Below are 115,343 nucleotides of genomic sequence, written 5' to 3'. Positions count from 1 at the left end.
CACGCCGGCGAACGGTGGGGTGGAGGTGCGCTTCTACGAGGGTCTCGACGCTGCGTACAACGACCTCCTCTCGGGCAACCTGGACGTCATCGACGCCATCCCCGACTCCGCCTACGGCACCTACGAGGAAGAGCTGGAGGGCCGCTCGGTCAACCAGCCGGCCGCCATCTTCCAGGCGTTCACCTTCCCCGAGTACCTGCCCGAGTGGGCCGGTGAGGCGGGCAAGCTGCGCCGCGCCGCCATCTCGCACGCGATCAACCGCGAGGAGATCACCGAGACGATCTTCCAGGGCACGCGTACCCCAGCGAGCGACTTCACGTCCCCGGTCATCGACGGGTGGTCGGACTCCATCCCCGGCTCCGAGGTGCTCGAGTACGACGAGGAGCTCGCCAAGGAGCTGTGGGCCGAGGCCGAGGCGATCGAGCCCTTCACCGGCTCGTTCACCATGGCGTACAACTCGGACGGCGGCCACCAGGCCTGGGCCGACGCGGTGACCAACAACGTGCGCAACGTGCTGGGCATCGAGGCCGAGGGTCAGCCCTACGCCACGTTCGCCGAGCTGCTCGACGACCGTGACGCCGGCACCATGACCGGACCGTTCCGCTCCGGCTGGCAGGCCGACTACCCCGGTCTGAACAACTTCCTCGCCCCGCTGTACTACACCGGCGCGGGCTCGAACGACGGGCAGTACTCCAACCCCGAGTTCGACGAGCTGATCAACCAGGGCAACGCCGCTGAGTCGGTCGAGGAGGCCAACGAGATCTTCCAGCGGGCCCAGGAGATCCTGTTCGAGGACCTCCCGCAGGTCCCGCTGTGGTACTCCAACGTCAACGGCGGTTGGGCCGAGGGCGTAGAGAACGTGGAGTTCTCCTGGAACAGCGTGCCGCTGATGTACCAGGTGACGAAGGGCTGAGTCCAGCCTTTCCGTGTCACTGACGATGGGGGCGGGGCCTACGGGTCCCGCCCCCGTCTATGTCCGCCGCCGGGTGAGGACGTATCGTCGTACCTCGCATGCGCGCGGCGACGCACCCGCCGCTGCCATCCGAACAACAGCCAACTAGGAGGCGACTCGATGCTCTGGTACATCGGGCGCAGGGTCCTGCAGGTCATACCTGTGTTCCTCGGGGCCACGCTGCTCATCTACTCCATGGTCTTCGCCATGCCGGGCGACCCCGTCGCCGCGCTCGGTGGCGACCGGGGCCTGCCGGAGGCGGTGCAGCAGCAGATCCGGGACAGGTACAACCTCGACGAGCCGTTCCTCGTCCAGTACCTCCTGTACCTCAAGGGCATCGTCACCCTCGACTTCGGCGTGACCTTCTCCGGCCGCGAGGTGATCGACGTCGTCGCCCAGGCGCTCCCGGTGACCTTCCGCCTGGCCATCATGGCGCTGGTCTTCGAGGCGATCCTCGGTGTGACGGTCGGCCTCGTCGCCGGTCTGCGCAAGGGGGGCATCTTCGACGCCACCGCCCTCGTCACGAGCCTCTTCGTCATCGCGGTCCCGACCTTCGTCATCGGCTTCGTCCTGCAGTTCGCCGTCGGCGTCGAGCTCGGGTGGCTACCCACGACGGTCGGCGGCAACGTCAGCTTCCGCAGCCTGCTCATGCCGGCGATCGTGCTGGGCGCGGTCTCCTTCGCCTACGTGCTGCGGCTGACCAGGACCTCGGTGGCCGAGAACATGTCGGCGGACTACGTGCGCACCGCCACGGCCAAGGGGCTCTCGCGCAACCGCGTCGTCACCGTCCACGTGCTGCGCAACTCGCTCATCCCGGTCGTGACCTACCTCGGGGCGGACCTCGGCCAGCTCATGGCCGGCGCGATCGTCACCGAGGGCATCTTCAACATCAACGGCGTGGGCGGCACCCTCTACCGGGCGATCCTGCAGGGGGAGTCGGCCACCGTCGTCTCCCTCACCACCGTCCTGGTGATGATCTACATCGTCGCGAACCTCCTCGTCGACCTGCTCTACGCCGCCCTGGACCCGAGGATCCGCTATGCCTGACATCGTCCACACCAACGCCCCGCGCGTCCCGGAGCCTGTCGCCGCCCGGCGACACCAGGAGCACTTCTTCGCCGAGCTCGACGAGACGGGCCTCGGCGCCGTCGACGCCGTCCAGGACACCGGTGCGCCCTCCAGCCAGTGGAGCGAGGCCTGGCAGAAGCTGCGGCGCCGGCCGACCTTCTGGGTCTCGGCGATCATCATCGTGGCCGTGCTGGCGGTGGCGGCTTTCCCGAGCCTCTTCACCTCGCTCGAGCCGCGGTTCTGCGAGCTGAGCAACAGCCTCGGGGACCCCACGGCCGGGCACCCGTTCGGGTACGACCGCCAGGGCTGCGACATCTACTCGCGCACCATCTACGGGGCGCGCGCGTCGGTCACCGTCGGCGTGCTGACCACGCTGGCGGTGCTGATCATCGGGACGATCGTGGGCTCGATCGCGGGCTTCTTCGGCGGCTGGTTCGACACGATCCTGTCCCGGGTCACCGACATCTTCTTCGCGATCCCGCTCGTGCTCGCCGCGATCGTCATCATGCAGATCTTCAGTCAGTACCGGAACTCGTTCATGGTGGTGGCGGTTCTGGCCTCGTTCGGGTGGACATCCATCGCCCGCATCACCCGTGGGTCGGTGATGAGCGTGAAGAACAACGACTTCGTCACCGCCGCCAAGTCGGTGGGCCTGGGCAAGTTCGGCATCCTGACCCGGCACATCCTGCCCAACGCCGCGGCACCGATCATCGTCTACGCCACCGTCGCGCTGGGTACGTTCATCGTGGCCGAGGCCACGCTGAGCTTCCTCGGCATCGGTCTGCCGCCGTCCATCGTCTCGTGGGGTGGTGACATCTCGCAGGCTCAGACCTCGCTCAGGTCCCGACCCTCGGTGCTGTTCTACCCGGCCGGGGCACTCGCGCTGACCGTGCTCGGCTTCATCATGATGGGTGACGCCGTGCGCGACGCCCTCGACCCGAAGGTGCGCAACCGATGACCACCCGAACGACCACGGAGGAGTCGCCGACGGCAGTGGACCCGAAGGTCCCGCTGCTCGAGATCCGCGACCTCGAGGTCGCGTTCCGCTCGAGCACCGGGATGGTGCCCGCGGTGCGCAAGGCCAACCTCACGGTCTACCCCGGCCAGGCCGTGGCGATCGTGGGGGAGTCCGGCTCAGGCAAGTCCACCACCGCGCACGCGATCATCGACCTGCTCCCAGGGACCGGGAAGATCACCGGCGGGTCCATCAAGTTCGCGGGCAAGGAGCTCACGTCCGCGTCCCGCAGCGAGATCGAGCACCTGCGCGGCCGCGAGATCGGCCTGGTCCCGCAGGACCCGATGACCAACCTCAACCCCGTGTGGAAGATCGGTTTCCAGGTCGAGGAGACACTGCGCGCCAACGGCGTCACCAAGAACCGTGCCGACACCAAGAGGCGGACTGCGGAGGTGCTCGCCGAGGCCGGCCTGCCCGACGCCGAGCGGCGCGCGAAGCAGTACCCGCACGAGTTCTCCGGCGGCATGCGCCAGCGAGCCCTCATCGGCATCGGCTTGGCGGGCGACCCCCGGCTGCTCATCGCCGACGAGCTGACCTCGGCGCTGGACGTCACGGTCCAGAAGAAGATCCTCGACCACCTCGAGACCCTGACCAGGGAACGCGGCGTCGCCGTCCTCTTCATCACGCACGATCTGGGGCTGGCGGCCGAGCGGGCCGAGCACCTCGTCGTCATGCACCGCGGGCGGGTGGTCGAGTCCGGCCCGTCACGGCAGCTCCTGGCCAACCCCCAGCACCCGTACACGCAGCGTCTCGTGGCCTCCGCGCCGTCGCTCGCCTCGCGCCGCATCCAGAGCGCGCACGAGCGCGGCGAGCAGTCCGAGGAGCTCCTCGCCCACGACGAGGGCCAGGTCGCGCGTGCCGCGAACATCGTCGAGGTCAAGAACCTCACCAAGGTGTTCCACCTGCGCGGTGCGCGGCCCGGCGCCGGCACGGACTTCAAGGCGGTCGACGACGTCTCCTTCGCCATCCCGCGCGGGAGCACGACGGCGCTGGTCGGCGAGTCCGGCTCGGGCAAGTCCACCGTGGCGAACATCATGCTCAACCTCCTCGAACCCACCGAGGGCTCGGTGATCTTCGAGGGCACGGAGGTCGGCTCGCTCGGCCGCAAGGAGCTGTTCGACTTCCGGCGACGGGTGCAGCCCGTCTTCCAGAACCCGTACGGCTCGCTGGACCCGATGTACTCGATCTTCCGGGTCATCGAGGAGCCCCTGCGGGTGCACGGTGTGGGCGACAAGAAGTCGCGGGCGGCCCGCGTCGCTGAGCTGCTCGACCTGGTGTCCCTGCCGACGTCGACGATGCGGCGCTACCCCAACGAGCTCTCCGGCGGCCAGCGCCAGCGTGTCGCCGTCGCGCGGGCGCTCGCGCTGAGCCCGAGCCTCGTGGTCTGCGACGAGGCCGTCTCCGCCCTGGACGTGCTCGTCCAGGCGCAGGTGCTCACCCTGCTCAACGACCTGCAGACCGAGCTGGGGCTGACCTACCTCTTCATCACCCACGACCTCGCCGTCGTGCGGCAGATCGCCGACGAGGTCGCGGTGATGGAGAAGGGCCGCATCGTGGAGATGGCGAGCACCGACGAGGTCTTCGACCACCCGAAGCAGGCGTACACGCAGGAGCTTCTCGCCGCGATCCCCGGGGCCAGCCTGGAGCTGTGACCGCGAGGCCGCCCGCCACGGCGGGCGGCCTCCGGCACGCACCCGGAAGCACCGGCCCGACCGGACGCTGCACCGGGGGCTCGTCGCCGGTGTCCGCACGCGCGCACGCTCGCCGGAGGGCTCGCACCGAGGAGGGTCCGCCGCGCGGCCCGCACCGAGGCGGGTCCGCAGGGCGCACCGCTGCCCCGGCCACACCGCCGTGCGCCGCCCGTCCAAACCATGTCAGGACACCGGTCGGCCGAAACATGATGGTCATGGACGAGCATGTAATCTGTCTCGATGTCACCAATGGCGTGGATCACACTCCGAGCCAGCGGAACCCCCCGTCGGTGAGGCCGGGCGCCCGTCCCACCGGGCGGCCACCCGCGTCCCTCCTGAGCACGAAAGCCACCCCATGCTCCTGTACCTCGCTCGCAGGTTCCTGAACTACCTGGTCCTGCTCTTCATCGCGATCTCGCTGGTGTACATGCTCGCGGCCACGCAGCTCGACCCGCGCAGCCTGTACGAGATGCGCAACCCCCCGATCGACCCGGCGGCGATCGAGAGCTCGCTGACGTCGTTCAACCTCAACGACAAGACCCCGGTGCTCGAGCGGTACTGGATCTGGCTCACCGGCGTCCTGGGCTCGTGGGACTGGGGCCGCAGCCCGTTCGGCGAGTTCGTCAATGACGAGATCGGTACCCGCGCCTGGGTGTCCCTCCGGCTGGTGACCATCGGGTCGCTGCTGGGCATCACCATCGGCGTGGCCCTCGGGGCCTGGACCGCGACGCGCCAGTACAGCGTGAGCGACCGGATGATCACCCTCGGCTCGCTCGTGGTCATCTCCACCCCGATCCTCGTCATCGCGGTCGTCCTGCAGATCCTCGCGGTGAAGTTCAACCAGAGCACCGGCACCCAGTTCTTCGAGTTCCTCGGCGAGACCGGCCGGCGCGGCGACAGCGCGCTGTCACCCCTGTGGGACCGGCTCCAGCACCTGCTGCTCCCCACCATCACCCTCACCGTGGGCGGGGTCGCCTCCTACAGCAGGATCCAGCGCAACCTCATGCTCGACACCCTCGGGGCCGACTACGTCCGGACCGCCCGCGCCAAGGGTCTGCGTCAGAACGTCGCCCTGCGCCGTCACGCCCTGCGGACGGCGCTGATCCCGACCGGGACCTACTTCGCCTTCACCATCGCCACCCTCGTGCTCGGTGCCACGTTCACCGAGCTCGTCTACGGCTGGCACGGGATGGGCATCTACTTCGTCCAGGCGCTCCAGGGCCAGGACGTCAACGGGTCGGTGGCCGTCGCGGCCTTCGGCGGCGTGTGCGTGCTCGTCGGGGCGATGCTCTCCGACGTCCTCGTCGCCGCCCTCGACCCCCGAGTGAGGGTGAGCTGAGATGACCACGACCAAGCAGGAGGACAACGACGCGCCGCGTGTCGAGCTCGACCGCGAGCCCACCTCGGAGCTCGCCGGGCCGCTCGTGACCCAGCTGCCGGAGGTCGCGGCGGGCGGGCTGCCCGTCGGCACCCGGCGCCTGTCGCGCCGCACGATCGTCGCGCGCCGGTTCCTGAGGAACAAGACCGCCGTCGTGGGGCTGGTGGGGTACGTCCTCCTCGCCGCGTTCGCCGTTTTCGGCCCGTCCCTCTCGCCGTGGACCTACACCCAGATCGACCAGACGGCGTTCCTCAAGCCGCCGAGCGAGGCGCACTGGTTGGGCACCACCCAGGCCGGGCGCGACGTCTTCGCCCTCACGGTCGAGGGGCTGCGCAAGTCGATGATGATCGGTCTGGGCGTCGCGGCCCTGCAGACGGCGATCGCCGCCACCGTCGGTGCCTTCGCCGCCTACTACGGGCGCCTGTTCGACAAGGTGGCGCTGTGGGTCATCGACCTGCTGCTCGTCGTGCCGTCGTTCTTCGTCATCGCGATCCTGTCGGTCCAGACCGGCGGCAGCCGCGGCTCGGTGCTCATGCTCATCGTGCTGCTGGCCGGGCTGGGCTGGATGCTCTCCGCGCGCGTGGTCCGCTCGATGACGCTGGGCATCAAGAACCTCGAGTACGTCACGGCGGCGAAGTACATGTCCGTACCGACGCCGCGGATCATCGTGCGGCACATCCTGCCCAACATCTCCTCCCTCCTCATCATCGACGCCACCCTGGCCGTCGCCTCGGCGGTGCTCGCGGAGACGTCGCTGTCCTTCTTCGGCTTCGGCGTGCAGGCACCCGAGACGTCGCTGGGCACGCTCATCGGGGAGGGCCAGCGCACCGCGGCGACGTACCCGTGGATCTTCCTGGCGCCCGCGACGGCGCTGACGACGATGCTCGTCTTCATCAACTTCATCGGCGACGGCCTGCGCGACGCCCTTGACCCCTCGTCCAAGTCCGGAGGACGCGCGTGAACATCCTCAGTCGAAGCCAGGCCGACCGGCCGGCACCCCTGACCGACAGCCTCCAACGGTCGGCGCGCATGCGTGGCGGGCCGGTGCTCGAGGTGGAGAACCTCGACGTGCGCTTCCCCTCCGAGGACGGCTCGGTCCACGCCGTGCGCGGGGTCTCCTTCGCCGTCCGCCCGGGGGAGGTCCTGGGCATCGTCGGCGAGTCCGGCTCGGGCAAGTCGGTCACGTCCATGGCGGTCATGGGACTGCTCACCCCGAGCGCGAGGGTCAGCGGCTCGGTGCGGCTGCAGGGGGAGGAGCTCCTCGGGCGCTCCGACGCCCACATGTCCGCCATCCGTGGCAAGAACATCGGCATGGTCTTCCAGGACCCGCTCTCGGCACTGACGCCCGTGTACACGATCGGCGACCAGATCGTCGAGGCCCTGCGGGCCCACGGCCGGACCGACGAGGGGGCCTCGCGCAAGCGGGCCGTGGAGCTGCTCGACCTCGTCGGCATCCCCAACGCCGCGGTGCGGGTCAAGGCCTTCCCCCACGAGTTCTCCGGTGGGATGCGCCAGCGGGCCATGATCGCCATGGCGATCGCCAACAACCCTGACCTCATCATCGCGGACGAGCCGACCACCGCCCTGGACGTCACGATCCAGGCGCAGATCCTCGAGGTGCTCAAGACCGCCCAGCGCGAGACCGGCGCCGCGGTCATGATGATCACGCACGACCTCGGCGTCGTCGCCGGCATGGCCGACCAGGTGGCGGTGATGTACGCCGGCCGGGTCGTCGAGCACGGGCCGGTCGACGACATCTACTACCGCTCCACCATGCCCTACACGATCGGCCTGCTCGGCTCGCTGCCCCGCCCCGACGCCGAGGAGAAGCAGGCGCTCGCCCCCGTCGAGGGCAACCCGCCCTCGCTCCTCGACCTCCCGCCGGGGTGCCCGTTCGCCGCCCGCTGCCCCATGGCGATCGACGTGTGCCGCACCGTCGAGCCGGCCCTGGCGCCCACCCGCGGCGAGGGCCACACCGCTGCCTGCCACCGCTCGGAGGAGATCGCCGAGCAGGACCTCACGTTCCTCGAGATGTACCCGGTGCCGCGCATCATCGAGCGGCCGCTGGCCCGGCTGCCACGCGCGGAGCGCGAGGAGGTCCTCGCGGTGACGGACCTGGAGAAGCACTTCCCGCTCATGAAGGGCTCGGTGTTCAAGCGCCGCGTCGGGACCGTCCATGCCGTCGACGGCGTCTCGTTCGAGATCCGCGCGGGGGAGACGCTCGCCCTCGTCGGCGAGTCGGGCTCCGGGAAGACGACGACGCTGCTGGAGATCCTCGACCTCAAGCCGCCCTCCAACGGCAAGGTGGTCGTCCTGGGCAAGGACGTCGAGTCCCTGGGCGGCCGGCGCGACCGCAAGGCCGTGCGCCGGGACCTCCAGGTGGTCTTCCAGGACCCCATGGCCTCCCTCGACCCGCGCATGCCGGTCTTCGACATCATCGCCGAGCCCATGGAGGCCAACGGGATCCCCAAGAGGCAGCTGGAGGACCGGGTCCGCGAGCTCATGGCGCTGGTGGGCCTGGAGCCCTCCCACGCCAACCGCTACCCGCAGCACTTCTCCGGCGGGCAGCGCCAGCGGATCGGCATCGCGCGCGCGCTCGCGCTCGAGCCGAAGCTCCTCGTGCTCGACGAGCCGGTCTCCGCGCTGGACGTGTCCATCCAGGCCGGCATCATCAACCTCCTCGACGAGCTGCGCGCCAAGCTCTCGCTCAGCTACCTCTTCGTCGCGCACGACCTGTCGGTGGTCCGCCACATCGCCGACCGGGTGGCCGTGATGTACCTGGGCAAGATCGTCGAGATCGGGGAGGTGGACAAGGTCTTCGAGACCCCCACGCACCCGTACACGCAGGCGCTGCTCTCGGCCATCCCGGTGCCCGACCCGGTCAAGGAGCGCCAGCGCGAGCGGATCCTCCTCGTGGGGGACCTGCCCTCCCCGGCGGACCCGCCGTCGGGCTGCCGGTTCCGCACCCGCTGCCCGAAGTTCCTCGTCCTGAGCGAGGACAAGCAGCGGCGCTGCGTGGAGGAGGAGCCGGCGCTCATGCCGATGGGCGGGGACCAGCGGTCCGCCTGTCACTACGCCCAGGCCGTCGAGGTCTTCTGACACAAGCGTGCCGCAGGCCGCGCGGGCGAGGGAGGGGCTGCGCACCGGACACGGTGCGCGGTCCGTCGCGTGTGCGGGCACGAGGGCACGGCGAGCCGCCCAGTGCCCGCGGGCACGGTGAGCTTGCTCCCGCCCGCGGGCACGGTGAGCAGGCTCGCGCCCGCGGGCAGGTGAGCAGGCTCGCGCCCGCGGGCAGGTGAGCAGGCTCGCGCCCGCGGGCAGGTGAGCAGGCTCGCGAGCGCGGGCATGGCGAGTACTCTCGCTCGCTGCCACGGTGAGCGAGGTGGATCGACGCGTCGCCGTGAGCGGGGACATCGTCGGGGACGTTTCGGCGGCGTAGCGCCGTCGGAAGTGACCCGATGCCCAGATCTTCCCCGGTGCGCTGTCGAGGGGGTCCCGCGCGCCCGGATCTTCCCCGGTGCGCTGTCGAGGGGTCCCGAGTGCCCAGATCTTCCCCGGTGCGCTGTCGAAGGGTCCGAGCGGCCGGATCTTCCCCGGTGCGCTGTCGAAGGGTCCGAGCGGCCGGATCTTCCCCGATGAACTCCCCGGACCTTCCGTCCGGTGCGACGGAGGGCCGCATCGGCCGTCGACCGCCGCGCGCCGCGTCGACCGCCGCGCGCCGCGTCGACCGCCACGCGCCGCGTCGACGGCCGCGTGGTGCGGCGCGGCGGGCTCAAACCCGGTGCCGCCCGGGAGCGCCGAACCGGTTTCGGAACGATCAGAACGCTTAAGTCTCCCGAGTGTTTCGTCCGGGTCTCAATTAGGTCACAAGTCCGTCTAGAGCCCTGTCAGGGTGCGGTACGTCACAGGCGGCATGGTTCAGTACGAGGATGAACGTGCGGCCGACCGATGTCGGGCGTGGGCGGCCCCGTCCGCGGGCGTTCTCTTGTCATTCTCATGGAGGTTCAACAGTGCGCACGAAGAAGGGTGCAGCGGTCCTGGCGACCGGTGCGGCGCTCGCCCTGGTCCTTGGGGCCTGCGGCGACAGCGGTGGCGACGAGCCCACCGACACCACGTCGGGGGCTGCCGAGGAGACCGAGGGCGGCGGCGCCGAGGGGGAGGCCGGAGTCCTCACCGAGGGGGAGGGCGACCTCTTCCAGGTCAAGGCCACCCCCCGCGACCAGCTCGAGCAGGGCGGCCAGCTACGCCGCGCGGTGGCCGAGCTACCCCCGCAGTGGAACCCCATGCACGTCAACGGCAACAACGCGGACTACACCGACATCCGCGACGCCATGAGCCCCGCCACCTGGGACTACAACGGCGAGGGCTCGCCGGTGCCGAACGAGAACTACCTGCTCGACTTCTCCGACGAGACGGTCGACGGCCAGCAGGTCATCACCCTGAACCTCAACCCCGACGCGGTGTGGAACAGCGGCGACCCGATCAACTGGGAGGACTACCAGGCCTCGCTGACCGCCTGCAACGGCGAGAACGCGGAGTTCCAGTGCGTCCAGACCGGTCCGTACGAGCAGATCGAGTCCGTCGAGCAGGGTGAGACCGAGTTCGACGTGGTCGTCACCTTCAAGGAGACCTACCCGGACTGGTCCTCCCTCGTGAGCACCGTCGTCCCGGCCGAGTCGGTCGCCGACGCCGCGACCTTCAACGAGGGCTGGCTGGAGTTCCCGGCCGACTGGTTCACCGGGCCCTACAAGGTCGACAACCTCGACGAGGCGCAGCAGGTCCTCACCCTCGTCCCGAACGAGAACTGGTGGGGCCCGGCCCCCATGCTCGACGAGATCCAGTTCCGGGTCGTCGCCCCCGACGCCACCGGCACCGCGTTCCAGAACAACGAGATCGACGTCTTCGACGTCGGCCCGGACCCGAACGCCTACGCGCTCGCCCAGACCGTGTCCGGCGCGGAGATCCGCGAGGCCAAGGGCCCGAACTGGCGCCACTTCACGATCAACTCCACCGCCGGGCTGCTGCAGGACCAGGTGATCCGCCAGGCGATCCAGCGCGGCATCGACCGTCAGGCGATCGCGGAGTCCGACCTCGCCGGGCTCCCTGGCGAGAAGAAGCCCCTGAACAACCACATCTTCATGGAGAACCAGGAAGGCTTCGTCGACAACGGCAGCGAGTACGGATACGACCCGGAGCGCGCGGAGGCCGACCTGGAGGAGGCCGGCTGGGTCCTCAACGAGGACACCGGCATCCGTGAGAAGGACGGCGAGCCCCTCGCGGTGAAGTTCTCCGTGCTGACCGGCGTCGGCGCCTCGGAGAACGAGGGCCAGCTGGCCCAGGCCCAGCTCAAGGAGATCGGCATCGACCTCGAGCTGGTCCAGCTCCCCGTCGACGAGTTCGGCCCCGCGCTGGAGGCCGGCGACTTCGAGATCATGGCCTTCTCGTGGATCGGTACGCCGTACCCGATGAACGGTCTCGCCCAGCTCTACGGCGACCCGTCCACCAACACGTCGAACTACGCCAAGCTCAACAACCCCGAGCTCAACGAGCTCATCAAGCAGATCGACGTCGAGACCGACCCCGCCACCCGCATCGACCTGGCCAACGAGGCCGACGTCATGATCTGGGAGTCGGGCCACACCCTCCCGCTGTACCAGCGCCCCGAGCTCGTGGCCACGGTCAGCAACCTCGCCAACTTCGGCGCCACCGGCTTCAGCACCACGCGTGCGGAGAACTGGGGCTTCGTGAGCGAGTGATCCACCCGTAGTGCGCGACGAAGGGCCGGTGGGAGACCACCGGCCCTTCGTCGTACGTGCGGGCGTGCGGGCGGTGACGGTGCGTGCGTGCGTGCGTGCGTTCGTCCGTGCGCGCGGGCGGTGACGGTGCGTGCGGCGGGCCCGCTGACGGCGGTGCTCGCGAAGGGCGCGTGGCAGGCGGAGTGCCGCCGTCGTCGGCGGAGGCGGCGGTCGCCGGCCGACGAGGCCGGTGCCCCGCTCAGCCCAGCGTGGCGACCGTGAGGGCGGCCAGCGCGAGGCTCGCGACGACCGCACCCATCGCGGGCACGTCCACCCTGACGCGGACCCCGCCGGCCCCCTGGCCCTGAACCGGTGGTCCGCCGGGGAGGTCGGATCCGCCCGCAGCCGGTCCCGCTGGACCGGCTGCGGGCGAGCCGGCGGCGGCGCGCCGGTCGAGGCCGAGCTCGATGACCGAGCCCACGGTCGAGGAGTCACCGACGAGCCGGGCGGTGCCGCTGACCCGCTCGTCGAGGAGCTGGTCGGGCACGGGGTCGTGACGACGGCGCCCCGGTGCGGCCGGTGCTGCCCAGGCGCCGAACCGCCCGGAAGTGGTGCGCACCTTCAGGCCCCAGCGCGTCTCGACCCCGACGACGTCGTCCCAGGGCACGACGACGGTGCGGAAGACGTTGGCGAGCTCGAGCCCGTCGGGACCCACCGTCACCCGTGGTCGCCAGAACACCACCCAGCCGACCACGGCCAGCGCCAGGGGCACGGCCCCGAAGCGCACCACCTCGGCCAGGCCGCCGTTGAGCGCGAAGGCGACGAGCAGCAACGCCGCGGCCACCCAGAAGAAGACGGCGTACCGCCCGGCGGCGGGCGCGCGGAAGACCAGCGTGGGACCCATCGGTCCATCATCGCCGACGCGGCCGTGAGTGGGCGCACACGCCAGGGGGTGCCGCCGGACGGGGGTACGGCGCTAAACTGGTCCGTTGGCGCCCGCCGCGGCGCCCAGCCCGCGCAGGCTGTGGCCGATCCGGTCGCCCCGCGGAGGTCTGTCCTCACCGATGAAATGAGCTACGCGTATGCCTGTGCGCTCTGATCTGCGCAACGTCGCGATCGTCGCCCACGTCGACCACGGCAAGACCACGCTGGTCGACGCCATGCTCTGGCAGTCCGGTGCCTTCGGCGAGCACCAGCACGTCGACGAGCGGGCCATGGACTCCGGCGACCTCGAGCGCGAGAAGGGCATCACGATCCTCGCGAAGAACACCGCCGTGCACTACCGCGGGCCCGCCGCGGCGGGCCTCGAGGACGGCGTCGTCATCAACGTCATCGACACCCCGGGGCACGCCGACTTCGGCGGTGAGGTCGAGCGCGGCCTGTCGATGGTCGACGGCGTCGTCCTGCTCGTGGACGCCTCCGAGGGCCCGCTGCCGCAGACCCGTTTCGTGCTGCGCAAGGCCCTGGCGGCCAAGCTGCCCGTCGTGCTCCTGGTGAACAAGGTCGACCGCCCGGACTCGCGGATCACCGAGGTCGTCCACGAGGCGCACGACCTGCTCCTCGGGCTGGCCTCCGACCTCGCCGACGAGGTCGACGACCTCGACCTCGACTCGATCCTCGACGTCCCCGTCGTCTACGCCTCGGCCAAGGCCGGCCGTGCCAGCCTGAACCAGCCTGCCGACGGCGAGCTGCCGGACAGCGAGAACCTCGAGCCCCTCTTCGCGACGATCCTCTCGACGATCCCGGCGCCGACCTACGAGGAGGGCGCACCCCTCCAGGCGCACGTCACGAACCTCGACGCCTCGCCCTTCCTGGGCCGGCTCGCGCTGCTGCGCATCCACAACGGCGAGCTCCGCAAGGGCCAGACCGTCGCGTGGGCGCGCCAGGACGGCACGATGAAGAACGTGCGCATCTCCGAGCTGCTGCGCACCGAGGCCCTGGAGCGGGTCCCGGCCGAGAGCGCGCGCGCCGGTGACATCGTCGCCGTCGCCGGGATCGAGGACATCACCATCGGTGAGTCCCTCGTCGACGCGGACGACCCCCGCCCGCTGCCGCTCATCACGGTGGACGACCCGGCCATCTCCATGACGATCGGGATCAACACCTCCCCGCTCGCCGGGCGGGTCAAGGGCGCCAAGGTCACCGCGCGCCAGGTCAAGGACCGCCTGGACCGCGAGCTCATCGGCAACGTGTCCCTGCGCGTCGTGCCCACCGAGCGTCCCGACGCCTGGGAGGTCCAGGGCCGCGGCGAGCTCGCGCTGGCCATCCTCGTCGAGCAGATGCGCCGCGAGGGCTTCGAGCTCACCGTGGGCAAGCCGCAGGTCGTCACCCGGATGGTCGACGGCCGCCGCCACGAGCCGATGGAGCGCATGACCGTCGACGTCCCGGAGGAGTACCTCGGCACGGTCACCCAGCTCATGGCGCAGCGCAAGGGCCGCATGGAGACGATGTCGAACCACGGCACCGGCTGGGTCCGGATGGAGTTCGTCGTGCCCGCGCGCGGCCTCATCGGCTTCCGGACACGGTTCCTCACCGACACCCGGGGCACGGGCATCGCCTCCTCCATCGCCGAGGGCTACGAGCCGTGGCAGGGGCCCATCGAGATGCGCAACACCGGTTCGCTGGTGGCCGACCGGGCCGGCTCGGTCACGCCCTTCGCGATGATCAACCTCCAGGAGCGCGGGTCGTTCTTCGTCGAGCCCACCTCCGAGGTGTACGAGGGCCAGATCGTCGGGGAGAACTCCCGCAACGAGGACATGGACGTCAACATCACCAAGGAGAAGAAGCTCACCAACATGCGCTCCTCCACGGCGGACAACTTCGAGAACCTCGTCCCGCCGCGCCGGCTCACCCTCGAGGAGTCGCTCGAGTTCGCCGCCGAGGACGAGTGCGTCGAGGTCACGCCCGAGTCGGTGCGCATCCGCAAGGTCGTCCTCGACGCCAACGAGCGGTACAAGGCCGCGCGTCGGCAGGCCTGACCCGGCGTCGACGGTGAGCGACCACGCCCGCGCCGGCGGGCGCCAGGACCTCGGGCGCACGCCCGGGGCGCTGGTCGCCGCCGTCGTCCTGGGCGTGGTCGTCGCCGCCGCCGGCACGCTCGTGCACCGGTGGGACGCCGGCGGGTGGCCCGCCGGCCTGCTCCTCGCGCTCGTCACCGCCGCCCTGGCCGCGGTGACGGCCCGGGCGGGGGCGGGGGCCGTCGGTGTGGTCCTCCTCGGGCTGGCCGCGGTCGTGACGTCCCAGACGATGGCGTTCGTCAGCCCGGGCGGGGACGTCCTCGTCACCGACGAGGTGATCGGGTACGGGTGGCTCCTCGGGCTGCCGCTGAGCACCGTGGCGGCCGCGATGACCCCCCGGCGCTGGTACTCGGGGGAGCCGGCGGCGCTGGCGTCGAGAGGGTCGCGTGGCTGAGCCGGGCGAGGAGCTGGTCGACCGCTTCCGGGCGGTCGTGCTCCGGCGGCCCGTCGGAGTCACCGTCGTCTCCGTGCGGGCAGGTGGCCTCGACCTCGCGATGACCGCGACCGACGTCGCGTCCGTCTCGCTGCGTCCGCCGATGATCCTGTTCTGCGTCTACTCCGACGCCCGGCTGCGCGAGTCCCTGGAGACGACGGACACGTGGGCCGTCAGTCTCCTCGACGCCACCGCCGCCCCGGTCGCGGAACGGCTCGCCGAGCCCGGCCGGCCCTCGATCGGCCAGCTCACCGGGATCGGTCACCACCGCGGCGAGGCCTCGGGTGCGGCCCTGGTCGACGCCGCGCAGGGGTGGCTCGAGTGCCGCACCGCCTGGGTCCGCACCGCCGGCGACCACGACGTCGTCGTGGGCGAGGTCCTCGACGCACGGCTCGGCCCCACGGGCACGGGGGCGCTCGTGCACCACCACGGCAGGCTGCGCCCGGTGCCGTGAGACCACCTGTCCGGGTGTCGGACGGAACGGTCACAATGTGGTTTCGGCGGGCGCCGCGGCCGCGGTCCGGGCGGACCGGGCGCTTACGATGCCTGGGTCGCAGCACGCGGCAGCCGGGGGAGAAGGACACTCAGCAGTGGCACACGACGACAGGCGCGAGGGCGGCACCGCCCAGACCTCAGCCGACCGCGAGAGCGACGCCGCGGAGCACGGCCCCACGGGTCTGGGCGACCTCGACGCGGTGCTCGCACGGCGGTCGGTGCTCGCCGACGGGCACGCACCCGACGCCGACACCGAGCTGCTGACGCCCGAGGACCGCGTCGAGGACGTCGAGCCCGCGGACGCCGATGACCCGGCGCCGGCCGTCGGGGACGTCGAGGACGTCGAGCCCGCGAAGGCCGACGACGCCGACACCGAGACGATCGACGCCGCTGCGGCTCCGGCGGGCCCGGGCGTGACAGCCCCCTTCTTCGCGCCCCGCGGCGCCGACGCGCCCCCCGTGCACCCGCGTGACGGGGCGGACGACCACCATCAGGTCGAGGAGACCCGCATGCCGCCGTCGCCGCTGGACCGGTTCGACGCCGAGGAGCCACGGAAGGGCCGCGGCTGGCTGGTGGCGGGCGTCGTCGTCCTCGTCCTGGCTCTCGCGTACGGCGCGGCCGCGTGGTTCCTGGGCGACCGGGTGCCCAACGGCACCGTCGTGGCGGGTGTCCCGGTCGGGGGGATGACGCAGGCCGCCGCCACCGACCGGCTCGAGAGCGAGCTCGGCCCGTGGACCACCGGCGCGATCCCGGTCTCGGTGGGGGAGGGGCTCTCGAGCATCGACCCCGCCGGCGTGAGCCTCACCCTGGACGTGGACTCCACCCTCGATCCGGTCACCGGGTTCTCCCTCGACCCGCGCGTGCTGTGGGGCCGGTTGTTCGGCATGGGTGCCGTCGTCCCGGCGACGACGGTGGACGAGCCCGCCCTGGACGCCGCCCTGCAGTCGGTGGCCACCGAGCTCGAGGTGGCCCCGGTCGAGGGCTTCATCGCCTACGACGGCGCGTCGCCGGAGGTGACCGAGCCCGTCGCCGGCACCGCGGTGGACGTCGAGGCCGCCCGTGCGGTCGTCACCGAGGGGTGGCTCACGGCGGAGCGGCCCATCGAGCTGCCCACCCGCGAGGTCAAGCCCGCCGTCGACGCCGCGGCCGTGGAGGAGGCGCGGACCGAGCTCGCCGAGCCGCTCGTCTCCGGCCCCGTCGTCGTCACGGTGGGGGACGAGCTCGCCGAGCTCACCCCCGAGCAGCTCGCCGCCGCCGCGAGCTTCACCGCCAGCGGCGACCGCCTCGAGCTCCAGCTCGACGGTCCGACCCTGGCCGACACCGTCACCGAGGTCAACCCCGACATCGTCGCCGGCGGCGAGGACGCCCAGATCGTCCTGCGCGACGGCAGGCCCACGATCATCCCGTCGACGTCGGGCCGCGGGTTCGACGCGGAGGCGCTCGCCGCTGCCGTCCTGGAGGCGGGCACCTCCACCGAGCGCACCGCCGAGGTGGACCTCGTCGAGGCCGAGCCCGACTTCACCACCGCCGACGCCGAGGCGCTGGGCATCAAGGAGCTCGTCGTGGAGTTCTCCACCCCGATGCCGCCGGACCCCGTGCGCACCTCGAACCTCGTCGCGGGCTCGCGCAAGGTCACCGGCGTCATCATCGAGCCCGGCGAGGAGTTCTCCCTCCTCGAGCAGATCGCTCCGATCACCGAGGCGAACGGCTACGTCTCCTCCGGCGTCGTCGAGGACGGCTTCGCCACCACCGCGCTCGGCGGCGGGCTCTCCCAGCTCTCGACGAACATGTTCAACATCGGCTTCCTGGCCGGGATGGACGACGTCCGGCACACGCCCCACACGCGCTGGTTCGACCGGTACCCCGCCGGGCGGGAGGCCACCGTGTGGGAGTCGAGCACGGACATGGTCTGGCGCAACAGCACCGACCGCGGCGTCATGGTCGAGGCCTGGGTCGCCGACGGGCGCCTCCACTCGCGCCTCTGGGGCACGAAGTACTGGGACGTGGAGACCTCCACGTCGGAGAAGTACGACATCGTCAAGCCCACGACGGTCTACAACCCGGCCGAGGACTGCAAGCCCGAGACCGGCGGGCAGGTCGGCTTCACCGTCTCGGTGGACCGTCAGCGCTACCGTGACGGTGCGCTGTTCGACGACGAGAGCTGGACGTGGACCTACCGGCCCTGGAACCACGTCGTCTGCGGCGACCCGCCCGCCGAGGACCCCGAGGAGCCCTCGAGCTCGCCGACGCCCGAGGGCTGAGTCTCACCGGCCGGGCGGCGGCGGGACCCGCTTCCCGGTGATCATGGTGGCCGCCGCCACGCGGACGGCGCCGCGACGGGTCTGCACGACGACGGCGTCCGGCGCCACCTCGAGGAGGTCCCCGAGGGCGTCGTGCACCCCGTCGGGTGCCCGGTAGCGCACGACCACCCGCTCGCCCGGGCGCCACGCCATCCAGGGCAGCGGGGCAGGGGCCCGGCCGGCGTGGTCGGGCGGTTCGCGGGTCACGGGAGCAGCCTGCCCCCGGGTGCCGCCCCCGCGCCAGCGCGCGCGACGGTTCGTCAACCAGGCGGCCCTGCGCGATACTGGGGACGCGTGGCGCACCGGTGGTGCCCGCCGTCGTCAAGGAGAGGAAGCACCCGTGACCTACGTCATCGCCCAGCCCTGTGTGGACGTCAAGGACAGGGCGTGCGTGGACGAGTGTCCCGTCGACTGCATCTACGAGGGCAAGCGTTCCCTGTACATCCACCCGGACGAGTGCGTCGACTGCGGTGCGTGCGAGCCCGTGTGCCCCGTCGAGGCCATCTACTACGAGGACGACGTCCCGGCGGTGTGGTCGGACTACTACCGCGCCAACGTGGAGTTCTTCAACGACCTGGGCTCGCCGGGCGGCGCCGCGAAGATGGGTGTCATCGACAAGGACGACCCGATGATCGCGGCACTGCCACCGCAGGCCTGAGCGTGCCGCTCCACGGCGGCGCGCTGCCCGACTTCCCGTGGGACGCGCTCGGGCCGGCCAAGGTCCGCGCCGCCGCGCACCCCGGCGGCATCGTCGACCTCTCGGTCGGCACCCCGGTCGACCCCACCCCGGCGGTCGCCCGGGACGCCCTGCGGGCCGCTGCCGACGCCCCCGGCTACCCCACGACCGTGGGCACGCTCACGCTGCGGGAGGCCGTGGTGGGCTGGTTCGCGCGGCGCCGGGCGGTGCCCGGTCTACCGCTGTCCGCGGTCCTGCCGACCATCGGGTCCAAGGAGATGGTCGCCCTGCTGCCCGCGCTGCTGGGCCTGGGCCCCGGCGACGTCGTCCTGCACCCCCGGGCGGCGTACCCGACCTACGACGTCGGCGCGCGGCTCGCCGGGGCGACGCCGGCCCCTGTGGGGCCCGACCCGGCCGACTGGCCCGCGCGGGGCGTGCGGCTGGTCTGGCTGAACTCACCCGGCAACCCCGACGGCCACGTCCTGGGCGTGGAGCAGCTGCGGGCGGTCGTCACCTGGGCCCGTGAGCGCGGCGCCGTCGTCGCGTCGGACGAGTGCTACGCCGAGCTGCCGTGGGTGGCCCCGTGGACGGACCAGGGCGTGCCCTCGCTCCTCGACCCCCGGGTGAGCGGCGGGTCGCTCGAGAACCTCCTCGTGCTGTACTCGCTGTCCAAGCAGTCCAACCTCGCCGGGTACCGGGCCGCGCTGCTGGCCGGCGACCCGTCGCTGGTCGGGCAGCTCACCGAGATCCGCAAGCACGCCGGGATGATGATGCCCGCGCCGGTCCAGGCGGCGATGGCCGCCGCGCTGGCCGACGACACGCACGTCGAGACCCAGCGCGAGCGCTACCGCGCCCGGCGGGAGGTGCTCCTCGGCGCCGTCGCCCGGGCCGGGCTGGAGCCCGACCCCGACTCCGCGGCGGGCCTCTACCTGTGGCTGCGTCACGGCGCAGCGGGCTCCTGGGAGATCGTCGACGCGCTGGCGCACCGCGGGGTCCTCGTGGCGCCGGGCAGCTTCTACGGTCACGCCGGCGAAGGGTACGTGCGCCTGGCCCTCACCGCGTCGGACGAGCGCGTCGCCGCCGCGGCGGGGCGGCTGGCCGACGGGCCCCTGCTCGCCTGACCGGGCGGGCTCGTCCGCGTCGGCTGGCCGGGTCATGGTTCGGTGCAGACCCGACCGATGACATATCTTGGTGTCGACGATCACACGGCCGAGCCGTCACCGGGCCCGGCGCAGATGCAGAGGTGCCGTCACGGCACCGACCACTCCGAGGAGGACACATGGCGGATGCTGAGCTGAGCCCGGCGACGTTCGAGGTTGACGGGAAGCGGCTGGAGTTCGCCCGCGTCCAGGCGGTGGAGGGCAACGACGGGGTGAACATCTCCTCGCTGCTCAAGGAGACCGGGCTCGTCACCCTCGACCCCGGCTTCATGAACACGGCGTCGACGACGTCGGCCATCACCTACATCGACGGCGACGCCGGCGTCCTGCGCTACCGCGGCTACCCGATCGACCAGCTCGCGAAGGACTCGAACTTCCTCGAGGTGGCCTACCTGCTCATCTACGGCGAGCTGCCCGACACGGACACGCTCGAGGCGGTCACCCGCCGGATCAAGCGCCACACCATCCTCCACGAGGACTTCAAGGCGTTCTTCACCGCCTTCCCGGCGAACGGCCACCCCATGGCCATCCTGCAGGCCGGCATCGCCGCGCTGGCCACGTACTACCAGCACACCCTCGACCCGCACGACCCGTACCAGCGCGAGCTGTCCACGGTGCTGCTCATGGCCAAGGTGCCCACGATGATCGCCTCGATCGCCAAGCGCGCCACGGGTCTTCCCCTGCTCTACCCGGACGCCTCGAAGTCCTACATCGAGGACTTCATCCGGATGACGTTCGGACTGCCGTACCAGCGCCACGACGTCGACCCCGCCATCGTCAAGGCGCTCGACATGCTGCTCATCCTCCACGCCGACCACGAGCAGAACTGCTCCACCTCGACCGTGCGCCTCGTCGGCTCCTCGCACGCCAACATCTACGCCTCGATCGCCGCCGGCGTCGGCGCCCTCTCCGGGCCGCTGCACGGCGGGGCGAACGAGGCCGTCCTGGAGATGCTCGGCAAGATCCAGAACTCCGACTACTCGGTCGAGCAGTTCATGCAGAAGGTCAAGAACAAGGAGGACGGCGTCCGGCTCATGGGCTTCGGGCACCGGGTCTACAAGAACTACGACCCCCGCGCCGCGATCGTCAAGGACGCCGCCCACGACGTCCTCCAGCGGCTGGGCAAGAACGACCAGCTCCTCGAGGTCGCGATGGAGCTCGAGGACATCGCGCTGCACGACGAGTACTTCATCGAGCGCAAGCTCTACCCCAACGTCGACTTCTACACGGGCCTGATCTACAAGGCCATGGGTTTCCCGACGCAGATGTTCACCCCGCTCTTCGCCCTGGGCCGCCTGCCGGGGTGGATCTCGCAGTACCGCGAGATGATCAGCGACCCCACCACGAAGATCGGCCGGCCGCGGCAGGTCTACACCGGCGCGCCCGAGCGGGACTTCGTGCCGATCGACCAGCGCTGACCGCCTCCGTGGTGCCCGGCTGATCCCGCTCCGTGGTGCCCGCCGCGGCGGGCACCACGGGTGAGGTCACGCCAGGACCACGACCACGCCCGGTGCCGCGGCGCCCGCCGCCGCGGCGACCGCCTCGGGCAGGTCGGCCTCCGGGACCGGGGTCCACCCCTCGTCGCTCGCGCGCACCCAGGCCCGCCCGTCGACGACCACCGCCTCGGCTCCGGTGTCGGTCGCCGTCGCCACGGCCCACTGCGCGACGGCCCAGCCCAGGCGCTCGGGGGAGGGGTCGCGCCCGCCGGGCAGCGCCGTGGCGTCGACGGCGAGGACGCCGCCGGCCGTCACCGTGGCCGTGAGGTCCAGGTCGCGCTCCACGCGCTCGGCGACGCGGGCCAGGCGCTGCGGGACGGTCGCGTCCTGCCCGGCGGCGTCCGCCGAGGCGCCCGCGCCGGTCGAGCCGGCGTCCGTCGCGTCGTCCGCCGGCAGGTCGCAGGTGAGGGCCGCCGCCGAGTAGCCCGACAGGGCCGAGGCGAACCCGCGGCCGCGGTCCTCGTGCTGGGCGTAGGCGTCCGGGAACGCCGAACGCTGGACGTTCTGGGCCGCCTCGGTGATCTCCTGGCCCTCCCAGTCCTGGACCGTGACGAGCACGTCGTAGAACGCGTTCGTGGCGTAGACGGGGTCCATGATCTGCTCGACCGTGCCCCACCCCTGCGACGGCCGCTGCTGGAACAGCCCCACGGAGTCGCGGTCGCCGTAGTCGATGTTGCGCAGCTTGGACTCCTGCAGCGCGGTGGCGATGGCGATGGTGGCCGCCCGGGCGGGCAGCTCCCGGCGCAGGGCCACCCCGGAGAGCAGCGCCGCGTTGGCGGCCTGGTCGTCGTCGAGGGCGACGGCGGTGCCGTCGGCCAGCGTGACGGTGCAGCTCCCGGACGCGCCGGGGGAGGTCAGGACGTTGAGCCCGACCACGACCGCGCCCACCGCCAGCGCCACCGCCCCGAGGAGGGTCGCGGCGCCGCCGAGGCAGCCGCGCCGCCGGGCACCACCTCGCCGGGCGGCGGACGGGTGACCCCGCCCCGCGCCGGTCCGTCCGGCTCCTCGCGCGTCGGGCCGGGCCACCTCAGGCGTGCAGGGCGGCGTTGAGCTCGATGCCCGTGCCCTTGCGGGGGATCGCCTCGACGGCCCCGGAGACGGAGTTGCGCCGGAAGAGGAGGTTGTCGCGGCCCGAGAGCTCCCGCGCGGAGACCACGCGCGGCTCCTCGAGCTGGCCGTGCTCGGGGCGGGTGCCGGCCCCGCTCATCACCGAGACCTTCGTGCCGGCGGTGAGGTAGAGCCCCGCCTCGACGACGCAGTCCGCCCCGAGGGAGATGCCCAGACCGGCGTTGGCGCCGAGCAGCGAGCGGGCACCGATCGAGATGACCTGCTTGCCGCCGCCCGAGAGGGTGCCCATGATCGACGCGCCGCCGCCGATGTCGGCGCCGTCGGAGACGACGACGCCCTGGGAGATCCGGCCCTCGACCATCGAGCGGCCGAGGGTGCCGGCGTTGAAGTTGACGAAGCCCTCGTGCATGACGGTCGTGCCGGGGGCGAGGTGCGCGCCCAGGCGGACCCGGTCGGCGTCGGCGATGCGCACCCCGGCGGGCATGACGTAGTCCACCAGCCGCGGGAACTTGTCGACACCGTGGACGGTCACGTGCCCGCGGGCCGCCCGCAGGCGGGCCCGGGTGGTCTCGAAGCCCTCGACGGCGCACGGGCCGGCGGAGGTCCACACCACGTTGGGCAGGACGCCGAAGAGGCCGTCGAGGTTGATGGTGTTCGGGGCGACGAGCGTGTGCGAGAGCAGGTGCAGGCGCAGGTAGGCGTCGGCCACCGTGGCGGGGGCGGCGTCGAGGTCGATCTCGGTACGCACCACCTCCGTGCGCACGCCTCGGTCGGGGTCGGTGCCGGCGAGCCGCTCGAGGTCGGCCGGCGCGGTCGCGCCCGCCGGGGCGGCCCCCAGCGCGGGCTCGGGGTACCAGACGTCGAGGGTCTCACCGGGGTCGGTGACGGTGGCCAGGCCGAAGGCCCATGCGGTGCGGTCGGTCATGGCCCCAGCCTACGTGGGCGAGGGCCCCTCAGTGCCGCACGAGGCGCGGCCCGACGACGGCGACGGCGCCCGCCCGGCGCACGCGGTCCGCGAGCTCCCGGTCCGCCGTCGCCACGGCGACGACGGTCCCCGGGTCGCCCGTCAGGCCCGCCACCGCGGCGACCACGGCGTCGTCGCCGCCGCCCGGGGCGTCGACGACCCGCACCCCGTCGGCCGGGGGCACGCCCCGCGCCGCGCCCTCGGTGACGAGGACGACCTCGGGGTACCACCGTGCGCCCGGCAGGCCGAGGACCGTGGCGGGCAGGCCGGCCGCGGCGAGCCCCACCAGGTGGTCCCGCAGCCGGGCCGTCGCCCCGGCCCGGTCGGACCACCAGCCGTCGGGCCGGGAGCCGACCACGTTCGCGGCGTCGACGACCAGGACCAGGCGGCGCGCCATCGCGGTGAGCTCGGGCAGGGCCGCGCCGAACGCGGGCAGCAGCGGCAGAGCCGTGATCTCGGCCAGGTCCACCCAGGCGACCCCGAGGCTCTCGGCGTCGCTGACCCGTGGGGTGAACGGCTCGACGGCCTCCGCCAGGACGGTCGTGTAGGACCACTGCGGGTGCGCCAGGGTCCGGTCGGCCCGCACCCGCAGGGCGCCGGGGACCACGCCGGCCTCCTCGACGGCCTCGCGCACCGCGCCGTCGACGGCGAACTCGCCGTCGCCGAGGGCCCCGCCGGGCAGGCCCCACGTGCCGCCGTGGTGGGACCAGAGCGCGCGGTGCTGGAGCACCACGCGGACCCGGCCCGCCTCGCGCCGCCAGACGAGCAGGCCCGCGGCGCCGTTGAGGCCCCAGTGCTCGTCGCCGCACGAGCAGTCCACCCACCCGTCGCCGGACCGGCGGTGCACCCGGCCGTCGGGCGGCCGGTGTTCCTCCGGGCCCACAGGTCAGTCCGTGCTGTCGCCGTCGTCGAGGGGGTCGATCTGGCAGATGACCGCGCCGCTGGTGACGTTCTGCCCCACCGCGGCGCTCATCGAGTGCACCCGGCCGGCGCGGTGGGCGAGGAGCGGCTGCTCCATCTTCATCGCCTCCAGCACCACCACGAGGTCCCCGGCGGCGACGATCTCGCCGTCGGCGACGGCGACCTTGACGATCGTGCCCTGCATCGGTGAGGTCAGGCCCTTGCCGTTGGTGCCGACGCCCGCCGTGGCCCGGGCGGTGCGTCGCAGCGGCCGGCGGCCGGCACCCCGGGAGGCGGAGATGCCCAGCGCGGCGGGGATGACCACCTCCAGGCGCTTGCCGCCGACCTCGACGACGACCCGCTCGGTCGCGGGGGCCTCCTCCTCGGCCGCGGCGGGGGAGGGCTGCGTCCGGGTGGAGGGCAGGGCCCGCAGGCGCTCGGCGTAGTCGGTCTCGATCCAGGTGGTGTGCACCCGGAAGGACTCCGCCCCGTCCGCGGCCACGAAGTCGGGCTCGGCCAGCACGCCGCGGTGGAACGGCAGCACGGTCGGCAGCCCGACCACCTCGGCCTCGCGCAGCGCCCGGCGCGCCCGCTCGATGGCCTGGGTGCGGGTGGCGCCGGTGACGATGACCTTGGCGAGCATGGAGTCGAAGGCACCGGAGACGGCGTCGCCGGCCACCACCCCGGAGTCCACCCGCACGCCCGGGCCGCTCGGCCACGTCAGGGAGCTGATGGTGCCCGGCGCCGGCATGAAGCCGGAGGCCGGGTCCTCGCCGTTGATCCGCAGCTCGATGCTGTGGCCGCGGACGGCGACCTCGTCGTAGCCGAGCGGCTCACCGGCGGCGATCCGCAGCTGCTCGCGCACGAGGTCGATGCCCGAGACCTCCTCGGTGACCGGGTGCTCGACCTGGAGGCGGGTGTTGACCTCGAGGAAGGAGATGGTCCCGTCCGTGCCGACGAGGAACTCGCACGTGCCCGCGCCGACGTAGCCGGCCTCACGCAGGATCGCCCGGGAGGCCGACACGAGGTTGCTCTCCTGCTCGGCGGTGAGGAACGGTGCCGGCGCCTCCTCGACGAGCTTCTGGTGGCGGCGCTGGAGGGAGCAGTCACGGGTGGAGACCACGACCACGGTGCCGTGCGCGTCGGCGAGGCACTGGGTCTCCACGTGGCGGGGACGGTCGAGGAAGCGCTCGACGAAGCACTCGCCGCGCCCGAACGCCGCCGTCGCCTCGCGCACGGCGGAGTCGAAGAGCTCGGGGATCTGCTCCCGGCTCCGGGCCACCTTCAGCCCGCGTCCACCGCCGCCGTACGCCGCCTTGATGGCCACCGGGAGACCGTGCGCGTCGGCGAAGGCGAGGACCTCCTCCGGGCCGGAGACGGGGTCGGCGGTGCCGGGCACCAGCGGGGCGCCCACGCGCTGGGCGATGTGCCGGGCGGTGACCTTGTCGCCCAGGGCCTCGATCGCCGACGGCGGCGGACCGATCCACACCAGGCCGGCGGCCTCGACGGCGCGCGCGAAGTCGGCGTTCTCGGAGAGGAACCCGTACCCGGGGTGGATGGCGTCGGCGCCGCACCGGCGGGCGACGTCGAGGAGCTTGCCGGCGTCGAGGTAGGTCTCGGCGGCCCGCATCCCGCCCAGGGCGAAGGCCTCGTCGGCGAGCGTGACGTGCAGGGCGTCGCGGTCGCTGTCGGCGTAGACCGCCACGGTGGCGATGCCGGCGTCGGCGCAGGCCCGGGCGACGCGCACCGCGATCTCGCCGCGGTTGGCGATGAGCACCTTGGTGAGCCGGCGCTCGGCCGGCTGGCTCACGGTGCTCGTCATCTGCTCTCCTGATCGATCGTGCCCCTGGGGGCGGTGCGGCACGACGAGGCGTCCCGGTGACGCGGCTCCGTGCTCCCTGACCGGCTCACGTTAGCCGCGGGGGCCGCGCGCCTCACAACCGGACCCGCGTGCACGGCCAAGTCTGTCCATCCCCGCAAGCGAGCCGAAATGAACTTGTGGGATCCTCACAAACAACCGGGAGGTCCTGACGGCCCTGGCCGGTGACCTTCGTAGCACCCGGACAAAGACCGCCCCACGTGATGGCAGCGCTGGGCGTGAGCGGTCGGCAGCGGGCAGCATGGGGTGGTGCCCGACGTCCCGCCTCGCCCGCACCCGATCACGGGTCGACCGTTCACCTCCCCCGTGCCGCCGGGGACCGGCTGGCCCGGGGACCCCGCGCTCCCCGGCACGCCCGTCGCGCACGACGAGGCCCAGGTCGCCAACCTGGCCCGCGGCGCGGCGGACGTCGCCGCCCTCGACGCCCGGGTCTCGGTGTGCCGGGCGTGCCCGCGGCTGGTGGCCTGGCGGGAGGAGGTGGCCACGGCCGGGCGCCGGGCCGCGTTCGCCGACCAGCCGTACTGGGGTCGTCCGGGGCCAGGGTTCGGCGACCCGCGGCCGGAGGTGCTCGTCGTGGGCCTCGCTCCCGCGGCGAACGGCACCAACCGCACCGGGCGGATGTTCACCGGCGACCGCAGCGGTGACTGGATCTACGCCGCCCTGCACCGGGCGGGCTACGCGAGCCGCCCCACCAGCACCGCCGCGGGCGACGGCCTCGAGCTGACCGGCGTGCGCATCGTCGCCGCCGTGCGTTGCGCCCCGCCCGCGAACCGGCCCACCCCGCTCGAGCGCACCACCTGCGGGCACTGGCTCGACCGGGACCTCGAGCTGGCCGCACCGGGGCTGCGTTCGCTCCTGGCGCTCGGCGCCATCGGCTGGGACGCCACCCTCGCCGCGGCGCGGCGCCTCGGCTGGGAGGTGCCCAGGCCGCGGCCCCGGTTCGGCCACGACGCCCGGACCGAGCTGCGCACCCCCGATGGCCGGACCCTGCGCCTGCACGGCAGCTACCACGTCAGCCAGCAGAACACCTTCACCGGACGGCTCACCGAGGAGATGCTCGACGCCGTCATCGCCAGGCTGTGACGGGGCGCCGGTCAGGGTGCTGGGACCGACGGCGCGGTGTCGGGACCGACGGCGCGGGTGCCGGGACCGACGACGCGGCTACCGCGGCGCCCACAGGTCCGTCCACGCCAGGCCCAGCTCCGCCAGCAGGACGCGGACGAGGGGCAGGCTCACGCCGACGACCCCGTGGTAGTCGCCCTCGATCGCCGTGACGAACGCCCCGCCCAGGCCGTCCACGGTGAACGCCCCCGCCACCACGAGCGGCTCACCGGTGGCCACGTAGGCCTCGATCTCGTCGTCGGCGAGGTCCGCGAAGTGCACGACGGTCGAGGAGGTCCCTCCCGCCTCCCCGCCGCCGGGGCGGACGAGCCAGTGCCCGGTGTGGAGGACACCGGACCGGCCGCGCATCCGGCGCCAGCGGGCGACGGCGTCCGCGGCGTCGGCCGGCTTGCCGAGGACGTCGGGGCCCGACCCGTCGTCCAGCTCGAGCATGGAGTCGCACCCCAGGACGACGTCCGCCGAGGGTGCGTGCGCGGCGACGTCCTCGGCCTTGGCCCGGGCGAGCACGAGCACCTGCTCGGCGGCGGGCATCGTCCCGCCGGCGCCCAGGACGGCCGCGGTGAGCACCGCGGGCTCGTCGACGTCGGAGACGCGGACGTCGGGACGTACGCCCGCGGAGCGCAGGGTGGCGAGGCGTGCGGGGGACGCGGAGGCCAGGAGCAGGGTGGTCACCGCGCCCAGGGTAGAGACCCGTGCCCGGCCGCGCGCGGTCAGGTGCCCCCCCCACCTGGGATGTTGCCGTCCGGGGTGGTTCGCCGCGGCCCTCGCCCGTATCACAGGGGGCGGCAAGTCCGGTAGAGCCCGGTTCTTCGGACCCGTTACCCCTAGCGGTGACCGCCGTACCCCTCTAACCTCGACAACGGAGCAGGGGGGCTGATGAGCCAGAGGGCTCGGAGGACTTGCTCATGAGTTATGGCCTCGGCATCGACGTCGGGACGACCACGGTGACAGCGGTGTTGCGCCGCGAGACGGACGAGCCCCCGGAGATCCTGGAGCTGGGCAGGGGGAGTGCGGCGGTCCCCGCGGCCATCGGCCTGCGGGAGGACGGCACGACGGTGGTGGGCGAGGAAGCCCTCGAGCTGCGCGACACCGCGCCGGAGCGGGTCTGCGTCGCGCTGGTGGCGCGGGTGGGCGACCCCGTCCCGGTCCACCTCGGGGACATCGCCGTGCGCGCGGAGGACCTCCTGGCCGCCCTGGTCCGCCGCGTCGTCGAGCGCGTCGAGCAGCAGGAGGGTGCGCCCCCGGCTGCCGTGGTCCTGTGCCACCCGCCCACGTGGGGCGCCTACCGCACCGACCTCCTGCGCGAGGCCCTGGCCGGCGTCGGCCTGGCCGCCGCGTCCCTCGAGCCGACCTCGGTGGCGACGGCCCGGGCACTCGAGGTCCAGCGCCCCCTGCCCGACGGGGCGACCGTCGCCGTCCTCGACGTCGGCAGCGGCACGGATGCCGCCGTGGTGCGCCGCACGGGCCCCGGCTCCTTCGAGCCGGTCGGGCGTCCCGGCCGCGACGCGGCGACCGGGACCGCTGACCTCAGCGAGGCCGTCCTCTCCCGGGTGCTGGCCGGCGTCGGCACCGCCGTCGGTGCTCTCGACCACGACGACAGAACTGTCCGCTCCGGGCTGGCGCGGCTCCGGACGGACTGCGAGCGGGCGACCCGGGCGCTGAGCGCGGACCCCGAGACCGATGTCGTCGTGCCGGGGCCGGACGGGGAGCGCCACATCAGGCTCGTGCGCTCGGAGTTCGACGTGCTCGTGGCCGAGCCGGTGGCCCGGACGGTCCGGGTCCTCACCGACACCCTCGCCGCCGCGGGCCTCGCGGAGGTCGACGAGGTGGTCCTCGCCGGTGGCGCGGCCAGCGTCCCGGCTGTCGTCCAGGGGGTGTGCGAGGCCCTCGACCGGGCCGTCGTCGTCGTGGACGCGCCGGGGACGGCTGCGGCGCGCGGGGCCGCCCTCGGCGCGGCCGCCCTCTCCCGTCCGGAGACGGCCGCCCCGCCGGCCGAGCAGGACGAGCCCGTGGCGGCGACGCCGGCCGGGCTCGCGACGGTGTCCTCGCCGGCCGTCGCGGCGATGGACGTCGGCGCCCTGACCCGGGTGATGTTCCTCGGGCGGCGCGGCCTGCGGGCGATGGCTGTCGCCGCCGCGGTGACGACCATCGTCGTCGTCACGGCGGTCGCCGGGCAGACGCCGGTCGAGCCCGGCACGCCCGGGGGCGGCACCTTCTTCTCCTTCCTGCCCTTCCCCGGCAAGCCGGCGACCGCGGCCGCCGGGCAGACCGAGGCACCCGGCGGCGACCCCGGCCCGGCCGCGCCGGGCGCGACGACGCCGGGGGTCACGGCGGCCGGCGGCCGCTCGGGCACCGTGGGTGAGGCCGGTCCCGCCACCCCCCGCCTCCTCGCGGCCGCTGGTGTCGAGGAGCACGCGGGGGCCCCGCTCGCCGCGCCCGACCCCACCCCGAGCGCGCCCGCGACCGCCGGGTCGACCGGGGGCACCACCGCGCCCGGGGCGGCGCCGAGCAGCACCACGAACCCGACGACGCCCACCACGCCCGCGCCGAGCACGACGACGCCGGGTCTCACGGACCCGACCCCGGACCCGACGACGCCCGCGCCGGACCCGACGACGCCCGCGCCGGATCCCACGGATCCGGCCCCCGACCCGACGACGCCCGCGCCGGACCCGACGACGCCGGCCCCGGACCCGACGACGCCCGCCCCGGATCCCACGGAGCCGGCGCCGGATCCCACGGAGCCGGCCCCGGAGCCGACGACGCCCGCGCCGGACCCCACGGATCCCGCGACGGACCCGACCTCACCGGCGCCCGACCCCACCACGCCGGCCACCGAGCCGGCCCCCGACCCCAGCGACCCACCCGTCGAGCCCACCGCCGCCCCGACCGCAGGGTGACCACGATGGCGACCGCCCGTCCTCCGCTCCGCGTCCCGCCGCTCGCGCGGCACGGCCAGGCCGAGGACCTGCTCCGTCTCGCCGCGTCCCCCGGGCTGCTCGTCGCGAGCGTCACGGGCCCGGGGGGCTCGGGCAAGAGCGTCCTGCTCGACGCCCTCGCCGAGCGGCTCGACGCCACCGGCGTGACGACCGCCGAGACCGCCGGCACCGATCTCCCGCCCGGTGGCGCCGTCCTCGTCGACGACGCGCACCTCCTCTGCGCGGACGAGCTCGACGCGCTCGCCCGGCTCGCGCAGGCCGGCACGCACCACCTCGTCGTCGCGCACCGCCCCGGCCCGGGCGGCCCCCACCTCGCCCGGGTCCTGGCCGCGATGGGCACCCGGCGCCGCCGGGTCGTGCTCGGGCCGGTCGGTCCCGCCGACGTCGGCCGCTACGCCGAGGAGGTGCTCGGTCTCGCCCTCCCGGCGGAGGCCGTGGCCGAGCTGTACGGGGCGACGGCCGGCCTGCCGTGGCTCCTGCACCGGGTCGCGGAGACGTGGGAGCGCGGCCGGCTGCCCGTACCCGTCGTGCCGCCGGAGGTGGCCGCCCGGCTCGGTGTCGAGCTCGACCACCTCGAGCCCGCCACGCAGGAGCTCCTCCTGGCCCTGGCGGTCGGGTTCGACCTGTCGGGCCCGGTCCTGCCCCCGGCCGTCCTCGAGCACGGCTCAGCCGTCGTCGACGCCGCGCGGGACGAGGGCCTTCTCGCTCGCGGCGCGACCGGCGTGCCACTGGTCGGCGCGGCGGTGCTCGCCGGGACGGACCCGCACCTCCAGCACGCGCTGCGGCACCGGCTCGTGGAGACCCTCGTCGAGGCGGGGCTGCCCATCGGGTCCGCGCTCGCGCGCGACCTCGCCGATGCCGGCGTGCGTCACCCCGCCCTCGCCCAGGCGCTCCTCGGGGCCGGTGACGACCTCGTCGCCGACCGGCCGGAGGAGGCGGCCGGCCTCTACCGCGCTGCGGCCGCCGCCGGTGCGGGGGAGGACCTCACGGCGGCCCGCCGGGCCCGGGCCGCGGCGGCCTCGGGGGACACCGACGCCGCGTCCCGGCTCGTCGACGACCTCCTGTCCCGGCCCGAGCCGCCCGTGCTCGCCGTCGACGTCGCCGCCGCCGTCTGGGCGCGCCGCGGCATGCTGGTCCGCAGCGCCGAGGCCTACCGGTGGCTCGGCCCACGGGTGGGCAGCTCGGCGCCCGTCGCCGCCGTCACCCTGCTCGGCACGGGCGACCTCGACGGCGCCGAGAGCCTGCTCGCGGGCGTGGTGGGGTCGCCGACCACGGTGGGAGTGGCCACCCGGCTCATGGCCGAGGGGCTGCGCTGCTCCGTGGTGGGCAGCCCGACGAGGGCCCTGGCCCTCCTTCTCCGGGCCTCGGACACCCTCAGCTCGGCAGCGGCGCCGCCCCCGCTGCCGGAGCTGCCCGCGGTCCTCGCCGCCCTCGTCGCCCTGCAGAACGCCGAGGCCTCGCTCGCCGGCACCGTGCTCGACGACGCCCTCCGCGCGGGCCAGGGCGGTCCGGCGGTCCGCCCGCACCTGCTCCTCGTGCGGTCGTGGACCGCCATGCTCCGAGACCAGCCCGCCCCCGCCCGGGCGGCGCTGGAGGAGGCGCGGGAGCACCGTCTGGACGGGCGCGACCGGTGCCTGGCGCTGACTCTCGACGTCGGCCTGGCGCGCCGCGCCGACGACGCTCCCGCTCTGGTGCGGGCGTGGAGCGCCGCCCGGGAGCAGCTGCTGCGCTGCCCCTCGGACCTGTTCACCATCCAGGCGCTCGCCGAGCTGCACGTCTGTGCCGCCCGGCTGCGCGACACCGAGATCCTCGAGCCGCACCTGACCGACGCCTGGGCGCTGCTGGAGCGGCTGGGCCGCCCCGCGCACTGGGCGGTTCCCCTGCACTGGGGGGCGGTCCAGGCGGCGATCCTCGCCGACCGGCCCCAGGATCTGCGTCCGCACGCCGCCGCGATCGTCGCGGCCGCACCGACGAACCGGCTCGCCGCGGCCCTCGCCCCGGCCGGCCGGGCCTGGGTGCGGGTCCTGGCCCGATCCTTCGACGCGGCGGAGGTGGAGGAGGCTGCCGAGGGGCTCGCCCGGGCGGGGATGGTGTGGGAGGGGGCGCGGCTCGTCGGCCACGCCGCCGCGCGGGCCCACGACCGGCGCGAGCAGGGCCGTCTCCTGGCCCGCGCGAGGGCCATGCACCCGGTCGCGGCCCCTCGTCCGGACCCGTCGGCGCCGGAACCACAACGCGGCGCTCCCGCGGTGGCCGCGTCGGCCCGGACCGCCTCGCACGGCGTCGCGACGGGCGGGACAGGGGCCGGCCTCCACGGACCCGGCACGGGTCAGGGAGCGGGCACGGCCACGCTCAGTGCCCGCGAGCGAGAGGTCGCCGCGATGGTCCTGGCGGGGCGCACCTACCGCGACATCGGCGAGACCTTGTACATCTCCCCCCGCACGGCCGAGCACCACGTGGCACGGATCCGGCGCCGGCTCGGGGCGCAGAGCCGCTCCGACCTGCTCGTACGCCTGCGGGCCGAGCTCGGCGGCGGCGGATGAGGGGCCCGCCGGGCCCGCCCAGGGGCCGATCCCCTAAGGGGCGCGGCGGAGCGGGGGGCCGATCCCCGATGTGCCGCCCACGGGCCCCGACCTACGTTCGTGACGTCGCCGGCAACGAGGCCGGCACCCTTCGACCGACGAGGACAGATCATGGCAACTCTGGCAAGCACGCTCCTTGACTTCCTGCTCAGCCTCATGAGCGACCCGGCAAAGGTCGCGGCGTTCAACGACGATCCCGAGGGCACGCTGGCCGCGAACGGCCTGGGCTCGGTGTGCACCGACGACGTCGACGCCGTCATGCCGGTCGTCGTCGACTACGCCCCGGTGCGCATGGACTCGACCTTCGACCGTGAGTACAACACCGGCGGGAACACCTCCTGGGTGGGCAAGCCCGACCGCGACTACGGCGGTGGCAAGGACCGGGACGACGACCACAAGGACCGGGACGACCACGACCGCGGCGACGACCACAAGGACCGGGACGACCACGACCGCGGCGACGACCACAAGGACAGCGACGACCACGACCGCGACGACTGGCACAAGGACCGCGACGACGACCACAGCCACGCCGTCCAGCAGATCCACAGCATGGTGAACAACTACTCGTACACCTCCACGGTGGACGACCGCGACACCGTCGTGGACCAGTCGGTCAACCAGAACATCTGGGCCGACGGGGACGTCCTGCAGCTCTTCGACAACGACGCGGTGGTCTCCAGCGGCGACTACTCCACGGCCGCCGGCGACGACGCCGAGGTCGTGAACAACTCCGGTGCGTACGTCGGCGACGACGGCGACGCGAGCGTCATCGAGAACAGCGGCCAGTACGCCGACCGCGGTGGCGAGAACCAGGACAACGACGTCGAGAACAGCGGCAACCTCGCCGACCGCGGCGGCACCGTCGAGGACAACGACGTCGACGCGAGCGACAACTCCGGCCAGGTCGCGTTCAACGGCGGGGAGAACGAGTCGACCGACAACAGCGGCAACTCCGGCCAGCTCGCGGACCGTGGCGGCGAGATCGAGGACAACGACACCGACATCACGGTCGGCGACGTCACGATCGACGCCTCGGACAACTCCCTCAACGAGGCCGGCCCCGGCGACCTCATCTCCGACAGCGACGTCGGCAACACCGACGTCGAGATCGAGGACTCCTTCCAGGACAACTCCGACAACTCCACGACGACGGACATCGAGGTCGACATCGAGGACTCCTTCAACGAGGACAACTCGGTCGAGACCGACGTCGAGATCGAGGACTCCTTCCAGGACAACTCCGACAACTCTGTCGACAACTCGACGGAGACCGACGTCGAGGTCGAGATCGAGGAGTCCTTCAACGAGGACAACTCGGTCGACAACTCGGTGGAGGCCGACGTCGAGCTGGACGTGGCGATCGAGGACTCCTTCAACCCCGAGTTCGAGGACGAGTCCATCAACGACTCCGTCATCGTCGAGGACAACGAGGTCGACCTCGAACTCGTCTCCGAGACCGGACCGGGCGACGCCGCCGCCTGACCCACCGCGCCGCCCCGGCCCAGCGACCACACCCCCCCTGCCGCTGGGCCGGGTCCGGCGCGTCGGGCCCGCCCGGACCGACGAACGCGACCGCTGACCGACGCAAGGACGCAAGGAGGACACGTGGAGGACCTGGTCGGGCTCGTCGAGCAGACCATGCGGCTCGTCGGCGCCGGGGACCGGCTCGACCTGCGTCGCCGCCTCGAGCAGACCCGGGCCCGCCTGCTCGACCCGTCCGTCCGGGTCGTCGTCGTCGGGGAGCTCAAGCAGGGCAAGAGCCAGCTCGTCAACGCCCTCGTGGGCGCCCCGGTCTGCGCCGTCGACGACGACGTGGCCACCGCGGTGCCCACCCTGGTCCGGCACGGCGCGGAACCCGCCGCGGTGCTCGTGGCCGCCGGCCCGGCCGGCCCGGACGGGGAGGCGGTCCCCGAGCGGCGCGCGGTCCCGCTCGGGGAGGTCGCCGCGCACGTCTCGGAGCGCGGCAACCCCGGCAACGCCGAGAACCTCCTCGCGGCCGAGGTGGCGCTGCCCCGCAGCGTCCTCGAGGGCGGGCTCGTCCTCGTGGACTCGCCCGGCGTGGGCGGGCTGGACTCCGGGCACGGGGTCGCCACCCTCTCCGCCCTCACGACGGCCGACGCGGTGCTCTTCGTCACCGACGCCTCCCAGGAGCTCACCGAGCCCGAGGTCCGCTTCCTCAGGCAGGCCCTGCGGGTGTGCCCCAACGTCGCGTGCGTCCTGACCAAGACCGACCTGTACCCCCGGTGGCGGCACATCGCCGAGCTCGACCAGGCCCACCTGACGACCGTGCGCGGGGACATCCCGCTCATCCCCGTCTCCTCGGTGCTGCGGTTGACGGCCGCGCGGGAGGCCGACCCCGGGCTGAACAAGGAGTCCGGCTTCCCCGTGCTCGTGGGGCACCTGCGCCACCAGGTGCTGGGTCAGGCCGAGCGGCTGAGGCGGCGGTCGGTCGCGAACGACCTGCTCTTCACCGCCGAGCACCTCGAGATGGCGCTGCGGTCGGAGCTGGACGCGCTCAAGGACCCCGACGCGGCCCCTCAGATCATCGCCGGCCTCGAGGCCGCCAAGCAGCAGGCCGACGAGCAGCGCCGGCGGTCCTCGCGCTGGCAGACCACCCTCGCCGACGGGATGGGCGACCTCATCGCGGACATGGACTACGACCTCCGGGACCGCATGCGCACCGTCCAGCGCGAGGCCGAGACCGCCATCGACGCCGGTGACCCGGGCCAGGTGTGGCCCGAGTTCACCGAGTGGCTCGAGCAGCGGGTCGCCTCCGCCGTCTCCGACACCTTCGTGTGGACCAACGAGCGCTCGATCTGGCTGGCCGCGCAGGTGGCGGCGCACTTCGCCCAGGGTCAGGTGGCCCTGCCCACCCTGCAGGTCGCCGACACCTCCGACGTCCTGGACCCCGTGCCCGACGTCGGGGCGCTCGACGACGGCCACCTCGGCGTGGGGCAGAAGATCCTCGTCGGCATGCGCGGCTCCTATGGCGGCGTGCTGATGTTCGGTCTGCTCACCGGCATCGCCGGCATGGCGCTGATCAACCCCATCTCGGTCGGCGCGGGCGTGCTGCTGGGCGGCAAGGCCTACCGGGAGGACAAGGAGGCACGGCTGCGGCGGCGCCGCTCCGAGGCCAAGACCCTGGTGCGGCGTCAGATCGACGACGTCGTCTTCCAGGTGGGCAAGCAGCTGCGCGACCGGCTCCGGCTCGTCCAGCGACTCACCCGCGACCACTTCACCGAGATCGCCGAGGAGCAGCACCGTTCCCTCGCCGACTCCGTCGCCGCGGCGCAGCGCGCGACCACCACCCTGTCCGCCGGACGGGAGGCCCGCATGAGGCAGATCGAGGCCGAGCTGGAGAAGGTGACGCGGCTGCGCCGCAAGGCCGAGTCCCTTGACCGGGCGGCCCCCGCCGTCGCGGCGGGCGCCCGGTGAGCGCCGCGACCCTCGCCGCGGCGCGGGCCCTGGTGGCTGACGCGCTCGACGTCCTCGGCGACGATGCCGCGGACCGGGCCGCGCTCACCGGGCTGGCCCGGCGCCTGGACGAGCCGCTGCGCATCGCCGTCGCCGGTATGGTCAAGGCCGGCAAGTCCACGCTCATCAACGCCGTCGTCGGGGAGGAGATCGCCCCGACGGACGCGGGGGAGTGCACGCGCGTGGTCACCTGGTACCGGTACGGCGCGGCGCCGTCGGTCACCCTGGTGCCGGTGGGCGGGGGGCCGTCCCGGGCGCTGCCGGTGCGGCGCGAGGACGGGCGGCTGCGGCTCGACCTCGGGACGCCGCCGGAGGAGGTCGAGCGCCTGGTCGTCGAGTGGCCCGCCCGGGCGCTGCGCGACCTCGTGCTCATCGACACCCCGGGGACGTCCTCGCTCTCCACCGAGGTCTCTGCCCGGACCGCGACCGCCCTCACGCCCGAGGACGTGCCCGCCGAGGCCGACGCCGTCGTCTACCTCATGCGCCACCTGCGCGCGGCGGACACCGCGTTCCTCGAGGCGTTCCGGGACGCCGCGGGGGGCGGCGCCAACGCCGTCGCCGTGCTCTCCCGGGCCGACGAGATCGGCGCCGGCCGGCTCGACGCCCTCGTCTCGGCGCGTGACATCGCCTCCCGTGCCCGCGAGGACCCCGCGCTGCGCGAGCTCGCCGTCGCGGTGGTGCCGGTCGCGGGTCTGCTGGCACAGAGCGCCCGGACGCTGCGCCAGGCCGAGTTCGACGCGCTCAGCGCGCTCGCGGCCCTCGAGCGCGCCCACACCGAGCGGCTCCTCGTCTCGGTCGACCGGTTCGCCACCGCCGAGGCGCCGGTGGACGCGGCCGAGCGTGCCGCTCTGCTCGACCGTTTCGGGGTGTTCGGCATCCGCCTGGCGCTGGTGCTCCTGCGCGGCGGGGTGGCCCAGCCGACCCGGCTGGCGGGCGAGCTCGCCCGCCGCTCGGGGCTCGGCGAGCTGGTCCGGGTCGTGGAGGACCACTTCCAGGCCCGGGCGGAGGACCTCAAGGCCCGCACCGCCGTCGTCGCGCTCGAGCGGATGCTGCGGGCCCGGCCGCGGGCGGGCACCGACGGTCTCGAGCGGGCCCTGGAGCGCTTCCGCGCGGGAGCGCACGAGCTGGAGGAGCTGCGGCTCCTCGCCCGCGCGCGGACCGGCGGGCTCGGCCTGCCCGCGGGCGTCGAGGCCGACGCCGTGCGGGTCCTCGGCGGGCGGGGCGCCACGGCCGCCGAGCGGCTGGGGATGGAGCCCGCGGCCCCCGTCGGGGCGATGCGCGCCGCCGCCCTGGACGAGCTGCGACGGTGGCGCTCCCTCGCCGCCAGTCCCTTCAGCGACCGGGCGACCGCCCAGGTGTGCGAGAACGTGGCGCGCAGCTGCGAGGGGGTGCTCGCCGAGCTCGCCGAGGAGGCGGCGACCGCGTCGTGGCTGGCCCTAGGGACGGGTCCGGGCCAGGAGGGTGACGGGGAGCGCCAGGCCGGCTGAGGCGAGCTGCCCCAGCACGAGGACCCGCGTCGTCATCCCGGCCGGGCCCGGCTCGGCGAGGAAGCCCTCCGCGAGCAGCGCCAACGGCACGTGCGCGGCGAGGACGACCGCCTGGAGGACCCGGGTGCCGCGCCGCCGGCGGACCAGCCGGCGCAGCAGGAGCGCTTCGACCGCGGTGACCAGCACCAGCGCGCCGATCGTCGCCCACAGCACCGTCGTGGCCAGGCTCTCGACCTCGGCGGCCGGCCGGGCGGGGTCGAGGTCGGCGAGCATGGTCACCACCCGAGACCGGTTCTCCTCACGGGCGACGACGGCGAAGCCGGCGGCGATGAGGCCCGCGGCGATGCTCACCAGCCACAGCAGCCGGCCCGCGCGGATCGCCCCGGGCAGTGGCGGGTCGACGGGCGCGGTCGGTGCCGGGGTGGAGTCGGACATCGCCGGGCGCGCGGGCGGGGTCGCGTCGGGCTGCGCCATGGCGCGACTCTAGCGGTGCGTGCGCGCCCGGCACCGGCGGTTCGGGGGCCGGACCGGGTGCGGCCGGCCGGCCGGCCGCAAACCTCAGCCCAGCAGCACCTCAGCCGAGCAGCGCCCCGCGCAGCACGTCCAGGCCCACCGAGCCGACGTCGAGGGCGCGCCGGTGGAACGCCCGCAGGTCGAAGGTCTCGGGCTGGGCCGCCCGGGAGGCCTCGCGGATCTCTTCCCACAGGCGCTGGCCGATCTTGTAGCTCGGCGCCTGGCCGGGCCAGCCGAGGTAGCGGTCGAGCTCGAAGGCGAGGAACGGCTCGGGCATGTTGGCGTTGGCGGTGAGGAACGGCCACGCCCTCGCCGCGTCCCACGTCCCGCCGCCCCACTCGGCCGGGGCCTCCTTGCCCAGGTGCACGCCGATGTCGAGGACCACCCGGGCGGCCCGCAGCCGCTGACCGTCGAGCATCCCCATCCGGTCGCCCGGGTCGTCGAGGAAGCCCAGGTCGGCCATGAGGCGCTCGGCGTACAGGGCCCAGCCCTCGCCGTGGCCGCTGACCCACGACCCCTGGCGCCGCCAGGTGTTGAGGGTGTCGGCCCGGAAGACGGTCTGGCCGATCTGGAGGTGGTGGCCCGGGACGCCCTCGTGGTAGACGGTCGTGCGCTCGCGCCACGTGGCGAACTCCGTCACCCCGGCCGGCACCGCCCACCACATGCGCCCCGGGCGCGAGAAGTCCGAGCTCGGCCCGGTGTAGTAGATGCCACCGGACTGGGTGGGCGCGATGAGGCACTCGAGGCGCCGCACGGGGGCGGGGATGTCGAAGTGGGTGTCCGCCAGCGCCGCGACGGCCTCGTCGGAGGTCTGCTGCATCCACGCCCGCAGGGCGTCGGTGCCGTGGAGCATCCGGGCGGGCTCCGCGTCCAGGCGCGCCATGGCCTCGGTGACGCCGGTGCCCCGGCCGTAGAGCTGCTCGGCCACCGCCTCCTGCTCCGCGACGATGCGGGCCAGCTCGGTCAGTCCCCACTCGTAGGTCTCGTCGAGGTCGACGGCGGCGCCGAGGAAGTACCGCGACCACAGGGCGTAGCGCTCGCGGCCCACCGCGTCGGCCTCCGGCGCGTCGGGGGCGAGCTCCTCGCCGAGGAACCGGGCGAGGTCGGCGTAGGCCTGACGGGCGTCGGCCGTGCCCGCGGCCAGCGCCTCGCGCAGGGCCCGGGAGGGCACCTCGCCGTTCGTGGTGGCGCCCCGGACCAGCCGCGTGAAGAACGAGGTGTCGGCGTCGGCGAGCTCGTCGGCCTGGCGCAGGCACGCGGTCACCTGCCGCAGCGCTGCGACGTGGCCGGCGCCCTGTGCCGTGCGCAGGGACTCCTGGTAGCCCTCGAGCGCCTCGGGCAGGCGGCTGAGGCGGGCGGCGACGTTCTCCCAGTCCTCGGCGGTGTCGGTGGGCATGAGGTCGAAGACGTCCCGCAGCGCCTGCACCGGTGAGGCGATGACGTTGAGGGAGCGCAGGTCCTCGCCCGCCTCGGCCAGCTCGACCTCCAGGCCCAGACGTTCGCGCATCGCGGCGACGGTCACCCGGTCGACGTCGTCCGCCGGCTCGACCTCGTCGAGCGCGGCGAGGGTGTGCCGCGCCAGGGCGGTGACCTCCGCCAGGCCGGCGGGGGAGACGTCCGGCAGGCGGTCGTCGTGGCCGGGGACGCCCAGCTCGGTGGCGAAGAGCGGGTCGAGCTCGATGCTGCGGCGGACGTGCTCCTCGGCGACGGCGTCGACGGGCGTGGGGGTGCGGGTGGTCTCGGTCACACCGGGAGCGTAGTACCGGCCGGCGGCGACCCGGGCTCGGCGTCGTCCCGGGTGACCCGGCGCGTGACCCCCAGCTCGGCCGCGACCTCGGCCGGTGACTCCGGCCGGCGGGGCGTCTCCCCGGGCCCGCGCGAGCGGTAGGACTCGTAGCCGTACCGGTTCGCGTCACGGCGGCCGACCTTGTTCAGCACGACCCCCAGGACATGCGCCCCGACCTGGTCGAGGGCGTCAAGAGCCTCCCGCAGCTGGGCCTTGTGGACCTTGTCCGCCCCCGCCACGACCAGCGTGCCGCCGGCCAGCTTGCCCAGCACCGCCGCGTCGGTGACCGGCAGCAGCGGTGGGCTGTCGACGACGACGATGTCGTAGGCGGCCATGAGGTCCACCAGCAGGGTGGCCATGGCGCGTGAGCCGAGCAGCTCGCTGGGGTTGGGCGGGACGTCCCCGGCCGGCAGGACGTCCAGGCCCGTGCGGCGCCACCGTTGGACGACGTCGGCGGACTCGGCCCGGCCGATGAGCACCGTCGTCAGGCCCGCGGCGCCCTCGATGCCGAGGTACTCCGCCACCGACGGGCGGCGCAGGTCGGCGTCGACGAGGAGGACCCGGGCGCCGGTGTCGGCCAGCGCCAGGGACAGCGCGATCGACGTCGTCGACTTGCCCTCGCCGGGCAGGGAGGAGGTCACGACGATGGACCGGAGCTTGTGGTCCAGCCCCACGTAGCGCAGGTTGGTGCGCAGCCGGCGCACGTCCTCGGCCCGGGAGCCGTGCGGGTCGTCGACCATGAAGGTGGGCGACGAGCGGCTGCCGGTCTCGTACTGCACCGTGGCCATCACCGGCACCCCGGTCAGGGCCGTGACGTCCTTCGCCCCGCGGACCTTGGTGTCGAGCAGCTCCCGGGCCACGGCCGTGACGGTGCCCAGCAGCACCCCGAAGACCAGCCCGAGGGCCACGTTGAGGACGGTGTTGGGTGCCGAGGGCTCGGTGGGCACGCGCGCCTCGGTGACGATGGTGGCCTGGACGGGCTGGGTCCCGTCGGAGCGCTCGGGCGAGAGGTCCTCGGCGACGGCGGAGAGCTCGTCGGCGACGGCGTCGGCCAGGTCCGCGGCCAGCTGCGGGTCCTCGTCCGTGGCCGAGATGTCGAGGATCACCGAGTTCGGCAGGATGGTCGCCGTGAGGGCCTCGGCGAGCTCGTGGGCCTGGACGTCGAGGCCGAGGTCCTCGATCACGGGGTCGAGGACCATCGGGGAGGCCGCCACGGCGGCGTAGGAGACCATCTGCCGCTCGGCGAACGTCGAGCCCTGGTTGAGGTCGGAGATGGACTCGCCGCCCTCGGCCGCGAAGAACATCCGCGTCGTGGCCGTGTACTGCGGGACCGCGGCCAGGGTGAGCGCGACGGCGGCGCCCAGCGTGAGCAGAGCGATGAGGACGATGGTGGACCAGCGCTTGCGCAGGACGCCGAGGTAGTCGGTGAGGTCCATCGGGCCGTCCTTCGTGTCCCTGGTGGTGGGGTGGTCAGTGTGACACAGGTCACCCGTCGCGGCTGTCCGCCCGGATGAGCGCGAGGTCGGACGGCGAGTAGAGCCTCGCGACGATCCGGTCGTTCTGGCCGCCGGCAACGTTCTCCCTCGTCAGCGTCGAACGCTGAGAGCGGAGCACCGGAGGGAAGTCGAGGCGGCGACCGACGACCTGGCGTACCCGCATGCCCCGCCGGAGCGCGGCGTGGTGCAGCCACAGGTCGTCGGCGGACGGGGCCACGTCGAGGAAGCCCGTACCGAGGGTTCTGAGGTCGACGAGCAGCTCGGGCGGGTAGAGGACTCCGCCCACCCCCGTCATGAGGTGCGCGAGGCTGGCCTCGGTGCTGGTGCACGCCTGCCACTGCGCGTACGGGCGGGGAACGTCGCCCGAGAAGCCCATCACGTTCGCGCGGAAGCAGGAGACCTCGTCCGGTCGGGAGCCGTAGGCGGTCAGCAGGCGCTCCAGCCAGTACCTGGGGTACAGCGCGTCGTCGTCGGCCGTGACGAGCGGCGCCGTGTGCCGTTCCTGCGCCGCGACGTAGGGGTAGTACTTCTTGTGGGGGCCGAGGTCCGCTGTCGGGAGGATCTCGAGCCCACGGGCCCGGAGCCGGCGCAGCGGCGCCGGCAGACCGCTCGCGAGCTCGTCCTCCGTGAGCCAGAGCTGGAGGCGGCGTGGACGTACCGTGCCACGGCCGATGGACTCCAGCGCGAGGTGGACGGCGGCGGTGCGCCGGCCGTACGAGGTCATCGAGACCACGACGTCAGCGGTGCCGGTGACCGGGGCTCTGGTCAGCCGGTTGCGGATCTCCAGGCGGGCCTGGCGGAGCGTCGTCGTGAGGCGCCTCGACGTCCGGGCGGCGAGCCCCTCCCACCCCGGGCCACGTGCCCGCGCAGACCGTCGTGGTCGCGGCCCGTCACTGCCTCGCACGCGAGCTCCTCTCAACGGCGTCGCACCGTCCGTAGTGCCCGTACCGCGGCCCGGCCGTCCGACCGGCGCACACCGTAGAAGGCGCTCATCGGCACCCCCGCCACGCGGCGGAGCCACCAGATGTTGAGGTTGGACGACAGGAGACTACCCACGAGGGTGGCCGCGGCGGCTCCGATCGCGCCGTGGGCGGGGACGAGGAGGAGGACGAGGACGACGTTGACCACCGCCGCGACGGCGAGCGAGGCGCTCCGCAGGCCCGGGTGCCCCCGGGCGGAGAGCCCGGCGCCGGCGACCGAGCCCGGCACGCCGAGCACCACGGCGACGACGAGCAGCCCGGCGGCCGGCACCGACGCCGCGAAGCCGGCGCCGAAGACCACCGGCACCCAGGCGGGCATGGTCACCCCCACGACGAGCCCGACGGCGGCGCTCGCGGCCGCGCTGAGCCGGGCCGAGGCGGTGAGCCGGGCGTCGTCCCGGGCGGCGGCGTCGGCCGAGAACGTCACGTCGCGCACCGCCGCCGAGAGCACGAGCGGGACCTCGCTGATGTTGACGGCGACGACGTACAGGCCCAGCGCCGCGGCACCGGCGAGCGGGGTCATGAGGACCTGGTCGACGCGGGCGAGCAGCACCCCCGAGAGCGACCCCACCCACAGCCGCAGGCCGTAGCCGAGCAGCGGGGGCGCGACGGCGCCCGTACCGAGCCGTCCCCGCAGGGGCAGGTACGCCAGGCCCGCGACGACGGGAGCGGCAGCCGTGGCCACCGTCGCGGTCAGGGGCGTGAGTGCGCCGGCGGCGGCGAGGGCCGCCACCGCGCCCAGGCGCACCGCGGCACCGGTGACCCGTTCCCGGGCGACGAGCCCCCACGCCTGCAGACCGGCCGCGGTGGCACGGAGCACCCCTACGGCCAGCGCCGGCACGATCGCGGCGGCCCCGAGCATCACGAGGGACGCGAGGTCCGGGTCCCCACCGGCGAGCACCCCGGCGAGGAGGACGACGACGACGGCGGCGACCGCCCCCGCCCCGGCGAGGATGGCGAGGGCCCGCCGCGTCGTCCGGGCGGCGACCGCCCGGCTGCGGGCGATCGCGTAGGTGGCGGACTCCGGTACCCCGAGCGTGGCGAGCGTGACGGCGAGGAGGAACGGTGCGGTCGCGGCAGCCAGCTCGCCGCGGCCCGTCACGCCCAGGGACTGCGCGAGGATCGGGGCGGCCGCCAGCGCTGCCACCGCCGGGGCCAGGTTCCCGACGACCGTGGTCATCACCGCCCGGACGAGGGGCGACGACGGGGGGCTCCCGCCGTGCGCCGGTCCGCCGGAGGCCGGAGTCATGGCTGGCACGGTACCGCCCGTCACCTGGCCCCGGACGGCGTTGGGCACCCCCCGGATGGGGGGTCTCGAACCCCGCGTCTGGGGGTTCCGGCCCTCATCGGCCGCTCCCTACGCTCGCCGGAAGGGGACAAGGCGATTGGGGGCCCCGTGGCGATCGTGGAGCACCGCCCGATCACGGCGATCGGCTGGCCGTCACCCGCGCCGGCAGCGCGCCGGTCCGCGGCGGCGCCGGCGTCGACGCCGGCTCGAGACCGGCAGGTCGTGGCGTTCGCAGGTCGCGCGGAGGCCGCCGTCAAACGGGCGACGGACGTCGTGGTCTCGGCGTTCGCCCTCCTGCTCCTCACGCCCGTCCTCCTGGCCGTCGCGCTGGCCGTCGCCGTCGGGGACGGCGGCCCGGTGCTGTTCCGGCAGGTCCGGGTCGGACGGGACGGGCGCACCTTCACCATGCACAAGTTCCGCTCGATGACGGTCGATGCCGAGTCCCGTCGCGCCGCTCTGGCCGCGTTCAGCGACGGCAACGGCGTCCTGTTCAAGATGCACGACGACCCGCGCGTCACGCCCGTCGGCCGGTTCCTCCGGCGGTACTGCCTCGACGAGCTCCCTCAGCTGTGGGATGCGCTGCGAGGCGACATGAGCGTGGTGGGCCCGCGCCCGGCCCTGCCCGAGGAGGTCGCCCGGTACGACCTGACGGCCCGCCGCCGGCTCCTCGTGAAGCCCGGGATCACAGGGCCGTGGCAGATCAGCGGCCGGTCGGACCTGTCCTGGGCCGATTCCGTCCGTCTCGACCTGGACTACGTCGAGCACCGCTCGCTGCGGCGCGACGTCGCCATCCTCCTGCGGACCGCGGGCGCCGTGCTGCGCGCCGACGGCGCGTACTGACACCAGGAAGCGAGGCCACCATGAGCGAAGGATCGGGCCGGTTGCGCATCGCCTTCCTCGGGACCCGTGGCGTCCCGGCCCGCTACGGCGGCTTCGAGACGGCGGTGGAGGAGGTCGGCAGCCGCCTCGCGGCCCGCGGCCACGACGTCAGGGTGTACTGCCGGACCGGCGGGGAGGCGGGGCGGCCGGAGCACCTCGGGATGCGGCTCGTGCACCTCCCGGCGCTGCGACGCAAGAGCCTGGAGACCCTCTCCCACACCGCCCTGTCGGTGGGGCACCTGCTCGCCGCCGGCCGTCCCGACGTCGCCATGGTGTTCAACGCGGCCAACTCTCCTTTCCTGCCCGCCCTGCGGGCGCTGCGCGTGCCGGTGGCGCTGCACGTCGACGGGCTCGAGTGGCGGCGGGCCAAGTGGGCCGGGGCGGGACGGGCCTACTACCTCCTGGCGGAGTGCCTGGGGGTCCGCTGGGCGGACGCCCTCATCGCCGACGCCGAGGGCATCGCGGAGTACTACCGGGCCGAGTTCGCCGCCGAGAGCAACCAGATCGCCTACGGCGCACCGATCGTGGCGCCAGGTGCCGGCCGGTTGGTGGAGGTCGGTCTGCTGCCGGGCCGCTACCACCTCGCGGTTGCCCGGTTCGAGCCCGAGAACCACCTCCACCTCGTCGTCGAGGGATACGTCCGCAGCGGTGCGCGGCTGCCGCTGGTCGTCGTCGGCACCGCGCCGTACTCCGACCAGTACACCGCCACCGTCCACGCCCTCGCCGACGACCGGGTGCGCTTCCTCGGCGGGGTGTGGGACCAGGAGCTCCTCGACCAGCTCTACGCGAACTGCGCGACCTACCTGCACGGCCACAGCGTCGGCGGGACGAACCCGTCGCTGCTGCGGGCGATCGGGGCCGGCGCGCCGTGCCTCGCCTACGACGTCCCGTTCAACCGCGACGTGCTGGCCGAGGCGGCCGAGTACTTCGTCACCGCCCCGGACGTCGCCCGTGCCCTCGAGGCTGCCGAGACCGACCCCTACGCCACGGCCCGCCGCGGCATCCGCTCCCTCGAGCGCGCCCGTCGCTACGACTGGGAGGAGGTCGCGGACGCCTACGAGACGCTCGCGACCCGCCTGGCCGTCGACGGGCCCGTGCGGGTCCGCCCGAGCGGTCACCGGGCCGGTGTCGCGGCCACGTGGGGGGTGCCCAGCCCGCAGCCGGTGCCGGCCGTGCAGGTCGCGCCGGTCCCCGCGGCGCGGGTCGCCGCAACTGCGCCGGAGCTCGTCCCCGCCGTGCTCGAGCCGGGCGTGCTCGCTCCGGCGCCGCGGCTGCGGGCCCCCTTCCCTCGCGCGTCCTGAGGTGCTGGGATGCCCCCGTGAGGGAGTACCTGCTGCCGGGGGTGCTCACCGCGGCCGCGGTCGCCGCGGCCCTGTGGCTGCCCCGGCTGGCGCTGAGCGTCCGCGCCGCGTTCGCCGTGTTCTTCCTCGCCGTGCTCGCCAACGGTGTCGCCCTCGACGTGGGCCCCGCGACGGTGCGGGTCGAGCTGCTCGCCCTCGCGTTGCTCGTTCTCGCGGCCGTCCTCGACGGGCGAGGGACGACGCCACCGCCGGTGCGTGCGGGGGCGGTGGCGATGGCGGGCCTCGCGGCGTGGTGGGCGGCGTCGTTCCTCTCCTCCGTCCTCGTGGCGCCGGAGCCGGTGCGCTCGCTGTTCATGCTGCTCAACCTCACCGCCGGGGTGGCGGCGTACTTCCTCGTGCTCCGGCTCGCGCCGCACCACGCCGCCCTCGTCCGCACCGGGACGTGGATCCTCGGTGCCGTCAGTGCGGTCTCGCTCGTCCTCCTCGTCGCCCTGCCGCCCGAGACCACCCCCCTGGTCGCCTCGTCCCAGGGGGGCGGCCTGCCCCGGGTGCGGGGGCTCGCCCTGGAGCCGAACCTCATGGGGGGCCTCTGTGCCGGCTGGCTCGCCGTCATGGTGCACCGGCGCCGTCAGCTCTCGACGCGGCACCTGCTCCTCGCCCTGCCCGTCGTCATCGCCCTGGTGCTCACCAACACCCGGGCGGCCTGGGTGGCCCTGGCCGTCGTGCTGGCCTTCTGGGCGCTCACCCGGCACGGACGGTTGCTCAGGTCGCCGCCGGCCCTCATGGTCTACGCCCTGGGGGCCGGGCTCCTCCTCGCCCGCTGGGGCGAGCTGCGCGCGGAGCCGGGCTCGCTGGTGTGGAAGATCGAGAACCTCCTCAACTTCGAGATCGGGACCGGCTCGTACCGCGTGGACACCTGGCGCCTCGCCCTGGCCGACCTCGACGCCGCCGACGCGTGGCTCTTCGGCCTCGGGGTGAACTCCTACGCGCAGCGGCACCCGGTGGACATCACCGGGGTGACCGAGGGGTACGTGGGCAACCTCTGGATCGCGTGGCTCTACGACTCCGGCGTCGTCGGGGTGCTCGGGTTCGCGGTGCTCCTGCTCGCCCTCTGGGCGCGCAGCGCTGACCGGCTCGGCGCGCTGCCCGTCTTCGTCGCCGTCGTGCTCACCTCGACGTCGACGAACGGGTTCTGGATGACCTTCCCGTGGGTCTTCCTCGCGCTGGCGGGCACGCCGGCGCGACCGGCCGTCCCGGTGGGCGGGACCGGACGGGTCCGGCCGGGGGAGCTCCCACGTCGCGATCCGGCCGCTGCCGACCGCGTGACCGTCACCGCTGGAGCCGCGCCCCCCGAGGCTCCCGGAGTCGGTCCCGAGGCTGGCGGGGTCGGTGGAGCACGCGGAGAGGGCGGGCACCCGTGACCACCGGGCTCGGGGTGGTGATCCCCGCCTACCAGGCCGAGCGCACCCTGGCCCGGGCGGTGGCCAGCGCCCGGGCCTGCGGGGCCGAGGAGGTCGTCGTCGTCGACGACGGCTCCACCGACTCCACCGCGGCGCTCGCCCGGAGCCTCGGCTGCACCACCCTCGTCCAGTCCAACGCCGGGGCCGCCGCCGCCCGCCGGGCGGGCGTGCGGGCCTGCACCGCGGCGGTGATCGTGCTCCTCGACGCCGACGACGAGCTCGTGCCGTCGGGGGTCGCCCGCTCCCTCGCGCTGCTGCCCTCCCGCGGTGCGGACTGCGCGGGGGTGGGCGGGGTGACCCTGGCCGTCGCGCCGGGCGGCGGCGAGCGGACCATGCGGGCCCGGCGCCGGCGCGTGCGGCTCGACGACCTGCTGCGGGACGGCTTCGCCCCCGGTGCCCCCGCGGCGATCGTGTGGCGCGCCCCCGTCCTGCGCGCCGCCGTCGCCGACGCACCGCCGGGGCTGTGGCCGGCCTACGCGGAGGACTACGAGCTGACCGTCCGGGCCGTCGGGTCCGGTCACCTGGAGTTCCACGACGAGGTCAGCGCGAGGTACACGCTCGCCGGCGGCAAGTCCACGCACGACCCGATGCGCAGCATCGCGGCGTCCGAGGCCATCCGCCTGCACTACGCCGGCGTGCACGCCGTGCCGGTGCACCCGCGGCCGCCCCGCGCGCTGCGCGCCCGGGTGCTCCTGCGCGAGGCCATGAACCTGCGGGCGGGGGGCCCCCGCACCCACCCACGTTACGGGGCTCTCATCCTGCGTGCCGCGGCGGCGGACCCGGGGCTCGTGGCCGCGATGACCGCACGGAAGGTCCGCGACGGCCTGTCCCGGCGCCGGCGTCGAGCAGCGCGGTGAGCGCCTCCCCGTAGCGCCGCAGGGAGAAGTGCTCGAGCGCGTACGCCCTGGCCCGCCGGCCCTGCTCCCGGGCCCTCGCCGGGTCGGCCGCGACGGCGCGGAGGCCCTCGGCGAGGGCGTCGGCGGACCCCGGCTCGACGAGCAGCCCGGTCCGGGGCGCGTCGGCCAGCACCTCGGCGAGGCCCTGCACGCGGGCGGCCACGACCGGGCGTGCGGCGAGCATCGCCTCGACGGCGGAGTTGCCGAACGTCTCGGCCCGCGAGGGGACGAGGACGACGTCGGCGGCCTCGAGGGCGGCGCGGGTGGGGTGGACGTAACCGTGGAGACGGACCGCGCCGGCCAGGTCTGGCCGGGCCACCCTGCGGCGGAGCTGGTCCTCGAACCACTCGTAGCCGGGGAAGACGCTGCCGTAGAGGTCGAGGGTGACGGGCAGCCCGGTCGCACGCAGCCGGGCCACCGCCTCCACGGCGAGGTCCACGCCCTTCTTGGGCGAGAGCCGGCCGACCACGACCACCGCGAGCGGGTCCGTCGGTCGTCGTTCCCGGGGCTCGCGCGGTGTCCCGTCGTCGGGCACCCCGTTGTGGACGACCGCGACACGTCGCACCCGCGGCCGGGTCGCCGTCACCGACGCCCGGGTCGCGCCGCTGTTGGCCACGACCGAGCGGGGGAGGATCAGGGGGAGGTTCAGGGCCGTGCGCACGACCCACGGCTGGTCGTCCTCGGCCTCGTGGACGTGGCACAGAGCCGGTACCCCGGCGAGCCGGCCGGCGAGGAGCCACGGCGGGATGGTCAGGGTGTTGACGTAGAGCAGGTCCGCGTCCAGGCGGCGCAGCGTGCGGACCATCCGGACCACCGCCGGCACGGCGGCCAGGCCCCAGCGGAGCATCCCGGCGGGGGTGAGGACGGACTTGCGCAGTACCGGGAAGGTCATGACGGCGGTGGACGCACCCCGCGCCCGGAGGATTCCGTGCAACGGACCGTCCTCGGGCAGGAGCACGTGCGCCCGCCAGCCGGCCGCGACGGCGGCCCCGACGGTCTCGAGGAGCTGGCGGTCCGAGCCGTACAGGTCGGGCGACGGGTGGACGAGCAGCAGCCGGCGGGCACCCTGCGGTCCGGCCATGAGTCACCTCCCGCCCCGGACCTGGATCCATGCGGGCGGGGGCCCGGGCTGACGCCCGGACCCCCGCCCCTGTCGGTCGGACTAGCCGCCCGGCACCACCTCGGTCGCCGCCGAGGCGGCGTTCTCGTTGGTGCCGAGGTCGTCGGTGTAGCTGACGACCAGGCGTAGGGCGGAGCCCTGGTCCTCGGCGGTCACCTGGTAGGTCGGGACCGGGTCGAGACCCGTGCCGGTCGCGCCGGCGATGTCCGTCCAGGTGTCCCCGGCGCCGCGCTGGAAGCGCCACGCGCCGGTCGTGCCGGCGACGAGGCCGGTCGTGCCGTCCGCGTCCTCCGGAGCCGTGGCCATCCGGACGAAGTCACCCAGGATGGGCGCCGCCGGGATGATCGTCGGCGCCACCGGAGCGTCGTTGACGTTCTGGACGAAGACCGGCGACGGGTCGGACAGCACGATCTGGGTGGCCCCGGCGGTGTCGGTGTACGACGCCACCACCCGGACCTGCCAGTCCACCTCGGCGTCACCGAGCGTGAAGCTGCCGGTGTTGTTCGCCTGGGTGGTGATCCACTGGTCGGTGATCCCGTCCTGGGCGACGTCCTGGGCGATCTGGAGCTCGTACAGCACCGGACCCACCACGCTGGCGGGGTCGACGAGCTGGAGGTCGGCGGTGAGCGCCTCGTCCTCGACGAAGGTCGAGGTCACGGTGATCGAGCCGTTCTCCTGGGTGCAGTCCGTCGGGTCGCCCAGGCCTGCGGGCAGGCACAGGGTGACGTCGTTGAACCGCAGCCGCTCGACGTTGCGGACGACGTCGGCGCGGGCAGCGCCCACGACCGTGTTCGTCACGCGCCAGACGTTGTCCTCGAGCTGCTCGATGGTGTAGTCGAGCTCGCTGCCCGAGAACTCCACCGTGTCGATGGCGTCCGCCTGGTTGGTGGTGTCGTTCTGCAGACGCCGCTCGGTGTACAGGTCCGCGGGGTTGATCGTCCCGTTGACCATCCGCACGGCGTAGGCGTTGATGCTGGCCTGCCGCTCGACGACGTCGCCGCCGCCCGGCCGGTGCACCACGTTGACGTCCACCCAGGCGTCGCCGTCGACGAAGTTGCGGCCGAGGCGAGGCTCGATCAGGTCGCTGCCCTGACCGCCCAGGAGGATGTTGTTGTTGAAGTCCGTGTCCAGCTCGGTCTGCCCGACCAGGAACGGCTGGGCGTAGACCGGGATCTCGCCGCCGCCAAGGAGGTCCCGCAGGCCGGCGACGCGGTCGAGGTGCTCCTGGGTGAGACGGTTGCCGTAGCCGAGGCCGTCGGTGGCGCCGTCGAGCGGCTCCGCCGCCTGGGCGCCGCGGATGACGTCGTTGCCGTTCCAGCCGGAGACGGCCTCGACGTTGAGGTAGCGGTCGCGGATCGCGGTGAGGTTCTGCGGGATGCCGAACACCAGCGCGAGGTCGGTGTTGAGCGGGACGCCGGTGCCCTTGTTGGTCACCCAGTCGAACCCGAGCATGCCGCCGAACCGCTCGGTGCCCAGGCCGGCGACCATGATGTCGTCCCCGCCCTCGGCGTCGTGGTCGTTGTTGCCGGGACCACCGATGATGACGTCGTGCCCGCCGTGGCTGAGGTTCGGGTCGTTCATCATCGTGTTGGAGTTGTCCCCGACCAGCAGGTCGTGGCCCAGGCCGCCCTCGATCCAGTCGTCGTTCTCGTGGCCGATGAGGTTGTCCGGACCGGTGGAGCCGAGCAGGAAGTCGTCACCGAGGCCGGCGAAGGAGGTCGCCTTGTCCTGGCCGCCGATGATGAAGTCCTTGCCGGACCCGCCGAAGAGGATGTCGCCGAGACCGGGGCCGCCGCTGATGACGTCGTTGCCGGCCTCGCCTTGGATGCGGTCGTCGCCGTTGAGGTCGGTGAGGATGTCGTCGCCGTCGCCGCCCATGATGGCGTCGACACCGTCGTCGCCCTCGATGCGGTCGTTACCGGCCAGACCCCAGATGGAGTCGTCGCCGATGCCGCCGCGGACGTTGTCGGCCTGGTCGGTGCCCTGGATGAAGATGTGCTCCCCGCCGGTGAAGCGCCACTGGCCGTTGAGCAGGGTCAGGCCAGCCGCCTGGAGGTCCGCCGCCGGGTCCGTGAGGTCGAAGGAGATCTGCGGGTCGGCGAAGACGTCGTGCGGGAGGGCGGTGGCCTCGGTGTTGCGCAGCATGATCTGCGACAGCGAGTTGGCCTCGAGGGTGTGGAACAGGGTGTTCCCGAGGTTGCGGTTGAGGTAGTAGAAGCGGTCGCCGTTCTGCAGGCTCTCCAGCTGCTGCTCGAAGACGAAGTTGAACGTCGTGCCGAGCATGCCGCCGAAGACGAACGGCTTCTCCGCGAGGCCGCCCATCCAGAAGTCGACGTCGTTGAGGCCGGTCTCTGCCGCCGGGGCGGTCATGAAGGCCGGGTCGGCCACGAGCGCCTCGGCGGCGGTCCGCCGTCCCTCGATCGTGGTGACACCGTCGAGGGTCGGGTGGATGCCGTAGGCCGCCACGAAGTTGAGGATGGACTCCGGGTTCTTCATGCTCAGCCGGAAGTCCTCCCAGCTGCTGTAGGGCTCGAGCTCCGGCGCCTGGGTGGCGTCGAAGAAGGTCGTCCGCGCCGCCTGCAGCGGTGGGACGCCGGTGTCACGGGCGCGCAGCATGTTGATCGAAGGCAGGTCGAGCGGCAGGCCGAGCAGCTCGTTGCGGAGGGTGTCGACGACGAACTCGTCGATGCCGCTGGCCGTCTGCTGGGCCATGCCCTGGATGACGGAGCCCGCGGCCTCGTCCGGGGTGAGGGTCTCACCGTTGGGCCCGGTACGGAATGCCACCGGGTTGAGGAACGCGTCCAGCAACGGGATCTCCTCGACCACGCCGTCGAACTCGCGGTCGACCGTCTGGGTGAGCATCGAGTGCCCGAAGCGGTAGACGACGTGGGCGAACTCGGCCGAGATGGCCGGGTTGAGGTCCGGCACGTAGGAGTTCTCGTTCTGGACCGTCGGGTCGATGTTGGGCTGGATGCGGCGGGCGAACTCCTCGAACACCAGGTGCTGGTACTGCATCTCGGTGAAGAAGCGCGCTGCCTGGAACAGGCGCTCGCCGTAGTCCCAGAAGCCGTCCGCCTGGAAGCCGGCCAGCAGCTCGGGGGGGGCCTCGGTGGTGAGGAAGTCGTTGATCTGCTCGCTCATGCGGTTGTGCTCGGCGTGGAAGACGTGGTGGACGGCCGTCAGGGCGATGTTCTCGTTGCCGCGTCCGTCGCCGGTGACGAAGTGCGCGTCGAGCGCCGCGTTGTCGTACCCGGCCGGCGGGTCCTGCGGCACCGCGCCGTGCGCGATGTCGTCGAGGAAGGCTTGGTTCGCCCGGAGTGCGCCCGTGGTGGAGATCGGTGCGGCCGGGTTGCCCTCGACGAAGCCGTCCTCGAACGCCAGCTGCGGGAACCCGTTGGGGCCCGGGACGAAGCGGCCGTAAGGGTCGGTCATGAGGAGGGGGACGTTGAGGACGTCGTCGTCGACCAGGTCGATGCCGAACACCGTGCGCGCCTGCTCCTTGGTGTCCGCCCAGGTCGCCAGGCCGCCGTCGGCCCCGTTGAGGAGCCGGCCGGTGAACTCGGGGACGCCGCCGACGAGGTCGTAGTCCCGCAGGAAGACCTGGTGCGACGGGTTCGAGGTGTAGGTCTGGTTCTGGTCGATGAACGGCGTCGTGCGGTTGGTGTGCTCGCGGCCGCCGTCGGTGGAGTCGATCGTCGCGCGGTCCAGGACGAAGAAGTTCGTCGGGGAACCGGGGACGTACAGCGGGTCGTCCGGCTGTAGCGGCACCATGACAGCACCGTTGCCGCCCTTCGAGACGAGGTCGAGCCCGTGGTCGAAGAACTGGCCGAAGATCGTGAACAGCGACGTGGCCGAGGCCGAGAGGCCCTCGTCCGTGGCGATGTCCGGGATGAAGATGTCCGTCCCGGCGATGAGCCCGGCGACCTGCTGCTCCACGGCTGCTGAAACGGTGGGGAGGCCACCGAGGATGGTCACCCGCTGGGGGCTGAGCCGCTGGAGCTCTTCGGCGACCACGGCGGGCAGGGCGCCGGTGCCCGGCACGAGAAGGAGGGGACCACCGGCGAGGCCCGCGACCGGGCCGCCGGCCAGCGCGTCGGGGTAGTTGGCGCCGCTGGCGAGGAAGACCTCCGTCGTCGCCGTGGGGTAGTTGGCCGCGGAGATGGCGACGGACGTGGCGTAGCGGTCGGCGCCCGAGACACGGGTCACCGTGGGGGCGTAGGAGCCCAGGGCGGCCATGGTGGCGTCGGAGACGGAGGTGCTCGAGCCCAGGACGACGATCTCCTGGGGTGCGAGGCGGGTGAGCTCAGCGGCCGTCTCGGCGGGGACGGAGCCGGTGTTGGTCAGCAGGATCGGGTGACCGTCCCGGGCTGCGGGCGCCGAGGCGGACAACGCGTCGGGGAAGTTGAACCCGGTCGTGACGTAGGCGCGGGTCACGTTCGGGGCGAACGTGGCGGCGCTGATGGCAGCGGCCGTGGCGAACCGGTTGGGACCGGAGAGACGGGTGACGGTGCCGGCGGTGTAGCTGGTCAGGATGTCGGCCACGGCGTCGTTGACCGTCGGGGTCCCGCCGAGAATGACGATGTTCTGGGGCTGCAGGCGCAGGAGCTCGGCGGCCGTCGCCGCCGGGACGCCGGTGCCCGAGACCAGGAGCAGCGGACCACCCTCGGCTGCGGCAGCTGGGCCGCCCGCAAGGGCGTCGGGGAAGTTCTGGCCGGTGGCGATGAACGCGACCGGGACGCCCGGTCCGAACCGTGAGGCGCTGATCGCGGCTGCGGTGGCGAACCGGTCGGGGCCGGCGAGGCGGCTGATCGTCGCTCCGTTGATGACGCCGGCGCCCTCGACGCGGGCAGCGACGTCGACGGCGGCCGGGTTGGCCGTGGTCTGGTCGACGATGAGGTTGGAGATGGTGCGGACCTCGGAGTCGAAGACGATGCCCTGGGTCTGCTCGTACGTGGTCGGTGAGCCTGCGCCCGGGAAGCCCGCGGGCACGGGGTCGGCGGTGCGGTACTGGGCCTCGAGCAGGCGGGGGAACGTCCGCGCGCCGGCGCCGTAGCCATCCTGGCCGGGCAACAGGTTGTTCCATCGGCCGTCCACGGTGCGCAGGCCGAAGGGGAGTGTGGGAGCGCCGACGCACGGGTCGCCGTCGGCGTCGACGTGGGTCTGGGTGGCGGCGTCAAAGCGGTTGCCCGGCCGGCACAGCGGCGAGGAGTCGGGGTCTTCGGTGACCACGTCCTCCGCGTGCGCCTCGGAGATCTGGATCTGCTTGAGGACGAACTCGAGGTCGCCGGTCGTGACGTTGAAGTCCTGACCGGGCGGCGGGGCCGCACCGGCCGGACCGGTGACGACGAAGACTCCGGACAGCATGACGGCACTCGCTGAGACGAGTGCCCCCAGCCTGGTCGCTCTGGTGCGGCGGTCCTGACGGTGCCGCGGTACTTCGGCCATCGTTGGCTCCTTACCAAGGTGGTCGGAAAGCTTCTGGTCCTGCGAGGTGGCGGCGGGCCGAGGCCTGCGCCGAGTGCTGCTGCTCTGTGCGGTCCGTCTGCGGGTCCCACCCGCGGCGTGGCCCGGAGTCCTCGTCCGTCCCGAGCGACGACCGGGGCAGGGCCCGGCTGGTGCGAGGGGTCCGGGGGGCGGGCGAGCGCCGGACGGCGGGCCGGCACGAGCAGCGGCCGCGACGGGTGCGCCGCGGGCGGCGGGGGCGGCCGGTCCTGGCGAGGGAGGCGGGTGCGCAGCGGCGCGTCAGGGGCAGCGACCGTGCCTCGGTCGACGTCGTCCCCATGTCCCGGCCTCCAGCCTCAGCTGTGGGCCCCCCCAAAGCGCCGTCGGCCGCACGTGCGCCGATCGGTGTTCCCCACTGGTGAGCCTCCCGCGCCCGACAGGGGCCCTCAATCCCCAAACTTGAGGCCGGGGGACCCCCCACGTTGGGGGTTGCGAGCGGCCGGCGCCGCGGGGACGGCTTCGCCGCACCAGCCATGACGAGGGTCGCCGACGGGATGAGGGCTGCCGCGGACCGGGCCGCGGGTGCTGGGTCGCCGGTGCTGGGCGGCACGGCGTGGCTCGCACCGGTAGTGGTGCGCCAGGGCTGGGGGCGGCGCGGCGTCACCTGGCCGGCGGCAGGGCGAGGGCCGGGTGAGGGGGCGTGTCGCGTCGGGGGTCGTCGGTGTGCGGGAGCGACGCGCGGCGCCGGCGTGCGACGTCTGGCGCCGTCAGGAATGCAGCGCCCAGCGGCGCGCCCTCAGGGGTGCAGCGACCAGCGCCACGAGCCCGGCCCGGGGACGGGGCCGGCCCCGAGCGGTCGGGTGCGGTCGGTCCAGCGCGTGCGGACCTGCTCGGCCCCCTCGTCGGGCAGGCCGCCGAGCTCGACGGCTGCCGCCCGGGCCGCGACGAGGCCCGCGACGAGCGCCGCCAGCTCGACCTCGTCGGGCGCGCCGTGCACGACGCGCACCGCCGCGGTGGCCGGCAGCCCACCGTCGCCGGCCGACCCGGCGCCGGCCAGGGCGACCGCGACGGTGTCGTCGTCGCCGGAGAAGTCCTCGGGCGTGGCGGCCGAGATCTCCGTGGTGGTCACAGCGGGATGTTCCCGTGCTTCTTGGCGGGCAGGCTCGCCCGCTTGGTGCGCAGCGCCCGGAGCGCACGCACGACCTGCACGCGGGTCTCGGACGGGGCGATGACGGCGTCGACGTAGCCGCGCCGGGCGGCGTCCCACGGGTTGACGAGGGCCTCCTCGTAGTCCGCGACGAGCCGGGCCCGCTCGGCCTCGACGTCGCCGCCGGCGTCGGCGACCTTCTTCAGCGCCGAGCGCTGGAGGATGTTCACCGCCCCGCCGGAGCCCATGACGGCGATCTGGGCGGTGGGCCAGGCGAGGTTGATGTCGGCGCCGAGCTGCTTGGAGCCCATGACGATGTACGCGCCGCCGTAGGCCTTGCGGGTGATGAGGGTGACAAGCGGGACGGTCGCCTCGGCGTAGGCGTAGATGAGCTTGGCGCCGCGCCGGATGATCCCGTTCCACTCCTGGTCGGTGCCGGGCAGGAAGCCGGGGACGTCGACGAACGTCAGGACCGGGAGGTTGAACGCGTCGCAGGTGCGCACGAACCGGGCCGCCTTCTCGGAGGCGTTGATGTCCAGCGTCCCGGCCATCTGCAGGGGCTGGTTCGCCACGATCCCGACGGGCCGGCCCTCGACGTGGCCGAAGGCGGTGATGATGTTCTGGGCGTAGCCCGGCTGGACCTCGAGCAGCTCGCCGTCGTCGACGACGTGCTCGACGACCGTGCGCATGTCGTAGGGCTGGTTGTCCGAGTCCGGGACCAGGGTGTCGAGCTCGGCGTCGGCGTCGGTGACCTCGAGCGCGGAATCGGCCTCGGCGGCCGGCACGGGCCACGAGGGGGCGTCGGAGAGGTTGTTCGAGGGGAGGTAGGACAGCAGTGCGCGCACGTAGTCGATGGCGTCGTCCTCGTCGGCGGCCTGGTAGTGGGCCACGCCCGAGCGCTGCGCGTGGGTGGCCGCCCCGCCCAGCTCCTCGAAGCCGACCTCCTCGCCGGTGACCGCCTTGATGACGTCGGGGCCGGTGATGAACATGTTCGAGGTGCCCTCGGCCATGACGATGAAGTCGGTGAGCGCGGGGGAGTAGACCGCCCCGCCGGCGCTCGGGCCGAGGATGAGCGAGATCTGCGGGATCACCCCGGAGGCCGCGACGTTGCGCCGGAAGATCTCGGCGAACTGCGTCAGGGCCGCGACGCCCTCCTGGATGCGGGCGCCACCGCCGTCGGAGATCCCCACCACCGGCACCCCGGTGCGCAGGGCGAGGTCCATGACCTTGGTGATCTTCTGGCCGTGCACCTCGCCGAGGGAGCCACCGAAGACGGTGAAGTCCTGGGAGTAGACGCACACCTGCCGCCCGTCGACGGTGCCGTACCCGGTGACGACGCCGTCGCCGGGGACCTGACGGCGCTCGAGGCCGAACGCCGTCGAGCGGTGGGTGGCGAAGGCGTCGAGCTCGGTGAACGAGCCCGGGTCGAGGAGGGCCTCGAGGCGCTCGCGGGCGGACTTCTTGCCCCGACCGTGCTGCTTCTGCCGGGCGGCGTCCGCCGGGGCGGTGATGCCGGCCTCGACCCGGTCCGCGAGGTCCGCGAGCTTCGCGGCGGTGGTGGTCGAGGTCTTCTCGGTCGTATCGGTCACGTCCCCGAGAGTAGTTGTCGGACCCCCACCCCTCCTTGGGCAGGATGTGCGTGTTCAGGCCCGGGTGGTTGTGCGGGTCCCACAAATCGGCCCGCGGTGGTTCCATGGGGGCCATGGACGACGGCGCCGCCCCCTTCTCCCGGACCGTGCGCGTCGCGCGCACCGGCTCGACCAGCACCGACCTGCGCGAGGCCGCCGCCCGCGAGCCCGGACGGTGGCCGCACCTGTCGGTGCTCGTGGCCGACGCCCAGGACGCGGGCCGGGGCCGCGCGGGGCGGTCCTGGGACACGCCCCCCGGCCAGGCGCTGACCGCCTCGGTCCTCGTGCGTCCGCGCGTGCCCGCCCAGGACCTCGCCTGGGTCACGCTCCTCACCGGCCTGGCGGTCCTCCGGGCGGTGGAGGACGTCCTGACGGGCGCTGGCGGCGGCGCTGCGGCACGGCGCCGGGTGGCGCTCAAGTGGCCCAACGACGTCGTGATGGTCGACGCAGGCGAGGAGGACCTGCCGGGCTGGGGCCGGGACCGCAAGGTGGCCGGCATCCTGACTGAGGTCGTGCCCGGGCAGCCACCCGCCGTCGTCCTGGGGATCGGCGTCAACGTCGCGGAGGAGCGGTCGGGGCTGCCCGTCGGCTGGGCGACGTCGCTGCGGCTCGAGGGCGCCGCGGCGACGCCGCAGCACGTCCTCGCCGCGGTGGGCCGGCACCTCGTCGCCCTCCTCGACCGCTGGGAGACGGCCGGCGGGGACACCGGCGCCCTCACCGGCGAGGTCGCCGAGCGCTGCGCCACGCTCGGGCAGGAGGTCGCCGTCGACCTGCCGGGCGGGGAACGGCTCGAGGGCACCGCGACCTCGCTCGGCGCCGACGGGGCGCTCCTCGTCCGCACCGAGGATGGCCGGGAGGTGGCCGTGCGCGCCGGGGACGTCAGCCACGTCCGACGTCGCTGACCCGCGGGCCGACGTCCCGCCCGGGTCGCGGGCTAGGCTGCGACGGTGACGACCGAGCCAGGGACGAGCGGCGCGCCCGACGCCGTCCCGGACCGGACGGACGACATCGGCGAGGCGCGCTCGAACAGCGCGCCGTCCTCCACGGTGGCCGAGCACCTCGACCAGCTCCTCGGCGGCCCCGCCCGGTACACGATCATCGAGCTGGCGCAGCGGGCCGGGGTGTCGGTCGATCTCGCCCGGACCTTCTGGAAGGCGATGGCGTTCCCCAACGTGCAGGACGACGTCGTCCTCTTCGGTGACGGCGACGTCGCCGCCCTGCAGGAGATGGCCTCGCTCGTCGACGACGGCCGCCTGGACATGACGGCCGTCATCTCGCTCCTGCGGGCGCAGTCGCACATGACCGACCGGCTCGTGCTCTGGCAGACCGAGGCCCTCATCGAGCACGCCGCGCGCACCCTCGACCTCGACGACGTCTCGGCGCGGCTCGTCGTGCTCGACAAGCTGCCCGGCATCGTCGACGTCCTCCAGACCCAGCTCAACTACGCCTGGCGCCGCCAGCTCGGTGCCCTCATGGTGCGCACCGAGGCCGAGGTGGCGGAGATGCGCCAGCCGGACACCGACCCCTTCCACCTGCCGCTCCAGCGCGCCCTGGGGTTCGTGGACATGGTCGCCTACACCCGCCGGTCGACCGAGCTGGGCTCCCGCGCGCTCGCCGACCTCGTCCAGACCTTCGAGTACACCTCCCGCGACGTCATCACCACGCACGGCGCCCGCGTGGTCAAGACCATCGGTGACGCCATCCTCTACGTCGCCGACGACCTGCCGACGGCGGCGGAGGTGACCGTCGACCTCGTCGAGGCCCTGCACGCGAAGGAGAACATGCTGCCCGTGCGGGCGGCCGTGGTGTGGGGCGGGGTGCTCTCGCGCAACGGCGACGTCTTCGGCCCCACGGTCAACCTCGCCTCGCGCCTGGTCGACGTCGCCCCGCCCGGCGCGATCCTCATGGACCCGGACACGGCCCGGGCGATGTCGCTCACCCCTGTCGCGCGCCGGTACACCATGGTCCCCCGCGACGTCGCCGACCTGCAGGGGCTGGGCCAGGTCATGCCCTACGAGCTGCGTCGGGTCCCCGGCTGACCTTTGCACGCGCAGCCGAGCTGCACGGGGATCTCGGCCGACCCGCGCCGAGATCTCAGCCGGCCCGCGCCAGACCTCAGCCGGCCCCGGGGCCCGCCACAGGGCGAGCTGCACACCCCTGACCTGCGACGACGCCACCTGGTGAGCAAGGCTTGACCCTTTGTTGACGTTCTGTCCTACGATGACGGCGTGACTAACGTGCTGCTGGTAGAGGACGACCCGGCGATCGCCGAGCCGCTGGCCCGGGCGCTCGGGCGGGAGGGGTACGACGTCCGTCCCCACGGCACCGGCCAGGCCGCGATCGACGACCTGCCCAACGGCGTCGACCTCGTCGTCCTCGACCTCGGCCTGCCGGACATGGACGGCCTCGACGTCGCCCGCCACATCCGCAACCAGGGCCTGACCCTGCCGATCCTCGTCCTCACCGCCCGGGCCGACGAGGTCGACCTCGTCGTGGGCCTGGACGCCGGTGCCGACGACTACGTGACCAAGCCCTTCCGCCTGGCCGAGCTCCTCGCACGCGTGCGGGCGCTGCTGCGCCGCGCCGGCGGGGACGTCACCGAGGAGGACGAGCTCGTCGCCCAGGACGTGCGGGTCGACGTCGCCGCCCACCGCGCCTTCCGCGGTACGCGCGAGATGCACCTCACGGCCAAGGAGTTCGAGCTGCTGCGCGTCCTCGTGCGCGACGCCGGCTCGGTCGTGGGCCGCGAGACCCTCATGCGCGAGGTGTGGGGGACCGACCCGACCGGCTCGACGAAGACCCTGGACATGCACGTGTCCTGGCTGCGCCGCAAGCTCGGTGACGACGCCAACGACCCGAAGTACATCACCACCGTGCGCGGGATGGGCTTCCGGTTCGAGACGTCCGGGAGCTAGCCTCCCGTGCGCCGCCGCGCGACCCAGATGATCCTCGTCGCGGTCACCGCGGCGGTCCTCATCCTCGGTGTCCCGATGGCCGTCTTCGGGGCGATCCTCGTGTGGGAGTCCGAGAGCTCCACCCTCGACCTGCGCGCGTCCTCCCTGGGCCGCTCCATCGAGCGGCGCCTGGTCAACGACCAGGAGCTCAGCGACTCGATGCTCGAGCCGTGGGTCGACGGCACCGTCAACCTCGAGGCCGGGATCCTCGTCCAGGGGCCCGACGGCGAGCAGTACCGCGCCGGACCGGTGTTCACCGACCGCGTGGTCCGGTCCCTGCAGATCACCCCCTCGGGCGCCACCGTGCGGATGGACGTCGACGCGTGGCAGGTGCGCTGGCGCTCGATCAGCGTGATCCTGCTCGTCGCCTCGGGCGTCGTGGCGGCGTTCGTCGTCGGCCTCGCCGTGGCGCGGCGGCAGGCCCGCAAGCTCTCCGCGCCGCTGATCTACCTCGCCGCCTCGGCGGAGCAGGTCGGCTCGGGCCTGGTCCGACCCCGGATGAAGCCCACCGGCATCGAGGAGATCGACCTCGTCGCCGCCGAGCTCGCCCGCACCTCGGACCGGCTCGCCGGGCGCCTGGCCGCGGAACGGCAGTTCGCCGCCGACGCCTCCCACCAGCTGCGCACCCCCCTGACGGCGCTGTCGATGCGCCTGGAGGAGATCGAGGCCCTCAGCGAGCAGGACGAGGTGCGTGAGGAGGCCCACCTGGCGCTGGAGCAGACCGAGCGCCTCACCGGCGTCGTCGAGGACCTGCTGCGCACCTCCCGGTCCGCCGGCGGCGGCACCACCGAGGCGGTCCACCTCGGGGACGTCTTCGAGCAGCAGCGTGAGGAGTGGGCCCGCACGTATCGGAAGGCCAAGCGCGAGCTCGTCTTCGACGACGCGGCCGGCCTGGCCGTCCTGGCCACCCCCGGCTCCCTCGCCCAGGTCCTGGCCACGCTGCTGGAGAACGCGCTGCGCTACGGGGCGGGCGCCACCCGCGTCGTCTCGCGGCGCACCGCGACCGGCAAGGGCGTCTTCGTCGACGTCTCCGACGAGGGCCCCGGCGTGGACGACGAGCTGGCCCCCGACATCTTCACCAAGCACGTCTCCGGCGGGTCCGGCACGGGCCTCGGCCTGGCTCTGGCCCGGGACCTCGTCGCGGCCGACGGCGGCCGGCTCGAGCTGAGCCAGCGGCGCCCGCCGGTCTTCACGATCTTCCTCAACGCCGTCCCGGCCGCGCTCGACCCCGACGTCGTCCTGCCCCAGGGCGCGCTCGTCAGCGTGGGGCGGCGCCGCCGTCGGCGGTGAAGACGAGGTAGCGGTAGCACACGTATCGGAACGCGGTCCCCAGGACGAGACCCACACCGTTGGCCGCGATGTTGTCGGCCAGCGGGGAGGTGAACCCCAGCACGTAGTGGCTCATGGCGAGCACGCCGACGGCGATCGCCATCCCGCCGAGGTTGACCAGGGCGAACATCGTCAGCTCCCGTCGCCGCGAGGGCTGGCGAGAGCCGGCGAAGGTCCAGTACCGGTTGCCCAGCCATGCCACGACCACCGCGACCGTGACCGAGACGACCTTCGCGGTCAGCGGCTTGTCGCCGAGGAGCTCGCCCGGACCGAACCGCAGGAGGTTGAACAGCCCGACGTCGACGACGTACGCGGAGCCGCCGACGGCGAGGAAGCGCACCAGCTCGACGAACCACGCGCTCAGGCTCTGGCCGCGCAGGAGCCGCCCGAGCAGGCCGGTGCGGGGGTGTCCCGGCTCGGCGCGGTCGGTGCGGGGGTGTCCCGGCTCGGCGCGGTCGGTGCCCGCCGCGGTCGCGGGGGTGTCCTGCCCGCGGAACGTCGTCACCACGTCAGGGTAACCGCGGATAGGCTCGCCCATCGTGGGAGCACCGATTGTGGCAGTCGTGGGCGGGGGCCAGCTGGCCCGGATGATGCAGCAGCAGGCGATCGCCCTCGGCGTGCACCTGCGCGTCCTCGTGGAGTCGCCCACGGTGGCCACCGCGCAGGTCGTGCCCGACGCGCCGGTGGGCGCGGCCGCCGACGCGGCGGCCGTCCGCTCGCTCGTGGCGGGTGCGGACGTCCTCACCTTCGAGCACGAGCACGTCCCGAACGACCTGCTGCGCGAGCTCGAGGCCGAGGGGGTGCCGGTGCGGCCCGGCCCGGAGGCCCTCGTGCACGCCCAGGACAAGATCGTCATGCGGCGCCGGCTCACCGAGCTCGGCGCGCCCTGCCCGGCGTGGGCCGCCGTGCGCACAGCCGCGGAGCTCGACGCGTTCGGGGCGGCCACCGGGTGGCCGGTGGTGGTCAAGACCGCCCGCGGCGGGTACGACGGCAAGGGGGTCCGCGTCGTCCGCGCCGCCGACGAGGCCGCGGACTGGCTCGGTTCTCTGGCCGCCGGCGAGGCCCTGCTCGCCGAGGAGAAGGTGCCCTTCACCAAGGAGCTCGCGGTCCTCGTCGCCCGGCGCCCGGGCGGCGGGCCGGACGGCACGGGCGAGGTGCGCACCTGGCCGGTGGTCCAGACCGTGCAGGAGCACGGGGTCTGCGCCGAGGTGCTCGCGCCCGCACCGGACCTCTCCCAGGAGACCCTCGACCGGGCGAGGACCATCGGCGAGCGCATCGCGACCGGTCTCGGTGTGGTCGGGGTGCTCGCCGTGGAGATGTTCGAGGTCCACGCCGACGACGGCTCCTCACGGCTCGTGGTCAACGAGCTGGCCATGCGCCCGCACAACTCCGGCCACTGGACCATCGAGGGCTCGGTCACCAGCCAGTTCGAGCAGCACCTGCGGGCGGTGCTCGACCTGCCCCTGGGGGACACCTCGGTCCGGGCGCCGGCCGCGGTCATGGTCAACCTGCTCGGCTCGCACCTGGCCGACCCGCGCGAGGCCTACGCCGAGGTCATGGCGCGCCACCCCGAGGCCAAGGTCCACCTGTACGGCAAGGAGGTGCGCCCGGGCCGCAAGCTCGGCCACGTCACCGTCACCGGTGCGGACCTCCAGGACGCGCGGCGCACCGCCGACGCGGCCGTGGCGCTCCTGCGCGGCGACGCCGCCCTCATGGAGGAGACCGGCGCGGACGACCCGGACACCGTCGACCGCTGACGCCTCGCGGGTCCGTCCCGAGGCTGACGCCGCGGGGATCCGCGACGAGGTCGTGGCCTCGCGTCGAGTACGTGGCGTCGCGTCGAGTACGTGGCCGCGCGTCGAGGTCGTACCCCCGCAGCCGCTCACTCGCCCCGCTTCCTGCGGAGTCGCCCCGCTTCCTGGGAGTCGCTGATCAGCCGGCGAGCCCGCTGATCAGCCGGCGAGGCCGCCGGATCAGCCGGCCAGCCGCGCCGCCCACCGCTGCCACGGCGGGGCGGTGCGCCAGTTGACGGCGAGCGTGCGGAACTGGCGACGGAACCGCCGCCGGAGCTGAGCCCCGCCGCGCACCGACCGGCCGGACACGCCGACGACCAGCCGCCGGTCCAGCACGACCCGGCGGCCCGGACCGAGGACGAAGGCGAGGTCCATGTCGTCGTGGAGCTCGGCGTCGTCGCGGTGGACCTGCGAACGCACCGCCAGCCACGCCTCGCGACGGAACGCCATGTTCGAGCCCCACAGGGCGTGGTGGCCCAGCGCGGCGTGCCCGAGGAGGTAGTACGCCCCGAGGTAGGCGGCCGCCGTCAGGCGGGCCGTGCCCCGCGGCAGGTCGTGGAAGACCCCGACGCCGGTGACGGCGTCGGCACCCCCGGCCAGCGCGGCACCCACCCGCGCCACCCAGTCCGGCGGCGGGACGGAGTCGGCGTCGAGCCGGGCGATCACGTCGCCCCGGGCGGCGTCGTACCCGGCCGACGCCGCCTGCGGGATCCCCCGCTCCGGTTCGTGGACCACCCGCGCACCGCGGGACCGGGCGACGTCGGCGGTGTCGTCGCTGGAGCCGTTGTCGACGACCACCACCTCCAGGGGCGGGGACGTCTGGGCGGCGAGGGCGTCGAGGCACACCGCGAGGGCGACGGCGTCGTCCCGGGCGGGGATGACGACGCTGACGCCGACCTCGGCCCAGCGCCGCGCGCCGACCGAGCCGCCCGTCCCAGGGCCGCTCACGGGGCGGGCCGTCCCGGCGACGCCAAGGGATCGCGCCGCCACGCCGCCGGGCGGCGTGCGAGCAGCAGACCGGCGACCGAGGACCCGGCGGCCCCGGCCACGAGGTCACCCAGGGTGTCCTCGTAACCGACCAGGATGCCGTCGTCGAGGAAGGAGTTGCCGAACCACTCGGCCAGCTCCCACACCACGCCGAGGGTCACGCCCAGGGTTACGGTCACCAGGACCGCCCCCGCACGGAGCCGGCGCGGCGCCGGCCCACCGGGCACCGGCAGGAGCCCACCGGCGACGACGAGGCGGAACGCGAACAGGGCGAGCAGACCGTTGGCGGCGGCGTGCGCGGCGATGTCCAGCCACCACCACCGCTCGTACAGACCCAGCAGGGCGGCCCACGCGGCCGCGACGACGACCGTCCCCGAGACGGCCTGGAGCCATCCGGGAACGCCCAGGACCCGCGGGACGGTCAGCCCCAGCAGGACGAGGGCGAACAGGGCGACGGCGACCGGGCCCCTCGGGGCCGCGAGGACGAGACTGACGACACCGGCGACTTCGACCGCGTCGGTGGCCACGCGGGCGGGGCGCGCGCCGGGGACGGCGAGGACGTGCGCGGCCCGGGTCCAGAAGCCGGGCCGGCCGTCCGCGCGCACGCCCGCGGCGGGCCGGGTCGGGTGGGTGGTCTGCACGTCACCAGTGTGCGTGACGGCGCCCGGCCCGGCGAGACGTCGCCGTGGGAGACTGTGGCCGGCACCGGCCGTGGCGGCCGGGCGGGCGGGAGGCAGCGATGGGCGCGGTGGTCGGGATCGTCATGGGGTCGGACTCGGACTGGCCGGTGATGAAGGAGGCCGCCGACGTCCTCGCGGAGTTCGGGGTCGAGACGGAGGTGGACGTCGTCTCCGCGCACCGCATGGCGCTGGAGATGATCGAGTACGGGCGCTCCGCCGCCGAGCGTGGCCTGCGGGTGATCGTCGCCGGCGCCGGCGGCGCCGCGCACCTGCCCGGGATGCTCGCCTCGGTGACACCCCTGCCCGTGATCGGGGTGCCGGTGCCGCTGCGCCACCTCGACGGGATGGACTCCCTGCTCTCGATCGTGCAGATGCCCGCCGGGGTGCCGGTGGCGACGGTGTCGATCGGCGGGGCCCGCAACGCCGGCCTCCTGGCCGCCCGGATCCTCGGCGCCGGGGAGGGCGAGGGTGCCGCCGGCGTGCGCGAGCAGATGGTGACCTTCCAGGACGGCCTCCGTCAGGTGGCCCAGGAGAAGGGGGCCCGGCTGCGGGCCCAGCGCGGCGGCCGGGTGGGCTTCGGCGCCTGAGGTCAGGCGTCCAGGTCGGTCGCGAGCAGTGCCGTGAGGTCCTCGAGCGCCCGCTCCGCGCCGTCGCCCTCGGCGCTGAGGACCACCTCGTCGCCGTGCCCGGCGCCGAGCGTCATGACCTCGAGCATGCTGTCCGCCGCGACCGGCTCGGACCCGGGCCGGCCGATCGTCACCTCCAGCCCCGTCGCGGCGGCCGCCTTGACGAAGACGGCGGCGGGGCGGGCGTGCAGGCCCACCCTCGAGGCGATGACGGCGCTGCGCTGGGGCATGGTGCTCCTCGGGCTGGGACGGGACGGCGGGGGCGCCGCCGCGTGGGCTGGGGCGGGACGGGCGCGGCGCGGGCTGGCCGACTGGCTGGGCGTGGCTCGGGACCGACGAGGTGTCAGGCCCACTCGAAGAGCGCGGCGCCGGTCTCGAGGGCGGTGCCGGGCTCCGCGAGCGCGCTCAGCGCACCCGGGGCGGCGTCGAGCGCGACGACGGGGCTGACCGGGGAGCGGCCGCCCTCGGCGATGTCGCCGGGCCGCCAGGTGACGAGCACCTGGCCGGCGGTGACGGTCTCGCCCTCGGCGGCGTGGAGGGTGAAGCCCTCGCCCTTGAGCTGGACGGTGTCGAGACCGAGGTGGACCAGCACAGCACGGCCGGAGGCGTGCTGGACGACGAACGCGTGCGGGTGGAGCTTGACGAGGGTGCCCTCGAACGGGGCGACGACGTCGACGTCCCCGTCGCGCGGAGGGTCTACCGCCACGCCGGGTCCCACGATCGACTCCGCGAAGACCGGGTCGGGCACCTCCGACATGGCCAGCGCCGTGCCCGGCACCGGGGAGCCGACGACGACGCCGCTCACCGGCGCGTCCGCTTCGTCGCTGCTGCCTCGTGCACGTCGCTCTCCTTCGTTCGGGGCTGCCGGCAGCCTCGTTGCCGACGGCAGTGGTCCAGACAAGTGCATCCCATCGCGGCCCTGCCACGGGTGTCAAGCCGACGGGCCCCGGTCATCGCTGGGCCGCCACGTCAGCTCCTCGAGGTCGCTGGCCAGGGTGTCCGCCTCCGGTCCGACGACCACCTGGACCACCCGTCCGCGCAGCAGGACGCCGTGGCACCCGGCCGCGCGCAGGGCGCGCTCGTCGACCCGCGCGGGGTCGTCCACCTCTGCCCGCAGCCGGGTGATGCAGGGCTCGATCTCGCGGATGTTCTCCACGCCGCCGAGGGCCGCGACGATGGCTCCGACGTCCTTCATGACGCTCCCGGGGTGACGGTTCGACGGGCCGGCGCCTCGCGGCGCGGGGGCGCCAGGGCCGGGCTGGGCGGGCTCACCGGCGCCCAGAGGGCGTAGCGGTCGCCGCGGTAGAGCGAGCGGCTGTACCCGATGGCGACGTCGGAGCTGAAGGTGCGCCGGGTGATGCGCAGGCCCGCCCCGCCGTCGGGCAGGCCGAGGAGGTCGGCGTCGGGGCTGCGCACGACCATGGCCTCGATGGTGTCCTCGCCCCAGGAGGGCGGGAAGCCGCGCTCGAGGAAGGCCGCGTAGAGGCTGCTGGGTGGGGCGGGCTCGAGCAGGCCCGGGAGGAGCGCCGCCGGCGCCCAGTTCTCCTCCAGCGACATCGGCACGCCGTCGGCCAGGCGCACCCGGTAGAGGTAGTACACGGCGTCGCCGGCGGGGATCTCCAGCGCGGTGGCCACCTCCGCCGGGGCGGGGCGGCTGTCGGCCCGCAGGACCCGCGAGCCGGGGGACATGTGCCGGCGGCGCATCTCGTCGTCGAAGGCCGTCAGGCGCAGCTGCATGTCGACCCTGGGCCGGGACACGAACGTCCCGCGGCCCTGCACCCGCTGCAGCACCCCGGCCACGACGAGCGCGTCGACGGCCTGGCGTACCGTCATCCGTGAGACACCGAACTGCTCGCACAGCTCACGCTCGGACGGGATGCGCGAACCGGGCTCGAGGTGCTCGACGAGTCCCTCGAGGTAGTCGCGCACCGTCGTGTGCTTCACGGCGTCCCCTCTCCCGCTTCCGGCCCGACGATTGTGCACCACGCCGCTGTGATGCTTGACACCCCGAGAGGTAAGGGCTTCAGTGTGCACCACTGGTCCAGACCACCGTGTCCGGTCTGTACCGATCCTGCCGGGCACAGCGACGTGTGCGGCGCTGCACGGACGACGGCGGCGAGACCGCCCGAGAGGAACCGAGATGACCACAGCAGCGGCTGGTGCCCCGGCGCGCGAGAAACGACACATCCCCGGCTTCGCCCAGGCCCAGCGCGTGGGCCGCTCGCTCATGCTGCCGATCGCCGCCCTGCCGGCGGCCGGCCTCCTGCTGCGCTTCGGCCAGGCCGACATGCTCGGCGCCGAGGGCGTGTCGTCCTGGGACGGCTTCGGCTGGATGCAGCCGGTCGCCGACGTCCTCGCCGCCGCCGGCGGGGCCCTGTTCAACAACCTCCCCCTCATCTTCGCCATCGGTGTGGCCATCGGCTACGCCCGCAAGTCCGACGGGTCGACGGCGCTCGCGGGTCTCATCGGCTACCTCACCTTCGACGCCGTGCTCGGCTCGCTCGCGCCGTACTTCGGCGCCGGGGCCGAGGGCGAGGAGACGATCAACTACGGGGTGCTCGGCGGCATCACCATCGGCATCATCGCCGCGCTGCTGTGGCAGCGCTTCTACCGCACGAAGCTCCCCCCGTACCTGGCCTTCTTCGGCGGGCGGCGTCTCGTGCCGATCATCACCGCCTGGGTCGCGGTCGTCGTGGGCGTGCTGTTCGCCCTCATCTACCCCGCGTTCGACGCCGTCATCGGCGCGTTCAGCGAGTGGGTGACCGGCGAGAGCAACACGGTCATCGGCGGGTTCGTCTTCGGCACGCTGAACCGGCTGCTCATCCCGTTCGGGCTGCACCACCTGCTCAACAGCCTCCCGTGGTTCCAGTTCGGCGAGTTCACCAACCCGACCACCGGTGAGGTGGCGCAGGGCGACCTGTTCCGGTTCTTCGCCGGCGACCCCACCGCGGGCACCTTCATGACCGGCTTCTTCCCGATCATGATGTTCGCCCTGCCCGCCGCGGCGCTGGCCATCTGGCGCACCTCCCGGCCGGAGCGGCGCAAGGTCACCGGCGGCATCATGCTGTCCGTCGCACTGACCTCGTTCCTCACCGGCATCACCGAGCCGCTCGAGTACGCCTTCGCCTACGTCGCGTTCCCGCTGTACGTGGTCCACGCCGTGCTCACCGGCACCTCGCTGGCCCTGGTCAACGCTCTGGGCATCAAGGACGGCTTCACCTTCTCCGCCGGTGGGATCGACTACCTGCTCAACTTCGGCATCGCGACGAACCCCCTGTGGATCATCCCGATCGGCCTGGGCTACGCGGTGATCTACTTCCTGCTGTTCACCTGGGCGATCAAGCGGTTCAACCTGCGCACCCCCGGGCGCGAGGAGGACGGCGCCGAGGGCACCGGCGCCCCGTCGGTCTTCGACGAGGCGCAGGAGGCGGCGGCGGTCTCGACCGGCGCCCGCGCAGCGCAGGAGCGCGCCGCCGACGATCCCGACCGCGTGCCGACCACGACCCCGTCGGCGTACCACGACCCCGCCCGGGCGGTTGGCAAGGCCTACGAGGAGCGGCGGGGCGAGCGGGCAGCGGCCGACGCCGCGACCGACCCGGGCAAGGCCGCGCCGGAGATCGACCGGGACGTCCGCGACACCGGCACGGCGTACCCGGAGAACCGGGAGCGCTGAGCGCGGCGCGGTCGGGACAACCGCCGCGCAGGAACACCGGAAGGGCCGGGACGCCGAGCGTCCCGGCCCTTCGTCCTGCCCCGCCGCCGGGAGTCCCAGCCCTTCGTGCGGCCCCGATACGCTGCGGGTCATGAGCACCCTCGTCATCGGCGGCGCCGGCTACATCGGCGCCCACGTCGTCCGTCTCCTCCTCGAGCGCGGGGAGGACGTCGTCGTCGTCGACGACCTCTCCACCGGCGCGGCCGACCGGGTGGGCGCGGCCACCCTCGTCGAGCTCGACGTCGCCGGGGACGGCGCGCAGACCTCGCTGGAGCGGGTCATGAGCGAGCGGGCCGTCACCTCGGTCATCCACTTCGCCGCCCGGAAGCAGGTCGGGGAGTCCGTGGCCCGGCCGGCCTGGTACTACCAGCAGAACGTCGGGGGGCTGGCCAACGTGCTCGCCGCGATGGAGAACGCCGGGGTGCGGAACATGATCTTCTCCTCCTCCGCGGCGGTCTACGGGATGCCCCCGGTGGAGCTGGTGGGCGAGGACGTCGAGTGCCGCCCCATCAACCCCTACGGCGAGACCAAGCTCGTGGGGGAGTGGCTGCTGGCCGACTGCGGACGGGCCTGGGGGCTGCGCTGGACCGCGCTGCGCTACTTCAACGTCGCCGGCGCCGGCTGGCCCGACCTCGGCGACCCGGCCGTGCTCAACCTCGTGCCCATGGTGCTCGACCGGCTCGAGCGCGGGGACCGACCGAAGATCTTCGGCGACGACTACCCCACGCCGGACGGGACCTGCATCCGCGACTACATCCACGTCCTCGACCTCGCCCAGGCGCACCTCGCCGCCATGGACCACCTCACCTCCGACGCCGAGCCCACCGAGCACGTGTTCAACGTCGGCACCGGCACCGGGGCCTCGGTCAAGGAGGTGGTCGACGAGATCGGGCGCGCGTCCGGGCTCGACGTCACCGCCGAGGTCGAGGCGCGTCGCGCCGGCGACCCACCCCAGCTCGTGGCGGCCGCGGACCGCATCGGAGAGGTGCTGTCGTGGAAGGCCGAGCACGGCCTGACGGACATCATCCGGTCCGCGTGGGAGGCCTGGCAGGCGGGGCCGCGCCGCATCGGCTGAGCCCCGAGCCCCGAGCCCCGAGCCGCCCGACGTCGGCCGGGCCCGCTCGCGGCACCGGTTGTCCGCCATGCGGTACGGCGGCACCGCGGCACGCCGCGCCCGCGACCCCGGGCCCACGCTGGTCCGGTCGGGCGTCACCGGGCCGCCCGCGAGGGAGAGGACCCACCATGAGCGTCACCGACGAGCTCCTGACCGGCGCCGCGGAGTACGCCACCCGCTTCGACAGCGGTGATCTGCCGCTGCCGCCCGCCCGCCGGGTCGCCGTCGTCGCCTGCATGGACGCCAGGCTCGACCCCCAGGCGCTCCTGGGCCTGAGCGTGGGCGACGCGCACGTGATCCGCAACGCGGGCGGCGCCGTCACCGAGGACGTCGTGCGTTCGCTGGCGATCAGCCAGCGGCTGCTCGGGACGCGCGAGATCGTGCTCGTCCACCACACCGACTGCGGGATGCTCACCTTCACCGACGACGAGTTCCGCCAGGCGGTCGAGGCCGACACCGGCATCCGGCCCCCGTGGGCCGCGGAGGCGTTCGCCGAGCTCGAGGCCGACGTCCGCCAGTCCGTCGCGCGCGTCGTGGCAAGCCCGTTCATCCCCCACCGCGACGCCGTGCGCGGGTTCGTCTACGACGTCACCACCGGCGCGCTGTCGGAGGTCGGCTGACCGGTGGCGGGGGTGGCGGGGGTGGCGCGGGAGGCGCGGGAGGGCCGGCGGCGTTATCCAACTGTGACCTTCGGGGTGCGGGGCGGCCGCGGCTGACCTACCGTCGAGATGATGACCGACACCCTCCGCCCCGCGGCCCCGCGCGTCCCTGGCCCCACAGGCACGACGCGGGAGGCGGCGTCGCGCGGTCCCGCGGACCGTCCGCCCACGCCCGCGGACCGCCCGCGCCTGTACGCGCTGGACGGCCTGCGCCTGCTCGCGGCCGTCGGCGTCATGCTCTACCACTTCACGGCACGGTGGTCGCAGGTGTGGGGGGACGACCCCGGCGCCGTCTTCCCCGAGACCGGGCCCGTCCTCATCTACGCCGCGCTCGGGCCGGAGCAGTTCTTCGTCATCTCCGGCTTCGTCATCCTCATGACGGCGTGGGGCCGCGACGTCCCGCACGTCGTCGCGTCCCGGGTGGCGCGACTGTTCCCCTCCTACTGGCTCGCGGTGATCGCCACCTCGACCCTCCTGCTGTTCCTGTGGCCGGCGGGCAAGGACATCAGCGTCGGCGAGGCGCTGGTCAACCTCACGATGCTCCAGGAGCTCTTCGGCGTCCGGCACGTCGACGGCGTGTACTGGACCCTGTACGCCGAGCTGCGGTTCTACCTCCTCATCGGCCTGCTCGTCGCGTGGGGCATCACCCGCCGTCGCCTGCTGTGGGTCGCCGCGCTGTGGCCGGCGCTCGGGCTGGTGGCGGTCGAGGCCGGGATCACGCCGCTGGCGGCCCTGGCGATCGACGGGTACGCCCCCTTCTTCGCCGGCGGCATGATGCTCTACCTCATCTTCCGCGAGGGCCACGCCCGCGCGCCGTGGCTCATCCTCGCGGGCAACGTCGTCCTCGGCGTCGACCACGCCGTCACCTGGCAGATGACCTCCCTCACCGCCAACACCATCTTCACCCCGGACCCGTGGGTGCTCGGCGCGCTGACGGTCGGCTGCTTCGCCACCGTGGCCGCCATCGCGCTCACCCCGCTCAAGAGGTTCGGCGGGGCGTGGCTGGTCCCCGCCGGCGCCCTGACCTACCCGCTCTACCTCATCCACGAGTACTGGGGCTGGTGGTTCATCGACCTCACCGCCGCCCACCTCGGGCGCTGGGCGGTCCTGGCCGGCGCCGTCACCCTGAGCGTGCTCCTCGCCATCGGCATCCACCAGGTCGAGAAGCGCGTGGGCCCGCTCCTGCGCCGCCGGCTCGAGGCCGCGCTGCGGCGCGCGCCCGAGGCGGGGCGTCCGGCGGCACGGCACGCGCAGTCGGCCTGAGGCGAACAGGCAGCAGGGCTGCCGATCGTCGGGCCGAGCTCACGGCAGCCGGTCTCTCGGCGCCCCTCGCTGACGGGTCAGACGATGCCGAGACGGGGAGCCTCGATCGCCGGGCAGGTGTCCATCACCACGTCGAGGCCGGCCTCGCGCGCCCGCCTCGCGGCGTCCTCGTCGACGACGCCCAGCTGGAGCCAGACGGCCCTCGCCCCGGCCGCCACCGCCTGGTCGACGACCGCGCCGGCGAGGTCGGAGCGGACGAAGACGTCCACGACGTCGACACCGCCGGGGATCTCCGCCAGGGTCGCGTAGCCCCGGGCGCCGTGGACGGTCTCCGCCCGGGGGTGGACCGGGACGATCTCCATGCCGAGGTCCTGGAGATAGCCGGCGATGCCGTAGGCGGTGCGCGCGGAGTTCTGGGACAGCCCCACCACCGCCCAGCGGGCCGGGGTGGTGAGCAGGCGGCGCACGACGTCGGGGTCGTTGACGTGGGTCATGGGTCCAGGCAACCACCCCCGCGCCGGGCCCGCGCGTGGACGGGGCAGACGTAGGTCCCTTGGGAAGCGGGGAGATGCCCCATACAACTGGGGTTGTGAGGTCCGCTTCGACCGCTTCTCGAGGGAGGTGAGACCACCGGCCTGCCGGGCAAGGACGCCGCCGGCCGCGCCGTGGGGTGCGGTCCCCCGACGCCCAACTACGGGCAGCCCCGAGAGGACCCGGGGCAGATGAAGGGTGTAAACCATGAGTGTGCACATGCGGACGGGCCGAGGGACGACGTCCCTGGTCACCGCGATCGCGCTGGTAGTGGTCGGAGGCAGCGCCGCCCTGGCGGCGCCGCCCGAGGAGGAAGAGGAGGAGGGCACGAAGAACCTCTCCGTGCCCGTGATCCTTGCCGACGACGGCGAGAAGGCAGGGTTGTTCAACGCCGTCACCGTGCCGGGCTTGCCCACGGGCGACGCCGACTACACCAACGCCGTCCCCGGCGACGAGGTGCCGGACGGGGACTACTACACCGGGGTCGGCTCGGACACCTATCCCAGCACCGTCGACCCGGAGTTCGACGCCGACATGTGGGGTGCCGACCGGACCGTCGTCACGGACGTACCGGTCGTGACCGACGTCAAGTGGGGCGACAACCTGCTCAGCCACACCTTCCCCGGCACCGGAACGCAGCCGATCCGGGTCGAGGTCAACCTCTTCGCGCACGACCCCACCGCGTTCGAGCCGATGCTCGGCTACGACGCCATCTCCCTCGAGGGCGAGATGCGCGACGAGCTCTTCGGCACCGACGGCCTCGCGGCCGAGCTCGCGCCGATGGTCTTCGCGCCCGGAGCGACCCTGACCATCCTCAAGGCCGAGGAGGAGACGGGCACCTACAGCGAGGTCGCCGTCTCGGAACGCCTCATGCCGTCCGAGGTCAACGCCTCCGGAAGGCTCATCTACGGCTTCAACTGGGGGTCCCCGAGCGGGGTCGCGAACCCGGGCGTGGGTTGGTACCGGCTCATCTTCACCGTGCCCGACGACTCCGTGGTGCAGCTCCAGGACGCGCTCCTCGGCGACGACGAGGAGGGGGAGGAAGGGCCGACCAACGTGCCGTACATCCGGGACTACAAGACCGCGACCATCGACGTCGCGCTCGGCGCGCCCGGCTTCCCCGAGCCCGTCCAGCAGACCGGCTTCTTCCTCGCCGACGACTTCGGCAGCAGCGCGACGACGCTCTTCGAGTACGGCGTCCCGGAGGACGAGGTCTTCATGGGCGACTGGGACGGCGACGGCACCGCCACGCCGGGCTACCGCCGCGGGACCACCTTCTCCCTGCGCAACTCCAACACCACCGGTGTTCCCGAGATCGTCTTCGGCTACGGCCGTTCGACGGACGAGATCGTCGTGGGTGACTGGGACGGCGACGGCACGGACACCATCGGGTTGCGCCGGGTCAGCACCTGGTACCTCAAGAACACCCTGACCGGTGGCGCGGCGGACGTGACCCTGACCTACGGGCGCTCCACCGACACGGTGCTGGCCGGCGACTGGGACGGCGACGGCGACGACACCCCCGGTGTGCGCCGGCTGTCGACGTTCTACCTGTCGAACACGCTCACGGGCGGCTCGGCGAGCGTGGTCTTCACCTACGGCCGGGCCACCGACGAGCCGTTCGCGGCCGACGGGGACGGCGACGGCGACACCACCGTCGGCGTCCGGCGCGCGAACGTCTGGTACCTGAGGGACAGCCTCGCCGGCGGCGCGGCCGACCTCACCGTGGCCTACGGGCGCTCCACCGACACCGGCCTGGTCGGCGACTGGGACGGCGACGGCATCGAGACCCTCGGGATCCACCGGGCGTTGTGAGCCACCACCGGGTGCCGGCCGACGCGGCCGGACCCGCCATCAGATTCGAGCACGACCCCGCGGCGCCCGCACCGAGAGGTGCGGGCGCCGCAACGTGTCGTGCGGGTACCGGGTCCGTCGGGCATCCAGAGATGTGCGGTGGACCCGGCCGCGCGGAGGCGGTCAGCCGGCCTGGAGGTCCTCGGCGGTGAGCTCGCCGTCACGCAGGCGTGCGAAGAAGTCCGGGGCGTCTTCGGCCAGGAGCACCGTCGAGCCGAGGTTGCCGGCGCGGTGGTCGAGGTCGGCGATCGGCGGCGTGCCGACGAGACCGTCCGGCCCGGTGGCGGCGCGGAAGGCCCAGGCCATCCGGCCGAGGTCGACGATGCCCGTCCCGGGGTCGGTGAGGAGGGCGCCGGTGCCGGCCTCGACGAGGCGGACCTGCGCGGCCGGGTTGAACGCGGTGGCGGGCTCGGCCACCTCCTTGACCACGGAGCTGACCACCTGGCGCTGGCGCTCGGTCCGGCCGATGTCGCCGTTGGGGTCGGCGTAGCGCATGCGCGCGAACGCCAGCGCGGTGACGCCGTCGGCCTGCGCGCAGCCGGCGGTCCAGGTCAGGCCGGAGAGCTCGTCCTCGACGTCGTAGTCCAGACAGAGCTCGACCCCGCCCACGGCGTCGACGACGCTGCTGACCCCGCCCATCCCGATCTCGACGTAGTGGTCCACGCCCAGCCCGGTCAGCGCCTCCACGGTCTCGACCAGGAGCGGCGGGCCGCCGAGGGAGAAGGCGGCGTTGAGCTTGTTCTCGCCCACGCCGGGGATGGCCACCAGGGTGTCGCGCGGGAGGGAGACCAGGGCGGTGGGGCCGGACTCAGGCACGTGCATGACCATGATGGTGTCGGACCGCTGGCCCTCGGTGGCGTCGGCGACCGCACCGTCGGCGCGGGAGTCGGAGCCGGCGAGCAGGTACGTCGTGCCGGGCGTGTCCGCCGCGCCCGAGAGCGCCTCGACGTGCTGGATGCGGGAGTCGGCCCACACGGCCAGGCCGACGGGCCACGCCACCAGCACGACCAGGAGGAGCAGCAGCACCGCCAGCGGGCTGCGGCGTCGTCGGCCCCGGCGAGGGGGGCGGCGCGAGTCGTCCGGCCGGAGCTCGGCCCGGTGCGGGGACGCCGCGGCGGGAGCCGGGGCGTAGGAGGGGGCGGCGGCCCGCGACGGGGCGTAGGCCGGCGGACTGTCCGGTCCCTGTGCAGCGCCCCGGACCGAGGTGCGCCGGACGGGTGCGGCGGGACGGGCGGTGCGGCGAGGGTGGGCGGGCCGCTGCGCCTCGCCACCGACGGCCGCGGCGCCGGCGGGCTGGGCCCCCGCACCCACGGGGCGGGCCCCGGAGGTGTCCGGGCGGCGGCCCGGGGCGGCGGGGCGGAAGCTCGGCGGGCGCGGGTCACCCGTGCTCTCGCTCACCGGTGCTCCCCTCGTCCTGTGCGCCGCGTCCGGCCCGCGCGGCACGGGGGACAGCGTAAGCCCTGCACCTGGGCGGGCCGGCGCGCTACTTCGTGCACACCGGGATCGTCGGCGTCGGCTCCGCCGTCGGCGCGGACGTCGGGGCGACCGACGACGTGGGCTCCTGGCCCGGCGCGGTGGTGGCCCCCGGCGTGGCGGTGGCCGTCGCCGTCGGCTCCTCCGTGGGCGTCTCGCCGGTGCCGGTCAGCGTCGCCTGGATCGGCTCGTCCGCCGCGATCGCGTCCCACAGCTCCTCCGCCTCGACCGTCGGGCGCACCCGCGGCCCGGCCCACTCGAACGGCATCGTCGCAAAGGCGATCCCGCCGGCCTCGAGGCCCCGCAGGGAGCTGGCCAGTCCCGCCATGGTGGTCAGCCCGCCGATGTAACGCCCGGTGGTCAGCGTGGACGTGGCGGCGTCGAGGAACTGGTACAGGGCCGGCAGGTCGGTGAGGAGGTTCTTGCCGAGGGCCTCCCGGGCGATCGCCGCGACGAGCTCCTGCTGCCGCCCGATGCGCGAGATGTCCGAGCCGTCGTCCAGGGACTTGCGGGCCCGGGCATACCCGAGGGCGGTCGTCCCGTCCAGGATCTGGCAGCCCTGCGCGAGCCTGAGCCCCGCCTCGGCGTCGTCGATGTCCTCGTCGATGTACATCGGCACCCCGCCGAGGGCGTCCACCATGCGGGTGAAACCGGCGAAGTCGACCACGACGAAGTCGTCGATGAAGATGCCGGTGAGCTTCTCCACCGTGCGGATCGTGCACGCCGCGGCGGCGCCGACGTCCCCGGTCTGCCCACCGGTCTGGAACGCGGAGTTGAACATGACGTCGCTCTGCTCGGACGTCGTCGTGCCGTCGGGGAGGGTGCAGCTGGGGATGTCGACGAGGGTGTCGCGCGGGATGGAGACGACGTCCACCCGGGAGCGGTCCGCCGAGACGTGCGCGATCATCGTCGTGTCCGAGCGCATCCCGGCCACGACGCCGGCCGCGCCGGCGCCGTCGACGTCGCTGTCGCCCTCGCGCACGTCCGAGCCCATGACGAGCAGGTTGATGTCCTCCCCGGCGCGCTGGTCCACCGGCGCGGCCTCCGCCGTCGCAGAGGGCCGGTCCTCCCCGAGCAGGTCGGTGATGTCGTGCTGGGCGATGTTGCCCTGTATGTCGCTGTAGGCCATGGCCGCGCCGGACCCGGCGAAGAGGGCCACCCCCAGGGCGCCGGCGCCGAGGCGTCGCAGGCGCCGGTGCGGGTCGAGCGACACCGCGTGCCGGGGCGCCACCGGCGCGCCACCGTCCGCGCCGCCGTCCGCGCCGGCGGACGGGCGCTGCGGGGGGCGCATGGCGTGGCGGGGCACAGCATCACATCCTACGGCGACACCGCCCCGCCTGCTGATGACCCTGCTCACGCCGGCGCCCACCCGGTGCGGGATCCGGCCCGCGCCGGGAGGCGCTCTGGGATAGCGTTCCGCACGACGCCCGGACCCTCAGGAGGGGACCATGCCCACGCGAATCGACGGCAGCGCCGACGTGTCCCCCGACGCGGTGGTGGGGGAGGGGTCCGTGGTCTGGCACCTCGCCCAGATCCGCGAAGGTGCGCACCTGGGCGAGGGCTGCGTGGTCGGCCGGGGTGCGTACATCGGGCCGGGGGTGCGGCTGGGGCGGCGCTGCAAGCTGCAGAACTACGCCCTCGTCTACGAGCCGGCCGTGCTGGGCGACGGCGTGTTCATCGGTCCCGCCGTCGTGCTGACGAACGACACCTTCCCGCGGGCGGTCAACCCGGACGGGTCCCTGAAGTCCGCGCAGGACTGGGAGCTGGTCGGGGTCACCATCGAGGAGGGCGCAGCCGTCGGCGCGCGCGCCGTGTGCGTCGCGCCGGTCACCATCGGGGCGTGGTCGACCGTCGCCGCGGGAGCGGTCGTCACCCGGGACGTGCCGGCGCACGCCCTCGTGGCCGGGGTCCCCGCCCGCCGGGTCGGCTGGGTCGGCCGCGCCGGGCGGCCGCTCGTGGCCGAGGCGGGCAGGTGGCGCTGCCCCGCCACGGGCGCGCTCTACGAGGAGGCCGGTGACACGATCCGCGAGATTGCTCCCTCATGAGCCGTGGCACGGCCCGGGGACGTCGCGCGGGCGCGACGCGGCACGCGCTCCCACGGCGACTACCGTAGGGGGAATGACCTCACCAGCCGCCGTCCGCGTGGTGGCCGTGGCCTTCAACCCGGGCGGCGAGCTGGCGGACTTCGCCGAGTCCCTCGCGACCGCCTCGAGCGGGCCGGCACCACTGGTGATCGTCGACAACGGCAGCGACCCGACCGTCGTCGATGACGTCGCGCGCCGCCACGGGGCCGAGGTGCTCCGACCGGGCCACAACCTCGGCTACGGCGCCGCCGCCAACCTCGGCGCCGCCGGTGGCGACTCGCCGTGGGTCGTGGTGGCCAACCCGGACGTCGTCTGGCAGCCGGGCTCGCTCGACGCCCTGCTGGCCGCCGCGGAGCGGCACCCCGGCGCCGGCTCGCTGGGGCCGAGGATCCTCAACACCGACGGCACGGTCTACCCCTCCGCCCGCGCCGTGCCCTCGCTGCGCCAGGGCGCGGGGCACGCGGTCTTCGCACGGGTGTGGCCCCACAACCCCTGGACCAGGCAGTACCACCAGCGCCAGGAGGAGGTGCTGCTCACCGAGCACCCGGTGGGCTGGCTGTCGGGAGCATGCCTGCTGCTGCGGCGCTCTGCCCTCGACCAGGTCGGGGGCTTCGACCCCAGCTACTTCATGTTCTTCGAGGACGTCGACCTCGGCGAGCGGCTGGGCCGCTCCGGGTGGGAGAACGTCTACGTCCCCGACGCCGTCGTGGTGCACGACCAGGGCGCGAGCTGGCGGGAGAAGCCCGCGAGGATGATCCTCGCGCACCACCGCAGCGCCGAGCTGTACCTGCACCGGCGCTACGCGGCCTGGTACCTCGCGCCCCTGCGCCGGGCGATCTCGCTCGGGCTGCGGGCCCGCGCGGCGCTGGAGACCCGGCGGTAGCCGGCCTCCGTGCCTCCGGACTACTGGCCCTGGGCGGCGTACCTCGCCTCGACGGCGGCCTTCTGCGGGCGCCACCAGTCCTCGTTGGCCCGGTACCAGGCGATCGTGTCGGCCAGGCCGGAGCGGAAGTCCTTGAACTGCGGCTCCCAGCCGAGCTCCTCGCGCAGCCGTGTGTTGTCGATCGCGTAGCGCAGGTCGTGGCCGGGCCGGTCGGCGACGTGCTCGTAGTCCTGGGGGTCGTGGCCCATGAGCTCGAGGATGAGCTCGACGACCTCCTTGTTGTTCTTCTCGCCGTCGGCGCCGATGAGGTAGGTCTCCCCGATGCGGCCGCGCTCGATGATGCGCCACACCGCGGTGTTGTGGTCGCGCACGTGGATCCAGTCGCGCACGTTCTGGCCCGCCCCGTAGAGCTTGGGCCGGACGCCGTCGACGAGGTTGGTGATCTGCCGGGGGATGAACTTCTCGATGTGCTGGTACGGCCCGTAGTTGTTCGAGCAGTTCGAGATGGTGGCCTCGACGCCGAACGAGCGCACCCAGGCGCGCACGAGGAGGTCCGAGCCCGCCTTGGTCGAGGAGTAGGGCGAGGAGGGGTTGTAGGGGGTGGCCTCGGTGAACTTCGCCGGGTCGTCGAGCTCGAGATCGCCGTACACCTCGTCGGTGGAGATGTGGTGGTAGCGGGTCCCGTGCCGGCGCACCGCCTCGAGGAGGGTGAACGTGCCCACGAGGTTGGTGCGGACGAACGGGGACGGGTCGTCGAGGGAGTTGTCGTTGTGGGACTCCGCCGCGAAGTGCACGACGACGTCGGCGTCGGCGACCAGGGGGTCGACGGTGTCGGCGTCGGCGATGTCACCCTCGACGAGGTCGACGCTCGCACCGAGCCCGGCCAGCGAGGCCCGGTTGCCCGCGTAGGTGAGCTTGTCGAGCACCGTCACGTGGGCGTCGGGGTGGTCGGCGACCGTCTGGTGGACGAAGTTCGCGCCGATGAAGCCGGCGCCACCGGTGATGAGAACTCGCACGAAGGGCCTCCTCGGCCGTGGTTCGGGTGCTGACTGCGCTCCAGTATGACCGTTCCGGGTCGGGTCAGGGGCGCCCGATGCCGGCGTAGGTCCAGCCGGCGGCGCGCCAGGCGGCGGGGTCCAGGGCGTTGCGCCCGTCGATGAGGTAGGGCCGGGCGACGACCTCGCGCAGGGCGGCGGGGTCGAGCTCGCGGAACTGCTTCCACTCGGTCAGGAGCAGGACGAGGTCGGCGCCCGCGGCGGCGGTGTGGGCGTCGTCGGCGACGGTGACGTAGGGCCGCTCCTCGCGCAGGCGGGGGCCGGCGGCGGGGTCGGTGATGACGACGTCGGCGCCCTGGCTCTCGATGCGGGCGGCGATGTCGAGCGCGGGGGAGTTGCGCATGTCGTCGCTGTCGGGCTTGAACGCCGCGCCCAGGACGGCGACCTTCTTGCCCTCGAACGTCCCGCCGAGGGCGTGGCGGGCGAGGTTGACGACGTGGTCGCGGCGCCGGTCGTTGATGGAATCGACCTCGCGCAGGAAGGTCAGCGCCTGGTCCACGCCGAGCTCGCCGGCGCGGTGCATGAACGCCCGGATGTCCTTGGGCAGGCAGCCGCCGCCGAACCCGATGCCGGCGCGGAGGAACTTCTTCCCGATCCGGTCGTCGTGACCGATGGCCTCGGCCAGGGCGGTGACGTCGGCGCCGGTGGCCTCGCACAGCTCGGCCATGGCGTTGATGAAGGAGATCTTCGTGGCGAGGAAGGAGTTCGCGGCGACCTTGACCAGCTCGGCGGTGGCGTAGTCGGTGAGCAGCCGCGGGATGTCCTGGGCGAGCAGGTCGGCGTAGACGGCGTCCAGGGTCGCCCGGCCCCGCTCGGCGAGGTCGGCGTCGCCGGGCAGGCCGTAGACGATGCGGTCGGGGGAGATCGTGTCCTGGACCGCGAAGCCCTCGCGGAGGAACTCGGGGTTCCACACCAGGGTCGCGCCGGTGGGGGCGAGCTGCTCGGCGAGGCGCGCCGCGGTGCCCACCGGCACGGTGGACTTGCCGACGACGAGCGTGGGGCCGTCCGGGTGCTCGCCCAGGTGCGGCGCGAGAGTGGTCACGGCGGCGTCGACGTAGGTCAGGTCCGCCGCGTAGGAGCCGTCGAGCTGCGGGGTGCCGACCCCGATGAAGTGCACCTGCGCCCCGGCGAGGTCGGCGAAGTCGGTGGAGAAGGTCAGCCGACCCGCCTCGACGTTGCGGGAGAGGATCTCCTCGAAGCCGGGCTCGTGGAACGGCGCCCGCCCGCTCGCGAGCAGCGCTACCTTCTGCGCGTCGACGTCGACGCCGACGACCTCGTGCCCCAGCTCGGCCATGCACGCCGCGTGCACCGCGCCGAGATAACCGCATCCAATAACCGAAATCTTCATGCCTGCACGGTACCGTCGTGAGTACGGCACGGGTCTTACCAAGGTCCGTGTTGACTTCCCCGTAGGTCGTTCTGAGGCGCTTTCCCATGGCTGATCGTCGTTCCCCTGCCCTGTTCCTCGTTGCCCTCCTTGCCGGGGGCTTCCTCACCGCCCTCCCGGCCGGGGCCGTGGTGGGGGCGCAAGCCCCCGCGGCGGCCGGCCCGGACACCGCGGGCCCGGGCCTGCCCGCTGCGGGTGCGGTGCCCGCCGAGGGCGACACGCCCGAGCCGATCACGGTGATCTCGCTCACAGACGCTGCGGGCGAGCTCACCCCGGTCGCGGTCGAGGGCGTCGAGCAGCTCGACGCGGGTGTCGCGACCGACGGCGAGGCCTCGGTCGGCACCGTCGGGCTGCGCGTGCCCGGCGGCGGTCCGCGCGGTGTGGCAGCCGCACTGCCGGTCGTCCTCCCGGCCGACACCGCCGTCGACCCCGCCGACATCGCGGTGCTCACCCCTCCCATGGACACCGAGGAGTTCCTCGTGGCCGGCGTCACCTGGGAGGCCGGGTCCGCGCTGCCGTCGGGTGCGAGAGTCTTCCTCCGGGTCCTCGAGGACGGCGTGTGGTCCGACTGGCTCGAGACCCAGGTCGAGGAGGGGGCCGTCCAGACCGGCAGCAGCGCCGAGGGCCGCGCGGGCACGGACCCTTTCATCACCGGCGGCGCCGACGCCATCCAGGTACAGGTCTCCGGCGACGCGGCCGCCCTCCCGGCAGGCCTCGAGCTCAGCCTCATGCCGGCGAACCCGGCGCCGCCCATCGAGGTGATCACCCAGGCGCCCGCCGAGCCCGAGGTACTCCCGTCCGAGGAGCCGACGGCGACGACGGAGCCCGCGGCGTTCCGCTCGCTCGGGTCCACGGTGGTCACGACGGCGTCCTCGCCTGCACGCGCAGTGTCTGACGGCGCCGCCTCCGTGACGGCGACGGGGGACGCCCTCGTCACACCCGCCGCCCTCGCCGTCGACCCGGTGGCCACGAGCACCGCTGTGGTGGCCGCCGGGGTGGCGCCGACGGCGGTGGCTCGCCCCGCGATCGTGAGCCGGGCCGGGTGGGACGCGAACGAGTCGCTCATGACCTGGCAGCCGAAGTACTCCGAGCTCAAGGCCGCCGTCGTGCACCACACCGCGGGCACGAACACGTACACGTCGGGGCAGTCCGCCTCGATCGTTCGGGGCATCTACTACTACCACGCCGTCACCCGCGACTGGGGCGACATCGGGTACAACTTCCTCGTCGACAAGTACGGACAGGTCTTCGAGGGTCGGCGGGGATCGCTCGGCGCCGCCGATGGGCAGGTCCCGCAGGGGGCGCACGCAGCACCGTTCAACACCAGCACCCTGGGCATCGCGGCGATGGGCGACTACACCAAGGTCGACGCGCCGCAGATCGTCATGGACACGATGCGAGACGTCATCGCCTGGAAGTTCAGCAGGTCGAGCATCGACATGTCGACCCCCAGCGGCCTCATCTCGCCGGGGACGTACGCGTTGCCGGCCGGGAAGAAGCTCCCGCGCGTCTTCGGTCACCGGGACGTCTCGAGCACGACGTGCCCGGGCGACAACATCTACGGTCGCATCGCGGACATGGCTGGCGAGGTCGCCGCGCGGATGCCGCAGATGTTCTACCTCAACAATGCGTTCGACACCACGGCCGACACCGTTTTCGGCTATGGCGAGAACGACGCCGAGGTCCTGGTGGGCGACTGGGACGGCGAGGGGACGGATACCGTCGCCACCCGCCAGGGAACGGTCTTCCGGATCAACAACCGCAATGCGTTCAGCGACCCTGACGTCACGCTCGTCTACGGTGAGAGGGGCGACGAGGTTCTCGCCGGGGACTGGGACGGTGACGGCAAGGACACCTTCGCGGTGCGGCGGGAGAACATCTACTACATCCGCAACACGACGAGCAGCGGCCCCGCGCACCTCGTGATCGCATACGGCCGGCCCGACGACGAGGTGGTCGTCGGGGACTGGGACGGTGACGGACGCGACAGCCTCGCCGTCCGACGCGGCCACACGTACCTGGTGAAGAACAGCATGAGCACCGGGACGGCGGACTACTCGGTTATGTACGGGCGGCCCGACGACGAGGTCCTCGCGGGCGACTGGGACGGTGACGGACGCGACACCTTCGCCGTCCGGCGAGGTGCGCAGTACTTCATCAAGAACACGATCGCGATCGGTGACGCCGATGTCGTCGTCATCTACGGGCGGGGCGACGACGCAGTGCTGAGCGGGGACTGGGACCGAGACGGGAGGGACTCGCTCGGCGTTCGCCGGCCGTAGAGCGTTGCTCTCCACGCTCCTCCGGGCGCCGTGCGGTCCGTCTCACACCAGGCCGTTCGGGGGCTGAGGGTACGTTGCCCGTAGGCTTGCGGCGCCCCATGGGCGTGAAACCGCCCGCACCACCAGGCACCTGCTGAGAGGGAGAACGTTGAGCATCGTCTCCGACCTGCGCGGCTCACGAGAGCTGCTGCTCAACCTCACCCGTCGCGAGATCAAAGGGAAGTACAAACGGACGGCCCTCGGCCAACTGTGGTCCTTGGCCAACCCGTTGGCCGCGATGGCGATCTACACCGTTGTCTTCGCCTTCATCATCCGGATCCAGCCCGCGCCCGGTGACCCCAGCGGTCTGGACATCTTTGCCATCTGGCTCCTTTGCGCCCTGCTCCCGTGGACGTTCTTCACCTCGGTGGTCAACGGCGGCATGGGTGCTCTGGTCGGCAACGAGAACCTCATCAAGAAGGTCCACTTCCCGCGGATCTCCCTCCTGGTGTCGAACGCGCTGTCCTGGATGTTTAGCTGGTCCATCGAGATGGGCGTCCTTCTGGTGGCGCTCCTGGTGGTCGGCGCGAACCCGCTGCCCTGGCTCCCGCTGGTTCTTGTCTTCATGGTGCTGCTCTCGCTGTTCGCGACCGGCGTCTCGATGATGCTCGCGATCGCCAACGTGTACTTCCGTGACACCCAGCACTTCGTCGGCATCTTGTTTCAGGTCTGGTTCTACCTCACGCCGATCGTCTACCCGGTCTCGCTCGTCGCCGAGCAGTCCGCGAAGGTAGGACCGATCGTCGGTGGGCTGGAGGTGCTCGACCTCTACCTCCTGAACCCGATCGGCGAGTTTGCCGAGGTGTTCCGCAATCTGCTCTACGACAACCGCTGGCCGGACCCCTCGGCCGCCCTGACCACCGTCGTGTGGAGCCTGGGCGCATTTTTCCTCGGCTACTGGGTGTTCAAGCGTCACGAGAAGGGATTGGCCGAGGCTCTATGAACGCAGCCGTCGAAGTCAGCGACGTGTCCAAGAAGTTCCGGATCTACCATGAGCGCAACCAGACGCTCAAGAGCGCCATCATGCGGGGGCGTCGCTCGGTGCACGAGGACTTCTGGGCGCTCAAGGACGTCTCCTTCGACATCCCGGAAGCGTCGACGTTCGCCCTGGTCGGCGACAACGGCTCAGGGAAGTCGACGCTCCTGAAGTGCATGGCCCAGATCCTCTACCCGTCGTCCGGCTCGATCACCGCCAACGGACGTATTGCGGCGCTGCTCGAGGTCGGGTCGGGGTTCCATCCCGAGCTCTCGGGTCGCGACAACGTCTACCTCAACGCCTCCATCCTGGGCATGAGCCGGCCGGAGATCGACCGCAAGTTCGATGAGATCGTCGACTTCTCCGGCGTCGAGGAGTTCATCGACCAGCCGGTGAAGAACTACTCGTCGGGGATGTACGTGCGACTCGGGTTCTCCGTGGCCATCAACGTCGATCCCGAGATCCTCCTGGTCGACGAGGTGCTCGCCGTCGGCGACGCCGCCTTCCAGACGAAGTGCGGGGAGAAGTTCGCGGAGTTCCGGCGCGAGGGGCGAACCGTGGTGGTCGTCTCCCACTCGATGCCACAGCTGCGCAACATGTCCGACCAGGCTGCCTGGCTCGAGCACGGACAACTCAAGGAGGTTGGGTCCGCCAACGTCGTGCTGGAGAAGTACCTCGACTCGACCAGGTCCGACATCAGGGTAAGTGAGGACGGTCGGGTCCGGTGGGGCTCCGGAGAGGCGATGGTCGAACGGGTCGAGGTACTCGACGGCAACGGCGCACCGTTCCCCGACGTTGTGCCGACCGGGTCCACGGTCGTGCTCCGTCTCCACTACGACGCGCGGCAGCGGATCGACGACCCGGTCTTCGGGTTCGCGATGGAGGCCCAGGACGGGACCTACATGTGGGGGAACAACACCCGTGACCTCGGTTTCCCGATCGACCGCATCGAGGGCCGTGGGGTGATCGACCTGACCATTCCCGCCATCCCGCTCGCGATCGGCGGCTTCGTCGTCCACGGCTCGGTGGTCGACTCGACGACGGAGCACGTCTTCGACTACGTCAGGGACGCGGCGCGGATCTACATCGGTCGCGGCGTGCCCTTCGAGTCGGGCGGGTACATCACGATGGGTGGGACCTGGAGCTTCCCGACCGCCGGGTCGGTGCGCGCGTGACCCGGGTCCTCGTGGTCACGCTCGACACGCTGGCCGAACGGATGGCCGGCCCGGCCATCCGGGCATGGGAAATCTCCGCCGCGCTCGCCGCCGAGCACCCCGTCCGGCTCGTCACCTTCGGGGCGTGCTCCCGGCCAGGCGAGGGGTTCGCGACCCGGCACGTCAGCGTAGAGGACTTCCGCGCCGAGGTCGACGGTGCGGACGTCGTCATCATCCAGGGTTTCGTCGCGCAGACGTTTCCCTGGCTGCAGACCTGCCCGCAGCACATCGTCGTCGACCTCTACGACCCGTTCCACCTGGAGTCGCTCGAGGTGGAGCGCTACCGACCGACACCCGAGCGGCACGCCTCGCTCGCCAACGCGCTCCGCGAACTGCACGCCCAGGCGGCCCGCGGCGACCTCTTCCTGTGCGCCTCCGAGAAGCAGCGTGACCTCTGGCTCGGCCACCTCGCAGCGGCCGGCCGGATCAACCCCGAGACCTACGACGCAGACCCGTCCCTGGAGAACCTGGTCACCGTCGTCCCATTCGGCACCGCCCCGACGCCCCCCGTCCGCCAGGCCCGGGCCATCAAGGAGGTCACCCCCGGGATCGGCGCCGCCGACAAGGTCGTCTTGTGGGGCGGAGGCATCTACAACTGGTTCGACCCGGTCACGGTCGTTCGTGCGATCGACGACGTCCGCCGCCGCGTGCCCGAGGTGCGGCTGTACTTCCTCGGGATGAAGCATCCCAACCCCGATGTCCCCGAGATGGCGATGGCCACCCGCACCCGGGAGGTGTCGGACTCGTTGGGCCTGACGGGCACGCACGTCTTCTTCAACGAGGACTGGGTGGAGTACTCGCGCCGCGCCGATTACCTCCTCGATGCCGACATCGGGGTCAGCACCCACTTCCAGCACATCGAGACGGCGTTCAGCTTCCGTACCCGCATCCTCGACTACCTGTGGGCGCGCCTGCCCATCGTGTGCTCCGAGGGCGACACGTTCGGTGCGCTCGTCGAGCAGGAGGGGCTCGGCGCGGCCGTGCCTTCCGAGGACCCGAAGCGGCTCGCGGACGAGCTGGTGAGGCTTCTTGAGGACGACGAGCGGCGTACCGAGGTCCGAGCGAACGTCGCGCGGGTCGCCGCGCGGTACACATGGCCAGTCGTGCTCGCGCCACTCCTCGAGTACTGCCGGGAGCCCTACCGTGCCGCCGACGCCGGACGTCCCGACCGTGCCCCGTTGCCGGTCGACTTCGCGTCGCTGCCCCTGACCGTGCGCATCCGACTCGATGCCAGGGCGGTGATGAGCCATCTCAGGTCCGGTGGACCCCGTGCAGTCATGGAGAAGTTCCGGTGGCGGCTGGCGAAGCGGCGCTCGCGCTGAACGGGGCGCTCATCCTCGCTCGGGCGATCGCCTGACGCACGACCGGGTCCGGGCTGCGGGGGCGCCTCCACCCCTGATGGTCGCTCCTAGACGATGCCGCGTACGTTGACGTGCGGGTCCGCGAGCGTCCACGGCCTCCACCACGCGAGCGCCTCGAGCTCGAAGTCGCGGACCTCGGCGTGCCGCGTGCTCGACTCGTAGTGGTGCAGACGCGCGTACGGGGTGCACACCACCCGGTGGCCGGTGGCGACGAGCTTGAGGCAGAAGTCCACGTCGTTGAAGTTCAGCGGTAGGTCCTCGGTGAACCCCCCGACCGTCTCGTACAGGCTCCTGCGGACGAGGAGACACGCACCGGTGACGGCCAGGTAGTCGAGGTCGACCACCTTGGACCCGAAGTGGCCCGCGTCCGCGTCCGACTCGAAGATGTGGACGTGGAGCGGGCGGCCGTCGTTCGCGAAGACGATGCCGGCATGCTGGATCCGGCCGTCCTCGAAGAGGAGCTTCGCACCGACTGCACCGACGTCCGGGTCCTGGGCGACGGCGACCATCCGGTCGAGCCAGCGGGGCTCGATCACCTCGGTGTCGTCGTTCAGCGCCAGCACGAAGTCGCCCCGGGCGGCGGCGGCACCGCTGTTGACCGACCGGGAGAAGTTGAAGGGGCCGGACACGGGGACGACTGCCGCCAGGCGGTCGCCGAGCAGAGCCGTCGACTCCCGGATGGTCTCGGCAGGCGTGCCGTCGCTGACCACGAGCACGACCTCCCACCGCGGGTAGCTGGTGCGTTCGAGTAGGGCACGCAGGGCGTTGGTGACCAGGACGACATCCTCGCCGCGAACCTTCCTGCGTCCTCCGGCGGTCGGGATGACGAGGGTGACGAGCGGCGGGTCGGGCACGTCGCGCCACACCCTCAGGAAGCCCTGGTCGCCGGACCGGACGACCTCCACGGTCGCGGGGACATCGAGGCGGCGGAACCGCGCGGCAACGGCGTCCCGGCCGCTCTCGAGGAGACTCGCGAGCTCTGGCGGCCGGTGCCGGGACACACCGAGCACCGGTACGTGGACGACGTCGTCCGTGAGCTCCGTGACGCGGAGCAGGGTGTCCCACTCGAACGCCGGTCCGTGCTCGTGACGCCAGGCGCCCGCGTCGAGCAGGACGTCCCGGCGGAAGAAGGTCAGGCGTCCCGGGTACGGGAGGGCCTCGAGGTAGCGAGGCATCCAGTCGGGCTTGGTGAAGATGCCTGCGGCGCCCTGCGCCGGCCACTGCTCGTCTGTGTAGAGCAGACCGGGCCGCCGGTCACCGACGCCTTCCAGCACGGCCGACAGCGCTCCCGGCTCGAGACGGTCGCCGGCCTCCACGAGGGCGACGTACGCCGCGGTCGTGGTCGTCGCAGCGTGGGTCAGCGCGGCAGCCCCCAAAGGCGACGGATCGGCCGGGACCTCCACCGTGAGGACCTCCCAGGAACCCTCCCCCTGAGCGACGAACGACGCCAGGGTGGCCTCGAGCAGGCGGCCGTCGGTGTCTCCCGACGGTGATGTCGGGACCGCCACGACGAGACAGAGGGCCGGACTCATGCAGAGCCCCGCCGGCGAACGAGGAGCGTGCGCGGGGCGCGGACCACCGTCGCGAGCGCGTCGCCGGCTCGCCACCGGCGCGAACCGACGATCTCCGTCACGGTGGCCCGGCACTCCTGGGCCTCTGTCCTGGCTGCGGAGACCTCGGTGAGCAGCTCCTCGATCCGCGCGTCCCGCTCGGCTAGAGCCGCGGACTGCTCGGCGACCATCTCGCGCCGGATGTCCAGCGCGGTCCGCGCCTGGAGCAGCGCGGCGCTCAGCGACGCGCACCGGGCCCGCAGGCCGTCGAGCTCGACGGCGGCGGCCGTGGTCGCCAGGGAGTCGTGCAGTGCGCGGTCGCCCTGGACCAGGGTACGCATCCAGAAGACGGCGTCGTCGGTCTCGTCGTTCCGCATGGTCCCTAACGTAGAGCACCGCACGGGCGTAGCCCGCCCCGGCACCTAGCATGTGAGCCATGCGCGTCGTCCAGGTCTCGGCCCACTTTCCTCCGAACTTCGTCAGCGGGGGAACGCTGGTGCCGCAGCGCATCGCGCGAGCCGTCGCGGCAGCGGGACACGAGAGCCTCGTATACGCCGGTTATCTCGACGAGGAACGCAGGCCGCTCGAGACGTGGACCACGACGGACGGCGACGTGGACGTCCGGTGGATCGTCACGACGCCGTGGACGGCGTGGAACGACCCGCTCAACTATCTCAACCCCGAGGTCGCCGAGGACTTCGCTCGTTGGCTCGAGGACGTACGGCCGGACGTCGTGCACTTCCACTCCCTCCAGACCCTAGGCGGGTCGCTGGTGACCGCGGCCCGGGACGCCGGCGCCAAGGTGGTGGTGACGATGCACGACTTCTGGTGGTTCTGCGCGCGCCAGTTCCTCGTCAGCGCCGAGCTCCAGCCGTGCTCCCTCGTTGTGAGCTGCGGCACCTGCGCCTGTGCGGCGGGGCGTGTCCACCTCGAGGTCCGGGACGCCGTCCTCGCCGAGCACCTCGCCGCCGCGGACATGGTGCTCGCGCCCTCGGCGAGCGCAGCGCGTGTCCTGGCGGCCAACGGCGTCCCGCTGGATCGGGTCAGGGTGGACGAGAACGGCGTGCCCGGCGACCCGGGGACGACGACCGGTGCTGCCGGTGCCTCTTACCGGTCGGTCGCCGCGGGTGCGACGGATCCCAAGTCCACGACGGGCGCCGGTGAGCCGCTTCGCCTGATGTACGCAGGGGGCGCCGAACCTCTCAAGGGTGTGGACGTCCTTGCCGAGGCGACCCGACAGCTCAGGGACGTCGCAGGGTGGCAGCTCGACATGTATGGCGTGGCCGCGAGCCCGCCCCGCGACCTGCCGACCTCCGTCCGGACGCTCGAGCCCTTCGAGCCGGAGCAGCTGGCGTCGGTGATGGCCGCTCACGATGTCCTCGTCCTACCCTCGGTGGCCCGCGAGTCCCACTCGATCCTCACCCGCGAGGCGCTCACGGCCGGACTGGCCGTGGTGTGCTCGGACACCCTCGGCCCAGAGGAGGCGGTCGACCACGGGCGCAACGGTCTGGTGGTACCAGCCGCGGATCCCGAGGCGCTGGCCGCCGCGCTGCGAGGGCTCATCGAACAGCCCGACCTCGCGCGCGCCATGAAGGGCCAGGGGTCCGTCACACGCGTCCGGACGACGGCCGAGCAGGCGGAAGGTCTCGTTGCGCTCTACCGGGAGCTCACCACCGTCGAGGCGGAGCGCCGCCCGGAGGAGGGTGAGGAGATCGACCGCGAGGCTGCGCTGCAGCTGATGCGCAAGGTGCTCTTCGTCGTCGGCATCCAAGGGGCCCCGTTGCGGTACCGGGCGCACCTGCCCGCCGAGGCCCTCCGGATGATCGGGCTCGACGTCGAGGTCCGGCACTACCGTGACCCGGCGCTGCCGCACCTCGTCCAGGAGGTGGACGCGCTGGTTCTCTACCGCGTCCCGGCGACCGTCCAGGTGCTGAGCCTCGTCGACTCCGTCCGCGGGCGGGAGCGACGGATCCCGGTGCTCTACGACGTCGACGACCTGATCTTCGACCCGTCGCTGAAGGACCAGGTGCACGGTCTGGCCAACCTTCCCGAGAACGAGGTTGCGCTGTGGTGGCGCGGCGTGGCGCGCTATCGCACGACCATGGAGACCGCCGACATGTTCGTCGGCTCCACCGCCGAGCTGTGCCGGCACGCGACCGCCGTGACTGGGCTGCCCGCCCGCCGCTTCGCGAACGGCGTGGGACTGCTCCTGGCACAGGTCAGCGACCAGGAGGTGACCAGGGCGCGTGCCCCGGGCCCCCTGCGCATCGGCTACTTCTCCGGGACCACCACGCACGATGCGGACTGGGCGGCGGTGGAGCCGGCGGTGCTGCAGGTGATGGAGGATCACCCCGAGGTCGAGCTCTGGCTCGGCGGTCACGTCGTACCGACGTCGGCGCTCGAGCCGGTTGCCTCCCGCATCCGCCGGCTGCCGTTCGTCCCGTGGCACCAGCTCCCCGCTCTGCTGCGCGACGTCGACGTCTGTCTCGCTCCGCTGACGGGGGACAGCCAATTCAACGAGGCGAAGTCCGCGATCAAGTGGCTCGAGGCCGCTCTGGTCGAGACACCCGTCGTCGCCTCCTCCACAGAGCCCTTCCGTGAGGCGGTCGAGCACGGCCGGACCGGCTTTCTCGCGACGTCGTCGCAGGAGTGGGCGGCCGCAGTCGGCGAGCTGCTCGACGACGTCGCCCTGCGGCGACGCGTCGGCACCCAGGCTCGGCGTGACGCGCTGCTGCGCTGGTCGCCGCACCTGCAGGGGGAGGTGTACCTCGAGAATCTGCTCGCGGCGGCGGAGCAGGTGAGGCTCCGCGGGCCACGCGTTCCCACGGACTGGGAGGCGGTGGCTGACGACGAGCCGTTCTCGGCGGCGGACAGCGTCGTGGACGCCTACGCGCTCCCCACCGGCAGGCGGCTCGTGCCGGCCTCGGTGGTGGGGCACCCGTTCGTGCGCAAGCTCGCGTCGGCCCGCCGGGTCTACCGGGCCGACGGTCTGCGCGGGGTGTCGGACAGGACGATGCAGGCGGTGCGACGAGGCGTGGACCGCGTCCGGTGACGGAGCGGCTCCGGCTCCGAGCCGCACGGGCGCCGGCTCTCCTCACGGCCTGGGCCGCACCCGTCCTGCTCGTCGCGGTCCTCCTCGGTCCCGCCCTGCTCGGTCTGCGTCTCTTCGCCGCCGGGGACCTCATCGACCTCCGGGCCCCCTGGGCCGAGAACAGCACGGTCGAGCAGGTCCAGAACACGTGCGTCTCGGACACGATCGACTCGACGCTCCCGCAGCAGATCACCTTCCGTGAGCGGCTCGCCGAGGGCGACCTCGTCCCGCTCTGGAACAACAAGGCCTCCGCCGGTGCGATCCTCGGTGCCGCACCGATGCAAGGTGTGACATCACCGCTGTTCGGCCTCAGTCTCTTGGCGACTGACACCTCCTTCACCGCGTGGATCAAGCTGTTGGAGGTCGCGGCCGCGGTCGGCGGGACGGTGCTGTGGGGCCGCCGCATCGGCCTGTCGACGGCGGCAGGCGTGCTCGCCGGGTTCATGTTCTCGACCAGCGCTTTCATGGTGATGTGGACGAACTGGCCCCAGACACGCACGGCCGCGTTCTTCCCCCTCCTGTTCTGGGCGATCGAGCGCATCGTGCAGGACCGGACCATCCGTGCCGCGCTACCCCTCCCACTGGTCCTGGCAGCCCTCGTCCTGGGCGGCTTCCCGGCGATCGTCGTGCACGCCGCATATCTCGCCGCCGCGTACGGAGTCCTTCGCCTGGTGCTGGCGAACCGGCGGTCGGCGCCCTCCGGCACGTCGGCGTGGCGCCGCTGGGGCCGTGCCCCAACGCTGGCGGTCGGGGGAGGCCTGGTCGGCGTGGCGCTCGTGGGGTTCCAGATCGTGCCGTGGGCCCGACAGCTCGCCGGCACGGACCTGAGTCACCGTGCGGACCTGTGGTCGCGGACCTTCGCGCCCCGCGAGGTCCTGACCACGGTCTACCCGACGGCGCTGGGGACCTGCCGGAGCGGGGACGGCAGGTGGGGCTCGGTCATCCCCGTGGAGGGCATCTCCTTCGTGGGTGCGGCCGCCCTCGTCCTGTGCCTGGCAGCCCTCACGCTGCCACGGGCTTCCCATCGCCTGGACGGCCTGCGGGGCTTCTTCCTCGTGGGTGGGCTGCTCACCCTGGGCGCCACCTTCGTCGGGGGGCCACTCAACTATGTCCTGCAGTCCCTGCCGCTGATGGGCAACTCGGGCCTGCACCGGATGCGCGCCGTCGGCGGGCTGATGCTCGTCATGCTCGCCGCGGCCGGGTTCGACGCCGTCGCGCGTTCCGCCGGACTGCGCCGCCCGGTCGCCTGGGTGGGTGTGATCGCCGGTCCGACCCTCCTCGCCGCCGCCGCCGTGGCCTCGTTCGTGCTCGCACCCGGACCGGGAGAGCAGTCCCAGATCGCCCCCGGGGTGATCCTCGGCCTGATCAGTGGGACGTCGACGGCGGTGATCTGGGCACTGGTGATGGCGGGACGCGTCGACTCGCGACCTCGCGTGGCCCTCGCAGCCGTGCCGCTGCTCGTCGCCGTCGAGGGGATAGTCTTCGCCGGGGCGTTCTGGCCCCGGGTCGACCCCGGGCAGCTGTACCGGCCGACCGCCACCGATGCGTTCCTCGAGGCGGAGCTGGGGAGTGAACGCCTGGTCGGGGTCCACAGCGCCTACTGGGGCGGCGCCGGCCAGGTCAACGGTCTGCGGTCGCTCTCCGGGCATGCGTTCGTCCCGCCGTCCTGGCGCGACCTCCTGCTCGAGGCGGACCCCGCGATGTTCGCCTCGTCGCCCACCTACCACTCCCTGAGCTCGCTTACTGCCCTCGAGAGCTCCGTCCTGGACCGGCTGTCGGTGCGTTTCGGTGTCGCCGACACCACCGTCGTCCCCAAGGCCGACTTCCATGGGGACGGGGAGCAGGACGACACACGGGTGGTCACCCTCCAGACGAGCCCGGGCGCCCGGACGGTCGAGGCGGGAACGCCCCTACGCGGAGCGGTCGTCGAGCTGGCCGCACCGCTGGGTGACGTCGCGGAGTCCGCCGACCCGGCGCGGCTCGTGGTCGAGGTCGTCGGCCACGACGGCACGGTGCTCGCGACCGGCGAGAGGCGGGTGCGCGATGGCGAGAAGGGGGCGGTGACCGTTGCGGTGGCGGGGGAGTCGCTGGCCTCGACGACCTCCGCCTACGAGGTCCGGGTCAGCGCCGTCGGAGGCGAGGACGTCGAGGTCCTCGCTGCGGGAGGGGCGCCCGCGCAGTCCGGCACCGCCTGGGTGGGGGTGATGGTCGCGCCCGAGGACTCCCTGACGCTGGTGGAGACCGACGAGGCGCAGGTCTACGAACGCTCGACCGCCATGCCGCGCTTCCGGTGGGCGTCAGGCGGCCGGGCGTGCGGGTCCGCGCAGACCTGTGCCGCGCTCATGTCCAGCACGCCGCCGGACGTCGTGCTGCTGGCACCGCAGGACAACGCCCGCGCCGCGTTCTCCGGGGCGAGGGCGGTCGTCCGCGTCCTGGAGGACCTGGACGACCGTCAGCGCGTGGCAGTCTCTGCCGAGGGTGCCGGCATGCTCGTGGTCGCAGACGGTTTCCAGGACGACTGGGTCGCCACGGTGGACGGGACGCACGAGCCGATCGTGCGGGCCGACCACGCGATGCGGGGTGTCGCTGTGCCGGCGGGGGACCACGTGGTCGAACTCACCTACCGCCCGGCCGGGTGGGGGGCCGGGCCCTGGGTGTCGGGCGGCGCCGCCGGGGCGCTGGTCGTGGTCTGGTGGTGGGTGGCGCGCCGTGGGCGCCCCCCGCGCATTCTTGAGGCCCCACCGGGGCGAGATTAGATCAGCCCCGTGAACCCGAGGAGCACGACGAGGTACGTCCCCGCGGCGACGACCGCGGTCGCGATCTGGAAACGGCGGCTCTGGGCGACGAGGAGGATCGCGGCGACGGTCATCGGCAGGAGGGTCACCGCGTAACGCGAGCTGACGCGGGGGAAGTATTCGCCTCCGCGGAAGAGCTCCTGGCCCTGGACGAGGATGGGGACGGCGAGCGCGCCGAGCAGCGCAGCCCATCCCAGCATCCGCTCGGGTCTGCCGCGGTCGTAGAAGGCGACGTTGACGAAGGGTGAGGCCGTGAGCAGGAGTGCGAGAAGGGCGACGACGGCGCCGAGCACCAGGCTGTTGAGGGCGGGTTGGAGGTAGAAGTCCCTGACGAGACCGAAAGCGCTGGTCAGTGTCGGAGCCCACTCGTCGAAGGGCAGGCCGGTGATCTCGGCCGTGTTGACGCCGCTGATGGGGTTGACCCAACCCGGCTCGCCGCGGCCTGCCTGCAGGGCCGACCAGCCCCCGGCGACCAGTGCGACCCCGACCACCGGTCCCACCGCGACGGCGAGCCGCCGCGCGGCATCCGCGAAGCGTCGTTCACGCAAAGCGGGCACGGCGGTCAGCGCGACGACGCCGACGGCGACGAGGATCGCCACGGTGCTCATCAGCTTCACCGAGGCTGCCAGGACGGCCACGGTTGTGGGAAGCACCCACCCCGTGCGGTGGTGGAGGAACGCCCGGGTGAGGATCCAGAGCGCCGCCACGCCGATGAGGGCGGCCGGTGCATCGTTGTTCACCGTCGAGGAGGCGTGCGCGATGCTCGGCACGCCCATGACCACAGCGGCACCAGAGGCGGACATCCATCGCCGGACGTGCCACTGGCGCAGGACGAGGTACATGGCCACGACCGCCGTCGCGAGCCAGAGCGCCCCGGTGAGACGGGCGCCCGTGGTGAAGGTCACCCCGAGTGGCAGGTTCTCGATCGCGGTGGCGAGGACCGCGGTCACGGCGTAGTAACCGGGCGGGTGCCAGAAGTTGTAGTTCTCGCCGCGGCCCGGGTACGCCTCGGGGCCCACGACGTCGTTCGTGGCGTCCGCACAGCTCGGCAAGGCGTCCTCGAGGTTGTCCTGCCCGCGGCAGGCCCACTCGTCGAGGACGTAGTCGGAGAGCTCGGAGCCCGCGTACGGCAGCTCGCCCTGGGCGATCTTCCAGGCGTAGTCGAGATGGGTGTGCTCGTCGACGCCGGAGATCGTCGGGCCGTTGACGACCCCCGCCACGGTAAGGCCCACGGCCATGACAACCAGGAGGAGGGACCACAATAGATCTGGCAGCCACGCCGGCCGACCGCCCGGCAGGGCCGCTTCCGCCGGCCGCCGGTCCGCGGCCGTCTCCGCCTCGGTCCCTGCCATACGCCCCTCCCGTCCGACCCGACGGTCGATCCGTCAGCCCTCAGGCCGACGACCGAGGGGCGGGCGCAGCGGCTGAGGGACCGCGCACGAGGCCGACCCTTCCCGGGACGACGGCAGGGTTACGCTACCCTGTCAGCGCAGTGGCGATGCGCGCCTGCCGCGGCGCCACCGTCACACGACCGCGGATCACCCGGTCAGGAACGTCGTCCGAGGGAAGCATGAAGCTCTTCGTCCAGGTGCCCTGTCTCAACGAGGAGGAGACCCTCCCGTCGGTCCTCGAGACGATCCCGCGCGAGATCCCCGGGATCGACGCGGTCGAGATCCTCATCATCGACGACGGCTCCACCGACCGCACGGTCGAGGTCGCCCGCGCCCACGGCGTCACGCACTTCGTCCAGCACGCCCGGAACATGGGCCTGGCGCGATCCTTCCGCGACGGCGTGGACTACGCGCTCGCGCACGGCGCGGACATCGTCGTCAACACCGACGGCGACAACCAGTACCCGCAGGCGCGGATCACCGACCTCGTCCAGCCCATCGTGAGGGGTGAGGCCGACATCGTCATCGCCGACCGGCAGACCGCGAAGATCACGCACTTCTCGCCGTTCAAGAAGGCGATGCAGAAGATCGGCTCCGAGGTGGTCAACGTCGCCGCGGGTACGGACCTGCCCGACGCCGCGAGCGGCTTCCGTGCCTACTCCAAGGCCTCGCTCATCCGGCTCAACGTCGTCACCCAGTTCAGCTATTGCATGGAGACGATCATCCAGGCCGGCAACAAGCGCCTGCGAATCGCCTCGGTGCCGGTGACGACAAACGCCAAGACTCGCGAGTCCCGGCTCTTCAAGAACATCTGGCAGCACATGTTCAAGTCAGGGACCGCCATCAGCCGCTCCTACCTCATGTTCAAGCCGCACATCGTCCTCGGGGGCCTGGGCACCATCATGCTCGTCGCGGCGCTCGTCCCGTTCGTACGGTTCCTGATCCTGCTGCTGATGGGAGACGCCGGCGGGCACGTCCAGTCCCTCATCTTCGGCACCGCGATGCTCGTCGGCGCCCTGCTCAGCTACGCGCTGCTCGTGATCGCCGACCTCCAGCGCACCAACCGGGTCCTGCTCGAGGAGTCCCTCGAACGGCTCAAGGAGATGCAGTACCGGCCGCCGGCCGAGGTCCTCCTCACCACCGATGTCAGGCCCGGCGCTGGGTTCCGGGACGGCACGACCGCGCTCGCCGCGCCCGCGGACGCCGCCCCGGGGGCGCGGCCCGCCACCGCCGCGACGGCGGAGACGGTCGGCTCCGGTGGGACGGCGGTCCCGCGACGGTGAGGGTGCTGGGTTTCGGCACCTACGACACCCAGCGTCACCCCCGTGTCGGGGTGCTCCTCGACGGGATGCGGGCCCTCGGTCTGGACGTCACCGAGCTCGTGCACCCGTTGGGACTGACGACCGCCGAGCGCGTCCGCATCCTCCAGCAGCCCTGGCGCGTGCCGTCGCTGGTCGTCCGGCTGGTCACGAGGTGGGCCCGGCTCGTCGCCGGGGCGGCCGGGCAGCGCCCGGAGGTCGTGCTCGTGGGGTACATGGGGCACTTCGACGTGCTCCTCGCACGGGGCGTCTTCCCCCGCTCCACGATCGTACTCGACCACCTCGTCTTCGCGGCCGGGACGGCGACCGACCGGGGGACGAGGCCCGGGTTGCGCACGTGGCTCCTGAGCCTGCTCGACCGCGCAGCGATCGCCGCGGCCGACGTGATCGTCGTCGACACCGAGGAGCACGGCGAGCTCGTCCCCGACCGCCGCCGCAAGGACACCGTGGTCGCGCCCGTGGGTGCGCCGTTGGAGTGGTTCGCCGCCGGTGCAGCCGCCCGGACGGGTTTGACGGGCCGAGACGGCACGAGCCCTCTGACGGTCGTCTTCTACGGCCTTTTCACCCCGCTCCAGGGGACGCCGGTCATCGGTCGCGCCCTGCGCCTCCTGCACGAGCGCGGTGTGGCCGTGCGGACGACCCTGGTCGGGGACGGTCAGGACGCGGCGGAGGTCCGCGCGGAGCTCGAGGGCTTCAGCGAGGTGCACTGGCGCGCGTGGGTCGGCCCGGACGAGCTGCCCGCGCTGGTCGCCGAGCACGACGTCTGCCTCGGGGTCTTCGGCGACGAGGGCAAGGCCCTGCGCGTGGTCCCCAACAAGGTCTACCAGGGCGCCGCGGCCGGTGCGGCGATCGTCACGTCCGACACCGCCCCCCAGCGCCGGGTCCTGGACGGGTGCGCGGTCCTCGTGACGCCGGGGGACCCGGCGGCGCTCGCCGACGCCCTCGCGGACCTCGCCGGCGACGCGGAGGCCCTGGCAGCCTGGCGCTCCCGAGCCGCCGGGCTGGCGGGTCGGGCGTTCACCCCTGCGGCGGTCGCAGCGCCCGTCGTGGACGCGCTGAGGACCCGCCCGAACCGACGTGCGGGTGCGCGATGATGGCGCGCGTCGTGGCCGTCCTGCGCTCGCCGTGGGTCAGGCGCGGGTTTGTCGTCCTAGCGCTTGCGGCCGCCGTGTGGGCAGTGGCGGTGCAGTGGACGGAGGTCCGCGAGGCCGCTGTCAGGCTGGGCGTCGGCACCCTCGTCGTCGCTCTGCTCGTCGGCCTGGTCTTCGTCGTGCTGACCATGCTGTCATGGCGGGCCGTCCTGACCGACATGGGGTCGCGCCTGCCCGTGCGGTCGGCCGCCTCGCTCTTCTTCGTATCCCAGGTGGCGAAGTACCTGCCGGGCGGAGTATGGAACATCCTCGCCGCGGCCGAGATGGGCGCCGACCACGCCATTCCCCGGCGGCGGTCGATCTCGGTCATGGCGGTCTCGCTGCTCGTCTCGGTCGTGACCGGTAGCGCGCTTGCGCTCGCGGCCATCGCTATCGCCCCGGGCGAGGGGGCCGCCACATACGGCTGGATCGGATGGACGTTCCCCGTCTTCCTCTTGCTGCTCGCCCCGCCGGTCCTCAACCAGGTGCTGTCGCTGGCGCTGCGGGCGGTCCGCCGCCCGCCCCTCGAGAAGCCCGTCAGTGCGTCCGGCGTCGCGATGTCGGCCGGGTGGTCCTTGCTTTCCTGGCTCACCGCCGGTGCCCTCGTCAGCCTCCTGGCGGTCCCGCTCGGCATGGAGCCCGGTCTTGCCACGTACGCGATCGCGGCGGGCGGCTATGCCCTCGCCTGGACCGTGGGCTTCCTCGTCCTGGTCGTCCCGGCCGGCGTGGGCGTCCGCGAGGCCGTGCTCGCGGCGGTGCTCGCCACCCAGCTCACCACCGGGGCCGTGGTCCTGGTTGTCCTGCTCAGCCGTGTGCTACTCACGGCCGCTGATCTGATCCTCGGCGCCGTCGGGCTCCTCCTGGCACGGCGCGGCGTCGTGAACACGGAGGAGACGGGGAGCACCGCTCAGCCGTAGCAGGGCCTCCGCTCAGCGGTAGTCGTCCAGGTCGACGAAGCGGTACCCGCGGGCCTCGACCTCGCGGATGATCGCGGGCAGCGCGTCGGCGTCGAGGGTGCTGCCGTCGGTGGGGTGCGAACCGACGTGCAGGAGCACTATCTCGCCTGGCCTCAGGTTGGCCAGGACGCGGCTGACGATCGCCGATGCGCTCTGGCCGCCGGACGTGCCCTGCCAGCCGAGGGTGTCCACGGTCCAGCGGACGGAGCCGTAGCCCAGGCAGTTGACCAGCGAGATGGTCCGGGCGTCCCGCGCACCGAAGGGGAACCGGAACCACGGGCGGGGATCGGTGCCGGCGCCCTCGCGGATGGCGCTGTCGGCAGCGATGACCTGGCTGCGCACGTCGGCGTCGGACAACGTCGTGAGGTCCGGGTGGCTCTGCGTGTGGTTGCCCACTGGGTAGGCCCCGGCGATGTCAGCCGCCAGCCCCGGGAAGGACTGCGTCCATGCACCCGTGAGGAAGAACGTAGCGGGTGTGCCCGTCGCACGCAGCGTCGCGAGGATGGAGGGGACGGCGTCCGCGTTGGCGCCCGCGTCGAAGGTCAGGGCGACGACGCGCTCGGTCGTGGGCAGGACGGACCACTCCGTGCCCCGCAGGGAGGGCGGCACGCCCGGCTCGGTCCGGGCGGAGTGGGTGCTCAGCACGCCGTCCCCGCACCGGCCGTATGTGGCCACGGAGCTCGCAGCACCTGGACCGGGCACATTCCTGAGGTACCAGGTGGCGCCGCGGACGACGCCGATGCCGGTCCGACCGTCGTCGTCCCAGTCGCCTGTGACCGGCACGTCACCGCGAGCGCCGTAGACGAACGACGTGTTTGCCAGGCCGCTGCCGGGAGCCTCCCGCAAGTACCAGACACCCGCGCGCACCACGCCGATCCCGGCGCCTCCGACACCGTCCCAGTTCCCCGTGACCGCGGTGTCACCGCGTCGGCCGAACGCGAACGTCACCTCGGCGACCCCGCTGGTCGGGGTGCCGCGCAGGAACCAGGTGCTGCCTCGCACGACGCCGATCCCGGTACGGCCGTCACCATCCCAGTCTCCGACGACCGGGCGGTCCCCGGCGCGGCCGAACGCGACGACGAGGTCGGCGGCACCCGAGGAGAGGGTGTTGCGCAGGTACCACGTGCCGGCGCGGAAGACCCCGGGGGTGCGCACGCCGTCGTCGTTCCAGTCGCCCATGACCTGCACGTCCGCGCTACGCCCGTACGTGAAGGTCGGTCCGCCGGCGACGAACCACTGCGCCCCGCGGGTGACGACCTGACGGTCGGGCTCGGCTGCCGCACCCGGAATCCCGGGCAACATCAGCAGCACCCCCGCGACAACGAGCGCGAACAACCCTCGCAACGACCTTGCCACGGCGGCCATGGCGGACTCCTTCGTCCCGGTGCCACCATGATCCGCCCGGGTCGGCCCCAGGGCAAGGGTCGCAGGTCACCTACCGGCGCAGCGGTCCGGTCCGGCCGAGGAGACCGTCGCGCAGGCCTCGGGCGAGCATCGTCGCGCGCGCGCGTCGCGGGGCGACCGCAACGAGGTTGAACGCCGCGTACTTCGCCAGCCAGACCACGTACCCCACGCTCCACCCGAGCGGCATGAGCCCGGAGCGGATGAGCAGGACGGTGTTGCGCGCGAGGTAGTAGTTGCGCACCGGCGCGTGGACGTGGACCTCCTGGGCCCGCCCCGGCACCCGGGCGAGTCGGTCGCCGAGCTCGTGGTCGAGCCGCGCGTCCGTCACCGCGAGGAGGTCGAACCCGTGCCGGCGGGCCCGCAGCCCCCACTCGAGGTCGACGTGGTCGATGAACCACGCCTCGTTCATCGGTCCGGCGGCGGCGAGGGCCTCGACGGTGACGAGGCACCCCGAGGCGATGAGGAACGCCGCCTCGACGAGGCCGTCGTGCGCCTCCTCCGGGCGGGCCCGCCGTGGCCCCCAGCGGCGGGCGACGTAGACCATCTGCTCGGTGGCCGAGCGGGTGTCCGAGGACACCGGCCCCACGGCGCCGACCCGCAGACCGGCGGCGGTGGCGCGCCGGAGACCGTCGAGGAGCCGGTCGACCATGTCCGGTGCCGGCATCGAGTCCTGGTCGGAGAGCAGCACGGCCCACGCACCGAGCGTCGTCGCGCGCTCGATCCCGACGTTCTGGGCGCGGGCGATGCCCTCGTTGACGGGCAGCGGGACCAGCTCGGCCCCGGCGTGGGCGCAGACCTCGGCGAGCGCGGCCGTCACGGACGAGCCGTTGTCGACGACGACGACGCGCCCGCACTGGGCGGCCAGCGCCTCGAGCAGGAGGCGGGTCCGGGCGAGGTCGGGCCGGTAGGTGACGACGACGGCCACGACTCCCGCCACGTCCGGCGCCGACGCGCCCGGGGAGCTCACCCGCGCAGGGAGGCGAGGTAGTCCTGGACGTCCGCGAAGATCGGCAGGAGGCCGGTGTCGCGGGCCTCCTCCAGGCCGGGGGCCTCCTCGTCCTTCTCCGAGAGCTGGAGGGTCAGCGGGGAGCAGTCCCGCGCGGTCGTGGGCCAGTCGATCCCGACGGCCGGGTCGAGGGGGTTGATGCCGTGCTCCCGACCGGGCGCGTACGGCTCCGAGCACAGGTACACCACGGTCGAGCCGTCCTCGAGGGCGCAGAAGGCGTGGCCGAGGCCCTCGGAGATGTAGATGGCGCGGCGGTCGACGTCGTCCAGGAGCACGGAGTCCCACTGGCCGAAGGTCGGGGAGCCGACCCGGATGTCGACGACGACGTCGAGCACGGCGCCGCTCGGGCACATGACGTACTTCGCCTGCGACGGCGGGACGTCGGCGAAGTGGATGCCGCGCACCACGCCGGCGGCCGAGATGGAGGAGTTGGCCTGCTTGAGGTCCAGCGGCTGCCCGACCGCCTCGGTGAAGGCGGCCTCCTTGAACACCTCGAGGAAGACCCCGCGGGGGTCGGCGAACTGCCTGGGGGTGATCTCCCAGGAACCCGGGACCTTCAACTCGCGGAACTGCACGGCGGACTCCCTCTCGGCGCGGCGGACGACGGCCCCCACCCTACTGCCGCCCAAGCTGCCGGGCCGGTGCGCGCTGCCGTCGGGGGTTCCGGCTGGATACCCGGCGTCACGGCTTGCGTTTCACCCCCAGGGTGTCGTCGCCGTCGCCGTCCCAGTCCCCCACGAGGACGGTGTCGTCGGCCCGGCCGTACGTGACCACGACGTCCGCATCACCCGGCGCGAAGGCGTTCTTGAGGTAGTAGGTGCTCGACCGTCGCACCGCCGGGCTGTCGTCGCCGTCGCCGTCCCAGTCCCCTGTCAGCACGACGTCCTCGGGGCGGCCGTACCGCACGACGACGTCAGCCGGGCCGCTCGAGAGGGTGTTCTTCACGTGGAAGACGCCATCGCGCCGGACCGTGAGCGTGTCCGTGCCGTCGCCGTCCCAGTCACCGGCGTAGACCTCGTCGGCGGCGCGGCCGTAGACGAACGTGGTGTCGGCCGGCCCGGCGCTGACGGAGTTCTTCACGTGGTACTCGGAGCCCCGCCGGACCGCGAGGGTGTCGACCCCGTCGCCGTCCCAGTCGCCCACCAGCACCTCGTCGTCGGCGCGGCCGTAGACGAACGTGGTGTCGGCCGGGCCGGCGCTGTTGCTGTTCCGGACCTGGTAGACCGCGCCCCGTCGGAGGGTCACGGTGTCGACCCCGTCGCCGTCCCAGTCACCGACGAGCGCGACGTCCTCGCCGTATCCGTTCTCGAAGACGACGTCGGCTGAGGTGGAGAACGTGTTTGCAAGGTAGAACGTGTGCGGCGGGTCCTGCGGGCGCCACCACCGCGAGAGCATCCCCAGCGACCACGCGCTGCTCGGCACCGTGTAGACGCCGCCGCTGCACTCCACGGACAGGCCGGTGATGCGTCCGCCGAGCGCGCCGTTGCCGTCCCGGCCGGTGACGAGGAGGGCGGAGAGCGACTCGCCGGACGGGCAGTACCGGGCGACCGTCGTCGCGCTGAGTGCCGTCGACCAGCTCGTGCGGGTGTCCCCGGCCGCGGTGCCGGTGTACGGGTCGGCGCGGGCGACGAGGTAGGGGGCGCCGCCCCTGACCGACCAGCCACCGTTGGTCGAGGAGAACTGGGTGGTCGCGACCCGACCGTCGTAGGTGCGGACCTGCCCGGCGGTGGCCTCGATCGCGTCGTCGGCCGCGGGATGCTCCCAGGTGCTGACGACCCGCCCGTCCGTCGCCACCGAGGCGCGCCCCCCGTACACCTGGCAGGCGGTCGTGTCGCACGTGTCGTAGTTCTCGGTGCGGCGGCTCTCGGCGAGCATGTAGCTGCGGGCGGCGACGGCTTGGGCGCGCACGGCGTGGGCGCTCCACAAAGCCGGCATCTCCCGGGGCACCACCCCGCGCAGGTACTCCTCGAGCGGGACATCGTTGACGACGTCGAAACGACTCGCGAGGTCTGTCCGCGCCGCCAGGCGAACGGAGCCGCGGTACCAGGTGCCGGTGGTCGCCGTGGCGTTGCGGGCGACCACGATGCCGTCACCGGTCGAGACCCGCACGGCGGCGCCGGTGAGGGTGTGCCGGGCTCCGGTGGGGCCGTGGACGACGACGAAGCCGTCACCCGAGCGGGTGATGCTGAGCCGTCCGGCGCCCAGGGTCACGCCCGGACCGCCGACGACCTCGACGCGCACCGAGCCCTGACCCGCCGGCGTCCACAGGGTCGCCTCGGTCGTCCCGACGAGGCCGAGGGAGAGCAGACCCACCCCGATCGTGGGATTCGCCATCGTCCCGCCGAAGCTGCCCAGACGGGACATCACCGTGCCCGGGTAGTAGAAGTCGAGGATCTGGGTGTCGGTGAGGCCGGCCTCCGCCGCGCCCTTCGCACCCCACTGGGACATACCGATGCCGTGGCCCCAGCCCCGTCCGTCGACCTCCCACTCGCCGGACGCCGGTACCGGGTAGCGCTCGGTGGCGGCGCCGGCGGTGGGTACCGGGAGCAGCGTCGCGGCCGCGACGAGCAGCCCCACGACGAGCCGGGCGAGGGGTCTGCGCATGGATGTCTCCGGTTCGACGGCGGGCGTGCGGCCCGAGACTACCCCCACCGATGAGGGCAGCGGTGGGCATCGGGTGCCATCCGGGCAGCGAAACTCGCCCTCGCGGCCCCGTCAGGGGTCGGCCGACCGGATACCCTCGCGGACGACCGACGACGAGGGAGAGACGATGCGCTGGTTGGTGACAGGGGCGGGCGGCATGCTCGGCACGGACATGGTGGCCCGGCTCGCGGGAGCCGGGCACGACGTGCGCGCCGCGGATCGCGGCGAGCTCGACGTCACCGACCCGGCGGCGGTGGAGCGGGCGGTGCGCGACGTCGACGTCGTCGTCAACTGCGCGGCGTGGACCGCCGTCGACGACGCCGAGACCACCGAAGCCCCCGCCTTCACCCTCAACGCGGTGGCTCCCCAGCTCCTCGCACGCGCGGCCCGCGTGGCCGGAGCGAGGCTGGTGCAGGTCTCCACCGACTACGTCTTCGACGGCTCGGCGACCTCGCCGTACGCCGAGGACGCCCCGCTGGCGCCGCGCTCGGCGTACGGGCGGACCAAGGCGGCCGGGGAGTGGGCGGTCCGGGCGGAGAACCCCGACCACATCGTCGTGCGCACCGCGTGGCTCTACGGCGCCCACGGCGGCTGCTTCCCCAAGACGATGGCCCGGCTCGCCGCGGACCGCGACGAGCTGCAGGTCGTCGCCGACCAGGTCGGCCAGCCCACGTGGACCGCTGACGTGGCCGACCTCGTCGTGCGCCTGGTCGAGGCCGGGGCGCCGTCGGGCACCTACCACGGCACATCGGCGGGGGCGGTGTCCTGGCACGGGTTCACCCGCGCGATCGTCGCGACCCTCGGCAAGGACCCTGCGATGGTGAAGGAGACGACGTCGGAGGCGTTCGTCCGTCCCGCGCCGCGGCCCGCCTACTCGGTCCTCGGCCACGACGCGCTCACCGCGGCGGGCGTGGCCCCCATCGGGCCGTGGGAGGAGCGCTGGGCCGCGGCGGCGCCGACGGTGCTCGCCTGAGGCTGTCTGCCGGGCCGGACGGAGAGGGTCCCGGCTGTCCTGCGTCGGACGCGCAGCACCGGGCCTGACACCCGGCGGCCCGTCCCGGGGCCACCGGGTACGCCGTCAGATGCGGTGCTCGAGCAGGGCGATGAGGTACTCGCCGTAGCCCGACTTGCGCAGGGGCTCGGCCCGCTCGCGCAGCTGGTCGTCGTCGAGGAAGCCGCGCCGCCAGGCGACCTCCTCCGGGCAACCGATCTTCAGTCCCTGCCGGGCCTCGACGGTGCGCACGAACGCGGTGGCGTCGGCCAGGGAGTCGAAGGTGCCGGTGTCGAGCCATGCGGTGCCGCGGGGGAGGACCTCGACCTTGAGGCGGCTCTGCTCGAGGTACACCCGGTTGACGTCGGTGATCTCGTACTCACCGCGCGCCGAGGGCTGGAGGTCCCGGGCGATCGCGATGACGTCGTTGTCGTAGAAGTACAGGCCCGGCACGGCGTAGGAGCTCTTCGGCTGCGCGGGCTTCTCCTCGAGCGAGACCGCCGTGAAGCTCTCGTCGAACTCCACGACGCCGTAGGCAGTGGGGTCGGCCACGTGGTAGGCGAACACGGCCCCGCCGTCGATGTCGCCGAACCGGTTGAGGGTGTGGCCCATGCCGGGGCCGTAGAAGATGTTGTCGCCCAGGACCAGGGCGGCGCTGTCGCCGCCGACGAAGTCCGCGCCGAGCACGAAGGCCTGCGCCAGGCCGTTGGGCACCTCCTGGACGGTGTAGGAGATGTTGATGCCGAACTGTGAGCCGTCGCCGAGGAGGCGATGGAAGGACTCGGCGTCGTGCGGGGTCGTGATGACGAGCACGTCCCGGATCCCCGCGAGCATGAGAGTCGTGAGCGGGTAGTAGATCATCGGCTTGTCGTAGACCGGCACGAGCTGCTTGCTCACGCCGAGGGTGATCGGGTGCAGTCGCGTGCCGGACCCGCCGGCCAGAATGATTCCTCGCATCCGCACAGTGTGGCGCATACCCGCCACGATGGCGGCCCGGTGCTACGGGGCGGCGGCCGGCAGGCCGGGTGGCAGCCCTGGGCGGGTCAGCCTCGCCGCATCAGCGCACGGGGATGCCCAGCACCCGGCACAGCTCGCGGCCCATGTTCTCCCGGGCGTACCGCTCGCGGCACTGGAGCTGGAAGCGCGCGGCGAGCTCGCGGGTGGCGGTGCGGTCGGCGGCGAGGTCGCTCAGCCGCCGAGTCCACGCATCGGGGTCGCCCGAGGGGAGGAGCACGCCGGTCTCGCCGTCGACGACGGCGTCGCGGAGGCCCTCCAGGCTCGCGGCGACCACGAGCGAGCCGCGCATGGCCGCCTCGACGGCGACCAGGCCGAAGCCCTCCATGTCGCCGGGCACCTGGATGTTCGGCTGCACGAAGACGTCCGCGCCCCGCATGAGCTGCTCCCGTTCCTCGTCGGAGACGCGTCCGAGAAGGTGGACCCGGTCCTGCAGCCCGAGCTCCTCGACGCTCGTCCGTACGCGCGGTGCGTCGACACCCTCGCCGGCGACGAGGTAGACGACGTTCTTCGGCAGGTGCGGGAGGACGGACCGGAGGAACCAGACGACCCCCTTGCGGCGGACGAGACGGCCCAGGGTCAGCACCACCAACGCGTCGTCGCCCACCCCCAGCCGACGTCGGAGCGCGGCCGAGGCGACCGCGGCCTCGTGACGGTCCACCTGGGGGTCCTCGACCCCGAGCCGAACCACGTGCACGCGGTCAGCAGGCGTCCCGGCGGTGACGGCGGCGGCGGCGGTGGCGGAGCTGTTGGCCAGGACGTCGGAGGCGCGGGGAAGGGCGCGCAGGACGAGTCGTTGGTACCAGGACCGGTTCCAGATGATGTCCTTGCCCATCGCCATCGTGGCGTACCGGACGCCAAGGACGCGCAGGAGCGGCGCCAGCAGGATGTGAAGGACGACATCGCCGAGGAGGACGAAGTCCACTTTCCCGCGAAGTACCAGGACCAGCAGCCGGAACGTGGCGCGGGGAAGCCAGAGCGGCAGCAGGAGGTTCGACCCACCGTGGGCGACGAGGAACGTGGGTGTGGCGGCACCTGCGCTCAGGGTCGCCCAGACGTCCTTGGCGAGGGTCTCCATGCCGCCCACGGAAGGCGGGAACTTCCGGGTGATGAAGACGGTGGCTGCCACGACATCGCATCGTACGTCCTCGTCAGTGGCACGTACGGGATCCCGGTCCACCGGCACGCTCGCACGCAGCACCTGGCCGCCCCGACGACAGCGCTAGGGGCGTGCCTCGACCCGCTCGTCCGCGGCCACCCGGCGTCGCACGTCCGCCGGCAGCCCCGGCTCGACGAGCACGACGGAGCCGCCCCCGTGCCACGTGCGCACAGCCTGCTCGAGGAGGTCGGCGACGTCGTCGGGGGCGAGCAGGGCCCGGACCGGCGCGGCCGACGGGCGCTCGTAGGCCTCGATGTCGTCGTCCTCGGCGGCCACCGCCGCCGTGTCGTCGTCCGAATCGTCGACGGTGTCGAGCTCGTCCTCGTACCCCGGCTCGAGGTCGACGTCGTCGGCGTCGATGTCGTCCTCCTCGGCGGCGCCGGTGGCCCACCCGGCGAGGTCGCCGTAGGTCACCTCGAGGTTCTCGGTCACGAGCGCGAGGTCGGTGGACTCCGGCTCGCTGACGTAGCCCAGCTGGTCGCCGAAGGTCATCAGCTCGGCCGCGGCGTCGACGACGTTGGCGCCGAGCGGGTCGCCGTCCCACCGCATCGCGAGCGCCGGCAGCGCGACGGCGAGGACCAGCTCCGCGTCGTCCTCGCCCGGGGACTCACCGGGTCGTGAGGTCACGACGACGTCCGGGGCGTCGGCGTCCTCGTCCTCCTCGAGGAGGTCCTCGGAGGGCAGGGTGACCTGCGCGCCGGCCACCCAGCTCCCGAGCGCCCATACGAGGGTGCGCCAGTGCACCGGCAGGTCGAGGACGACCACCGTGCCGGGGCCGGCGTCGGCCTCCTCGACGAGGAGGTTCGCCGCCTTGGTCACCCAGTTCCCCAGGACCCGGCCCGACAGCTCCGTGCGCTCGCCGTCCACGCCGTACCAGGTCAGGCGAGGGCCGGTGGCACCGGGGCCGAGCAGGGCGGTGAGCAACTGACCGGGGAGGGTGTCGGGGTGGCTCATGGTCCGAGCCTAGGGCCAGGACCCTGACCGGGGCAGTCGTTGGCGGCGGTGGTCGGCGGCAGTGTGGTCGTCGCCGAGCCGACGCGGATGACTGCCTGGTGCCGACCCGGCGCGAGCGATCCGGTGTGCCACGGGGTGCGAGCGATCCCGGTGTGCCTGCCACCTGGTGCGAGCGATCCCGCGGTAGCCGAGCGGGAGTGGTCTGCCGGGATCGTTCGGCGACGGAGTGATCGTCCGGCGAGGAAGGGCACCGGCCCGGGTCCTCGGTCCCGCGACACGCCGTACGACACGCCGTTACCACGATTTCTGGGGTCGCGCAGTCGCGATCATTAGCACTTTTTCGCTTGACTTCAGGGGATGACACGCGTGTAATTCGGGGTACAACATCCGCTGGCGAGAAGGGGGAACGGCCGTGTGGAACATTCTCGGTGATGGTCCGCTGACCTCGGGTATCGCAGCTGAGGAGCGTACGGACGGCGACGTCCTCCACCTCCTGGTCGACGACGCCCCCGACGAGGGCGCGCTCGCCTGGCAGGAGCGGGCGCTGTGCGCGCAGACCGACCCCGAGGCGTTCTTCCCCGAGAAGGGCGGTTCCACCCGGGAGGCCAAGCGGGTGTGCACGTCCTGCGACGTCCGGGCCGAGTGCCTGGAGTACGCGCTGGCCAACGACGAGCGCTTCGGCATCTGGGGCGGGCTGTCCGAGCGGGAGCGTCGCAAGCTCAAGCGCCGTGCCGTCTGACCCGGCCGCCTGATCCGTGGCGGTACCGCACCACCAGGCCCGTCGCCCCGCCACCCTCGCCGTGGTGGTCAGCGCCGGCGTCTCCGTCTACCTGCCCCGCACGCTCGCTGCGGTCGCGGGGCAGACCCATGCCCCCGACGTCGTCCTCGTCGTCGACGTGGGCGCCCCGGGGCGTGACCTCGGCACCGGGATCCCCGTGCACGAGGCGGTCACCGATGCCGGGCTGGAGGCCGTCACCCGCGTCCGGGTGGTTCGCGCCCCGGAGGCCACGACCTTCGGTGAGGCGGTCCGCCTGGGGCTCGTCGCCTACCGCGAGCTCGTCGAGCGCGCGGCGCGCCGGGCACACCGGCGCGGCTGGGACGGCGGCCTGAGCGGGCAGGGCACCCTCGCCCCGGGCGGTCCGTGGGCCGGCGTGACCGGCGAGCTCAACCCCGTCACCACCGGTGAGATCCGGGCGGTCGGGGAGGGGCGGGCCGACCCTGCTGCGGCCGCCGACTGGCTCTGGCTCCTCCACGACGACTCCGCGCCCGAGCCGGCCGCGCTGGACCAGCTGCTGCACGCCGCCGAGTCCGGGCGATCCGTCGCCGTCGCCGGCGCGAAGCAGCGCGACTGGGCCGAGCCCGACCGGCTCCTCGAGGTGGGCGTGCGTGCGACCCGTTCCGCCCGGCGCGTCTCGGACATCGAGCCCGGGGAGATCGACCAGGGCCAGCACGACGACCGTGAGGACGTCCTGGCGGTGGGCCTCGCGGGCGCGCTGGTGCGGTCGGACGTGTGGGAGGAGCTCGGCGGCCCCGATCCGGTGCTGGGTCCCTTCGGGGACGGCCTGGACCTCTCGCGCCGCGCGCGCCTGGCCCGCCACCGCGTCGTGGTGGTCCCGACGGCGGTGGTCCACCATGCGCGTGCGTCGTTCCTCGGGCTGCGCGGTGACGGCGGTCCGACGTCGCCCGACCGGCCCGACCCGCGGCGCTCGTTCCTGGCCCGCCGGCGGGCCCAGCTCCACAACGCCCTCGTCGCCGCACCGGCGGCGGCGGTGCCGTTCCTCCTCCTCGGCCTGGTGATCCTCGCCCCGCTGCGCGCGCTGTGGCGCATCGCGACGAAGGAGCTCGGGCTGGCTGCCGCCGAGATCGGCGCCGCGCTCGCCGTCCTGGGCGCGCCCGGCGCGCTGTGGCGTGCGCGCCGCACCGCCGGCCGGACCCGGCGCCTGTCCCCCCGCGCGCTCGCGCCGCTTCAGGCCACCGGCGCGGACATCCGCCGGACCAAGCGGGACGTGCGCCGGCAGGCGACGGCCGCGCGCCGCGCCGCCCAGGCGCCGAGCGAGCTGGAGATCGCCGAGCGGGCGGCCCTGGCCCGGCGGCGCCGCGTGGTCGGTGCCGTCGTCGCCGTCGTCCTCGCCGCGGTCGCGCTCGTGACGTTCCTGCCCGTCGTCCAGGGCGGGGCCCTCACCGGCGGGGCACTCCTGCCGGCCGACACCCGCCTCGGTGACCTGTGGGGCGTGGCCCGCAGCGGCTGGGTCCCGGGCGGGGACGGCACGCCGGGGCCGCCGGACGCGCTGTGGCAGGTCCTCGCCGCCCTCCAGCTCCCCTTCGCCGCGTTCGGTGCCAGCACGTCGGTCCTCCTCTCCGTCCTCGTCCTCCTGGCGCTGCCACTGGCCGGCGCGGGGGCGTGGTTCGCGGCCGGGGCGGCCACCCGCGCCGTCGCGCTGCGCGCGTGGGCCGCCGCCGGCTGGGCGCTCGCCCCGCCGCTGCTCCTCGCTGTCGGTCAGGGCCGGGTGGGTGCCCTGCTGGCCCACCTCGCCCTGCCCTGGGTGGCGCTCGGCGTCGCCCGCGCCGCGGGGGTGAACCGGCGAGACATCGTCCTGCCCGGCCTCGTCGGTGCCCGGCGGGTGGTGCCGGTCACGACGCGGGTGACCGGTGACGAGCCCGAGCCGCGGGTCCTGGCCGGACCGCCCGAGGCCGGCGTCGTCGCGCGCCGCTCGGCCGCGGGGTCGGTCGCCGCTGCCGCCGGCGCGGCGCTCGCCCTGGCCGTCGCGGCCGCCGGGGCCCCGGTCCTGCTGCCCACGTCCCTCCTCGTCCTCGCCGTGGTCGCGGTGGTCGTCCCGCGGCGCCGTCTGCTGGTCCTGGCCGTCCCGCTCCCCGCGCTGGTGCTCCTGGCCCCCACCGTCGTGGCGGCGCTGTCCGACGTCGCCGGTGGCTCGTGGCGGCTGCTCGTGTCGGACCCGGGCCGCGCCTGGTCCGCCGGGCAGGCGCCGGCCTGGCTCGGGGTGCTCGGCTGGCCCGTGCGGCCACCGGCGTTCCCCGGGCTGGCCGGCGACGGTGTCGCCGGCTTCCTCGCCACGTGGGGGCTGCTCGCCGGCGGGGCGGTCCTCACCGCCCTCGCCCTGGTCGCGCTCGTCCGCGGCACGGCCCGCGCCCGCGCCGTGCGGGCCGGCTGGCTCCTCGTCGTCGCCGGGCTCGGCGTCGCGGTGCTCTCGGCGCGCACCGGCGTCGCGGTCGGCTCCTCCCTCGACGGCTCGTCCCAGGTCGTGACGGGCTGGCCGGGCACGGGCCTGTCCCTCGTGGTCCTGGGGATGCTGCTCGCCGCGGTGGCGGGCGGGGACGGTCTGCGCACCACGCTGGCCGGGCGGAGCTTCGGCTGGCGCCAGGTCGTCGCCGCGGCCCTGACCGTGCTGGCGGTCCTCGGCCCGCTGGCCACGGTGGGCGGCTGGCTCGTGGCCGTCCGGGCCGGGCTCGGCGAGCCCACCGCCCTCCTCGCGGTGACGGCCCGCACCGCGGACCCCGTTCCCGCCGTCGCCGGGGAGATGCAGCGCTCCGGGCAGCGTTCACGCGTCCTCGCCCTCGTCCCGACCGCCGACGGCCTGCGGGCGGAGCTCTGGCGCGGACCCGGGCCCCAGCTCGTTGAGACCTCCTCCGCCGCCGACCTGCGCGAGCTCGCCGCGGTCGAGACCCGCACGGGGTCCCAGGACTCCGCCTCCGACGCCGCGCCCGGCGACGACCCGGCGTCCGCCGCCGACGATGTATCGGACCCCGACGCCGCGGACGCCGCGCTCGCCGCGGTCGTCGCCGCGCTCGCCGCCGGGGCCACCGAGGACGTCGGTCCAGCCCTCGGTGAGCACGCCGTCGGCGTCGTCGTCGTCCCGCCGGAGCCGGGCTACGTGCCTCCAGGCACCGAGCCCACGGGCGCGGAGCGGACCGCGCTGGTCGCGCGGCTGGACGCCACCGCGGGCCTGGAACGGGTGACCGAGAACGCCGCCGGTGTGGTGTGGCGCGTCTCGACCGACGCGGCGCGCTCGGGCGCCGCCGAGTCCGTGGCCCGCGCGCGGGTCGTCGACGCCGACGGCGCGTGGGTCCAGGACGTCGACGCGGGCGTGGTCAAGATCGGTACCGAGCTCGCGTCGGGTCCCGAGGGCCGCCGTCTCGTGCTGGCCGAGCGGGCCGACGCCGGCTGGCAGGCCTGGTACGACGGACGGCCGCTGCGCGCGACGACGGACGGCTGGCGCCAGGCCTTCGAGCTGCCTGCGCACACCGGCACGCTCACGGTCGGGTACGTCACCCCGCTGGGCGGGTTCTGGACCTGGGCCCAGGGCATCGTGCTCGGGTTGACCGCCCTGCTCGCGCTGCCCGTGCGACGGCGACGAGGGGAGATCGACTGATGGCCGACGACGAGCGTGACGAGGAGCGTCAGCAGCCCGAGCAGCCCGCGCAGCCCGAGCAGCCCGAGCAGCCCGAGCAGCCCGCGACGTCGCGCGACGACGCCGAGGTGACGACCGGGCCGGAGCCACCGGAGCCGTCGGCGGCCACCGGGGAGTCCGCCCAGCAGACCGTCGCCGCGCAGGCCGACGCCGCGCACACCGACGCCGCGCACACCGACGCCGAGCAGGTCGACGCCCAGCAGACCGACGCCGAGCCTGCCGGTGGTGCTCCGGCGCCCGCTGAGGCCGACTCCTCCCAGGGCGGCGCCTCGGCCGCGACGCCGAGCCGGAAGGTCTCCGCGCTGCGGGTGGTCGGGCTGACGGCCTCCGCCCTCGCGCTCGTGGGCGCGGCCGCCGGGATCGTCGTCCTGGGTGACCGTGCCGACGGGGCGCCGACGGCCGCCCTCGACGTGCCGGTCGTCGCCGTACCGCCGGGCACGATCACCCAGGTGTGCGCCGGGCCGCCCGAGCTCACCACGGGTGAGGGCATGTCCGTCGACCCCGACGTCGACCCCTCCGACGTGGTGCCCGAGACCGTGCTGGACGTCCTGTCGCTCCCGCGCGACGACTCCGCGGCCGGCGAGGCGTCCTTCTCGCCCCTGGACGGGGATGAGGTGGGCCTGGAGCGCGCCGGGGCGGTGCGCCGCCTGGAGGTCACCGACCCGCCGGGGCCGGGGGTGCTCCGTGCCCGGCCGGCCGGCACCACCAGCGCCCTGGTGGCCGGGGCCACGCTCACCCGCACCGACGCCGGGGACCTGCGCGGCCTCGTCGCCACGCCGTGTCTCGCACCCGCCACGACCTCGTGGCTCGTGGGCGGGGCGACCGAGCTCGGGCAGAGCTCGGCGCTCGTCCTCACCAACAGCGGCCAGACGCCGGCCACGGTCGACGCCACGCTCTGGACCTCCCTGGGTCTGGCGGACGCGCCGCGCCTGCGCGGCGTCACGGTCGCCCCCGGGGAGCGCACCACGATCCTGCTCGAGGGCGTCGCGTCGGCCGACCCCGCCCTGGCGCTGCGGGTCGAGGCCGCCGGCGGCGAGGTGACCGCGAGCATCCAGGACCTCCGCCTCGACGGTCTCGTCGCGGCCGGTATCGACACGGTCACCCCGGGTGCGGCGCCGGCCCTGCGGACGGTCGTGCCCGGCGTGGTCCTCGACGGTGCCGCCCCCGGGGCGGTCGCGACGTCCGCCGTGCGTCTGGTCAACCCCGGCGACGAGACCGCGACGGCGAGCGTCCTGCTCCTCGGCGAGGACGGCGCCGTCCAGGTGCCCGGTGCCGACGCGGTGGTGCTCGACCCGGGCGCGGTGCTCGACCTCTCCCTCGACGGCATCGAGGGCGGGGTCTACGCCGTCGAGATCGACTCCGACGTCCCCGTCACGGGGGCTGTCGTCCTCGCCCGGACCGGCACGGCCGGGGACCTCGACCCCGACACCGCACCGGTGGACCGGGCGTGGACGGCGGCGTCGGAGCTCCTCACCTCCGCGGTGCTGCCG

Annotated in this window: 88 protein-coding genes and 1 pseudogene (2 of these 89 cut by a window edge); 51 read left to right on the top strand and 38 right to left on the bottom strand. The window is 73.5% G+C overall.

Features of this window, described 5'->3' with window-relative positions:
* The 8 genes from EDD32_RS01960 to EDD32_RS01925 form a co-directional block, all read left to right on the top strand.
* Window positions 1-913, top strand: the 3' portion of a protein-coding gene (locus EDD32_RS01960) for a peptide ABC transporter substrate-binding protein (protein WP_123920064.1). 725 nt of this gene lie to the left of the window's left edge; 913 of the gene's 1,638 nt are visible here — the last part of the coding sequence; the start codon falls outside the window, past its left edge; it ends in the stop codon at window positions 911-913.
* Window positions 914-1,072: 159 nt separating this feature from the next.
* Complete coding sequence (locus EDD32_RS01955; RefSeq protein ID WP_123914153.1) at window positions 1,073-1,999, top strand: ABC transporter permease; 927 nt, start codon at window positions 1,073-1,075, stop codon at window positions 1,997-1,999.
* Window positions 1,992-2,978: an ABC transporter permease gene (locus EDD32_RS01950; protein WP_123914151.1), complete on the top strand. Its 987-nt coding sequence runs from the start codon at window positions 1,992-1,994 to the stop codon at window positions 2,976-2,978. The genes EDD32_RS01955 and EDD32_RS01950 overlap by 8 nt, the downstream gene beginning before the upstream one ends.
* Window positions 2,975-4,687 carry a dipeptide ABC transporter ATP-binding protein gene (locus EDD32_RS01945; protein WP_123914149.1) on the top strand — a complete coding sequence of 571 codons (1,713 nt, stop codon included), beginning with the start codon at window positions 2,975-2,977 and terminating at the stop codon, window positions 4,685-4,687. Before EDD32_RS01950 ends, EDD32_RS01945 begins: the two co-directional genes overlap by 4 nt.
* 394 nt (window positions 4,688-5,081) lie before the next feature.
* On the top strand, window positions 5,082-6,065 hold the full coding sequence (locus EDD32_RS01940) for an ABC transporter permease (protein WP_123914147.1): 984 nt from the start codon (window positions 5,082-5,084) through the stop codon (window positions 6,063-6,065).
* Window position 6,066: 1 nt separating this feature from the next.
* Window positions 6,067-7,065 (top strand): ABC transporter permease, encoded by a 999-nt coding sequence (locus EDD32_RS01935; RefSeq protein ID WP_123914145.1) that lies wholly within the window; start codon window positions 6,067-6,069, stop codon window positions 7,063-7,065.
* 68 nt (window positions 7,066-7,133) lie between these two features.
* Window positions 7,134-9,203: an ABC transporter ATP-binding protein gene (locus EDD32_RS01930; RefSeq protein ID WP_123920063.1), complete on the top strand. Its 2,070-nt coding sequence runs from the start codon at window positions 7,134-7,136 to the stop codon at window positions 9,201-9,203.
* A gap of 911 nt (window positions 9,204-10,114) precedes the next feature.
* Window positions 10,115-11,860, top strand: a complete 1,746-nt coding sequence (locus EDD32_RS01925; RefSeq protein ID WP_170175162.1) for an ABC transporter family substrate-binding protein — start codon at window positions 10,115-10,117, stop codon at window positions 11,858-11,860.
* Window positions 11,861-12,098: 238 nt separating this feature from the next.
* Here EDD32_RS01925 and EDD32_RS01920 read toward each other — a convergent pair whose 3' ends face one another.
* A complete protein-coding gene (locus tag EDD32_RS01920) occupies window positions 12,099-12,743 on the bottom strand; it encodes a PH domain-containing protein (protein WP_123914141.1) in 645 nt (214 codons plus the stop codon).
* A gap of 178 nt (window positions 12,744-12,921) precedes the next feature.
* On the opposite strand from EDD32_RS01920, the gene typA reads away from it, so the two are divergent.
* From typA to EDD32_RS01900, 4 genes are all read left to right on the top strand, one after another.
* On the top strand, window positions 12,922-14,817 hold the full coding sequence (typA, locus tag EDD32_RS01915; protein WP_123914139.1) for a translational GTPase TypA: 1,896 nt from the start codon (window positions 12,922-12,924) through the stop codon (window positions 14,815-14,817).
* A 13-nt stretch (window positions 14,818-14,830) separates the two neighbouring features.
* Window positions 14,831-15,250 (top strand): DUF6113 family protein, encoded by a 420-nt coding sequence (locus tag EDD32_RS01910; RefSeq protein WP_123914137.1) that lies wholly within the window; start codon window positions 14,831-14,833, stop codon window positions 15,248-15,250.
* Window positions 15,243-15,743, top strand: coding sequence for a flavin reductase family protein (locus tag EDD32_RS01905; protein WP_246005928.1), 501 nt, complete (start codon window positions 15,243-15,245; stop codon window positions 15,741-15,743). The genes EDD32_RS01910 and EDD32_RS01905 overlap by 8 nt, the downstream gene beginning before the upstream one ends.
* A 136-nt stretch (window positions 15,744-15,879) precedes the next feature.
* Window positions 15,880-18,045, top strand: coding sequence for a VanW family protein (locus tag EDD32_RS01900; protein ID WP_123914135.1), 2,166 nt, complete (start codon window positions 15,880-15,882; stop codon window positions 18,043-18,045).
* Between the two features lie 3 nt (window positions 18,046-18,048).
* On the opposite strand, the gene EDD32_RS01895 is transcribed toward EDD32_RS01900, so the two are convergent.
* Window positions 18,049-18,291 (bottom strand): putative acetyltransferase, encoded by a 243-nt coding sequence (locus tag EDD32_RS01895; RefSeq protein ID WP_246005927.1) that lies wholly within the window; start codon window positions 18,289-18,291, stop codon window positions 18,049-18,051.
* A gap of 133 nt (window positions 18,292-18,424) precedes the next feature.
* On the opposite strand from EDD32_RS01895, the gene fdxA reads away from it, so the two are divergent.
* The 3 genes from fdxA (at window position 18,425) to EDD32_RS01880 (ending at window position 21,338) form a co-directional block, all read left to right on the top strand.
* On the top strand, window positions 18,425-18,742 hold the full coding sequence (gene fdxA, locus EDD32_RS01890; RefSeq protein WP_123914133.1) for a ferredoxin: 318 nt from the start codon (window positions 18,425-18,427) through the stop codon (window positions 18,740-18,742).
* Window positions 18,743-18,744: 2 nt separating this feature from the next.
* Window positions 18,745-19,881 (top strand): succinyldiaminopimelate transaminase, encoded by a 1,137-nt coding sequence (gene dapC, locus EDD32_RS01885; protein WP_123914131.1) that lies wholly within the window; start codon window positions 18,745-18,747, stop codon window positions 19,879-19,881.
* A 158-nt stretch (window positions 19,882-20,039) separates the two neighbouring features.
* Window positions 20,040-21,338, top strand: coding sequence for a citrate synthase (locus EDD32_RS01880; protein ID WP_123914129.1), 1,299 nt, complete (start codon window positions 20,040-20,042; stop codon window positions 21,336-21,338).
* A gap of 66 nt (window positions 21,339-21,404) precedes the next feature.
* Here the strand turns inward: EDD32_RS01880 and EDD32_RS01875 are convergent, their stop codons facing one another.
* From EDD32_RS01875 to EDD32_RS01860, 4 genes are all read right to left on the bottom strand, one after another.
* Window positions 21,405-22,316, bottom strand: a complete 912-nt coding sequence (locus EDD32_RS01875) for a hypothetical protein (protein ID WP_246005926.1) — start codon at window positions 22,314-22,316, stop codon at window positions 21,405-21,407.
* Between the two features lie 127 nt (window positions 22,317-22,443).
* Window positions 22,444-23,409, bottom strand: coding sequence for a 2,3,4,5-tetrahydropyridine-2,6-dicarboxylate N-succinyltransferase (gene dapD, locus EDD32_RS01870; RefSeq protein ID WP_123914125.1), 966 nt, complete (start codon window positions 23,407-23,409; stop codon window positions 22,444-22,446).
* A gap of 28 nt (window positions 23,410-23,437) precedes the next feature.
* The gene (locus EDD32_RS01865; protein WP_211338693.1) at window positions 23,438-24,331 is read right to left on the bottom strand and encodes an NUDIX domain-containing protein; all 894 of its coding nucleotides are present in this window, start codon (window positions 24,329-24,331) and stop codon (window positions 23,438-23,440) included.
* A gap of 3 nt (window positions 24,332-24,334) precedes the next feature.
* Window positions 24,335-26,170, bottom strand: a complete 1,836-nt coding sequence (locus EDD32_RS01860) for an acetyl/propionyl/methylcrotonyl-CoA carboxylase subunit alpha (RefSeq protein ID WP_123914123.1) — start codon at window positions 26,168-26,170, stop codon at window positions 24,335-24,337.
* A gap of 306 nt (window positions 26,171-26,476) precedes the next feature.
* Between EDD32_RS01860 and EDD32_RS01855 the strand changes: the two genes are divergently transcribed.
* On the top strand, window positions 26,477-27,310 hold the full coding sequence (locus EDD32_RS01855; RefSeq protein WP_425459467.1) for a uracil-DNA glycosylase: 834 nt from the start codon (window positions 26,477-26,479) through the stop codon (window positions 27,308-27,310).
* Between the two features lie 78 nt (window positions 27,311-27,388).
* On the opposite strand, the gene EDD32_RS01850 is transcribed toward EDD32_RS01855, so the two are convergent.
* Window positions 27,389-28,021 (bottom strand): Maf family protein, encoded by a 633-nt coding sequence (locus EDD32_RS01850; RefSeq protein ID WP_123914119.1) that lies wholly within the window; start codon window positions 28,019-28,021, stop codon window positions 27,389-27,391.
* 233 nt (window positions 28,022-28,254) lie between these two features.
* Between EDD32_RS01850 and EDD32_RS19715 the strand changes: the two genes are divergently transcribed.
* The 5 genes from EDD32_RS19715 to EDD32_RS01825 all read left to right on the top strand — a co-directional run bounded on the left by EDD32_RS19715 (window position 28,255) and on the right by EDD32_RS01825 (window position 37,831).
* The gene (locus EDD32_RS19715) at window positions 28,255-30,249 is read left to right on the top strand and encodes an Hsp70 family protein (protein ID WP_123914117.1); all 1,995 of its coding nucleotides are present in this window, start codon (window positions 28,255-28,257) and stop codon (window positions 30,247-30,249) included.
* 5 nt (window positions 30,250-30,254) lie between these two features.
* Window positions 30,255-32,828, top strand: coding sequence for a helix-turn-helix transcriptional regulator (locus EDD32_RS01840; protein WP_123914115.1), 2,574 nt, complete (start codon window positions 30,255-30,257; stop codon window positions 32,826-32,828).
* A 150-nt stretch (window positions 32,829-32,978) separates the two neighbouring features.
* Window positions 32,979-34,352: an IniB N-terminal domain-containing protein gene (locus tag EDD32_RS01835; RefSeq protein WP_123914113.1), complete on the top strand. Its 1,374-nt coding sequence runs from the start codon at window positions 32,979-32,981 to the stop codon at window positions 34,350-34,352.
* Window positions 34,353-34,508: 156 nt separating this feature from the next.
* A complete protein-coding gene (locus EDD32_RS01830) occupies window positions 34,509-36,305 on the top strand; it encodes a dynamin family protein (RefSeq protein WP_123920059.1) in 1,797 nt (598 codons plus the stop codon).
* Window positions 36,302-37,831, top strand: coding sequence for a dynamin family protein (locus tag EDD32_RS01825; RefSeq protein ID WP_123914111.1), 1,530 nt, complete (start codon window positions 36,302-36,304; stop codon window positions 37,829-37,831). Before EDD32_RS01830 ends, EDD32_RS01825 begins: the two co-directional genes overlap by 4 nt.
* Here EDD32_RS01825 and EDD32_RS01820 read toward each other — a convergent pair.
* The 5 genes from EDD32_RS01820 to EDD32_RS01800 form a co-directional block, all read right to left on the bottom strand.
* Window positions 37,781-38,305, bottom strand: a complete 525-nt coding sequence (locus EDD32_RS01820; protein ID WP_123914109.1) for a hypothetical protein — start codon at window positions 38,303-38,305, stop codon at window positions 37,781-37,783. The genes EDD32_RS01825 and EDD32_RS01820 overlap by 51 nt on opposite strands.
* A 100-nt stretch (window positions 38,306-38,405) precedes the next feature.
* Window positions 38,406-40,091, bottom strand: coding sequence for a DUF885 domain-containing protein (locus EDD32_RS01815; protein WP_123914107.1), 1,686 nt, complete (start codon window positions 40,089-40,091; stop codon window positions 38,406-38,408).
* The gene (locus tag EDD32_RS01810) at window positions 40,088-41,566 is read right to left on the bottom strand and encodes a tyrosine-protein kinase domain-containing protein (RefSeq protein ID WP_123914105.1); all 1,479 of its coding nucleotides are present in this window, start codon (window positions 41,564-41,566) and stop codon (window positions 40,088-40,090) included. The genes EDD32_RS01815 and EDD32_RS01810 overlap by 4 nt, the downstream gene beginning before the upstream one ends.
* Before the next feature lie 49 nt (window positions 41,567-41,615).
* A complete protein-coding gene (locus EDD32_RS01805) occupies window positions 41,616-42,530 on the bottom strand; it encodes a hypothetical protein (RefSeq protein WP_123914103.1) in 915 nt (304 codons plus the stop codon).
* An 11-nt stretch (window positions 42,531-42,541) separates the two neighbouring features.
* Complete coding sequence (locus EDD32_RS01800) at window positions 42,542-43,855, bottom strand: lipopolysaccharide biosynthesis protein (protein WP_123914101.1); 1,314 nt, start codon at window positions 43,853-43,855, stop codon at window positions 42,542-42,544.
* Between the two features lie 261 nt (window positions 43,856-44,116).
* On the opposite strand from EDD32_RS01800, the gene EDD32_RS19305 reads away from it, so the two are divergent.
* Genes EDD32_RS19305 through EDD32_RS01780 form a run of 4 tightly spaced genes read left to right on the top strand, consistent with a single transcriptional unit; the run spans window position 44,117 to window position 48,391 of the window.
* Window positions 44,117-44,734: a sugar transferase gene (locus EDD32_RS19305; protein ID WP_425459466.1), complete on the top strand. Its 618-nt coding sequence runs from the start codon at window positions 44,117-44,119 to the stop codon at window positions 44,732-44,734.
* A 20-nt stretch (window positions 44,735-44,754) separates the two neighbouring features.
* Window positions 44,755-46,074, top strand: coding sequence for a glycosyltransferase (locus tag EDD32_RS01790; protein ID WP_123914099.1), 1,320 nt, complete (start codon window positions 44,755-44,757; stop codon window positions 46,072-46,074).
* Between the two features lie 17 nt (window positions 46,075-46,091).
* The gene (locus tag EDD32_RS01785) at window positions 46,092-47,495 is read left to right on the top strand and encodes an O-antigen ligase family protein (RefSeq protein WP_123914097.1); all 1,404 of its coding nucleotides are present in this window, start codon (window positions 46,092-46,094) and stop codon (window positions 47,493-47,495) included.
* Complete coding sequence (locus EDD32_RS01780; RefSeq protein WP_170175160.1) at window positions 47,492-48,391, top strand: glycosyltransferase family 2 protein; 900 nt, start codon at window positions 47,492-47,494, stop codon at window positions 48,389-48,391. The genes EDD32_RS01785 and EDD32_RS01780 overlap by 4 nt, the downstream gene beginning before the upstream one ends.
* Here EDD32_RS01780 and EDD32_RS01775 read toward each other — a convergent pair.
* The 4 genes from EDD32_RS01775 to EDD32_RS01760 all read right to left on the bottom strand — a co-directional run bounded on the left by EDD32_RS01775 (window position 48,288) and on the right by EDD32_RS01760 (window position 57,728).
* Window positions 48,288-49,511, bottom strand: a complete 1,224-nt coding sequence (locus EDD32_RS01775) for a glycosyltransferase family 4 protein (RefSeq protein WP_123914093.1) — start codon at window positions 49,509-49,511, stop codon at window positions 48,288-48,290. The genes EDD32_RS01780 and EDD32_RS01775 overlap by 104 nt on opposite strands.
* A gap of 81 nt (window positions 49,512-49,592) precedes the next feature.
* Window positions 49,593-54,995, bottom strand: coding sequence for a peroxidase family protein (locus EDD32_RS01770; protein ID WP_123914091.1), 5,403 nt, complete (start codon window positions 54,993-54,995; stop codon window positions 49,593-49,595).
* A 793-nt stretch (window positions 54,996-55,788) separates the two neighbouring features.
* A complete protein-coding gene (locus tag EDD32_RS01765) occupies window positions 55,789-56,121 on the bottom strand; it encodes an acyl-CoA carboxylase epsilon subunit (protein WP_123914089.1) in 333 nt (110 codons plus the stop codon).
* A complete protein-coding gene (locus EDD32_RS01760; RefSeq protein ID WP_123914087.1) occupies window positions 56,118-57,728 on the bottom strand; it encodes an acyl-CoA carboxylase subunit beta in 1,611 nt (536 codons plus the stop codon). The genes EDD32_RS01765 and EDD32_RS01760 overlap by 4 nt, the downstream gene beginning before the upstream one ends.
* A gap of 104 nt (window positions 57,729-57,832) precedes the next feature.
* Here EDD32_RS01760 and EDD32_RS01755 point away from each other — a divergent pair, with 104 nt between their 5' ends.
* The 4 genes from EDD32_RS01755 to EDD32_RS01740 all read left to right on the top strand — a co-directional run bounded on the left by EDD32_RS01755 (window position 57,833) and on the right by EDD32_RS01740 (window position 62,011).
* Window positions 57,833-58,669 (top strand): biotin--[acetyl-CoA-carboxylase] ligase, encoded by an 837-nt coding sequence (locus EDD32_RS01755; RefSeq protein WP_211338692.1) that lies wholly within the window; start codon window positions 57,833-57,835, stop codon window positions 58,667-58,669.
* Between the two features lie 45 nt (window positions 58,670-58,714).
* Window positions 58,715-59,806, top strand: coding sequence for an adenylate/guanylate cyclase domain-containing protein (locus EDD32_RS01750; RefSeq protein ID WP_123914085.1), 1,092 nt, complete (start codon window positions 58,715-58,717; stop codon window positions 59,804-59,806).
* Between the two features lie 189 nt (window positions 59,807-59,995).
* Window positions 59,996-60,682: a response regulator transcription factor gene (locus EDD32_RS01745; protein WP_123914083.1), complete on the top strand. Its 687-nt coding sequence runs from the start codon at window positions 59,996-59,998 to the stop codon at window positions 60,680-60,682.
* A 6-nt stretch (window positions 60,683-60,688) separates the two neighbouring features.
* Window positions 60,689-62,011: a sensor histidine kinase gene (locus EDD32_RS01740; protein WP_123914081.1), complete on the top strand. Its 1,323-nt coding sequence runs from the start codon at window positions 60,689-60,691 to the stop codon at window positions 62,009-62,011.
* Here the strand turns inward: EDD32_RS01740 and EDD32_RS01735 are convergent.
* A complete protein-coding gene (locus tag EDD32_RS01735) occupies window positions 61,980-62,555 on the bottom strand; it encodes a GtrA family protein (protein ID WP_246005925.1) in 576 nt (191 codons plus the stop codon). The genes EDD32_RS01740 and EDD32_RS01735 overlap by 32 nt on opposite strands.
* A 34-nt stretch (window positions 62,556-62,589) precedes the next feature.
* Between EDD32_RS01735 and EDD32_RS01730 the strand changes: the two genes are divergently transcribed.
* On the top strand, window positions 62,590-63,807 hold the full coding sequence (locus tag EDD32_RS01730) for a 5-(carboxyamino)imidazole ribonucleotide synthase (protein ID WP_123914077.1): 1,218 nt from the start codon (window positions 62,590-62,592) through the stop codon (window positions 63,805-63,807).
* Window positions 63,808-64,023: 216 nt separating this feature from the next.
* Here the strand turns inward: EDD32_RS01730 and EDD32_RS01725 are convergent, their stop codons facing one another.
* On the bottom strand, window positions 64,024-64,791 hold the full coding sequence (locus tag EDD32_RS01725) for a glycosyltransferase family 2 protein (protein WP_123914075.1): 768 nt from the start codon (window positions 64,789-64,791) through the stop codon (window positions 64,024-64,026).
* Entirely contained in the window at window positions 64,788-65,471 is a 684-nt protein-coding gene (locus tag EDD32_RS01720) for a DUF2238 domain-containing protein (protein WP_123914073.1), read from the bottom strand. The genes EDD32_RS01725 and EDD32_RS01720 overlap by 4 nt, the downstream gene beginning before the upstream one ends.
* Window positions 65,472-65,569: 98 nt before the next feature.
* Between EDD32_RS01720 and purE the strand changes: the two genes are divergently transcribed.
* Complete coding sequence (gene purE, locus EDD32_RS01715) at window positions 65,570-66,097, top strand: 5-(carboxyamino)imidazole ribonucleotide mutase (RefSeq protein WP_123914071.1); 528 nt, start codon at window positions 65,570-65,572, stop codon at window positions 66,095-66,097.
* A gap of 2 nt (window positions 66,098-66,099) precedes the next feature.
* Here purE and EDD32_RS01710 read toward each other — a convergent pair whose 3' ends face one another.
* The 4 genes from EDD32_RS01710 to EDD32_RS01695 form a co-directional block, all read right to left on the bottom strand.
* Window positions 66,100-66,366 (bottom strand): HPr family phosphocarrier protein, encoded by a 267-nt coding sequence (locus EDD32_RS01710; protein ID WP_123914069.1) that lies wholly within the window; start codon window positions 66,364-66,366, stop codon window positions 66,100-66,102.
* Window positions 66,367-66,479: 113 nt separating this feature from the next.
* Complete coding sequence (locus EDD32_RS01705) at window positions 66,480-66,941, bottom strand: PTS sugar transporter subunit IIA (RefSeq protein ID WP_246005924.1); 462 nt, start codon at window positions 66,939-66,941, stop codon at window positions 66,480-66,482.
* Window positions 66,942-67,067: 126 nt separating this feature from the next.
* The gene (locus tag EDD32_RS01700; RefSeq protein WP_123914065.1) at window positions 67,068-67,331 is read right to left on the bottom strand and encodes a PTS sugar transporter subunit IIB; all 264 of its coding nucleotides are present in this window, start codon (window positions 67,329-67,331) and stop codon (window positions 67,068-67,070) included.
* Complete coding sequence (locus tag EDD32_RS01695; protein ID WP_123914063.1) at window positions 67,328-68,080, bottom strand: GntR family transcriptional regulator; 753 nt, start codon at window positions 68,078-68,080, stop codon at window positions 67,328-67,330. Before EDD32_RS01695 ends, EDD32_RS01700 begins: the two co-directional genes overlap by 4 nt.
* Window positions 68,081-68,276: 196 nt before the next feature.
* Here EDD32_RS01695 and EDD32_RS01690 point away from each other — a divergent pair.
* The 4 genes and pseudogenes from EDD32_RS01690 to EDD32_RS01675 form a co-directional block, all read left to right on the top strand.
* Window positions 68,277-69,602: pseudogene (locus tag EDD32_RS01690) on the top strand (PTS transporter subunit EIIC); the annotation flags it as partial.
* 337 nt (window positions 69,603-69,939) lie between these two features.
* Complete coding sequence (galE, locus tag EDD32_RS01685) at window positions 69,940-70,923, top strand: UDP-glucose 4-epimerase GalE (protein ID WP_123914059.1); 984 nt, start codon at window positions 69,940-69,942, stop codon at window positions 70,921-70,923.
* Between the two features lie 167 nt (window positions 70,924-71,090).
* On the top strand, window positions 71,091-71,582 hold the full coding sequence (locus EDD32_RS01680; protein WP_123914057.1) for a beta-class carbonic anhydrase: 492 nt from the start codon (window positions 71,091-71,093) through the stop codon (window positions 71,580-71,582).
* A gap of 111 nt (window positions 71,583-71,693) precedes the next feature.
* A complete protein-coding gene (locus EDD32_RS01675) occupies window positions 71,694-72,884 on the top strand; it encodes an acyltransferase family protein (protein ID WP_170175159.1) in 1,191 nt (396 codons plus the stop codon).
* Window positions 72,885-72,961: 77 nt separating this feature from the next.
* Here the strand turns inward: EDD32_RS01675 and EDD32_RS01670 are convergent, their stop codons facing one another.
* Entirely contained in the window at window positions 72,962-73,378 is a 417-nt protein-coding gene (locus EDD32_RS01670) for a CoA-binding protein (protein ID WP_123914053.1), read from the bottom strand.
* 244 nt (window positions 73,379-73,622) lie between these two features.
* Here EDD32_RS01670 and EDD32_RS01665 point away from each other — a divergent pair, with 244 nt between their 5' ends.
* On the top strand, window positions 73,623-75,230 hold the full coding sequence (locus EDD32_RS01665) for a hypothetical protein (protein ID WP_123914051.1): 1,608 nt from the start codon (window positions 73,623-73,625) through the stop codon (window positions 75,228-75,230).
* Between the two features lie 162 nt (window positions 75,231-75,392).
* On the opposite strand, the gene EDD32_RS01660 is transcribed toward EDD32_RS01665, so the two are convergent.
* Window positions 75,393-76,667 (bottom strand): LCP family protein, encoded by a 1,275-nt coding sequence (locus tag EDD32_RS01660; RefSeq protein ID WP_246005923.1) that lies wholly within the window; start codon window positions 76,665-76,667, stop codon window positions 75,393-75,395.
* An 85-nt stretch (window positions 76,668-76,752) separates the two neighbouring features.
* Complete coding sequence (locus EDD32_RS01655; protein WP_123914049.1) at window positions 76,753-78,048, bottom strand: LCP family protein; 1,296 nt, start codon at window positions 78,046-78,048, stop codon at window positions 76,753-76,755.
* A gap of 142 nt (window positions 78,049-78,190) precedes the next feature.
* On the opposite strand from EDD32_RS01655, the gene EDD32_RS01650 reads away from it, so the two are divergent.
* Both EDD32_RS01650 and EDD32_RS01645 read left to right on the top strand, forming a co-directional pair.
* The gene (locus EDD32_RS01650) at window positions 78,191-78,787 is read left to right on the top strand and encodes an acyltransferase (RefSeq protein WP_123914047.1); all 597 of its coding nucleotides are present in this window, start codon (window positions 78,191-78,193) and stop codon (window positions 78,785-78,787) included.
* A 73-nt stretch (window positions 78,788-78,860) separates the two neighbouring features.
* Window positions 78,861-79,709 (top strand): glycosyltransferase, encoded by an 849-nt coding sequence (locus tag EDD32_RS01645; protein ID WP_123914045.1) that lies wholly within the window; start codon window positions 78,861-78,863, stop codon window positions 79,707-79,709.
* A 20-nt stretch (window positions 79,710-79,729) separates the two neighbouring features.
* Here EDD32_RS01645 and rfbB read toward each other — a convergent pair whose 3' ends face one another.
* Together rfbB and EDD32_RS01635 are read right to left on the bottom strand one after the other, a co-directional pair.
* The gene (gene rfbB, locus EDD32_RS01640; protein ID WP_123914043.1) at window positions 79,730-80,725 is read right to left on the bottom strand and encodes a dTDP-glucose 4,6-dehydratase; all 996 of its coding nucleotides are present in this window, start codon (window positions 80,723-80,725) and stop codon (window positions 79,730-79,732) included.
* Window positions 80,726-80,789: 64 nt separating this feature from the next.
* On the bottom strand, window positions 80,790-82,112 hold the full coding sequence (locus EDD32_RS01635; protein ID WP_123914041.1) for a UDP-glucose dehydrogenase family protein: 1,323 nt from the start codon (window positions 82,110-82,112) through the stop codon (window positions 80,790-80,792).
* Window positions 82,113-82,198: 86 nt separating this feature from the next.
* Between EDD32_RS01635 and EDD32_RS01630 the strand changes: the two genes are divergently transcribed.
* The 4 genes from EDD32_RS01630 to EDD32_RS01615 all read left to right on the top strand — a co-directional run bounded on the left by EDD32_RS01630 (window position 82,199) and on the right by EDD32_RS01615 (window position 87,984).
* Entirely contained in the window at window positions 82,199-84,433 is a 2,235-nt protein-coding gene (locus EDD32_RS01630) for an N-acetylmuramoyl-L-alanine amidase (RefSeq protein ID WP_123914039.1), read from the top strand.
* Between the two features lie 148 nt (window positions 84,434-84,581).
* Complete coding sequence (locus tag EDD32_RS01625; protein WP_123914037.1) at window positions 84,582-85,415, top strand: ABC transporter permease; 834 nt, start codon at window positions 84,582-84,584, stop codon at window positions 85,413-85,415.
* The gene (locus EDD32_RS01620; RefSeq protein ID WP_123914035.1) at window positions 85,412-86,623 is read left to right on the top strand and encodes an ABC transporter ATP-binding protein; all 1,212 of its coding nucleotides are present in this window, start codon (window positions 85,412-85,414) and stop codon (window positions 86,621-86,623) included. Before EDD32_RS01625 ends, EDD32_RS01620 begins: the two co-directional genes overlap by 4 nt.
* Window positions 86,620-87,984, top strand: a complete 1,365-nt coding sequence (locus EDD32_RS01615) for a glycosyltransferase family 4 protein (RefSeq protein WP_123914033.1) — start codon at window positions 86,620-86,622, stop codon at window positions 87,982-87,984. Before EDD32_RS01620 ends, EDD32_RS01615 begins: the two co-directional genes overlap by 4 nt.
* A gap of 86 nt (window positions 87,985-88,070) precedes the next feature.
* Here the strand turns inward: EDD32_RS01615 and EDD32_RS01610 are convergent, their stop codons facing one another.
* A complete protein-coding gene (locus tag EDD32_RS01610) occupies window positions 88,071-89,555 on the bottom strand; it encodes a glycosyltransferase family 2 protein (RefSeq protein WP_123914031.1) in 1,485 nt (494 codons plus the stop codon).
* A complete protein-coding gene (locus tag EDD32_RS01605; protein WP_123914029.1) occupies window positions 89,552-89,950 on the bottom strand; it encodes a hypothetical protein in 399 nt (132 codons plus the stop codon). Before EDD32_RS01605 ends, EDD32_RS01610 begins: the two co-directional genes overlap by 4 nt.
* A gap of 59 nt (window positions 89,951-90,009) precedes the next feature.
* On the opposite strand from EDD32_RS01605, the gene EDD32_RS01600 reads away from it, so the two are divergent.
* Both EDD32_RS01600 and EDD32_RS01595 read left to right on the top strand, forming a co-directional pair.
* Window positions 90,010-92,625: a glycosyltransferase gene (locus tag EDD32_RS01600; protein WP_123914027.1), complete on the top strand. Its 2,616-nt coding sequence runs from the start codon at window positions 90,010-90,012 to the stop codon at window positions 92,623-92,625.
* Window positions 92,622-95,420: a hypothetical protein gene (locus tag EDD32_RS01595; RefSeq protein WP_123914025.1), complete on the top strand. Its 2,799-nt coding sequence runs from the start codon at window positions 92,622-92,624 to the stop codon at window positions 95,418-95,420. Before EDD32_RS01600 ends, EDD32_RS01595 begins: the two co-directional genes overlap by 4 nt.
* On the opposite strand, the gene EDD32_RS01590 is transcribed toward EDD32_RS01595, so the two are convergent.
* Window positions 95,417-96,811, bottom strand: a complete 1,395-nt coding sequence (locus EDD32_RS01590) for a hypothetical protein (RefSeq protein WP_123914023.1) — start codon at window positions 96,809-96,811, stop codon at window positions 95,417-95,419. The two genes, EDD32_RS01595 and EDD32_RS01590, sit on opposite strands and share 4 nt — an antisense overlap.
* A 218-nt stretch (window positions 96,812-97,029) precedes the next feature.
* On the opposite strand from EDD32_RS01590, the gene EDD32_RS01585 reads away from it, so the two are divergent.
* The 3 genes from EDD32_RS01585 to EDD32_RS01575 are packed head-to-tail and all read left to right on the top strand — an operon-like array spanning window position 97,030 to window position 100,216.
* The gene (locus EDD32_RS01585; protein WP_123914021.1) at window positions 97,030-98,133 is read left to right on the top strand and encodes a glycosyltransferase family 2 protein; all 1,104 of its coding nucleotides are present in this window, start codon (window positions 97,030-97,032) and stop codon (window positions 98,131-98,133) included.
* A complete protein-coding gene (locus tag EDD32_RS01580; protein WP_246005922.1) occupies window positions 98,130-99,263 on the top strand; it encodes a glycosyltransferase in 1,134 nt (377 codons plus the stop codon). Before EDD32_RS01585 ends, EDD32_RS01580 begins: the two co-directional genes overlap by 4 nt.
* A complete protein-coding gene (locus EDD32_RS01575) occupies window positions 99,260-100,216 on the top strand; it encodes a lysylphosphatidylglycerol synthase domain-containing protein (RefSeq protein WP_123914019.1) in 957 nt (318 codons plus the stop codon). Before EDD32_RS01580 ends, EDD32_RS01575 begins: the two co-directional genes overlap by 4 nt.
* 12 nt (window positions 100,217-100,228) lie before the next feature.
* Here the strand turns inward: EDD32_RS01575 and EDD32_RS19010 are convergent, their stop codons facing one another.
* From EDD32_RS19010 to EDD32_RS01555, 4 genes are all read right to left on the bottom strand, one after another.
* Window positions 100,229-101,620, bottom strand: coding sequence for a polysaccharide deacetylase family protein (locus tag EDD32_RS19010; RefSeq protein ID WP_211338691.1), 1,392 nt, complete (start codon window positions 101,618-101,620; stop codon window positions 100,229-100,231).
* Window positions 101,621-101,690: 70 nt separating this feature from the next.
* A complete protein-coding gene (locus tag EDD32_RS01565; RefSeq protein ID WP_123914017.1) occupies window positions 101,691-102,596 on the bottom strand; it encodes a glycosyltransferase family 2 protein in 906 nt (301 codons plus the stop codon).
* Window positions 102,597-102,622: 26 nt separating this feature from the next.
* The gene (gene rfbC / locus EDD32_RS01560; RefSeq protein WP_123914015.1) at window positions 102,623-103,240 is read right to left on the bottom strand and encodes a dTDP-4-dehydrorhamnose 3,5-epimerase; all 618 of its coding nucleotides are present in this window, start codon (window positions 103,238-103,240) and stop codon (window positions 102,623-102,625) included.
* A gap of 106 nt (window positions 103,241-103,346) precedes the next feature.
* Window positions 103,347-105,269: a SpoIID/LytB domain-containing protein gene (locus EDD32_RS01555; RefSeq protein WP_123914013.1), complete on the bottom strand. Its 1,923-nt coding sequence runs from the start codon at window positions 105,267-105,269 to the stop codon at window positions 103,347-103,349.
* 166 nt (window positions 105,270-105,435) lie between these two features.
* Here EDD32_RS01555 and rfbD point away from each other — a divergent pair, with 166 nt between their 5' ends.
* Window positions 105,436-106,281: a dTDP-4-dehydrorhamnose reductase gene (gene rfbD, locus EDD32_RS01550; RefSeq protein ID WP_123914011.1), complete on the top strand. Its 846-nt coding sequence runs from the start codon at window positions 105,436-105,438 to the stop codon at window positions 106,279-106,281.
* Between the two features lie 105 nt (window positions 106,282-106,386).
* Here rfbD and rfbA read toward each other — a convergent pair whose 3' ends face one another.
* The 3 genes from rfbA to EDD32_RS01535 form a co-directional block, all read right to left on the bottom strand.
* Complete coding sequence (gene rfbA, locus EDD32_RS01545) at window positions 106,387-107,256, bottom strand: glucose-1-phosphate thymidylyltransferase RfbA (protein WP_123914009.1); 870 nt, start codon at window positions 107,254-107,256, stop codon at window positions 106,387-106,389.
* A gap of 100 nt (window positions 107,257-107,356) precedes the next feature.
* Entirely contained in the window at window positions 107,357-108,442 is a 1,086-nt protein-coding gene (locus EDD32_RS01540) for a glycosyltransferase family 4 protein (RefSeq protein WP_123914007.1), read from the bottom strand.
* 93 nt (window positions 108,443-108,535) lie between these two features.
* A complete protein-coding gene (locus EDD32_RS01535) occupies window positions 108,536-109,426 on the bottom strand; it encodes a TIGR03089 family protein (protein WP_123914005.1) in 891 nt (296 codons plus the stop codon).
* 493 nt (window positions 109,427-109,919) lie between these two features.
* Here EDD32_RS01535 and EDD32_RS01530 point away from each other — a divergent pair, with 493 nt between their 5' ends.
* The 3 genes in view from EDD32_RS01530 to EDD32_RS01520 are tightly spaced (at most 16 nt apart) and all read left to right on the top strand, a layout consistent with a single transcriptional unit that may run on beyond the window.
* Window positions 109,920-110,165 (top strand): WhiB family transcriptional regulator, encoded by a 246-nt coding sequence (locus EDD32_RS01530; RefSeq protein WP_211338900.1) that lies wholly within the window; start codon window positions 109,920-109,922, stop codon window positions 110,163-110,165.
* Window positions 110,166-110,181: 16 nt separating this feature from the next.
* On the top strand, window positions 110,182-113,814 hold the full coding sequence (locus EDD32_RS01525) for a glycosyltransferase (protein ID WP_123914001.1): 3,633 nt from the start codon (window positions 110,182-110,184) through the stop codon (window positions 113,812-113,814).
* Window positions 113,814-115,343 carry the 5' portion of a DUF5719 family protein gene (locus EDD32_RS01520; RefSeq protein WP_123913999.1) on the top strand. Its footprint extends 309 nt past the window's final position, so 1,530 of the gene's 1,839 nt are visible here — the first part of the coding sequence; it begins with the start codon at window positions 113,814-113,816; the stop codon falls past the right edge of the window. Before EDD32_RS01525 ends, EDD32_RS01520 begins: the two co-directional genes overlap by 1 nt.

The sequence above is a fragment of the Georgenia muralis genome, from assembly GCF_003814705.1.
Taxonomy (GTDB): Bacteria; Actinomycetota; Actinomycetes; order Actinomycetales; family Actinomycetaceae; genus Georgenia; species Georgenia muralis.
The sequence above is the reverse complement of the archived record's forward strand: the minus strand, read 5'-3'. Positions and strand labels throughout refer to the sequence as shown.

Bases quoted from the DNA above. Each gene is read 5' to 3' on its own strand.
- EDD32_RS01955 (WP_123914153.1), top strand. From the start codon at position 1,073: ATGCTCTGGTACATCGGGCGCAGGGTCCTGCAGGTCATACCTGTGTTC.
- EDD32_RS01950 (WP_123914151.1), top strand. From the start codon at position 1,992: ATGCCTGACATCGTCCACACCAACGCCCCGCGCGTCCCGGAGCCTGTC.
- EDD32_RS01945 (WP_123914149.1), top strand. From the start codon at position 2,975: ATGACCACCCGAACGACCACGGAGGAGTCGCCGACGGCAGTGGACCCG.
- EDD32_RS01940 (WP_123914147.1), top strand. From the start codon at position 5,082: ATGCTCCTGTACCTCGCTCGCAGGTTCCTGAACTACCTGGTCCTGCTC.
- EDD32_RS01935 (WP_123914145.1), top strand. From the start codon at position 6,067: ATGACCACGACCAAGCAGGAGGACAACGACGCGCCGCGTGTCGAGCTC.
- EDD32_RS01930 (WP_123920063.1), top strand. From the start codon at position 7,134: ATGCGTGGCGGGCCGGTGCTCGAGGTGGAGAACCTCGACGTGCGCTTC.
- EDD32_RS01920 (WP_123914141.1), bottom strand. From the start codon at position 12,743: ATGGGTCCCACGCTGGTCTTCCGCGCGCCCGCCGCCGGGCGGTACGCC.
- typA (WP_123914139.1), top strand. From the start codon at position 12,922: ATGCCTGTGCGCTCTGATCTGCGCAACGTCGCGATCGTCGCCCACGTC.
- EDD32_RS01880 (WP_123914129.1), top strand. From the start codon at position 20,040: ATGGCGGATGCTGAGCTGAGCCCGGCGACGTTCGAGGTTGACGGGAAG.
- dapD (WP_123914125.1), bottom strand. From the start codon at position 23,409: ATGACCGACCGCACCGCATGGGCCTTCGGCCTGGCCACCGTCACCGAC.
- EDD32_RS01860 (WP_123914123.1), bottom strand. From the start codon at position 26,170: ATGACGAGCACCGTGAGCCAGCCGGCCGAGCGCCGGCTCACCAAGGTG.
- EDD32_RS19715 (WP_123914117.1), top strand. From the start codon at position 28,255: ATGAGTTATGGCCTCGGCATCGACGTCGGGACGACCACGGTGACAGCG.
- EDD32_RS01840 (WP_123914115.1), top strand. From the start codon at position 30,255: ATGGCGACCGCCCGTCCTCCGCTCCGCGTCCCGCCGCTCGCGCGGCAC.
- EDD32_RS01835 (WP_123914113.1), top strand. From the start codon at position 32,979: ATGGCAACTCTGGCAAGCACGCTCCTTGACTTCCTGCTCAGCCTCATG.
- EDD32_RS01830 (WP_123920059.1), top strand. From the start codon at position 34,509: ATGCGGCTCGTCGGCGCCGGGGACCGGCTCGACCTGCGTCGCCGCCTC.
- EDD32_RS01820 (WP_123914109.1), bottom strand. From the start codon at position 38,305: ATGGCGCAGCCCGACGCGACCCCGCCCGCGCGCCCGGCGATGTCCGAC.
- EDD32_RS01810 (WP_123914105.1), bottom strand. From the start codon at position 41,566: ATGGACCTCACCGACTACCTCGGCGTCCTGCGCAAGCGCTGGTCCACC.
- EDD32_RS01800 (WP_123914101.1), bottom strand. From the start codon at position 43,855: ATGACTCCGGCCTCCGGCGGACCGGCGCACGGCGGGAGCCCCCCGTCG.
- EDD32_RS01790 (WP_123914099.1), top strand. From the start codon at position 44,755: ATGAGCGAAGGATCGGGCCGGTTGCGCATCGCCTTCCTCGGGACCCGT.
- EDD32_RS01775 (WP_123914093.1), bottom strand. From the start codon at position 49,511: ATGGCCGGACCGCAGGGTGCCCGCCGGCTGCTGCTCGTCCACCCGTCG.
- EDD32_RS01770 (WP_123914091.1), bottom strand. From the start codon at position 54,995: ATGGCCGAAGTACCGCGGCACCGTCAGGACCGCCGCACCAGAGCGACC.
- EDD32_RS01755 (WP_211338692.1), top strand. From the start codon at position 57,833: ATGGGGGCCATGGACGACGGCGCCGCCCCCTTCTCCCGGACCGTGCGC.
- purE (WP_123914071.1), top strand. From the start codon at position 65,570: ATGGGCGCGGTGGTCGGGATCGTCATGGGGTCGGACTCGGACTGGCCG.
- EDD32_RS01710 (WP_123914069.1), bottom strand. From the start codon at position 66,366: ATGCCCCAGCGCAGCGCCGTCATCGCCTCGAGGGTGGGCCTGCACGCC.
- EDD32_RS01700 (WP_123914065.1), bottom strand. From the start codon at position 67,331: ATGAAGGACGTCGGAGCCATCGTCGCGGCCCTCGGCGGCGTGGAGAAC.
- galE (WP_123914059.1), top strand. From the start codon at position 69,940: ATGAGCACCCTCGTCATCGGCGGCGCCGGCTACATCGGCGCCCACGTC.
- EDD32_RS01680 (WP_123914057.1), top strand. From the start codon at position 71,091: ATGAGCGTCACCGACGAGCTCCTGACCGGCGCCGCGGAGTACGCCACC.
- EDD32_RS01675 (WP_170175159.1), top strand. From the start codon at position 71,694: ATGACCGACACCCTCCGCCCCGCGGCCCCGCGCGTCCCTGGCCCCACA.
- EDD32_RS01670 (WP_123914053.1), bottom strand. From the start codon at position 73,378: ATGACCCACGTCAACGACCCCGACGTCGTGCGCCGCCTGCTCACCACC.
- EDD32_RS01665 (WP_123914051.1), top strand. From the start codon at position 73,623: ATGAGTGTGCACATGCGGACGGGCCGAGGGACGACGTCCCTGGTCACC.
- EDD32_RS01650 (WP_123914047.1), top strand. From the start codon at position 78,191: ATGCCCACGCGAATCGACGGCAGCGCCGACGTGTCCCCCGACGCGGTG.
- EDD32_RS01645 (WP_123914045.1), top strand. From the start codon at position 78,861: ATGACCTCACCAGCCGCCGTCCGCGTGGTGGCCGTGGCCTTCAACCCG.
- EDD32_RS01635 (WP_123914041.1), bottom strand. From the start codon at position 82,112: ATGAAGATTTCGGTTATTGGATGCGGTTATCTCGGCGCGGTGCACGCG.
- EDD32_RS01630 (WP_123914039.1), top strand. From the start codon at position 82,199: ATGGCTGATCGTCGTTCCCCTGCCCTGTTCCTCGTTGCCCTCCTTGCC.
- EDD32_RS01620 (WP_123914035.1), top strand. From the start codon at position 85,412: ATGAACGCAGCCGTCGAAGTCAGCGACGTGTCCAAGAAGTTCCGGATC.
- EDD32_RS01610 (WP_123914031.1), bottom strand. From the start codon at position 89,555: ATGAGTCCGGCCCTCTGTCTCGTCGTGGCGGTCCCGACATCACCGTCG.
- EDD32_RS01605 (WP_123914029.1), bottom strand. From the start codon at position 89,950: ATGCGGAACGACGAGACCGACGACGCCGTCTTCTGGATGCGTACCCTG.
- EDD32_RS01600 (WP_123914027.1), top strand. From the start codon at position 90,010: ATGCGCGTCGTCCAGGTCTCGGCCCACTTTCCTCCGAACTTCGTCAGC.
- EDD32_RS01590 (WP_123914023.1), bottom strand. From the start codon at position 96,811: ATGGCAGGGACCGAGGCGGAGACGGCCGCGGACCGGCGGCCGGCGGAA.
- EDD32_RS01585 (WP_123914021.1), top strand. From the start codon at position 97,030: ATGAAGCTCTTCGTCCAGGTGCCCTGTCTCAACGAGGAGGAGACCCTC.
- EDD32_RS01575 (WP_123914019.1), top strand. From the start codon at position 99,260: ATGATGGCGCGCGTCGTGGCCGTCCTGCGCTCGCCGTGGGTCAGGCGC.
- EDD32_RS19010 (WP_211338691.1), bottom strand. From the start codon at position 101,620: ATGGCCGCCGTGGCAAGGTCGTTGCGAGGGTTGTTCGCGCTCGTTGTC.
- EDD32_RS01555 (WP_123914013.1), bottom strand. From the start codon at position 105,269: ATGCGCAGACCCCTCGCCCGGCTCGTCGTGGGGCTGCTCGTCGCGGCC.
- rfbD (WP_123914011.1), top strand. From the start codon at position 105,436: ATGCGCTGGTTGGTGACAGGGGCGGGCGGCATGCTCGGCACGGACATG.
- rfbA (WP_123914009.1), bottom strand. From the start codon at position 107,256: ATGCGAGGAATCATTCTGGCCGGCGGGTCCGGCACGCGACTGCACCCG.
- EDD32_RS01535 (WP_123914005.1), bottom strand. From the start codon at position 109,426: ATGAGCCACCCCGACACCCTCCCCGGTCAGTTGCTCACCGCCCTGCTC.